The organism is Pedobacter kyonggii, from assembly GCF_004310665.1.
GTDB classification, from domain to species: Bacteria; Bacteroidota; Bacteroidia; order Sphingobacteriales; family Sphingobacteriaceae; genus Pedobacter; species Pedobacter kyonggii.
Genome location: NZ_SIXF01000022.1, coordinates 1 through 91,404, shown reverse-complemented (window position 1 = coordinate 91,404; position 91,404 = coordinate 1). Strand labels below are relative to the sequence as shown.

79 protein-coding genes and 1 other RNA gene are annotated in these 91,404 nt (G+C 37.3%); 35 read left to right on the top strand and 45 right to left on the bottom strand.

All coding sequences use genetic code 11. The features are described 5' to 3' along the window. A partial coding sequence (locus tag EYS08_RS26105; protein ID WP_208745900.1) for a hypothetical protein occupies nucleotides 1–285 on the top strand: 285 nt, incomplete at its 5' end. Nucleotides 286–386: 101 nt separating this feature from the next. Here EYS08_RS26105 and EYS08_RS18725 read toward each other — a convergent pair. Beyond that, complete coding sequence (locus EYS08_RS18725) at nucleotides 387–749, bottom strand: response regulator (protein ID WP_131031546.1); 363 nt, start codon at nucleotides 747–749, stop codon at nucleotides 387–389. A 293-nt stretch (nucleotides 750–1,042) separates the two neighbouring features. Here EYS08_RS18725 and EYS08_RS18720 point away from each other — a divergent pair, with 293 nt between their 5' ends. Continuing rightward, the gene (locus EYS08_RS18720; protein WP_057934638.1) at nucleotides 1,043–1,357 is read left to right on the top strand and encodes a hypothetical protein; all 315 of its coding nucleotides are present in this window, start codon (nucleotides 1,043–1,045) and stop codon (nucleotides 1,355–1,357) included. Nucleotides 1,358–1,745: 388 nt separating this feature from the next. Here the strand turns inward: EYS08_RS18720 and mnmA are convergent, their stop codons facing one another. After that, nucleotides 1,746–2,837, bottom strand: a complete 1,092-nt coding sequence (gene mnmA / locus EYS08_RS18715; RefSeq protein WP_131031545.1) for a tRNA 2-thiouridine(34) synthase MnmA — start codon at nucleotides 2,835–2,837, stop codon at nucleotides 1,746–1,748. Between the two features lie 542 nt (nucleotides 2,838–3,379). On the opposite strand from mnmA, the gene EYS08_RS18710 reads away from it, so the two are divergent. Continuing rightward, the gene (locus EYS08_RS18710) at nucleotides 3,380–5,665 is read left to right on the top strand and encodes a GH92 family glycosyl hydrolase (protein ID WP_131031544.1); all 2,286 of its coding nucleotides are present in this window, start codon (nucleotides 3,380–3,382) and stop codon (nucleotides 5,663–5,665) included. A gap of 716 nt (nucleotides 5,666–6,381) precedes the next feature. On the opposite strand, the gene EYS08_RS18705 is transcribed toward EYS08_RS18710, so the two are convergent. The 3 genes from EYS08_RS18705 to EYS08_RS18695 form a co-directional block, all read right to left on the bottom strand. Beyond that, nucleotides 6,382–7,233: an SDR family NAD(P)-dependent oxidoreductase gene (locus EYS08_RS18705; RefSeq protein ID WP_131031543.1), complete on the bottom strand. Its 852-nt coding sequence runs from the start codon at nucleotides 7,231–7,233 to the stop codon at nucleotides 6,382–6,384. A gap of 18 nt (nucleotides 7,234–7,251) precedes the next feature. Beyond that, the gene (locus tag EYS08_RS18700; protein WP_131031542.1) at nucleotides 7,252–8,094 is read right to left on the bottom strand and encodes an SDR family NAD(P)-dependent oxidoreductase; all 843 of its coding nucleotides are present in this window, start codon (nucleotides 8,092–8,094) and stop codon (nucleotides 7,252–7,254) included. A gap of 81 nt (nucleotides 8,095–8,175) precedes the next feature. Continuing rightward, the gene (locus EYS08_RS18695; RefSeq protein ID WP_131031541.1) at nucleotides 8,176–9,087 is read right to left on the bottom strand and encodes a helix-turn-helix domain-containing protein; all 912 of its coding nucleotides are present in this window, start codon (nucleotides 9,085–9,087) and stop codon (nucleotides 8,176–8,178) included. 124 nt (nucleotides 9,088–9,211) lie between these two features. Between EYS08_RS18695 and EYS08_RS18690 the strand changes: the two genes are divergently transcribed. From EYS08_RS18690 to fabF, 5 genes are read left to right on the top strand one after another with little or no spacing between them, the layout of a single operon-like run. Beyond that, nucleotides 9,212–9,799, top strand: coding sequence for a TetR/AcrR family transcriptional regulator (locus EYS08_RS18690; protein ID WP_131031540.1), 588 nt, complete (start codon nucleotides 9,212–9,214; stop codon nucleotides 9,797–9,799). 38 nt (nucleotides 9,800–9,837) lie between these two features. Continuing rightward, entirely contained in the window at nucleotides 9,838–10,323 is a 486-nt protein-coding gene (locus EYS08_RS18685) for a PaaI family thioesterase (RefSeq protein ID WP_131031539.1), read from the top strand. Between the two features lie 13 nt (nucleotides 10,324–10,336). Further along, nucleotides 10,337–11,107: an SDR family oxidoreductase gene (locus EYS08_RS18680; protein WP_131031538.1), complete on the top strand. Its 771-nt coding sequence runs from the start codon at nucleotides 10,337–10,339 to the stop codon at nucleotides 11,105–11,107. 15 nt (nucleotides 11,108–11,122) lie between these two features. Then, nucleotides 11,123–11,341, top strand: a complete 219-nt coding sequence (locus EYS08_RS18675) for a DUF2798 domain-containing protein (protein WP_131031537.1) — start codon at nucleotides 11,123–11,125, stop codon at nucleotides 11,339–11,341. Nucleotides 11,342–11,352: 11 nt separating this feature from the next. After that, nucleotides 11,353–12,603, top strand: a complete 1,251-nt coding sequence (gene fabF / locus EYS08_RS18670; protein ID WP_131031536.1) for a beta-ketoacyl-ACP synthase II — start codon at nucleotides 11,353–11,355, stop codon at nucleotides 12,601–12,603. 311 nt (nucleotides 12,604–12,914) lie between these two features. Here the strand turns inward: fabF and EYS08_RS18665 are convergent, their stop codons facing one another. Then, nucleotides 12,915–13,565 (bottom strand): YceH family protein, encoded by a 651-nt coding sequence (locus EYS08_RS18665; protein ID WP_131031535.1) that lies wholly within the window; start codon nucleotides 13,563–13,565, stop codon nucleotides 12,915–12,917. A 175-nt stretch (nucleotides 13,566–13,740) separates the two neighbouring features. Here EYS08_RS18665 and EYS08_RS18660 point away from each other — a divergent pair, with 175 nt between their 5' ends. The 3 genes from EYS08_RS18660 to EYS08_RS18650 are packed head-to-tail and all read left to right on the top strand — an operon-like array spanning nucleotide 13,741 to nucleotide 17,470. Beyond that, entirely contained in the window at nucleotides 13,741–14,364 is a 624-nt protein-coding gene (locus EYS08_RS18660; RefSeq protein WP_131031534.1) for a (2Fe-2S)-binding protein, read from the top strand. Continuing rightward, nucleotides 14,361–15,344 carry an FAD binding domain-containing protein gene (locus tag EYS08_RS18655; RefSeq protein ID WP_131031533.1) on the top strand — a complete coding sequence of 328 codons (984 nt, stop codon included), beginning with the start codon at nucleotides 14,361–14,363 and terminating at the stop codon, nucleotides 15,342–15,344. Before EYS08_RS18660 ends, EYS08_RS18655 begins: the two co-directional genes overlap by 4 nt. Before the next feature lie 2 nt (nucleotides 15,345–15,346). Continuing rightward, nucleotides 15,347–17,470 (top strand): xanthine dehydrogenase family protein molybdopterin-binding subunit, encoded by a 2,124-nt coding sequence (locus EYS08_RS18650; protein WP_131031532.1) that lies wholly within the window; start codon nucleotides 15,347–15,349, stop codon nucleotides 17,468–17,470. A gap of 596 nt (nucleotides 17,471–18,066) precedes the next feature. Here the strand turns inward: EYS08_RS18650 and EYS08_RS18645 are convergent. From EYS08_RS18645 to EYS08_RS18630, 4 genes are all read right to left on the bottom strand, one after another. Then, nucleotides 18,067–19,680: a S8 family peptidase gene (locus tag EYS08_RS18645; protein ID WP_131031531.1), complete on the bottom strand. Its 1,614-nt coding sequence runs from the start codon at nucleotides 19,678–19,680 to the stop codon at nucleotides 18,067–18,069. A gap of 157 nt (nucleotides 19,681–19,837) precedes the next feature. After that, nucleotides 19,838–20,434 (bottom strand): DUF4142 domain-containing protein, encoded by a 597-nt coding sequence (locus EYS08_RS18640; protein WP_165456509.1) that lies wholly within the window; start codon nucleotides 20,432–20,434, stop codon nucleotides 19,838–19,840. Between the two features lie 58 nt (nucleotides 20,435–20,492). Continuing rightward, entirely contained in the window at nucleotides 20,493–20,939 is a 447-nt protein-coding gene (locus EYS08_RS18635) for a GNAT family N-acetyltransferase (RefSeq protein ID WP_131031529.1), read from the bottom strand. 74 nt (nucleotides 20,940–21,013) lie between these two features. Further along, a complete protein-coding gene (locus EYS08_RS18630) occupies nucleotides 21,014–21,505 on the bottom strand; it encodes a YajQ family cyclic di-GMP-binding protein (RefSeq protein ID WP_131031528.1) in 492 nt (163 codons plus the stop codon). Nucleotides 21,506–21,581: 76 nt separating this feature from the next. Between EYS08_RS18630 and EYS08_RS25830 the strand changes: the two genes are divergently transcribed. The 3 genes from EYS08_RS25830 (at nucleotide 21,582) to EYS08_RS18620 (ending at nucleotide 25,235) form a co-directional block, all read left to right on the top strand. Beyond that, nucleotides 21,582–22,193, top strand: coding sequence for a hypothetical protein (locus EYS08_RS25830; protein ID WP_165456508.1), 612 nt, complete (start codon nucleotides 21,582–21,584; stop codon nucleotides 22,191–22,193). A gap of 100 nt (nucleotides 22,194–22,293) precedes the next feature. Then, nucleotides 22,294–24,354 carry a polyphosphate kinase 1 gene (gene ppk1, locus EYS08_RS18625; protein ID WP_131031527.1) on the top strand — a complete coding sequence of 687 codons (2,061 nt, stop codon included), beginning with the start codon at nucleotides 22,294–22,296 and terminating at the stop codon, nucleotides 24,352–24,354. Then, nucleotides 24,354–25,235 (top strand): Ppx/GppA phosphatase family protein, encoded by an 882-nt coding sequence (locus EYS08_RS18620; RefSeq protein WP_131031526.1) that lies wholly within the window; start codon nucleotides 24,354–24,356, stop codon nucleotides 25,233–25,235. The genes ppk1 and EYS08_RS18620 overlap by 1 nt, the downstream gene beginning before the upstream one ends. 520 nt (nucleotides 25,236–25,755) lie before the next feature. Here the strand turns inward: EYS08_RS18620 and pgl are convergent. The 4 genes from pgl to EYS08_RS18600 form a co-directional block, all read right to left on the bottom strand. Beyond that, nucleotides 25,756–26,481, bottom strand: a complete 726-nt coding sequence (pgl, locus tag EYS08_RS18615) for a 6-phosphogluconolactonase (RefSeq protein ID WP_131031525.1) — start codon at nucleotides 26,479–26,481, stop codon at nucleotides 25,756–25,758. 120 nt (nucleotides 26,482–26,601) lie between these two features. Further along, complete coding sequence (zwf, locus tag EYS08_RS18610) at nucleotides 26,602–28,116, bottom strand: glucose-6-phosphate dehydrogenase (RefSeq protein WP_131031524.1); 1,515 nt, start codon at nucleotides 28,114–28,116, stop codon at nucleotides 26,602–26,604. Nucleotides 28,117–28,145: 29 nt separating this feature from the next. Beyond that, the gene (gene gndA / locus EYS08_RS18605) at nucleotides 28,146–29,561 is read right to left on the bottom strand and encodes an NADP-dependent phosphogluconate dehydrogenase (protein ID WP_131031523.1); all 1,416 of its coding nucleotides are present in this window, start codon (nucleotides 29,559–29,561) and stop codon (nucleotides 28,146–28,148) included. 85 nt (nucleotides 29,562–29,646) lie between these two features. Beyond that, nucleotides 29,647–30,405 (bottom strand): ROK family protein, encoded by a 759-nt coding sequence (locus EYS08_RS18600; RefSeq protein WP_131031522.1) that lies wholly within the window; start codon nucleotides 30,403–30,405, stop codon nucleotides 29,647–29,649. Between the two features lie 103 nt (nucleotides 30,406–30,508). Between EYS08_RS18600 and EYS08_RS18595 the strand changes: the two genes are divergently transcribed. The 7 genes from EYS08_RS18595 (at nucleotide 30,509) to EYS08_RS18565 (ending at nucleotide 41,935) form a co-directional block, all read left to right on the top strand. Then, entirely contained in the window at nucleotides 30,509–31,789 is a 1,281-nt protein-coding gene (locus EYS08_RS18595) for a sterol desaturase family protein (protein ID WP_244215999.1), read from the top strand. A 646-nt stretch (nucleotides 31,790–32,435) separates the two neighbouring features. Next, nucleotides 32,436–35,594, top strand: coding sequence for a SusC/RagA family TonB-linked outer membrane protein (locus tag EYS08_RS18590; RefSeq protein ID WP_131031521.1), 3,159 nt, complete (start codon nucleotides 32,436–32,438; stop codon nucleotides 35,592–35,594). Nucleotides 35,595–35,604: 10 nt separating this feature from the next. Beyond that, entirely contained in the window at nucleotides 35,605–37,068 is a 1,464-nt protein-coding gene (locus EYS08_RS18585) for a SusD/RagB family nutrient-binding outer membrane lipoprotein (protein ID WP_131031520.1), read from the top strand. 26 nt (nucleotides 37,069–37,094) lie between these two features. Then, nucleotides 37,095–38,651, top strand: coding sequence for a DUF5689 domain-containing protein (locus EYS08_RS18580; protein ID WP_131031519.1), 1,557 nt, complete (start codon nucleotides 37,095–37,097; stop codon nucleotides 38,649–38,651). 67 nt (nucleotides 38,652–38,718) lie between these two features. Then, nucleotides 38,719–40,128, top strand: coding sequence for a calcineurin-like phosphoesterase C-terminal domain-containing protein (locus EYS08_RS18575; RefSeq protein ID WP_131031518.1), 1,410 nt, complete (start codon nucleotides 38,719–38,721; stop codon nucleotides 40,126–40,128). 184 nt (nucleotides 40,129–40,312) lie between these two features. Continuing rightward, the gene (locus EYS08_RS18570) at nucleotides 40,313–41,212 is read left to right on the top strand and encodes a glycerophosphodiester phosphodiesterase family protein (protein WP_131031517.1); all 900 of its coding nucleotides are present in this window, start codon (nucleotides 40,313–40,315) and stop codon (nucleotides 41,210–41,212) included. Nucleotides 41,213–41,239: 27 nt separating this feature from the next. Beyond that, complete coding sequence (locus EYS08_RS18565; protein WP_131031516.1) at nucleotides 41,240–41,935, top strand: GDSL-type esterase/lipase family protein; 696 nt, start codon at nucleotides 41,240–41,242, stop codon at nucleotides 41,933–41,935. Between the two features lie 206 nt (nucleotides 41,936–42,141). Here the strand turns inward: EYS08_RS18565 and bioD are convergent, their stop codons facing one another. The 4 genes from bioD to EYS08_RS18545 all read right to left on the bottom strand — a co-directional run bounded on the left by bioD (nucleotide 42,142) and on the right by EYS08_RS18545 (nucleotide 45,255). Then, nucleotides 42,142–42,750 (bottom strand): dethiobiotin synthase, encoded by a 609-nt coding sequence (gene bioD / locus EYS08_RS18560; RefSeq protein WP_131031515.1) that lies wholly within the window; start codon nucleotides 42,748–42,750, stop codon nucleotides 42,142–42,144. Continuing rightward, nucleotides 42,751–43,872: an aminotransferase class I/II-fold pyridoxal phosphate-dependent enzyme gene (locus tag EYS08_RS18555; protein ID WP_131031514.1), complete on the bottom strand. Its 1,122-nt coding sequence runs from the start codon at nucleotides 43,870–43,872 to the stop codon at nucleotides 42,751–42,753. It abuts the gene before it with no gap. Between the two features lie 74 nt (nucleotides 43,873–43,946). Further along, nucleotides 43,947–44,399 (bottom strand): hypothetical protein, encoded by a 453-nt coding sequence (locus EYS08_RS18550; protein WP_131031513.1) that lies wholly within the window; start codon nucleotides 44,397–44,399, stop codon nucleotides 43,947–43,949. 79 nt (nucleotides 44,400–44,478) lie between these two features. Then, entirely contained in the window at nucleotides 44,479–45,255 is a 777-nt protein-coding gene (locus EYS08_RS18545) for an XRE family transcriptional regulator (protein ID WP_086546492.1), read from the bottom strand. A 133-nt stretch (nucleotides 45,256–45,388) separates the two neighbouring features. Here EYS08_RS18545 and EYS08_RS18540 point away from each other — a divergent pair, with 133 nt between their 5' ends. After that, a complete protein-coding gene (locus tag EYS08_RS18540; RefSeq protein ID WP_131031512.1) occupies nucleotides 45,389–45,739 on the top strand; it encodes a GIY-YIG nuclease family protein in 351 nt (116 codons plus the stop codon). A 92-nt stretch (nucleotides 45,740–45,831) separates the two neighbouring features. On the opposite strand, the gene blaB3PEDO is transcribed toward EYS08_RS18540, so the two are convergent. From blaB3PEDO to EYS08_RS18525, 3 genes are all read right to left on the bottom strand, one after another. After that, nucleotides 45,832–46,689: a PEDO-2 family subclass B3 metallo-beta-lactamase gene (blaB3PEDO, locus tag EYS08_RS18535; RefSeq protein ID WP_131031511.1), complete on the bottom strand. Its 858-nt coding sequence runs from the start codon at nucleotides 46,687–46,689 to the stop codon at nucleotides 45,832–45,834. Between the two features lie 25 nt (nucleotides 46,690–46,714). Then, nucleotides 46,715–49,888 carry a peptidase MA family metallohydrolase gene (locus EYS08_RS18530; protein ID WP_131031510.1) on the bottom strand — a complete coding sequence of 1,058 codons (3,174 nt, stop codon included), beginning with the start codon at nucleotides 49,886–49,888 and terminating at the stop codon, nucleotides 46,715–46,717. Nucleotides 49,889–50,059: 171 nt separating this feature from the next. Next, nucleotides 50,060–52,516 carry a transglycosylase domain-containing protein gene (locus tag EYS08_RS18525; protein ID WP_131031509.1) on the bottom strand — a complete coding sequence of 819 codons (2,457 nt, stop codon included), beginning with the start codon at nucleotides 52,514–52,516 and terminating at the stop codon, nucleotides 50,060–50,062. Between the two features lie 144 nt (nucleotides 52,517–52,660). On the opposite strand from EYS08_RS18525, the gene EYS08_RS18520 reads away from it, so the two are divergent. After that, nucleotides 52,661–53,539 carry a polyphosphate kinase 2 family protein gene (locus tag EYS08_RS18520; protein ID WP_131031508.1) on the top strand — a complete coding sequence of 293 codons (879 nt, stop codon included), beginning with the start codon at nucleotides 52,661–52,663 and terminating at the stop codon, nucleotides 53,537–53,539. Here the strand turns inward: EYS08_RS18520 and rnpB are convergent. The 11 genes from rnpB to EYS08_RS18465 form a co-directional block, all read right to left on the bottom strand. Next, nucleotides 53,540–53,921: RNase P RNA component class A (gene rnpB, locus EYS08_RS18515), an RNA gene on the bottom strand. A gap of 93 nt (nucleotides 53,922–54,014) precedes the next feature. Beyond that, nucleotides 54,015–54,437, bottom strand: coding sequence for a c-type cytochrome (locus EYS08_RS18510; protein ID WP_131031507.1), 423 nt, complete (start codon nucleotides 54,435–54,437; stop codon nucleotides 54,015–54,017). Between the two features lie 161 nt (nucleotides 54,438–54,598). Beyond that, the gene (locus EYS08_RS18505; RefSeq protein ID WP_131031506.1) at nucleotides 54,599–55,249 is read right to left on the bottom strand and encodes an SCO family protein; all 651 of its coding nucleotides are present in this window, start codon (nucleotides 55,247–55,249) and stop codon (nucleotides 54,599–54,601) included. A gap of 64 nt (nucleotides 55,250–55,313) precedes the next feature. Next, nucleotides 55,314–55,574, bottom strand: coding sequence for a YHS domain-containing protein (locus tag EYS08_RS18500; protein ID WP_131031505.1), 261 nt, complete (start codon nucleotides 55,572–55,574; stop codon nucleotides 55,314–55,316). A 110-nt stretch (nucleotides 55,575–55,684) separates the two neighbouring features. Continuing rightward, the gene (locus EYS08_RS18495; RefSeq protein ID WP_131031504.1) at nucleotides 55,685–56,116 is read right to left on the bottom strand and encodes a hypothetical protein; all 432 of its coding nucleotides are present in this window, start codon (nucleotides 56,114–56,116) and stop codon (nucleotides 55,685–55,687) included. A gap of 10 nt (nucleotides 56,117–56,126) precedes the next feature. Next, entirely contained in the window at nucleotides 56,127–57,041 is a 915-nt protein-coding gene (locus EYS08_RS26360; protein ID WP_244215998.1) for a transporter, read from the bottom strand. A gap of 25 nt (nucleotides 57,042–57,066) precedes the next feature. Continuing rightward, nucleotides 57,067–58,077: a cytochrome-c peroxidase gene (locus tag EYS08_RS18485; protein ID WP_244215997.1), complete on the bottom strand. Its 1,011-nt coding sequence runs from the start codon at nucleotides 58,075–58,077 to the stop codon at nucleotides 57,067–57,069. A gap of 27 nt (nucleotides 58,078–58,104) precedes the next feature. Continuing rightward, on the bottom strand, nucleotides 58,105–58,875 hold the full coding sequence (locus EYS08_RS18480; protein ID WP_131031503.1) for an MbnP family protein: 771 nt from the start codon (nucleotides 58,873–58,875) through the stop codon (nucleotides 58,105–58,107). A 204-nt stretch (nucleotides 58,876–59,079) separates the two neighbouring features. Next, complete coding sequence (locus tag EYS08_RS18475; protein WP_131031502.1) at nucleotides 59,080–59,364, bottom strand: hypothetical protein; 285 nt, start codon at nucleotides 59,362–59,364, stop codon at nucleotides 59,080–59,082. Between the two features lie 175 nt (nucleotides 59,365–59,539). Further along, nucleotides 59,540–59,926: a type II toxin-antitoxin system VapC family toxin gene (locus EYS08_RS18470; RefSeq protein ID WP_208745899.1), complete on the bottom strand. Its 387-nt coding sequence runs from the start codon at nucleotides 59,924–59,926 to the stop codon at nucleotides 59,540–59,542. Then, nucleotides 59,914–60,123, bottom strand: a complete 210-nt coding sequence (locus tag EYS08_RS18465; RefSeq protein ID WP_131031501.1) for a hypothetical protein — start codon at nucleotides 60,121–60,123, stop codon at nucleotides 59,914–59,916. The genes EYS08_RS18470 and EYS08_RS18465 overlap by 13 nt, the downstream gene beginning before the upstream one ends. Nucleotides 60,124–60,329: 206 nt before the next feature. Here EYS08_RS18465 and EYS08_RS18460 point away from each other — a divergent pair, with 206 nt between their 5' ends. Then, the gene (locus EYS08_RS18460; protein ID WP_131031500.1) at nucleotides 60,330–61,064 is read left to right on the top strand and encodes a beta propeller repeat protein; all 735 of its coding nucleotides are present in this window, start codon (nucleotides 60,330–60,332) and stop codon (nucleotides 61,062–61,064) included. Between the two features lie 168 nt (nucleotides 61,065–61,232). Here the strand turns inward: EYS08_RS18460 and EYS08_RS18455 are convergent, their stop codons facing one another. After that, complete coding sequence (locus EYS08_RS18455; protein ID WP_131031499.1) at nucleotides 61,233–62,969, bottom strand: phospho-sugar mutase; 1,737 nt, start codon at nucleotides 62,967–62,969, stop codon at nucleotides 61,233–61,235. Nucleotides 62,970–63,239: 270 nt separating this feature from the next. Between EYS08_RS18455 and EYS08_RS18450 the strand changes: the two genes are divergently transcribed. Beyond that, entirely contained in the window at nucleotides 63,240–64,553 is a 1,314-nt protein-coding gene (locus EYS08_RS18450) for an aspartate kinase (protein WP_131031498.1), read from the top strand. 318 nt (nucleotides 64,554–64,871) lie between these two features. Further along, the gene (gene lysA / locus EYS08_RS18445; protein WP_131031497.1) at nucleotides 64,872–66,041 is read left to right on the top strand and encodes a diaminopimelate decarboxylase; all 1,170 of its coding nucleotides are present in this window, start codon (nucleotides 64,872–64,874) and stop codon (nucleotides 66,039–66,041) included. A gap of 108 nt (nucleotides 66,042–66,149) precedes the next feature. Here the strand turns inward: lysA and EYS08_RS18440 are convergent, their stop codons facing one another. Genes EYS08_RS18440 through EYS08_RS18425 form a run of 4 tightly spaced genes read right to left on the bottom strand, consistent with a single transcriptional unit; the run spans nucleotide 66,150 to nucleotide 72,006 of the window. Further along, the gene (locus EYS08_RS18440) at nucleotides 66,150–66,845 is read right to left on the bottom strand and encodes an ABC transporter ATP-binding protein (RefSeq protein ID WP_131031496.1); all 696 of its coding nucleotides are present in this window, start codon (nucleotides 66,843–66,845) and stop codon (nucleotides 66,150–66,152) included. A 15-nt stretch (nucleotides 66,846–66,860) separates the two neighbouring features. Further along, nucleotides 66,861–69,116, bottom strand: a complete 2,256-nt coding sequence (locus EYS08_RS18435; protein WP_131031495.1) for a TonB-dependent siderophore receptor — start codon at nucleotides 69,114–69,116, stop codon at nucleotides 66,861–66,863. A 33-nt stretch (nucleotides 69,117–69,149) separates the two neighbouring features. Then, nucleotides 69,150–70,568, bottom strand: a complete 1,419-nt coding sequence (locus EYS08_RS18430) for a DUF3526 domain-containing protein (RefSeq protein WP_131031494.1) — start codon at nucleotides 70,566–70,568, stop codon at nucleotides 69,150–69,152. After that, entirely contained in the window at nucleotides 70,561–72,006 is a 1,446-nt protein-coding gene (locus tag EYS08_RS18425; RefSeq protein ID WP_131031493.1) for a DUF3526 domain-containing protein, read from the bottom strand. Before EYS08_RS18425 ends, EYS08_RS18430 begins: the two co-directional genes overlap by 8 nt. A gap of 90 nt (nucleotides 72,007–72,096) precedes the next feature. Here EYS08_RS18425 and EYS08_RS18420 point away from each other — a divergent pair, with 90 nt between their 5' ends. Genes EYS08_RS18420 through EYS08_RS18405 form a run of 4 tightly spaced genes read left to right on the top strand, consistent with a single transcriptional unit; the run spans nucleotide 72,097 to nucleotide 79,661 of the window. Then, the gene (locus tag EYS08_RS18420) at nucleotides 72,097–74,298 is read left to right on the top strand and encodes a peptidase domain-containing ABC transporter (protein ID WP_131031492.1); all 2,202 of its coding nucleotides are present in this window, start codon (nucleotides 72,097–72,099) and stop codon (nucleotides 74,296–74,298) included. A gap of 8 nt (nucleotides 74,299–74,306) precedes the next feature. Further along, the gene (locus tag EYS08_RS18415) at nucleotides 74,307–76,940 is read left to right on the top strand and encodes a lantibiotic dehydratase (RefSeq protein WP_131031491.1); all 2,634 of its coding nucleotides are present in this window, start codon (nucleotides 74,307–74,309) and stop codon (nucleotides 76,938–76,940) included. A gap of 6 nt (nucleotides 76,941–76,946) precedes the next feature. Beyond that, nucleotides 76,947–77,774 (top strand): thiopeptide-type bacteriocin biosynthesis protein, encoded by an 828-nt coding sequence (locus EYS08_RS18410; RefSeq protein WP_131031490.1) that lies wholly within the window; start codon nucleotides 76,947–76,949, stop codon nucleotides 77,772–77,774. 9 nt (nucleotides 77,775–77,783) lie between these two features. Beyond that, nucleotides 77,784–79,661, top strand: a complete 1,878-nt coding sequence (locus tag EYS08_RS18405; protein ID WP_131031489.1) for a lanthionine synthetase LanC family protein — start codon at nucleotides 77,784–77,786, stop codon at nucleotides 79,659–79,661. 112 nt (nucleotides 79,662–79,773) lie between these two features. Here the strand turns inward: EYS08_RS18405 and EYS08_RS18400 are convergent, their stop codons facing one another. The 4 genes from EYS08_RS18400 to EYS08_RS18385 all read right to left on the bottom strand — a co-directional run bounded on the left by EYS08_RS18400 (nucleotide 79,774) and on the right by EYS08_RS18385 (nucleotide 82,292). Further along, a complete protein-coding gene (locus EYS08_RS18400) occupies nucleotides 79,774–79,965 on the bottom strand; it encodes a pinensin family lanthipeptide (protein ID WP_131031488.1) in 192 nt (63 codons plus the stop codon). 259 nt (nucleotides 79,966–80,224) lie between these two features. Beyond that, on the bottom strand, nucleotides 80,225–80,440 hold the full coding sequence (locus EYS08_RS18395) for a hypothetical protein (protein ID WP_131031487.1): 216 nt from the start codon (nucleotides 80,438–80,440) through the stop codon (nucleotides 80,225–80,227). 199 nt (nucleotides 80,441–80,639) lie between these two features. Continuing rightward, complete coding sequence (locus tag EYS08_RS18390) at nucleotides 80,640–81,017, bottom strand: SRPBCC domain-containing protein (protein WP_131031486.1); 378 nt, start codon at nucleotides 81,015–81,017, stop codon at nucleotides 80,640–80,642. A gap of 84 nt (nucleotides 81,018–81,101) precedes the next feature. Beyond that, nucleotides 81,102–82,292, bottom strand: coding sequence for an acyl-CoA dehydrogenase family protein (locus tag EYS08_RS18385; protein ID WP_029275209.1), 1,191 nt, complete (start codon nucleotides 82,290–82,292; stop codon nucleotides 81,102–81,104). Between the two features lie 113 nt (nucleotides 82,293–82,405). Between EYS08_RS18385 and folB the strand changes: the two genes are divergently transcribed. Beyond that, nucleotides 82,406–82,774: a dihydroneopterin aldolase gene (folB, locus tag EYS08_RS18380; protein ID WP_131031485.1), complete on the top strand. Its 369-nt coding sequence runs from the start codon at nucleotides 82,406–82,408 to the stop codon at nucleotides 82,772–82,774. Between the two features lies 1 nt (nucleotide 82,775). Further along, nucleotides 82,776–84,179, top strand: a complete 1,404-nt coding sequence (locus tag EYS08_RS18375) for an FAD-binding oxidoreductase (protein WP_131031484.1) — start codon at nucleotides 82,776–82,778, stop codon at nucleotides 84,177–84,179. Between the two features lie 85 nt (nucleotides 84,180–84,264). On the opposite strand, the gene EYS08_RS18370 is transcribed toward EYS08_RS18375, so the two are convergent. Continuing rightward, on the bottom strand, nucleotides 84,265–84,753 hold the full coding sequence (locus tag EYS08_RS18370; RefSeq protein ID WP_131031483.1) for an acyl-CoA thioesterase: 489 nt from the start codon (nucleotides 84,751–84,753) through the stop codon (nucleotides 84,265–84,267). Nucleotides 84,754–84,829: 76 nt separating this feature from the next. Between EYS08_RS18370 and EYS08_RS18365 the strand changes: the two genes are divergently transcribed. Together EYS08_RS18365 and EYS08_RS18360 are read left to right on the top strand one after the other, a co-directional pair. Beyond that, nucleotides 84,830–85,264 (top strand): Hsp20/alpha crystallin family protein, encoded by a 435-nt coding sequence (locus EYS08_RS18365; protein WP_131031482.1) that lies wholly within the window; start codon nucleotides 84,830–84,832, stop codon nucleotides 85,262–85,264. Nucleotides 85,265–85,646: 382 nt separating this feature from the next. Then, nucleotides 85,647–86,963: a nicotinamide mononucleotide adenylyltransferase gene (locus tag EYS08_RS18360; protein ID WP_131031481.1), complete on the top strand. Its 1,317-nt coding sequence runs from the start codon at nucleotides 85,647–85,649 to the stop codon at nucleotides 86,961–86,963. 183 nt (nucleotides 86,964–87,146) lie between these two features. On the opposite strand, the gene EYS08_RS18355 is transcribed toward EYS08_RS18360, so the two are convergent. Together EYS08_RS18355 and EYS08_RS25825 are read right to left on the bottom strand one after the other, a co-directional pair. Then, nucleotides 87,147–88,169: a S66 peptidase family protein gene (locus tag EYS08_RS18355; RefSeq protein ID WP_131031480.1), complete on the bottom strand. Its 1,023-nt coding sequence runs from the start codon at nucleotides 88,167–88,169 to the stop codon at nucleotides 87,147–87,149. Nucleotides 88,170–89,154: 985 nt separating this feature from the next. Continuing rightward, the gene (locus tag EYS08_RS25825) at nucleotides 89,155–89,316 is read right to left on the bottom strand and encodes a hypothetical protein (protein WP_165456507.1); all 162 of its coding nucleotides are present in this window, start codon (nucleotides 89,314–89,316) and stop codon (nucleotides 89,155–89,157) included. A gap of 349 nt (nucleotides 89,317–89,665) precedes the next feature. Here EYS08_RS25825 and EYS08_RS18350 point away from each other — a divergent pair, with 349 nt between their 5' ends. Continuing rightward, a complete protein-coding gene (locus tag EYS08_RS18350) occupies nucleotides 89,666–90,961 on the top strand; it encodes a DEAD/DEAH box helicase (protein WP_131031479.1) in 1,296 nt (431 codons plus the stop codon). A 178-nt stretch (nucleotides 90,962–91,139) separates the two neighbouring features. On the opposite strand, the gene EYS08_RS18345 is transcribed toward EYS08_RS18350, so the two are convergent. After that, nucleotides 91,140–91,404: IS3 family transposase (locus tag EYS08_RS18345; RefSeq protein WP_208745862.1), on the bottom strand; the 265-nt coding region annotated here is incomplete at its 5' end.

Below are 91,404 nucleotides of genomic sequence, written 5' to 3'. Positions count from 1 at the left end.
CTACAGCAGTTGCTACATAATGGCTGTACCAATGAAAAACGGATTAGCACGAATATATACCTCCTGTTGATGTTTATATGCCTGTTTATGCAAAAAATATTTTTGCCAGTTGTCAGATATGCCAAAGGCTCCGTTAGCTTGATCAAATGTGTAAAGTTCTTTGTATTGAACATGAAAGAGGTAATCGCTACAGGTAGAAAGCAGTTCAGAGATATTATAGATAAGTACTGTAAATATGAAAAAAGAAACCACAGAATTAATTTAAGCCAACTATTTTCAGCTTAACTTGACGCTAATGCAACTTTTCGGGAAAGCAATCTTTCATACTGCCCTGCTACAAGATTGCTTCATCCAATGAAAAATTGGCTTCGCAATGACGATTTCCTTTAGTTAAGTAAATATTTATCTACTCTATTTACAAAATCGTTCAGATCGAAGGGTTTGTTGATGAAATCTTCCGCATCACATTTAGCCTTAACTGCATTAAGATGGTTGTTAGCCGACATCATCATGACCGGGATATCATGTGTTTTTATATTTCGCTTTAGCATATTACAGATATCCAGGCCATTTCCATCAGGTAACATAATATCAAGAATTACCATATCTGGCCGGTGTTTGCTCATTTGAAACCAAAAATCGTTGGTGTTAGGGCATGTCTTTACTTCGTAAAGTTCTTCGATTAACAAAAATTCGATGATTTCTCTAATACTCGGATTGTCTTCTACTACATAGATGCACTTTTTCATAAGCTCAACTTTTGTTATATAGATAACTAACCTAGCTATCAGATGTTTAAGATAGTTATGCACAATATTAGAGTTATTAACCTTTTGGTGCGCCGTGTCATGCGTTTCTATAATTTTTGTGCTGACTAAAAAAAATATAAAAATAAATTTTGATACTAATTTTTTTAGTATAGATTTGCTTTTGGAGAGACAGGATACAGGAGATATCATAAAGATAATCCGATGTATTTAATTGATGATTTTAAACAAAAAGCTTCTTGCTTGGTTTGTTTGCTGATATATTTATTTTTTCTATGACCGTTACCGTTTTAGCCATATTCGAAACAGATTTTAGACCAGATCTTTCATTAGGTAAAATCATGAATGAAAGATTGAGGATTGCCGCTGCAGATCTACAGGATATTCATTTACAGCATTTACATGCCATTGGGCAGCGTAGTGATGATTTGGTGGTATATATAAGTTATAACCCAAAATATAAAATAAGATGGCGTGTTGTTAACGACGTGCCAGAGGATGTAGAAAACTTTGTCGCCCAAACCTGCGGTAATTTAGGTTACATCCATTGGAAAACAGCTTCTATTAATGTTTTTAAAGGAAATGAATAAAAAAGATTTCTATCGTGATATTTTATGGCGGTCGTCATTCTCGCGTAAGCGGGAATCTTAATTCGATAAACTTACTTTTATGATGGATAGATTATAGAAGTCTAAAATAAGTAGATGGTACGAAAGATGCTGAAATAAATCCGATAACTATCGGATCAGCATGACGATTTCTCCAGTATAGCGTAATAAAACTCAAATAAAAAAACGAGTTGCTATTTGGCAACTCGTTTTTTGTTTCTTTTTTGGTCGTCACCCTTAACCGAGGCTTAGCGAGCTCACCGAATGTAATTTATTTCAGGGTCTATCTCGCCAGTAAGATGCTAACTAAATCCGATAGCTATCGGATCAGCATGACGATTGCTTGGCGATATAAACAGATAGGAGTCTATTAAACTAAAAATCCTCCGCCCAATAAATCATTTCCTTCGTAAAATACCGCCGATTGACCTGGTGCAATTGCTGAAACATTATGATCAAACACCACGCGCATTTTATCTTTTTCCTGAACAATTGTACTTAACATACCTGCATCTTTGTAACGGATTTTGGTAATCACATCATTCATTGGCTCTTCAATGCTCGCATATTTTATCAGGTTAATGTTGCGTACCATGGCTTCGCGGCGTTCAAGCTCATCAGCTTTACCCAAAACTACGGTATTGCTTTCTGGCAGTATCTGCGTTACAAACATAGGTTCGCCAAAGGCAACGCCTAAACCTTTACGTTGGCCAATGGTGTAAAAAGGATAACCTTTATGTTGTCCAACAACCATTCCATTGCTTAAAATGAAATTTCCGCCGGCTACTCTGTCTTCTAAATCTTCTACTTTATGTTTTAGGAAAGCCCTGTAATCATTATCAGGTACAAAACAGATTTCGTAGCTCTCCGATTTTTTTGCCAGTTCTTCCTGTCCCATATCTAAAGCCATCTGTCTGATTTCAGATTTCGCGAAACTGCCCAATGGGAACTTTGTCCTCGAGAGGTTTTCCTGCGAAACGCCCCAAAGTACATAAGATTGATCTTTATTTTCGTCTTTTCCTTTCGAAATTACATAACGGCCGCTGTCTTGCTGGCGGATGTTGGCATAATGACCAGTTGCAATAAATTCGCAATCGAGTTTATTGGCACGTTTTAAAAGCGCTTCCCACTTAATATGTGTATTGCACAAAACACATGGATTTGGAGTCCTTCCGGCCAGATATTCGTCAACAAAATTGTCGATTACATAATCGCCAAATTCATCCCTGATGTCAAGGATATAATGCGGAAAACCATAGTTTACGGCAAGTGTACGTGCATCATTGATACTATCTAATGAGCAACAGCCAGTTTCCTTACTGCTTCCACCAGAAGTAGCATAATCCCAGGTCTTCATGGTTAATCCAATAACCTCATAACCCTGCTCATGCAACATTACAGCCGCTACCGAACTATCAACCCCGCCACTCATGGCAACCAGAATTCTACCGTGTTTACTCATCTTAAAAATATTGGATGCAAAAATAAGGTTTATTTAGCTGAAATTATTTAAAGCAAGTCAGTTACTTGTAAAAAGCGGTTGTTAAATTGCTTCTGCTTGTTATTTAGGGCGCTAAGGTGGCTCGGGCGGTCAGTAATATTTTGAAAATGAGTGGACCGGTGTTAGTGGCTGCCAACAGTCCTGCTGTCCCTTCAAGTCCTCACTCATGCTTCGCTCCGGGCCCGTTCTATCAGGTTATTTAACAATGTCTGTTAACCTTTTGTACAACTTTTTGAGTAAACCTAGTAAGTTTAAATTGAAAGAAGTCAAGTTTAAAATAGCGCGGTACAAATAAAACTTGACTTCTTTTGTGAAAATGAATATGTATAAATTCCGAAGGTTTAAAGCCTGCGAGGTTTTGAAACCGCAATAAATTGTATCTTCAAGCTTCTGAAGTGTATTTTTTATTTTACTTAAACGTTTTAGTGTCGTGTTTTATGCATATTTGAAGATAAATTAATACCTTAGAATTTTCAATAAAAAACAAGCTAATTTTAAAAGATATGATCAAAAAAGTTATCCTGCCTTGTCTTTTGCTTTCAGCCATGATGGCATCGGCACAGCAGAATCTGGTGCAGTATGTTAAACCTATTATTGGTACATCTAAAATGGGGCATACCTATCCTGGTGCTACAGTTCCATTTGGTTCGGTACAGTTAAGTCCTGAGACGGATACTTTATCTTACGAAGTAAATGGGAAATACAATGGCGATGTATATAAATACTGTGCGGGTTATAAATATGAAGATAAAACCATTACCGGCTTTAGTCATACCCATTTTAGCGGCACTGGTCACTCCGATCTGGGCGATTTCCTGATCATGCCTACACAAGGTAAATTACAGTTAAATTCTGGTACCGCATCAGATCCGAAAAGTGGTTACCGTTCAGCATTTTCGCATACCAATGAAGTTGCAGAGGCAGGTTATTACAAAGTAAAATTAGATGACGATAACATTACTGCCGAGTTAACCTCAACGACAAGGGTAGGGATGCATCAATATACTTTTCCTAAATCAGATCAATCGCACATTATTCTCGATCTGATGGCTGGTATTTACAATTATGAAGAAAAAACCGTTTGGACTTACGTTCGGGTGGTGAACGATACGCTGATTACAGGTTACCGCCAAACCAACGGATGGGCCCGAACCAGAACCGTTTATTTTGCCATGAGCTTTTCTAAACCTTTTAAAAGCTACGGACGTAAAAGCTATGATGCTAAACAGGCTTATAGAGGCTTTTGGGGCAAGTTTAACCAGGAGCAGAACTTTCCTGAAATTGCAGGCAAAAAACTGAAAATGTACTTCGATTTCGATACCCAGGAAGGAGAGAAGATTAAAATTAAATTTGCTTTATCGCCGGTTAGCCAGGAAAATGCCTTGCAGAATATGCGTGCAGAAATTTCGGGCTGGGATTTCGAAAAAGTGAAAGCTCAGGCACAGGCTACCTGGAATAAAGAATTGAATAAAATACAGGTAACTACTTCTAACGATAATAAAATAAACTTTTACACCGCTTTATATCATGCTTTTATCAATCCAACAACCTATACCGATGTTAATGGAGAATACAAAGGTTTAGATCAAGGGGTGCATAAAGCTGAGGGCTTTACCAATTACACTACATTCTCACTCTGGGATACCTACCGGGCCTTACATCCATTCTTTAATATTATGCAGCCAGGCCGAAGTAATGACATGGTGAAATCGATGATGGCACATTATGATCAGAGTAGTTTACACATGTTGCCGATCTGGTCGCATTATGCCAACGATAACTGGTGTATGAGCGGTTACCACAGTGTTTCTGTAATTTCTGATGCGATTATTAAGGGTACTTATAATGGCGATGCAAACAAAGCATTGGATGCCTGCATTGCAACAGCAAAACACCGCGATTATGAGGGAATTGGCTATTATATGGATAAAGGTTATATCCCCGCAGAAAAATCAGGCATTTCGGTTTCCAATAATTTAGAATATTCTTACGATGACTGGTCGATTGCACAACTGGCCAAGAAATTAAACCGTATGGATGTTTATAACGAATTTATCAAACGTTCTAACAACTGGAAAAACAATTACGATAGTGCTACTGGTTTCATGCGCCCTAAATTGGCAGATGGCTCTTTTAAAAAGCAATTCGATCCAAAAGATACCGAAGGACAAGGTTTTATTGAAGGTAACAGCTGGAACTATAGTTTCTTTGTTCCGCAGGATCCGGCTTCGCTGATTGAAATGATGGGCGGCAAAAAGAAATTTGCAACCCGTTTAGATACTTTGTTTACCATGCATTTACCCGACGAGTTTTTTGCGCATACTGAAGATATTACCCGCGAAGGTATTATTGGTGGTTATGTGCATGGTAATGAGCCTGCGCACCATATCGCTTACCTTTACAACTGGACCGATCAGCCATGGAAAACTCAGGCGCAGATCCGTCACATCTTAAACATGCAGTACAAGCCTACTGCTGATGGTTTGGGCGGAAATGACGACTGTGGGCAGATGAGTGCCTGGTATATGTTTTCTTCGTTAGGTTTTTATCCGGTAGCACCAGGCTCTGATGTATATTCATTAGGTAGTCCGTTGGTTAATAATGCTGTAATTAACTTAGAAAACGGTAAAACATTTACTGTTGAAGCCATTAAACAGAGTGATAAAAATGTTTATGTAGAGAAAGTTTTATTGAATGGCAAAGAAATTACCGATTATAAAATCAAACACGCTGATATCACCAATGGCGGAAAACTTACTTTTTACATGAGCGCAAAACCTAAGAAATAATTTTTCTCATCCCTGTACAAATTAAACCGTCGGCTTTATTGGTCGACGGTTTTTTTGTTTTGGGGCGTTAGTTCATTAGTCATTAGGTTATTGGGGTATTAGTCAATAGTAGATAACTAATCTGTTGTAAGAGGTTGTTTATCAGTGCATAAATTTTGTTTTATCACCTAACCTCCCCAAACATTAATAGTTAAACTTATCTAACAATTCTTAATGTCTTAACTTCTTAATGATAAAGATTAATGATGTTTTTTTATGTTTTCGCTGAGGAAAGCAATTAGTGAAAAATAAATTTTGATATCTAAATTATCTATCACCCGCATTGGTTAACCTGGCACAGTGGTTTAAGAGGAAATATTTAACCATAAGATCAAGCCTTGTTAAATGCTTGATTTAATGCTGATCAAGTTCTAAAATAGAGATTGAGGAGGCGTTGAGAATCAATTACTATTGACAGGTTTTTTATAGAAAAATCGTCATTGCGAGGCACGAAGATAACCGAACGGAGTGAGCTCATGAATGCCTTAAAAGCAACTGCAAAAATGAATAATCTTAAAGCTCACGCTAGTAGCGATAGTTGTAAGATTGCTTCGTCGGCTGAAAAGCCTTCTCGCAATGACGATTTCTCGCAGCAATAAATCCTGCTAAAAACCTTCTGTCATTTATATTGAGCTTTGTGTTGTAAATAAAACTCGAAATGACGATTGCTCTAGATCCTACGCGCCAACCTCATCAAAATTAGTGGCGGTTGCTAAATACTTCCAATTGGCCATATCCCTTTGTACATCTGCAATTTTTGCATCAGCTATCTGATAAGCATCAGGGCCTAAGAATAAATGAAGCGGTGGGTTTTCACTTTTCGAAGCTTCAATAATCACCTCAACTGCTTTGGCCGGATCGCCTGGCTGCTGGTTATTGATATCGTTTTGGTGTGCTGCTTGCGAGTCGCGTACCTCTTTATAGGCATCAATTGGTTTATTCGGTACCGCTAATGATCCTTCAGTTAGGAATGCCGTTCTGAAATATCCCGGTTCTACAATTGTTGCTTTGATTCCCATCGATTTTACTTCAGCTGCCAACGATTCTGTAAAGCCAACCACTGCAAATTTTGTCGCGCAATAAATTCCGAAGCCAGGGAAGTTACCTGAAAAGCCGCCAATTGAAGAAATATTGAAAATATGACCCGATTGCTGTTTCCGTAATTGAGGAAGTACCTTTCTGATTACATTTAATGAACCAAAAACGTTCACATCGAAATTTTGACGCGATTCTTTATCGCTTAACTCTTCTAAAGCACCAAGCATTCCATAGCCAGCATTGTTTACCACAACATCTACCTGACCAAATTTGCTGATTGTTTGACTAACTGCTGCTTCTACACTGCTTTCGTCGATCAAATCGACAGCTAGCGGCAAAAAGTTTTCGTGTTCACCAACTGCGTTTATTAAATCGTTCAGGCTTCTTGAAGTTGCGGCAACGCTAAGGCCACTGTTTAATAATGTTTTTACTAATGTAAGTCCCAGGCCTTTTGATGCGCCTGTTACAAACCATACTTTTTGATTTTCCATAATGTTTTTGTTATTGAATTAATTTTCGTCGAAATCTGTTGAAATTGTAATAGCTTTCCAGTCTCTAAATTCCTTCTGTAGTGATTCTAACTTGTTGTTTGCTCTTTGAAAAGCATCATTCCCCAAAAGTAAATGAAGGGGTGGATTAGGCATACTTGCCAGTGAGATCATAGCCGCAGCGGCTTTCTCGGGATCGCCGATCTGCTGACCGTCCATTTTTAGGTATTTGCTGTGTATTGCCCGTACTTCTTCGTATTCGGCAATTGGATTGGCAGCCAAAATCAGCGAATCAGTAGTTAAAAAACTGGTTCTGAATGCGCCAGGAGCCACAATAGTTACTTTTATGCCGAATTCTTTTAGGTCTTCTGCCGATACTTCTGATAATGCAATTACAGCCGATTTTGCTGCAGCATATACCGCCCAGCCCGTTGCGCCTGCAATACCTGCAATTGATGCAATGTTGATGATATGTCCGGCTCTTTGCTCCCTTAAATAAGGTGAAGCTTTTCTGATGACATTCAGTGTTCCGAAAACGTTAACATCAAAACTGTTGCGTGTTTCTGCATCGCTAAGCTCTTCGATACTGCCTCCGATTCCGTAACCTGCATTATTGATAACTACATCGATTCTTTCGAATTTTGTAACAGTCGTCTTTATCGCTTCCTCAACGCTTTGTTCATCGGCGAGGTTAACCGCTAGAGGGAGGAATTTTCCGCTGTCGTTATTTACTGCTTTTTTAAGTTCACTGATATTTCTTGATGTGGCCGCAACATATTGGCCAGCATTTAGCAACTGATGAACCAAACTTAATCCTAAGCCCTTTGAAGCCCCGGTAATAAACCAAACTTTTTTCTTGCCCATAGTTTTTCCTTTTTGTTAAGACAAAATTACAGTGCAAATGAATTCGCTTTATTACGTTAATCAAACTTATGATTACGAAATTCAAACAATTCGGTAAGAAGTAGGCGTGTGGTTAGTTAGTTTTTTAAAAAAGTTATTAAAATGGGTAGGCTCTTCAAAACCGAGGCAATAACCTATTTCTGATATGTTCCAATCGGTATGCTTGAGTAAAGCTTTAGCTTCACTTAATAAACGTTCAGTAATATAATGTGTAGTGGTTTTGCCAGTGGTTTCTTTAATTGCACGGTTTAAGTGGTTTACATGTACCGAAAGTTGCGAAGCATAATCCTTGGCTGAGCGCATGGTAAGCCTTTGCGTAGTTGTTTCGATGGGGAATTGCCGCTCTAGTAACTCTGTAAAAACAGAAGTGATCCTTGTATTGGCATCAGTATGTTTAAATAGTGTTTCAGATGGCTGTGTTTTTAGCGCAAAGTGTGTAATTTCAGTAATATAGTTTCTGAGCAGATCGTATTTATAGATGTAATCGGTATTAATTTCCTCGAACATTTTGGAAAAAATAGCCTCTATCTGTTTGTCCTGTTGTTCATTCAAAATATATGCAGGTTTCCCTCCATGGGTAAACATAGGTAAATCACCAATGTTTCCACGGATCTTTTCGGTAAAAAAAGCTTCTGTAAAAATACAGAAATAGCCTGTTACCTCACTTTGTTTACCACTGGCCAGCTCCCAGGTATAAGGTACAAGCGGGTTGAAGAAGATTAAAGCGGTGCCATTAATCTCGATGCTTTTGTCAGCATAGTGGTAAACATTATGTCCGCGGGTAAGGCAGATTTTGTAATAATCCCTGCGGTTATAACTCATAGGCTTATGATCATCCCTTAAACAATCTTCTAACTTGAAAACGTTAAAGTGCCCCACGCCGTTCTGTAGGTTATCTGGTAAGAAACTAAATTTGTTCTGGTAAAAATCTTCAATTGTCTCCGGCTTGTTCATAAATCAAAGTTACAAAATTCAAACGTAAAATAAATTACCGCAATTAAAAGGAGATTTGGATGATAAAAATATTTGTATTAAATATACCGATTGGTATATATTTGCATCATCAATTTAAAAGAACATGACCAAGGCAGAAAAAACAAGAAAATTCATTGTAGAGAAAACCGCACCTATTTTTAATATGAAAGGTTACGCAGGCACTTCTTTAAATGATATTACTGCTGCCACGGGTTTAACCAAAGGTAGTATTTACGGTAACTTCGCCAATAAGGATGAAGTGGCGCTAGCGGCTTTTGATTATAATCTGAAAAATGTATCAAGCAGGATAGAGGCTGAAATGAATCGGCAGGCCAGCATAAAAGATAAGCTTTTGGTGTATATCGATATTTATCAAAAATTTATGGATGGTTCGGTGTCAGAAGGAGGCTGCCCGGTTCTAAATACTGCAATTGACGCTGATGATACTCATCCCGAATTGCGGGGAAGAGTGTTGAAAGCTGTGTTAGATTGGAAAAACAAAATTGCTAAACTAGTTGAAGCTGGGATTGCCAAGAAAGAAATTAATATAGTTCATAATCCTGAACAGATTGCTTTAACCATTATTGCCATGGTAGAAGGCGGTATCATGATTTCGAGGTTGACCGCAAAACCTGCACACTGGAATTTAATTATGGATTCATTAAAAAAATATATCAATAGCCTCAGCTAAAAATTTTTAAACTAAAATATACCGATTGGTATTTTGTTATGAAAAGAACCAGAACGATAACTTGGGAAGACCCGATGAAAGGAGCGAAGGAAGCTATGCAGATGGATGGTGTTGATTATCTGCAGGCCATGAGTGATCATAAATTTCCGCAGCCGCCATTGTTGTATACCTTGGATTTTAGTGTAAGTCTGATAGAAAAGGGCAATGTGGTTTTCGAATTTACACCTCAGGAATTTCATTACAATCCAATCGGCACTGTGCATGGCGGGGTAATCACTGCTATTTTAGATTCGGCTATGGGCTGTTCGGTCCATTCGCTTTTACCTGCCGGAAAAGGATATACCACTTTAGAGCTGAAGGTAAATTTCCTGAAAGCCGTTACCATCCAAACCGGGAAACTCAAAACCGTAGGGAAGGTGATCAACCTTGGTGGACGTACCGCCTTGGTAGAAGCGCAATTAGTTGATGAAAATAATAGCGTTTATGCTCACGCGGTGAGTACTTGTTTAATCTTAAAATTTTAAAAAAAAACATATAATGAAAACTTCACAAAATACCGTTTTATTGATCGGCGGAACAGCTGGTATCGGTTTAGAAATTGCAAAACAGTTAACTGCTTTAGATAATCATGTAGTTATTACGGGTAGAAACCAGGAACGCCTAGATGCAGCTGCTGCATCATTACAAAATGTAACCACCATTCTTTCTGATGTAAGCAAGGCTGAGGATGTAGATCAATTGGTAGCCCACATCAAAGCCGATTTCCCTCAATTAAATATCGTGATCAATAATGCAGGAAGAGCAATCCTGTACAATTTAGCTGACCCCAATCAGGATGCTTTTGCCAATGCAGAAGATGAAATGTTGACCAATTATTTATCGATTATCAGGATCAATCAAAAATTGCTGCCTGTTTTAAAAGCACAAAGGGAATCAGCTATCGTAAACGTTTCATCTATTGTGGCTTATGTTCCTGGTGTTACTTTGCCAACTTACGCAGCCAGTAAGGCAGCATTACATTCTTACAGCACCTCGTTAAGGTTAAGTTTAGAAGAAACTGCTGTTAAGGTTTTCGAATTGATGCCACCATTGGTGGATACAGAATTTTCGAAAGAAATTGGTGGCCATAATGGTATTAAACCTTCTGTTGTTGCAGATGATTTGCTAGCGGCTTTAGCCAATGATGAATTTGAAATCAGGGTGGGAGATACCGCTAAAATTTATGAACTGTTCAGACAGTCGCCAGTTGATGCCCTGAATGTGATGAATGCAGATAGAAAAGCCTGGGTTGATTCAGTTAAAAAATAAAAAATATAGCAGGGGATGAAAAAGAAGCTAGCATTTGCATTTATTATGGCGGTTTTTACTACAGGAATAGTTACTTTCGCGGCCATAAGTGTTAATCTTGGATTTACATCGATCTTTATGAAAGTTTGGTTAAAATCATGGGGCATTTCTTACATTGTAGCCATCCCTGCTATATTAATTATTGCCCCACGCGTACAATCATTGGTCGATTATTTATTCAAGAATATTGACTAAAAATTATTAAAATGAAAAGAGTAGTAGTAACAGGTTTAGGTGTTATAACGCCACTTGGTAATACCGTTGAGCAATTCTGGCAACAGATATTGGCCGGAAAAAGCGGCATCGGTACCATTACAAAATTTGATGCCAGTAAATTCAAAACCCGTTTTGCGGGCGAGGTAAAGGATTTTAATCCTGAAGAATACCTGGAGAAGAAAGAAATTAAAAAGTACGACCTTTTTACCCAATATGCAATCGGCTCGAGCGATCAGGCGATAAAGGATGCAGGATTAGATTTTACTGCAATGACCGATGATCAATTGGCTGAAGTTGGTGTAATCTGGGCAACGGGAAACGGCGGGATCGGTACTTTTGAAGCGCAGTTGGAAGAATTTCATGCAGGTGATGGAACACCAAGGTTTAATCCTTATTTCATTCCAAAAATGATTGTCGATATTGCCGCAGGAGCAATTTCCATCCGCCATAAATTGCGTGGACCCAATTATTGTACCGTATCTGCTTGTGCATCATCTAATACTGCCATTATCAATGCTTTCGATACCATTCGTTTAGGAAAAGCAAGTGTAATGATTGCTGGTGGTTCTGAAGCTGCGTTAACCAAGTCATCTGTAGGTGGCTTTAATGCCGCTCAGGCTTTATCTAAAAACAACGAGGATCCACAAGGAGCTTCTAAACCTTTTGATGCCGACAGAGATGGTTTTGTGATGAGCGAAGGCGCAGGCGCATTGGTTTTAGAAGATCTGGATCATGCTTTAGCCCGTGGTGCCCACATTTATGCCGAAATTGTTGGTGGTGGAATGGCTGCTGATGCATATCACTTAACCGGAACCCCTCCGGATGGGATTGGTGCGGCTTTGGGTATGACAAAGGCTTTAAAAGATGCTGGAATTAGTGCAGATAAAATTGATTATATCAATGCACACGCCACTTCAACCGGATTGGGCGACTTAAGTGAATTACAGGCGATTAATACTGTATTCAATGGTTTTCCAGTAGTAATTGGTGCAACTAAATCGATGACGGGTCATTTACTTGGTGCTGCCGGAGCGGTTGAAAGTGTAATCAGTGTTTTATCGATCAGAGATAATGTGGTGCCGCCTACTATTAATACCAAAAATCTGGACGAAAATATTCCAAAAGGATTGAATTTTGTGTTGGGAGAAAGTATTAAAAAGGAGATCAATTATGTTTTAAATAACACTTTTGGTTTCGGTGGTCACACCGCGAGTACTATTTTTAAAAAGTATGAGGCTTAATTGATTTTGTTATTCTCAACTTGATTGGGAATTTTTAAAGTGTTTGGTTAATCGCCAAGCACTTTTTTTGTTTTAGATAAGTTTAAATCGTGTCGTCATCTCAACAAAGTTCCTTATTTGTCATTCTGAACGTAGTGAAGAATCTTTTGGTACTATACTAGCCTTAGCGTCTCGCTAAGACGCTAGTTTTTTCCCACAGAGACACGCAGAATTAATCTATAAAGGTCTTCGACTAAGCTCAGAGTGGTAATCGCGTTAGTTATGCCAATGGGTTAGAAACCGATGAACCAATGGCTAATGAACCAGTGAACCTACTTATCCATCAATAAATTAACAAGCTCTTTCAATTCTTCAATTTCCAGTTCCAATTTTTCTATTCTGCTTTCCAGTTCAGTAGGATCAAATTGCGGTGTGCTTATCGTTTCGGTTTCAGGTTCTGAAGTGGTTTCGGCCTGTTCGCCTAAAAGATGAACAAAACGGGCCTCTTTTTGACCAGCTTTTTTTGCAAGTTGTTTTACAAATGCAGGTTCTTCATCTGATAGTTTCTGAAGCTGTTCTAAAACTTCTTCTATGCTTTCAAATTCATATAACCTTCCCGAATTGCTATTGATTTCACCAGGTGTTAATGGACCTCTTAAAAGTAATAAGCAAATAATGGCAAGTTCTGAAGGCACTAGCGGATAAACGATGGCCAGATTATGTTTGTATTTAGTTGCACGACTTGATCCTCCTGTAGCAGTGGAGATTAAACCTTTTATTTTAAGTTGATTTAGTGTTAATGTTATGGTGTCCTCATCGTAATTTACCACCGGATTTCTTGAGCTTTTCTGGTTACATGCAGCAGTTAAACTGTTCAAAGTCATTGGGTAATAATCGGGCGTGGTGCGGCTTTTTTCTATTAATGCGCCCAAAACGCGTTGTTCTTCTGCTGATAAATCGGGTAGTGGTTTTACGTTGTCCATGTTATAAAAGTATAAATTGGTTGAACATTTTGAAAATTATTTTGTTAATGATTTATTTCTAGTGAGTTATACAAAAATATTACTCGATAGAATAATTCTAAATTTCCGAATTGCTACAATCTGAACATTAGAATAACGAACTTAGGAGTACATCCCAATATCTAAATATCCAATTATGAAATCTTCCGATCAGAAACCAAATCAGGGTGATAGCAGGCGCGATTTCCTCAAAAAAAGTTCGGTAATTACAGCCATTGCACTAACGCCTAGTGTTGCGGTTAAAGCAGCTGAAAGCAATGCCGATGAACGTTTCGCTCAACTTTTCGAGAAAATCCCATTAGAACTTACGGTAAATAATAAAGTATATCAAACTACGGTTGAGCCCAGGGTAACGCTTTTAGATTATTTGCGTGAAGAATTACACCTAACAGGGACTAAAAAAGGATGCGACCATGGCCAGTGTGGTGCTTGCACCGTTCATGTTGATGGACAAAGGGTAAATTCATGCCTCAGTTTAGCAGTAATGAATGAAGGAAAGAAAATTACCACGATTGAAGGATTGGCCAACGGCGAAACTTTGCATCCCATGCAGGCTGCATTTATCAAGCATGATGGTTTTCAATGTGGCTATTGTACGCCGGGACAGATTATGTCGGCCGTGGCTTGTGTTCGCGAAGGGCATACTGGTTCAAGAGCAGAAATAAGTGAATATATGAGTGGAAACATCTGTAGATGCGGCGCTTATCCTAATATAGTTGATGCTATTATTGAAGTTAAGGAAGGAGGCGAAAAGGTATGATCAATTTTCAATACTTAAGAACAACCACGGCGAAATCAGCAATTGCCTTATTGGTAAAAGATAAAAATGCCAAATTTTTGGCGGGTGGAACAAACCTAATTGATTTAATGAAAAGAGGTGTTACGGCACCCGAAAAACTCATCGATATCAATCATGTTCCATTAAAGCAGATCGAGCAAATTGGCAATAAAATCCATATTGGTGCTTTGGCTTCTAATTCGGCAGTTGCAGACAGTGCGCTGATTAAAGAGAAACTACCATTACTTTCCTGGGCTTTACAGGCGGGCGCATCTGCCCAGCTGAGAAATGTAGCTACTGTTGGTGGTAATATGATGCAGCGTACACGTTGTAGTTATTTTTATGATACCGAAATGCCTTGTAATAAACGTCAACCCGGTACAGGCTGTGGTGCCATGGAAGGTTTTAACCGCATGCATGCCATTTTTGGGGCTTCAGAAAAATGTATTGCCGTTCATCCAAGTGATATGTGTGTAGCATTAACCGCTTTAGACGCTGAAGTGGTGGTGGCTAATGCCAAAGGAGAACGTAAAATACCATTTAAAGATTTTCATCGCTTGGCAGGAGATACTCCACAGCTAGACAATAACTTAAAAGCAGACGAAATGATTATCCGTTTGGAAATTCCGATGAATAACCTTGCTAAAAATTACCATTATCTTAAAGTTAGGGATCGGGCTTCTTATGCTTTTGCACTTGTTTCTGTAGCTGCAGCATTTGAGCTCAGCAATAATAAAATTACTGATATTCGTTTGGCAATGGGTGGAGTAGCGCATAAACCCTGGCGTTTAACGGCATCCGAAAATTTCTTAAAAGGAAAAGAAGCCACCTTATCGAATTTTGAAGAGGCAGCGCAGTTGGCCATGAAGGATGCAAAAGGTTTTGGAGGAAATGACTTTAAACTTAAACTGGCACCCAATACAATAATCGAGGGATTGAATCTTGCAAAATCTAAAGTTTAGTTATGGAAAAGAGAGTTTTAAAAGACGACAACGACCGCGTAGATGGAATTTTAAAAGTTACGGGGCAAGCTAAATATTTTGCGGAATACGAACTGCCGGGTTTAACCTATGGTGTTTTGGTAACCAGTACCATTACCAAAGGAAAAATTACAGCGCTCGATACCAAGGCGGCTGAAAAAGCGCCAGGTGTAATTGCTGTGATTTCGCATTTAAATAAACCATCGGCAGCTGCTTACGAGCAGGAAGGTGGTCCGCAAATGAAGATTTTTTATACCGACAAAATTTTCTACAATGGACAGCCAATCGCAATTGTAGTAGCCAATACCTTTGAAAGGGCAACTCATGCAGCTTCATTGGTTAAAGCAACTTATGCTAAAGAGGATTTTAACACTGATTTTGAAAAAGCTTTAAAAGATCCTAAAGCAAAGAAACTTCAAGGTCAGGCTGATTATAAACGTGGTATAGAAAACGCTTATAAAACCGCAGTGGTTAAGCTCGAAGAAAGATATTTCCTGCCTATCGAAACGCATAACCCGATGGAACTTCATGGGATCATCGCCGATTGGAGGCCAAATAACCAGCTTACGGTTTATGCCAAAACACAAGGTGTAAAAGCTACTCAGGGCACCATTGCAAATGTTTTTAAAATTCCGATGGAGAACATTCAGGTAAATTCGGAATTTGTTGGTGGTGGTTTTGGTATGGCACTCCGTACCTGGCCCTTGGAAATTGCAACGGTAATGGCCTCTAAACATATTGGTAAGCCTGTAAAAGTGGTGATTACCAGGATGCAGATGTTTACTATGGTTGGTAATCGGCCGGCAGCGATACAAACGATTGGTTTAGGCGCAAATAAGGATGGTAAATTAACAGGGATTACGCACAGGGCTTATGGCGAAACCTCTACTTATGAGAACTTTACCGAAGGTGTGGTTAACATGGCGAAGTTTATGTACCAATGCGATAACGTAAATACTGCTTATGCCATTGTTCCGGTAGATCTTGGCGTTCCAATATGGATGCGCGGACCTGGGGAGGCTACTGGAGCTTTTGCCTTGGAAAGCGCAATTGATGAAATGGCGCATGCTTTGGATATGGACCCATTGGATTTTAGGATAAAAAACGATCCTGAAACCGATCAGCAGAAAAACAAACCCTTTTCGAGCAAAAACATAAAAGAAGCCTATAAAATTGGGGCAGAAAAAATAGGGTGGAGCAACAGGAAAAATAAGCCGGGCAGCTTGATTGAAGGACCATGGCAAACAGGTTATGGCGTAAGTGTTGGGGTTTTTAACGCCAATAGAGGCAAAGCCAGTGTGAAGGGCATTTTAAAGGCTGATGGATCGCTGCATTTGCAAAGTGCAACCAGCGATATTGGTCCGGGAACAGGAACTGGCATGACTTTAATCGCCAATAAACTGATGAAGATTCCTGTAAATAAAATTACCTTCGAATTGGGTGATTCTTCTTTGCCGCCAGCGCCTAGTCAGGGCGGTTCAGCTACGTTATCTACAGTAGGTTCGGCAGTTAATGATGTTTGTGTGGCACTGAAATCTGCGATTGCTGAACTGGCTGCAAATTCGAATATGGATGCAACGGCTAATTTTGTTGATGTGTTAAAAAAGAATAACCTTCCGCAAATAGAAGTAACCAAAGAGAGTCAGGGAGGAAAGGAAAGGGATAATTACTCAATGTATTCGTTCTCCATCCACTTTGTGCAGGTAAAGGTTCATGCGCTTACAGGCGTAGTAAAAGTGAGTAAAATCGTTTCTGTAGGGGATTCCGGTACCATTGTAAGTCCGAAAACTGCGCGAAGCCAAATGCTTGGTGGTGCTGTTGGCGGTATTGGCATGGCTTTAACCGAAGAATCGATTATCGACCACCGCTATGGAAGGTATATCAATAATAATTTTGCCGATTACCATGTTCCGGTAAATGCCGATGTTCCAGAGATTGATGTTAACTTTATCAATAAACCCGATCCTTACATTAATCCGATGGGTGCAAAGGGAATGGGTGAAATTGCATTAATCGGTTTTTCTGCCGCTGTAGCCAATGCTGTTTTTAATGCTACAGGAAAAAGAATCAGGACATTGCCGATAACGCCGGATAAGATACTGGCTTAATTAAGTTGTCTTTGGTTAATTCCAAACGTGGTTTATCATCTTGAGGGATAATTTATTTTATAAAATTAATGCGAGTGACGTATAATTGATTTATTTTGCTATACACCACGGTCTTGCCTCGGCTCGCCGCCGCCGTAGGGCTCCTTCTTTTTGGCATCAAAAAGAAACAAAAAATGCCGGCTGAAAATTTTTCTTTTGAAGCCAGTTGTGCGGCTAGAACAGTGCAGCCCGAAAAATTTGTTAGGCCGGATTTAAGTAGAACGGGGATACTGTGGTATGGCCTAGCTAGATGGAAACGCGAAAGTAATTAAAATGCTGATTAATAATAATTTGTAAATAACATCCATGGTAGTGTAGTAGAAGGATCTTTACTTAGATAGATACTGAACTTGATTTGGAATTACGAAGTGCTAATCGAAGATAATATTGCTTTGGATTTACGTGCCCCGCAATGACAATCGTTGAAATAAACAAAAAAAATGCGAACCGATTTTGGTTCGCATTTTTTTTGTTTATTACGTCATTCCCGCGCAGGCGGGAATCTTAAAGCTATAGCATTACGATCCAAAATTAATTTGAGATGATGTATCGAGTAATTATTTAGCAACCGCTTTACCCGAGTAAGTTGCCGCTAATTTTAATGCATTGTAAGTATTTACAATTCCGCCACTGATACAAAGATCAGAGAATGGGATAGAAACTTTTTCTGCACCAGGTTCTTCGCCTTTAGCATACTCCACGTTATGGTTAACTTTGGTAACCGATTTAACGATGATTTCTTTTACCTGTGCGGCGGTTAATTTTGGATAATAAGAGCGGATTAATCCTGCTAAGCCAGCCACAACAGGAGAGGCCATACTGGTTCCATCTAAATTTTTGTATTTAGAACCCGGTACAGTAGAATAAATCTGAACGCCTGGAGCAAAAACATCTACCTGGGTTTTGCCGAAGTTAGAGAAACTGGCTTTTAATGTTTCATCATCTTTAGGACCTGAAGCACCAACGGTAATCCATGATGCAATAGTTTTCTCATCTAAATCTTTGTGGTTAGGAAAATTATTTTCTACATCGATATTTTTGTTTTCGTTACCTGCTGCCTGAACGATCAATACATCTTTAGATACCGCATATTTCATAGCTTCGTTAACGATTGCTTTGTCCCAGCTATAAGCCTTGCCAAAACTCATGTTGATTACTTTTGCACCGTTATCAACAGCATAACGAATAGCATTAGCAACATCTTTATCCCTTTCATCGCCATTTGGCGTACAACGAACACCCATAATGGCAACGTTATCCGCTACACCTAAAATACCAAGTTTGTTGGTTCTATCAGCCGCAATGATACCAGCTACGTGTGTGCCGTGCATGGCATCAGGACCTGCAACGTCGTTATTGCCATAAAATTTCTCCTTAACATTATTTGGATCATCACCAACTATTGAGCGTGGATCGTAATCGAGGTTTAAGTTGTAATTGACCTGGCGTGTATAGTAATCCAGTCCTTCTACAATCTGATCTTCGTAAAAATCTTTGAAGCTGCCTTTTTCTAATTGCTGGCTCAGTACATTTTGAATCCTGCCTTCAACCTCTGTTGATGGTTTGAAGTTTTTAAAGTCTTCTACGGTTGGGTTTTCTTTACCGATTTTCTTTACTACAGCATCTAAAGCTGTTTTAAAACCAGTAATGCCTGCCAGATTTTCCCTGGCTTCTGCCAATTGTTTTTCTAAATCGGCTCTTTCTACTTTAAAAATTTCGAAATCCTTTTTGTCTTTTTCGGCTACATTCGCATCTGTGGTATTGGCAAAACGTACCTGATCGCGACGAACCAAACGGGTTAATTCTAAGGTTTCGAAGTTTACAGATTCTTTAGGTCCGCCAATAAAGTTCCAGCCATTTATATCGTCGATATAACCATTCTTATCATCGTCCTTGCCATTACCGGCTATCTCCTTGGTATTTACCCACATAATTCGTTTTAAGTCTTCATGGGTAGCTTCTACGCCGCCATCATTAACTGCTACGATTACTTTAACAGATTTTTTGCCTTTTAAAAGTTCTTTATATGCTTTTTCGGTACTGATTCCGAATGTACTATCACTTTTAAGATCAAGATTTTGCCAATTGGCTTTTTGAGCATTGGCCAAAGTTGATACCGCACTCACAAGCGCAACACTTAACAGCGCGCTAAAAATTCTACTCTTATTCATTTATGTATTTTTGTATTAAACGGCGAAAGTTAATTTTAATTTTTTTATTGGAAGAAATTGTATTAAAAATGATGTTTTTCACATATTTTAGTAATGAAAAAAATCCTGAAATTCATTATTCAGGATTTTGATCTTTAAAGCAAAAATTGGCCTCTGTTTATTTCATATTGGTAACGATTTTTTTTGCCATTTCATCATGAGATTCGATTACACTTAAAGTGTTGCCAGCCCAGCTTTTAATTGCCTGATCGCGGTTTTGCATCCCTAGTTCAAATAAGGCTACTGTTTTTTCATGATCGGTGACCATCATAACCATATAATGTTTATCAAAAGCTATACCTGTCATTTTCTTCATTTCATCTAAATGAATCTGATCTTCGGCCGGCAATGCATCTGGGGTGATTACTTTTTTGTTTACAGCCAAAGCTTTCAACTCCGTATTGGCTTTTGTGTGATCAGTCAACATTTTAGCGGCGAAATCTTTCACCTCAGCACTTGTTGCATTTTTCTGCGCAATCTTAGCGGCTTCAACTTCCATGATACCTCCAATTGCTGCTTTTCTTAAAAAAGTTGCACCTGCTTCGTCAACACCTGATTCTGTACTTTCGGCTCCTGTAGCATGGTTGCCGTTTACCATATTGGTATCGCCAGCAACACTATCTTTAGTGGTTGCCGATTTCTTATCTGCAGTTTGACAAGCCTGAAATGAAAGCACCAGGGCAAAAGCAGTGGATAATAAAAATATCTTTTTCATGTTTTCTCTATGTTTTGATGTGTATGAAAAACAAGAGAGTTGAAAAAAGGTTTTATATCTATTCTGATGACTTACTGTATGCGTTTTGAATAACAATGCCCATTTGGCTTTCTGGATTTTTAATTGGCGAAAAACCGAATTGTTCATATAAACCATGTGCATCTAAAGTAGCCAACTGGTAACGCCTTAAGCCTTGTAAATCTGGGTGGAAGATCATAAACGACATCAGTTTTTTTGATAAGCCCAAACCGCGGTAACTTTCTTTAACGTACACATCGCAAAGCCATGCAAAGGTGGCCTTATCCGTTACCCAACGGGCAAAACCTACCTGTTCTGTTCCTTTGTAAACACCAAAACAAAGTGAGTTTTCAATAGAACGTTTTACGATATTAAAAGGAATATCTTTTGCCCAATAAGACTCTACACTTAAATAATGATGTATGGCTTCGAGATCTAAAAGCTCTTTTTTATCGGAAAATATAAAACCGTTTTCGCTGATTTCCATGAGTTGAATGGTTAATCGGTTAATTGTTTAAATTGGTTAGTAATACAGTTAACCAGTTTAAACAATTAAGCTTTCTAATTGCGCATATTAATAAACTGTAATGGCTGACCAAAATCTTCATTTCTACAAAGATTCATCACGGCCTGCAGATCATCGATTTTTTTTGCGGTTACTCTAACCTGGTCATCCATAATGGCAGGCTGAACTTTTAATCCACTGGCTTTGATCTTTGCCACAACCTTTTTTGCTGCCTCTTTATCTAATCCTTCTTTAATACTGATTTCTTTTCTGATCATATTGCCAGAAGCCTGATGCTCATCGCCAAAATCTAAACTTTTCGGATCTAAATTCTGTTTCATCATCCGCGAGATAATGGAACCTTCGATTGCTTTTAATCGCATATCATCTTCAGTAACGATGGTTACTACGTTTGTTTTTTTATCGAGATCGATGGTGCTTTTCGATCCGTTAAAGTCGAATCGGTTAAGGATTTCTTTTTTAGCATTGTTAATTGCGTTGTCTAATGTTTGCGAATCAACTTTACTTACAATATCAAAAGAAGGCATGGTTTTAGCTTTAAAGTAAAAAAATAAGTAGATTTAATAGAAATTAATCCATCCTCACAAAAAAACGAAAAATAATATGAAAACCACTAAACCGAAGTCTCAAAAAAAGATCACCAAAAAAGAAGTGAAGAAACAATTGGAGCAGTCGATTACGGATAAGTTCTTAGATGTGATCAAAAGTTTAGGTCATGATGTATCGGAAATTAGTACGGAGGTAGGGAAAGCGAGTAAACGTGTGGCTAAAAAATTAACCAAAAAATTCACCATTGTAAAGGCAGATGTTGGACAAAAGATTGACGATTTGTTACATGCATCAAAAGAGAAAGCAGCGAAAAAACCAGTTACAAAAGCGGTAAGTAAGTCAGAAAAAACTGCTCAGAAAGTTGTTAAAAAAGCCGTTGCAAAAGCTAAACCAGTAGTGCAAAGCATTAAGGTTGCGGCAATTGAAACAGAAGAAAAAGCAGAAAAAGTATTGGCAAAACCAGTTGCAAAAGCAAAAGAAGCAGTAAAAGATGCCACAACAGCGGCAAGTACCGCAGGTAAAGCACCAACAAAAGCTGCTACAGCAGTTAAAAAAGCAATAGCGCCAGCCGCTACTCCTGCAAAAGCAGCTCCTGCTGTTAAAAAAACGGTTGCTAAAACTGCAACACCGGTTAATAAAGAGGGGAAAACACCTACTAAAAAATAAATTTGTTAACGTTAACGTGTAAATGAATTAACATCGATTTAACAAATTAATGTGCAGCTTTGAGCATCCCTGTTTTGGCAGGGATTTTTTATTTTTTTAAATGAGCAATAAGAAGATCCCTTTTTTAAACCGCGAAATCAGTTGGCTTTACTTTAACGAACGTGTACTGCAGGAAGCTGCCGATGAAACGGTTCCGCTGATTGAACGGATTAAGTTTCTATCTATATTTTCTTCAAATTTAGAGGAATTTTACCGTGTGCGAGTAGCCACCATGACCAGGCTAACCAATCTGAACGATAAGGCTAAAGCACTTTTGGGATTTAATCCAAAGAAAATTCTGAATGAGATTAAAAACATTGTTGTAAAACAAGAAAGAAAATTCGACCAGCTTTTTCAGGCTACCCTAATAAATGAACTTGCTCAAAACAGGATTTTTATCTTAAACGATACCCAACTGAATGTAAGCAGAGGCGAATTTGTTAAAAATCATTTTAGGGATAAGATTTTATCTAATCTTGTTCCCATTATGCTGGATATGGATAAACCTTTTCCAGAACTGAAAGACCGGTACCTTTACTTTTTTGTTAAACTTTCGAAAAAGGATACAAAAATTAAAGAGAAATATGCACTCATAGAAATTCCACCTAATTTGCCACGGTTTTTGGTACTGCCCGAAACAAACGATCTAAAATTTATTATTCTTGCCGAAGATATTATCAGGTATTGTTTAGACGATATATTTTATGTTTTTACTTACGATAATTTAGAGGCTTATTCGATCCAGCTAACACGGGATGCCGAATTAGATATTGATAAAAACATTAATGATAAATTTATCGAAGATTTAAAAAGCAGTTTAGAAAAACGTAAAAAAGGGAAACCAATGCGTTTGCTTTATGATTCGGCGATGCCTTTAAATATGCTTACTGTACTGGTAAATAAACTCAAGCTTGAGGCTGAAAGTTTAATTCCGGGTAACCGTTACCATAAGTTTGGCGATTTTATTGCCTTCCCAAATGTAGGTAAAAAGGAATTGGAATATGCGCCGAATGTGCCACTTAAGGTTCACGATTTGCACAGAACCCAAAGTATGTTTAATAAAGTTGCCCAGCGCGATTATTTGGTGAATTTACCCTACCAATCGTATGACTATATTATTTTGTTCTTGCGTGAAGCTGCAATTGATCCGAAAGTAACCGAAATACAGATTACTTTATACCGGTTAGCCGAAAACTCAAAAGTAATCAATGCATTAATCAACGCTGCTAAAAATGGTAAAGCAGTTTCTGTTTTATTAGAACTTAAAGCCCGTTTTGATGAACAGGCTAATATTTACTGGACCACCCGCTTAATGGAGGAGGGGGTTAAGGTAAATTACGGCTTAACCGACTACAAAGTACACTCTAAAATTTGTTTGGTTAAACGGATTGAAAAAGATAAGCCAGTTTACTACGCAAACTTAGCAACAGGAAACTTTAACGAGAAAACCGCAGGTTTATACTGCGACCATAGTATTTTCACTGCTAAGAAAGAGATCACCAATGATCTGGTCAAACTTTTTGATGCGTTGAGCAAACGTACCGTAACGAAGGGATTTAAACACCTGATTGTTTCGCCGCTGGAGAGCCGCTCGAAACTGGTCAATTTTATTAACCGCGAAATCAGGAATGCTAAACAAGGCAAACTCGCCTACATTATGTTAAAGGTAAATAGCCTAGCGGATGAAGGGATTATCGCCAAACTTTACGATGCGAGCAATGCTGGGGTTAAAGTTCAGCTGATCATCCGTGGTATCTGCTGTCTGGTACCTGGAGTAAAGGGTTTTAGTGAAAATATTACCGCTATTAGTATTATCGATAAGTTTTTGGAGCATGCCAGGGTTTATATTTTTGGTAATAACGGTAAAAACGACATGTATTTATCATCTGCAGATTTAATGAGCAGGAATTTCGAACACCGCGTAGAGGTAGGATTCCCGGTTTTAGATCACGATGTGAAACAGGAAATACAGGATATCATTGATCTGCAATTGCAGGACAATACCAAATCGAGGCAGATCAATGCTTTGAACAATAATAAATACCATAAAAACAGATTAAGTAAAAAGATAAGGGCGCAGGTAGACATCTACAACTATTTAAAAACCAAGCATCAATCATAATGTTAAGATACGCAGCTATAGATATCGGTTCGAATGCGGTGAGATTACTCATTGCTGATATTAGCAAACAAGACGGAAAATATAAGTACAAAAAGAATACCCTTATACGTGTGCCGCTCCGCTTGGGAGATGATGCATTCTTAGATCAATATATTTCGGAGAAAAAATCTGCAGACCTGGTAAAAACCATGACTGCTTTTAAAAATCTGATGGATGTTTATCATGTTTCGGAATATTTAGCCTGTGCAACATCTGCTATGCGAGAGGCCAGCAATGGAGAAGATATTGTTAAGCTGATTAAAAAGGAAGCCGACGTTACTTTAGAGATTATTGAGGGACAACGCGAAGCGAATATTATTTACGCCAATCATATTGAAGAAGAGTTAGACGAAAATAAAAATTACCTATATATTGATGTGGGTGGAGGTAGTACCGAGTTATCAGTTTTTGTAAAAGGCGCTCCAGAAGCATCAAGATCCTTCAATATTGGTACAATCAGGATGCTCGACAACCAGGATAAGGAAGAAACCTGGGATGAAATGAAAGATTGGGTAAAAGAGCATACAAAAGCCTATAAACATTTGGCAGGTATTGGTACCGGTGGCAATATCAATAAATTGTTCCGCATGTCGGATGAGAAGGAAAACGCGCCTTTATCTTTGCAGAAGCTAAATTCGATGTATAATAAATTAACCAGTTATTCATTGAAAGAAAGGATTAACACTTTAGGCTTAAACCCCGACCGTGCAGACGTTATTATCCCGGCTTGTGAGATTTATTTAACCTTAATGAAATGGACTGGTATAAAGCAGATTTATGTACCTAAAGTGGGAATGGCTGATGGGATTATTAAACTGTTGATTGAAGAGAAACTGGATTAGAGACGTTTTACTTGTGAAGCCGTCATTGCGAGAAGGCTTTTTCAGCCGACGAAGCAATCTTTATAGCAAAATTGGTAAATAGGAAAGATTGCCTCGTCGTTACTCCTCGCAATGACGGCCATATATGTGGTGTCAGATGTTTCAATCTTGCACTCTACACGGATCGTCATCCTGAACTTGTTTCAGGATCTTTTAGCCTTGAAAATTACCACAACGTATTATAGACCCTGAAATAAATCAGGGTGACGCATCTAGTTTAATCGATTTTGGTGTGGTGTCAGATGTTTCAATCTGGCACTGAAATGTAACTGTACGATGTTAACATCCTACAGCACGCTCGGGGATAATCCTCCGAGATCGTCATCCTGAACCTGAAAATGTTTAAGGATCATTTTCGTTATGTGACATTAATTTCTCCTAGTTCAGCTAATCGGTAAATAAAAAAACGGAACAACCCTAAGGTATATTCCGTTTTTCCGTTTAAAAAGTCTGATAAATGTTCTTCAGACATCATAATTTTTTAATCTTCTAATAATTTTGTTGCAGCCTCATCGGTAAACCAGGTTAATTTTCCATCGATCGGATCAATTAGCTGTGACGGGTAGGTAGCAGCATCTTTTTGCTCATCGCCAATAACATGTTTAAGCGCTTCGGCTTTATTCTCTCCAAACACCAAGAAAGCAACGTTATCTGCTTTATTAATTAAAGATGCGGTAAAGCTAATGCGATAAGTATCTAGTTTTTCTACGTATACAGCTGCTACATTTACTTCTTCATCTTTGACCAAAGTAGTATGCGGGAAAATTGAAGCCGTATGCGCATCATCACCCATACCCAAAAGGATCAGATCGAAAACAATGTCTTCACCATTAAAATGCTTGTCGATTGCTTTTTTATATTCGATAGCTGCTTTTTCTGGAGCCAAAGTGGTATCAACGTAAAAGATATGATCTTCTTTAATGCCTAGTGGGTCTAAAATGGTTTTCTTGGCCATTAATCCGTTGTAGTTATCATCATTGGCCGGAACGTTGCGCTCATCGCCAAAGAAGAAGTATACTTTTTCCCAATCAATTCTGTGCTGGCCTTCTGTAGCCAGAAGATGATAGAGTGCTTTAGGAGAACTGCCGCCAGTTAATACAAAATTAAAACGGTCGTTTTCTTCGATACACATTTCTGCAATTTTAATTACATAATCTGCCAGATCCTGATTCAGTTCTTCTAATGTTTTATATATGAGTAGATTCATTTTTGTATATTAAATAATATCATGTTGAGCCTGTCGAAACACCTATTGTAAGTTCTTCGACAAGCTCAGAATGACAGTTTGCTTATGGCTATGCGACTAGTTGTCGATACCATCAACTTATTATTCCTTGTTCTTCAATGGCAGGTTAAACCAGTGGAAACCATCTCTTGCAATAAGTGCCTCGGCTTCTTCTGGTCCCCAGCTATCGGCAGGGTAATTAGGGAAGTTGATTGATTTTTTGCTTTCCCAGGTATTCAAAATCGGCATGACCAGTTCCCATGCAGCTTCTACCTGATCGCCACGCATAAACAGGGTTTGATCACCCATCATGGCATCTAATAATAAAGTTTCGTAAGCCTCCGGGGTATCACCTTCATAAGTTCCTTTATAATCGAAAACCATATCAACAGGATTCAATACCATATCCAATCCAGGTCTTTTGGCCTGTACCTGCATACGGATGCTCATTTCTGGTTGTATGCTAATTACTAACCTGTTTTGTTGCCAGTTTTCGGTTACACCTGATGAGAAAATCTGATGCGGAACATCTCTGAACTGAATGGTAATTAAAGATGAAGTTTGGTTTAAGCGTTTTCCAGTTCTTAAATAGAAAGGAATACCTTGCCATCTCCAGTTATCGATATGGAATTTAACAGCAGCAAAAGTTTCGGTATTAGAATGCGCATCAACACCTTTTTCCTGACGGTATCCAGGAACTTCCTTCCCTTCAACCCAACCTTTACTATATTGACCCCGAACAGTATGAAAACGGATATCTTCTGCAGAAAAAGGACGCATTGCTCTTAAAACCTCTACCTTACGGTTTCTGATTTCATCGGCATCAAAATTAATTGGCGCTTCCATTCCAACCAAACAAAGCAATTGCAGCAGGTGATTCTGGATCATATCTCTTAAAGCACCAGAACCTTCATAATAACCTCCACGATCGCCCACACCTAACTGCTCAGTTACCGAAATCTGAACGTGATCGATATAAGATCTGTTCCATAACGGCTCGAACAATGCATTGGCAAAACGGAAAGCCATCATGTTTTGTACGGTTTCTTTACCCAAATAATGATCGATACGATAGATCTGCTTTTCAGTAAAAATCGTGCTCAGTAATGCATTCAGCTCTTTTGCTGATTCTAGATCATGGCCGAAAGGTTTTTCAATAACAATGCGGCTATTATCTTCATCCTGCGTAAGTTTATACTTCTGCAAACATTCAGCAATAATTGGGAAGAAGTTAGGTGCAACCGCCAGGTAGAAAATTACCTGTGTACCTGCGCCGTATTCTTTTTGATATTTATCAACAGCTGCTTTAAGGTTTTCGAAAGTTTTTGGCTGGGCAAAATCGGTTGGACAGTAGTGGATCGTATTTCCGAAATCGTCCCATTTATCTTTTTTAACTTTTCCGCTTCGAGAAAACTCATTCACAGCCTCCTCTAAAGCATTTTTGTAACTATCATCAGTAAATTCGGTCCTTCCTGTACCAATAATAGCAAACTTCTCAGGCATATAGCCCTCCATAAATAAATTATATAGGGCAGGTGCTAATTTTCTTTTATTTAAATCACCTGTTCCACCAAATATTACAAAAATGGTAGGGTTTAATGCGGTTTTGGTTTTCATTTTATGTTCTTGTTCGTGAATCTAATAAGTTATGATAATTTATTCCAATCAGCATGGAAAACACCATCTTTATCGATACGTTCGAAGGTGTGCGCCCCAAAGAAATCTCTTTGTGCCTGGATTAAGTTAGAAGGCATTCTGGCTGTAGTAATGGTATCGAAATAGGTTAGGGTAGACGCAAATGCAGGGATACCCAAACCAGAATTGATACATGCACTAATTGTTTTGCGTGTACCAGCTAAAGTACCTTTGATAATGTTCTGGATACCCGCATCACCGAATAAATGTTCGAGTACATTGTTTTTATCATAAGCCTGATAAATATCTTCTAAGAATTTAGCCCTGATGATACAGCCTCCACGCCAGATTTTAGCAATTTCCTGCAACTGTAAGTCGTATTGGTATTCTTTTGAAGCCTGAACGAGTAAATGCATACCCTGTGCATAAGCACTGATCATAGAGAAATAAAACGCATCTTCCAGTTCTTCAACGGTAACAGCTATTTTGGTGTCTTTCTTACCAAAAGCCTCTTCCAGGGAAACCCTTAGTTTTTTGAATTTAGATAAATCCCGGTTAGAAACAGCTTCGTTAATGGTTGGTACAGGTAACTGAAGTTCCATTGAAACCTCTGATGTCCATTTTCCGGTACCTTTTGAGCGTGCTTCATCTTTGATCTGATCTAAAAGATCGTTTTGAGTTTCAGCATCTTTAAAAACAAAAATTTCAGCAGTAATCTCTAATAAGAAAGATTGTAACCTGCCTTCGTTCCACTTTTTGAATACCTTATATATATCATCGTTTGAATAGCCTAAGCCATTTTTAAGAATGCCATAAACTTCAGCAATAAGCTCCATAATAGCATATTCAATTCCATTATGTACCATTTTAACAAAGTGGCCAGAAGCACCTGGGCCAATGTAAGTTACGCATGGATCGGTTCCAACTTTTGCAGCTACGGCATCAAAAACATCTTTAACTACATTATAAGCTTGTTTATCGCCACCCGGCATCATACTCGGACCAAAACGTGCACCTTCCTCACCACCAGAAATACCCATTCCGAAGAAATGTAAGCCATCTTTCTCCAATTCATCAACACGGCGGTTGGTATCGGTAAAATGTGAGTTTCCACTATCGATAATAATATCGCCCTTGCTTAAAAGTGGTTTTAGTTCTGCAATAACGCTATCTACAATTGGTCCGGCTGGCACTAATAAGATTAACGTACGTGGTGTTTGTAAGCTAGAAATAAAGCTCTTAATATCGTCAAATCCTTCTAAATTGTGTTTCTTGCCTTCTTCTTCAAGTTTCGATATCATTTTTCTATCCTTATCGTAACCAGTTACAGAGAAGCCTTTATCAGCCATGTTTAATAATAGGTTCCGGCCCATTGTGCCTAAACCGATCATTCCCAATTTATATTTTTTTGAATCGTTATTTGCCATTTTTTATTTTTTATAATGCACCCAAAATTAGGGTTTACAAATTAATATTGCAGCTATTGTTGTTAAAAGATTGTAATAAAGATTATTATTTTTTAGGCTCAACAGTAAAGATGTTATACTTGTCGGCCAGTTTCCAGAGTTTAGCGCCACCTTTAATCCCGTCTCTGTTGGTTACAATTTTAATATTGTTTTCCAGTTTAAAGTCTATTTGTTTAGAATTGCCTCCACCGATATATAAAGTGTCATAATTGAAAACCGTTTTGTAGATTTCGATTACTTTTTTGAGCCTTTTATTCCAACGTTCAGTTCCAATTTTTTCGAAAGCCTTATTTCCGATATAATCATCATAGTCTTCTTCCTTGTTGATCGGAAAATGTGCGAGTTCTAAATGCGGCAGTAATTCTCCATCGAATAACAGTGCCGTTCCAAAACCCGTACCTACTGTAAAAACAATTTCAAAGCCTTTGCCCTCAACCACACCTAAGCCTTGTTGATCGGCATCATTTACCAAACGCACTGATTTACCTAACTCGTTAGCTATACGCTGAGCAAGATCAACATCTGCCCATTTGTTTTTTGCCAGGTTAGGGGCGGTTTTAACAATTCCATTTTTAACATAACCTGGAAAACCGATCGATACGCGGTTGTAGCTAACAGGAAAAGGCTTAATCAACTCTATAATTCCAGAAACAATGTCCTTTGGAGTAGCTTCTGGCGGGGTTTTGCTTTTTAAATATTCGGTAAGCATATTTCCGCTTTCATCCAAAAGAACCGTTTTAATGCTTGTGCCGCCTATATCAATAGATAATATATTGTTGTTTTCAGCTTTTTTATCTGTAGCCATAATTGTGTATTTATAATTTCGAAGTTCTACAAATAAATTAAAACAACAAACATTAAATGAAGATCGAAGTAATTTAGGTGTAATAATATATTCTATAAAATCCATGTATTTAATAGAATATATTTATGTTTGTTCCGTTAAACTAAAAAAGACCACTACAGTTATGACGGTAAACTACCTTGCGTTTGCTATTCCAGCATTTTTTATTTTTGTATTTATTGAGTTTAGGATCGCCCAGCACCAAAAAAAAGCGAAAACATTTAAATACGAAAGTACGGTTGCAAATTTTAGTGTAGGTATTGCCGAAAGGTTATTGAACTTATTTATTGCGGCAAGTTTTTATCAGATGTACGATTGGGTGTATTTAAATTATGCAGTTTTTGATATTTCTACAAAATGGTATGTGTGGATATTATTGCTTTTGTCAACAGATCTTGTTTGGTACTGGTACCATAGGCTGGGCCACGAAATTAATTTTTTGTGGGCTGCACATATTGTTCATCACCAGAGCGAAGAGTTTAACTTGTCGGCAGCGGCAAGAATCACAACCATTCAAGCCGTTTTCCGCAATGTGTTTTGGTGTATATTACCATTAGTCGGTTTTCATCCCAATATGATTATTACCATACTTTTGGCTCATGGAGCCTATTCATTTTTTACGCATACACAACTAATCGGTAAGCTGGGCTGGCTGGAATATATATTCACCACACCTTCTTTGCATGGTGTTCATCATGCCTCTGACGAAAAATACCTGGATAAAAACTATGGCGATGTTTTTGTATTCTGGGATAAACTATTCGGTACTTTTCAAATTGAAGAAGAGGCTCCTAAATATGGTTTAACACATCCTATTAAAAGTTATAGTTTCCTGTGGCAACATTTTCACTATTATTTAGAAATAGGAGAGGCGTACAAGCGTGCAAATGGATTTAAGGCCAAATGGAATGCCGTATTCGGAAGTCCAGCGTTGATGGATCAAAACATCCGGCCTATTTTAGAGGAGCGTTACTTTCAGAATAAAATACTGCGTGCTGCTAAACCTAAGTTTAAAACTTATTTAAATATACAGTTGATCGCGGTAGTTGCCATGCTTACGGGGACTACTTTGTTTTACAGTTTTTTAACACCATTTAATAAAGCTGCGATACTTATCTTTATCTTGCTCACTTTAATCAACATCGGCGCGCTTTTGGAACAACGTAAATGGATCTATTACCTCGAATTTTTCAGGTTCATATTAATTTTTGGATATTTTTTCTACGCTTTTAACCTGCTTGGTTTTTTAATATTTCCGGTGATTATCTTAATTGCACTTGAACGGACTTTCTCTTTACGTAAACTTTACATGAAGCATGTATTTGAGTACGCAAAGGTAGGTTAGTCATGTTTCTTTACCTTTCGGTTTAGGTTGATATATAAATGTTACAACACGATGTTTCGTTTTGTTGCTCTATTTTTTTTCCTGTTACCATGCCTTGTAATAAAATTATTACGTGATGTGATTGTGTTGATGATTTAACCCGTAGATGCCTTGTTTTTCTTCATATATTATTAATAAAGCCTTTTTTTTCTTTGTATGGGAATAACTTGCTTATTCTATTCTTCTTACGATCATTGATATTTCTGTCTGTTTAAACATTCAATTAAAAAATATTTCTTGCTGATTTATTTTATTGTTTTTAGTTTCGATTTGTTTTGTTAATTTTAGTTAACGAAATATATAGTAAGAAAAACCAAATAAATCGCAATCTGTTTAGGTTGCTTTTCAATACGTTAATGTTTGCTTAATATATTTTTAACATAAACAGGCTTACTTTGCCCGCAAATCCGGACAAACTAAATCGAAAATATGAATCCTATTACTAACCGGATATACTATAATAATTATGATCAAAAATTTTACTCAACAGATTTCGTGGCATCAGTGCGTTTTGCATGTAAAGCAAAGCAGTCTTGATAATCACCAAAAGAAAAGTCGAACTTTTTTTAGGGGTAAACTAAAACGCTTTAGTTTTTTGGTATGTGTTATGCTGATACAATTAATTTGTTTGCAGGTGGGTTTTGCACAAACTCCGGCACAAAATATTGTAATTAAAGGTACGGTGTTAGATGACCAGGATGGGCAAATATTAATTGGAACAACGATAACGGATAAGAATAGAAAAGTTTTAGGAGTTACAAACGAAAAAGGAAATTATTCTTTCATCATTCCTAAAGGCAGCCAGGTGAATTATAATATGATTGGTTATGTTACCGTTACCAGGATATTTGAAAATAATGAAGCCAATGCAATTGTTCGTTTAAAATCTTCAACAAGCGAATTGAATGAAGTAGTGGTTACTGCGTTAGGAATAAAACGCGAACAGCGGGCCCTAGGCTATTCAACTACCACGGTGAAAGGTGAGGAGCTTACAAGTGCTTTATCCAACAACTGGACAGATGCCTTATCTGGCAAGGTGGCGGGTTTAAATTTGGTAAGATCTAACGGCGGTCCTGGTGGCTCTAATAAAATAATTTTACGTGGAGAAAACAATTTGGGGGGCGGAAACGACGCGCTAATTGTGGTTGATGGTGTTGTAATTAATCAGGGAAGCGGCAGAACCACAGGATATGGTGGGTCTGGTTACCTTGCCGATGAAACACCTGTAGATTATGGAAGTGGTTTGGGTGATATCAATCCGGAAGATATCGAAGATGTAACGGTGCTTAAAGGTCCCGGAGCAGCAGCTTTATACGGGCAGCGTGGGGCAAACGGTGCGATTATCATTACTACCAAATCTGGCAAGAAAACGCAGAAAGGAATTGGCGTAACCATCAATTCTAATACCATGATGGAAACCATTAACAGGTGGCCTGATCTGCAATACGAATATGGCCAGGGTGTGGATGGTGATAATTATTATTCTTACAATGCATCGGCCGATGGTCCAAGTACACGTAGTACAAGCTCGGCCTGGGGACCAAAATTTAATGGTCAGTCTTATTTTCAATATGATCCGATAACCCACACGCAGGCAACTACAAGAACGCCATGGGTACCTTATGTAAATGACTCAAGAAACTTTTTCGAAACTGGAAGGACTTATACCAACAGTGTTACGCTTTCTGGAGGCAATGATAAAACCACAGCGCGGTTTTCTGCAACCAATGTAAACAACAGCTGGATTATCCCGAATACGGGCTACGAAAGGACTTCGATCGCATTGTCTGTTAATCAGAAAGTAACGGATAAGCTTCAAATTGCAGCTAAGGTTAATTACAACAATAAAACGAGCGATAACCTACCGTCTACCGGATACAATAATCAGTCTATTATGTATTGGTACTTATTCTGGGAACCAAATGCTACGATTGATTGGTTAAAAGATTACTGGTTGCCCGGAAAGGAAAACGTTTCACAGAGTTATCCCTTTAGCAGTTTTCCTGATAATCCGTACCTGATTGCAAACGAGATGTTAAACGGATCAAGAAGAAATGGTTTAACCGGGAATATTTCAGCGACCTACAACTTTACGAAAAACTTAAGCTTAACAGTAAGAACATCTTTAGATTTATCTCAGGAACAGCGCACACAACAAAGACCTTTCGATACCGAAAAATATAAGAAAGGCATGTACCGCACTCAAAGTATTGTTTCTCAGGAAATAAATAGCGATTGGTTATTGAGGTATCAAAAGAATTTAGGGAAAGATTTTGAAGTTTCTGCTTCCGTAGGTGGAAGCATGCTAAAAAACAATTACAATAAGGACGAAAACAGGGCCGACTCTTTATTATATCCCGGTGTTTATTCTCTTGCAAATGCCGCTGGGGTAATTGTACCTTTTCCTTTTAGAAGCCAATACAATATCAATAGTTTTTACGGATTATTGACGGCAAGCTACAAGAACTTCTTATATCTGGATGTTACTGGCCGTAACGATTGGAACAGTGTTTTAGCATCGCCTACTTCTACAAAAAATGTGTCTTTCTTCTATCCTTCGCTTAACTTAAGTTTTATTGCTTCGGAAGTATTAAAGCTTCCAAAAGCATTTTCGTATGTAAAAATCCGCGGATCATTAGCTGGAGTAGGCAGTGGTGAAACCACACCATATAAAACCTCTTACACCTATAATCCGGTACCTAATTATTCTGGTGGTTTGGCTAACCCTACAACTTTGCCTAATACCGATTTAAAATCATTGTTTACCACCAGTTACGAAGGGGGATTGGAAATTAAGATGTTCAACAACAGGTTAGGTATAGATATCGCTGCATATAAGGGAAATACCAGGAATCAGATCCTGTCTTCAACAGTTGATGCTTCATCAGGAGTAAGAAATGTAGTGGTAAACGCAGGTTTGGTTACCAATCAAGGTATCGAAATCGCATTAAATGGAACCCCAATTAAAACCAGTAGTGGTTTTAGCTGGAATATTACGGGAACATTCGCTTCGAATAAGAATAAAGTTATGGAGTTAACACCTGAGCTCAGTCAGTTGATTCTTCAGAATGGTCCTGGAAGCAGGGGAGCTATCATTGCACTTCCTGGAGGAAGTATGGGCGATTTGTATGGTAGGGGCTATGAAAAATCCCCTGATGGACAGATTGTTTATGATGCTAATGGCAACCCGATTATTACTACTGATATGCAATATATTGGTAATACCAACCCAAGATGGAAGGCCAGTATTGCCAATACATTTAAATACAAACAATTCTCATTGAATTTCATGTTCGATTCGCAATATGGTGCAGTGGGCTATTCTTTATCTGCTGCTGCATTAGCAGAACAAGGTAAAACAGTAAACACCTTGCCAGGACGTTATAACGGTATTATAGGAAATGGTGTTCAGCGTAATCCTGACGGTTCTTTCCGTCCCAATGATGTGATCAGTAAAGATGCAACCACTTATTATACTGCGCATTATGGTCGTGACAACGTAGAAGGTACTACTTATTCTACTGATTACTTAAAACTGAGAGAAGCCCGTTTAGATTATACTTTTACACCTAAGTTTTTGAGTAGAATTGGGTTAACAAGAGCTGCGGTAGGCGTTTATGGACGTGATTTGTGGGTATTGACCAAGTGGCCATTGTTTGATCCTGAGTTTGGAACATTAGGAAATGGAGATATTAATAAAGGCTTTGAATATGGTCAATTTCCATCAACCAGATCTTTCGGATTAAATTTAGTAATTGGCATTTAAACTCAAAACAATGAAAAATAGAAAATACATATATCTGATACTTGTTTTATTTATAAGCGTATCTATGATTACACCTTCGTGCAAAAAAGATTTTAGTGAAATAAATACAAATCCCAACACAAGTGTTTTTGCCTTGCCTCAAGCCTTATTGGCTCCAGCTATTACTGACGTGGTCATCGCTAACATGAGCAGGAGCCAAAGAATTACAAATGAGCTGATGCAGGTTACTGTAAATATGGGTGATTCTGAAGGAAAAATATTTAGGTATGAGGTTAGAACAGCAGAAGCAGATTATCTGTGGAACTCGTGGTATACCGAATTAACTAATTTCAAAGATATTTATAAAGGTGGAGAAGATAATTTGAATACTTCTTATCAGGCACTTTCTTTAATATGGCAGGCATATACTTATTCGTTATTGACTGATACTTACGGTGATATTCCATTCTTAAACTCAAATAAGGCTAAGGATGGTATTTTTACGCCAAACTTCGATCAACAGAAAGATATTTATCCTGCTTTATTTTTAATGCTTGAGCAGGCAAACGAATTTTTAAAAGTTGGAAACGCGACAGGAAATGCAATTACATCGGCAAGCGATCCCATATATACTGGAAACAGAGATAAATGGAGAAGATTTGGAAATAGCCTTTACTTACGGTTACTGTTAAGAGTGTCGGGAAAGGCCGAAACAAATGCAATAGCTAAAATTAAAGAAATTGTAGATACCAAAGCATCAAACTATCCAATTATGACCAGCAACGATGATTCTGCGGTTTTAAGATGGAGTGGAACCGGAGCTTATGTATCGCCATTTGTTCCATGGAGAGACGGAGATTGGTATGGTCCGAAATTAGCCAGCTTTTTTGTTGATAACTTAAATGAAAGAAGTGACCCTAGAATTCAGAAATGGGCTTCGCTATATCAAGGTGATTATCAAGGTATTCCAAGTGGTTATCCGTCAGGACAAGCGCCAGAAGGTAAGTCTGCCTTTCCGGTTTCATTAAAGGCCGAACCGCTGTTGGGTAATATCATGAATTATTCAGAGTTGCAGTTTATCTTAGCAGAAGCAGCAGTTAAAGGATGGATCACAGCGAAAACTCCTCAGGTTTATTACGAAACTGGTGCAACTAGTGGAATCACTTTTTGGGGTTATGCCTTGCCTACAAACTATCTAACGTTCGATAAAGTAAAATGGAATAACAATTATACTTTAGACCAAAAGATGGAGTTAATCCATATTCAAAAATACTATTCTCTGTTTTTTACTGACCTTCAGCAGTGGTTCGAATTTAGAAGAACCGGCCATCCGATACTGCCAAAGGGTGCTGGTTTAAACAATGGAGGTATTATGCCTGCAAGGCTAAACTATCCTGTATATGTACAATCGGCCAATGGAGAGAATTATAAAGCAGCCGTAGCTGTTCAGGGAGCAGATAACATTAATACTTTAGTTTGGTGGCAAAGGCCATAAAAAATACATTTTAAAGAGATAATTTTATGAAAAATAGATATTTATACATTTACATAACTGCCGTCATTTTTGCTTTCGCTGGATGTAAAAAGCATGATTTTGCTGCAGGAACAGTGAGTACAATTACCTACATCGAAGACGTAAGAAGCCTGTATAAAGGTACCGATCTGATTATTGATAAAGAGTCACTTACTGGTGCTGGTTCTATTACCGGGGTTGTAATTTCTAATGCCGATTCTGGAAATGTTCCTCCGAAAACGGTAGTGATCCAAAGTACAAGAAAAGGCAGGATACGAGGCTTGGTCCTGAATCTTGAAAATTCCTCGATTTATAAGCCAGGCGATTCTCTGCTTATAAAAGTTGAAGGAAGTTCTCTTAAGCGTGTGAAGGGATCATTACAGATTAGCGGACTTACAGATGCATCAATTGCGAAGATTTCTTCTAACAACAGGATCAATATACAAACTGCATCCAGTTATAATATTGGACTTAAACCAGATGAATATGAGAGCACATTGGTACAAATAAAGTCTGGTTTAGTTAATCCTTTGCCAGCTTTTGGCGATAGTTTTATTGGGGATAAAAGCGTTGTAAATGGAGCAGATAGTATAATTTTGCATACTGAGGCGACGGCTAATTATGCAACTACAGCGCTTCCTGCTGGAGCTACATTTACAGGAATTGTGTTCATTAATAATGAAATCCCAAACAGAACGCCAATTCAGCTTTGGCCTAGAGTATCAACAGATATTACAGAAAGAGTTGCTCCTCCAAATCCAAATGGCCCAGGCTTAGGCGTTTTCCCTGTAGTGATAACAGGTATCGTTGCTGATGCTAAGGGTGGCGATGGGAATTATGAATATATCCAATTTAGAGCAACAAAGGATATAGATTTTACCAAAAACTCACTTTCTGTTATTACCTGTACCAATGCTGGTACTGCTGCTCCTTATGCGGGTACTGCACCAGCCGGAGGTTGGGCAACTGGAGGTGGAAGAACTTATAAGTTTAATTTAACCAGCGGTACAGTAGCAAAAGGAGAATTTTTCTATGTTGGTGGTAGTAATCAACGCATTAACGGTGCAAATTCTACTTCATTGAGTACTTCAAAATGGATCAGATCCATTGCTTACGTAACCAACGATGGTGATGGATTCGGCTCTAAAAATGGTGGTATATTCCCGAATAGCGGTAACGCTGGTGGGGTAGCTGTTTTCGAAGGAACGATTATAAATGAAGAATCAGTTCCCCTGGATGTAGTCTTTTTTGGTGGTACAGGTAAAACAACGCTTTTCAATAGTGTAGACAATTATGGTTACCGTATCGTTAAAAATGATCATTACAATCCAGTTGATCCGGCAACATCTACTGCTCAGCCTTTCTTTTTTCAAGGTACCAATCAATATATTATTCCTCATGCTGCGGTAGCAGATTTAGGTCTGTTTTTAAAATTAGGCGGATCGTTTAATGCAACAACAAAAACCTGGACTACTGCAAGGGGGGCTGTATATTATCAAATGTCGTTAACTACTCCTGTAAGTGAAATAGAATCAGGAGCCGATGTTACTCAAGTAACAAATTAATCTAGTGGTTCTCATCTTTAGTAATGGATGAGAACCATTGATTTTAAATCCACATCATTTAATATCAATGAATAGAAGATCCTTTATACAAAAATCAACTTTATTAACCACAACCTTATTTGTTAGTTTAAAATCGTTTCCATCTTCATTATTCTCAGTAGATGGATTGGTGAGCGGAATGGTTACCAGCAAAGGCAAAGCTGTTGCCGGAGTTGTAGTTTCAGACGGCTACAGCGTAGTGCAGAGCGATAAAACGGGTAATTATCAGATCCAACTCCATGAGCTGGCCCGTTTTGTTTGGATCAGTACACCTTCAGGTTACGAGTTTAAAACAGAAAGCAGCATTGCGCGCCATTATTACAAACCAGATACAGCTGGTAAGTTAAACTTCGATCTTAAGCCGCTAAAACAAAATGATAACAGACATAATTTTATCATTTGGGCAGATCCTCAGGTGAAGAATAAAAAGGATGTTCAGCAAATGATGGAAACTTCGGTTCCTGATACAAGAGAAGTAGTAAAAGCAATGGGAAAAACACCTGTTCACGGAATCGGTGTAGGAGATTTAGTGTGGGATAATTTTGATCTCTTTCCTGCATATGATGAGGCTATTGCCAAAATCGGGATTCCATTTTTTCAGGCATTAGGAAACCATGATCAGGATTACAGGCAAGGAGGTGATGAAACCTCTGACCGGACTTTTCAAGCACATTATGGCCCAACTTATTATTCTTTTAACAGAGGGAAAGCGCATTACGTGGTTTTAGATGATGTACGTTATTTAGGGGTAGAAAGAACTTATGATGGCTACATTACCCCAACTCAGTTAGAATGGTTGGCTAAAGATCTTCAACTGGTTCCTAAAGATGCATTACTGATTATCTGCCTCCATATTCCGGTACATAATGCTGTTAAAAATAATGAAGATTTTTACGCCGTATTAAAAGATTTCAAAAATGTACATATCATGTCGGGCCATACACATTTTAATAAAAATGTAATCAAGAACGGTATTTACGAACATAACCATGGCACCGTTTGTGGTGGCTGGTGGACAGGCCCGATTTGTGAAGATGGCACGCCGCGTGGCTATGGCGTTTATGAAGTAGATGGAACCAATTTGAAATGGTACTATAAATCTACCGGAAGAGATCGAAAAGAACAGCTTGATATTTATGTAGATACCTTAACCAATCAGAAAAGGTTAATTGCCAACGTTTGGAATTATGATCCTGAATGGAAAGTTGAATATTTTCTGGATGGAAAAGCCATGGGTGCATTGGCTCAACAAGATGGATTTGATCCTTTAGCCCTTAAATTGTACAAAGGTGATAAACTTCCAAACCCGAGATCATTTGTAGAGCCAAGATCAACAGATCATTTGTTTTTGGCGCATTTTGAACCATCGGTTAAAAAAGTAAAGGTTGTTGCTACCGACCGCTTCGGAGAAAAATTTGAGACAGAAATTAATGCGTAACGTCCTTATCTGTTCCGTGCTGTCGGATGTTACCATCCGACAAATGCTAATTTCAAAAATGTCAGTGCTACCAGATTTTACCATCTGGCTGGATCTTTAAAAGTCTCTTTCTAAAATTAAATTTAAAATAGATTGACAGCGTCTGATGGTAACATCAGACGCCACTATAAAATCCCTTCTAAATATGAAACTTAATACAGCAGCAATTTTTATTTTATTATCTGCATTTGCAGTTAAATCATTTAGCCAGGAAGTTAAATTTCCTGCATTTAGTGCAGAAGCGCACCGTGGCGGACGTGGTTTAATGCCTGAGAATACCATTGAGGCCATGTTGAATGCCATGAAAATCGATGGTATTACCACTTTGGAAATGGATACCCATATCTCTAAAGACGGTAAAGTAGTAGTAACGCACGATGACTATCTAAGTCCGGCATTTATGCTTACACCCGAAGGGAAAGAGATTCCTGTAACAGATGCCAAGAAATATCCTATTTTCGGAATGAATTACGCTGACATTAAAAAGTTTGATTTGGGGACCAAATATTATGGGCTATTTCCTCAACAGAAGAAAGAAAAAACATATCTTCCTTTACTTTCTGACCTGATAGATGCGGTTCAGCACGATATTAAAGTCAATAAAAATAAGCAGTTATTCTATAATATCGAAACTAAATGTAGCGAGAGTGGTGATGGTATTACCAATCCTGAACCCGAAGAGTTTGTTAAGCTTTTAATGGATGTGGTTATGAAGAAAAAGATCGCCGATTTTGTAGTGATCCAATCTTTTGATAAAAGGACGATCCAGATCATCCATAAAAAGTACCCAAAAATGAAAACCTCTTTTTTGGTTGCCAATAAAAAAACATATGAGGAAAATATTGCCGATTTAGGTTATAAACCCTTTATTTTAAGTCCGGTTTGGCAAATGGTGAATGAAGAACTGGTTAAAAAAGCACATGCAGATGGTGTAAAAATCATTCCCTGGACTGCCAATACCTTAGCCGATATTCAGAAATTAAAAACCTTAAACGTTGATGGTATTATTTCCGATTATCCGGATATTTTAGTTCAGGCAAAATAGTATTTTAGGCCTTTATAAAAATATAATATGAAAGCACTTTTTAGCAAGTTATTGGTAATCGTTGTTGTATTTACCCTGAGTTTTACAGCAGCTACGGCTCAGGTAGTAAAATGGGACAGCACTTACCGCCCTGGGAAATATGTTGAGCTGGTGGCTAAGTTTAAAGCTGATCCAAAATCTAAAAAAGATATTGTCTTTTTGGGTAACAGCATTACCGCTGGCACGGATTGGGCTAAACTTTTAGATCTTCCTCAGGCAAAAAACAGGGGGATTTCTGGCGATATTACTTTCGGTGTTTTAGAACGTTTGCAAGATATAATTGATGGTAAACCAACAAAGGTTTTTATCCTGATTGGTATAAATGATATCTCCCGGAATATTCCAGATAGTGTGATCTTAAGAAATTATAAAACCATGATTGCCAGAATCAGAAAAGGTTCTAAGAAAACACACATCTATTTTAATACGCTTTTACCAGTGAACAGTGCTTTCGAAAAATTTAAAAACCATTACGGTAAGGATGAGCATATTTTGTGGTTAAATGATGAAATCAGGAAATTTGCAGCTAAAAATGTAACAGTTATTGATCTGTATCCAAATTTTACCGATCAGGACAAACATTTAAGGGCAGAACTTACCAAAGATGGTTTACACCTTATTTCAGCAGGATACCAGGTTTGGGCAGATTTTCTTAAAAAGTCTGGTTATTTAACTGAGAAATAAATATTGAGTCTGCAGCAATAGGTTTCGGCGGTGCGTCATTCCCAACTTGATTGGGAACCACGGAGTGCTCATGAATGCCTCCGAAAAAAGGAAAACTTATGAATAATCGTAATGCAATATGTTTTAAGATTCCCGCCTGCGCGGGAATGACGCCTGATTTTTAGAATATGTAATTGGTAGAGATAATTTTGTTTTTTCGAAACCAATTAAAGAAAAAGATTCTGGCCTGCTGCTTTCACTTTATCTTTATCGATATCGCTGAAGCTAGGTATATTGCCTAGCTTTTTTATTTTGGTATATTGCTGGATATATCTTTCCGTTTCCACATTCTCGTCGCCATTAAAAATGATGCCTTTAATCGGAATCTCGTACTGTTTAAGCAGATTGATCGATAAAAGCGTGTGGTTAATACTTCCTAGGTAATTTTGTGAGACCAGTATCACTTCAATATTCAACTTTTTAATCAGGTTGATAATCAGCTCTTTTTCGTTTAGGGGTACCATTAAGCCGCCAGCACCTTCAATAATCAGATTGTTATCCGTTGAAGGCATGTTGATTTTGTTCAGATCAATCTCAATATCATCTAATCTCGCTGATAAATGCGGTGAGAGAGGTTGTGTTAACCTGTAGCTTTCAGGATGGACAACCGTAGTTGTATTGCTAATTAAACTGCTGATCGTTATGCTATCGCTAATATCTAGATCTCCCGATTGGATCGGTTTCCAATAATCAGCTTTTAGTTTTTCGGTTAAAATGGCACTGACTAATGTTTTTCCGATGCCCGTTCCAATGCCTGTGATAAAATATTTAGCCATTTAATTCAATTCTTTAAGATGATTAACCAACGAAATAATTTCCTCGTCGGTATTAAAATTGTGTAGACAGATTCTCAGCCTTTCTTTCCCTGAAGCCACCGTTGGGCTTAATATTGCCCGTACATCAAAACCTTTGCTTTGCAGTGCCGTAGCGGCCAGTTTAGTCGTTTCATTTGATGAAAACAAAATACCCTGAATAGAACTTTCGCTATCAAGTGCATTAATGTTTTGCTCTTTTAACATTTTTCTAAACAATGCAATTTTTTGATGAATCAGCTGCTGATCAATTTTATTTAAGTGTTGGTATGCCGATCTAGCTGCAACTATATTATGAATGGGAGCAGCTGTGGTGTAAATGAACGATCTTGCAAAATTAATAAGGTAATGGCGTAAGTTTTTACTTCCTAAAATAATGGCTCCGTGTACGCCCAAGGCTTTTCCAAAGGTTACAATTCGTGCAAATACCTTACTGGTTAGGTTAAGTTGGTTGATCAATCCGCTGCCGCTTGCACCAAAAACTCCTGTAGCATGAGCTTCATCTACAATCAGGTTGGCATGGTAATGCTCGCAAAGATTCGCTATCTCTATTAATGGTGCAATATCTCCATCCATAGAATAAACGCTTTCTACCGCTACAAATATATTTCCTTTTGCCAGTTTCAGTTTGGTTTCAAGATCGTTTATATCGTTATGAAGAAATTTATAACGTGTAGCATGGCTTAACCTGCAGCCATCTATAATGCTGGCGTGAATCAATTCGTCAGTAATAATGGTGTCGCCGCGTTGTGGGATGCTTGATAATAGCCCTACATTGGTATCATAACCAGAGTTAAAGATCAATCCACTTTCAGCCAGGTGGAAATCGGCAATAAACTGTTCAGTTTCTTCAATATATTGTGTATTTCCGCTTAAAAGACGAGAACCTCCGGCACCATTTAGATAATTGGGGAGGTTTTCAATATTATCATTAATCAGTTTTTTTAATTCACTAGATCTGGCAAAACCTAAATAATCATTAGAACAAAAATCAAAAGGAGGGATGTTCGTCGATAAATTCCTGATCGAAAGGTTATTTTTTCGTTCCTGAAGTTTGCCGTTAAGAAACTGTTCAATTTTGCTCATTGGTCAAAAGTAAAAAAAGCGCCCCGAATAATCGGAACGCTTTCAAAAATATAATTAATTAATGTTTGAGCTATTTATCCTTGAGCAGGAGGATTAGAAACTACGGGTGCTTTGTCTTTTTTACCTCTTCCACCCATTCCTTTTCTCATTTTCTCTCCTTTTTCTTTGGCTTCCGCACGGAAAGCATCCATTTTTGTTTTTTGTTCAGCAGTTAAAATGCCATCTATTTTAGCTTTTTGCTCATCAATAGCTGCTTTACGTTCTTTCATTTTACCTTTCATATCGCCTTGATCAGCAGATCTCCAAGCCTCCATTTTCTTTGCGTTTTCCAATTCAATGGCATAAATTTTGGTTTTTTGATCAGCGGTTAGGCTTAACTGTTTCTCTAATCTGGCGGTTACCTTTTCTGCTCTTTGCTCGGCAGTCATTTTAGGCATTGCCCTTCTTGTTCTCTTTGTAGTGTCTTGAGCAAATGCAGCGGTTAATCCCATTACTGCAATTGCTATTGTTAAAATTGCCTTTTTCATGTTATGTTTTTTATGTGTTTGTTAAAACAATAGATACATAAAAATGCAAACGGTTTAATCGGCCTTTGTTAAAAAAGTGTTAATTTTTATTTAATTGAGAAATTGATTTTTGCATTTGTGCCATCATTTGGGTAAGTGTTTCCATTGTTGGATCTGGTGCAGGCTCAGGCAATGATGTAGATATGTATGCTTTGGCTTTCCAGATTTCTAGGATGTCGTCGGCAGCAATTGTATAGGCATCGTATACCTTATTATCTGATATCAGCTTTAAATCTTTATTCTCTCTGAAACGGTTACCCGCTCTTTTGTATACTACGCCTTCATTTTTACTGATCACGATGTACGTTTCGCCGGTTTTTACTTCATTCCAGTTATCCAGGTATTCGCCAATAATCACACTACCTGGTTGAACAGGTAACATACTATCGCCCATAATTTCAAAAGCCCTAAATGTACCTTGTCTTAATGCAGCTAATGGAAGTTGAAATTTCGGTAGGTCGCTAATGTATTGAGGATCAGAAAAACCGTTCAAATAACCAGCGCTTGCTTTAACCGGAACCAGTTCTATGTTTTCGCGGTCGTTCTGATCAACAGAAATACTCAGTACCCTTAGGTTAGATCCCTGGCTTTTTGGCTTCGGTTTCCAGCTGTCAGATATTTTCTCATTGATGAATTCATCGATGGTAAGATCAAAGTATTCGGCTATTTTTTTTAGTAAATCATATTTAGGTTCCGCCCGGTCTTCCTCGTAAGCCCCGATGAGCGATCTCTTAATTTCCATAATATCAGCGAAATTTTGCTGTGTATGGCCTTTTTTCTTCCTGAGGTACTTTAAATTATTTGAAATATTTGACATAAAAATAAATTTTAAAATAAATTTGGAATTACTAAAATAGTTAGTAATTTTATGCTCATAAAGTTAGTAATATTATTTTGAATTACAAGAGGGTATACTAAATAGTTTAGTTTTAAGTTTTAAACATAAGATCATGAAAAAGTTTGTTTATATCGTTACCGACAGAAATCGTACAAGTATGCACGTGGGCATGAGCTCTGATTTAATGAAGACACTGGATTTCTACAAACAGATGCCAAACTTATTTTTTGATAATGGGCAACAATTAACCCGCCTGGTTTATTTTGAAGAGTTTAAAACAGAAGCACAAGCTTTGCTGCGTTTTAAATCAATTAGTCGGTTTACACGCATGCAAAAAGAACGTTTGGTAAGATCTTGTAATCCAGATTGGATTGATTTAACCATAGGGCTCGATTTCGAAAATATTCTTTTACACCGGAATATAAACAATCAGGTTAAACTATCATTTACGAGTTTGTCTTAGTTGTTACATCTGTTAAATTAAAAGAAATTAAACTGCCCCCATAAAAAAAGCGATTATTTATACTTTAATCGCTTTTAACAATTAGGAAAAGGTTAATTTTTAATTTTTTCGAGGAAAACATTTTCCAGATCTTGAAGATTTTTGAAAAAATTACTTTTATCCATAAAGATTTTTGGATTATAAGGGGCTCCTGGTTTACGTTTATCATGAAGATCAAACTGACTTGCGTGAGAGGCAACCCAAAGATCAAAGTCAATCTTTTTCATTGCCTTAAAAGTTTCGGTATAATCTTTTTGGATATCTTTATACGATGCTATTTCTGAGAATTTTCTATCAACAATTATGGATGGCATATTGGCAATCAAAACTTTGTAGCTAGAATTTTTATCTTTCGTGTCAAATATAAAACTACACGATCCTTTAGTATGTCCAGGATGGTGAAGCATTGTTAAAGTAGTGCTGCCTAATTTAATTTTATCGTTATTCTTCAATAGGAAATCAGGTTTTACGGGTTTGAAACTTATGCCATATTTCCCAAGCTCATAATCTAATTTTCCGCCGGTTTCAAGAGCATCTGCATCTTTCTCATCCACGTATAGTTTTGCACCGGTTTCTTTTTTAATCTCGGCCATTGCGCCCAAATGATCAAAGTGGGCTTGGGTTAAGAGCAAAATTTTGATTGATTTATAATCAAATCCCAAAGCTTTTATATTTTCTTTTATTATTGAAATCGAATTAGCTAAACCTGTATTTATTAATATATTTCCTTTTTCTGTTACAATTAAATAAGAAGCTAAATCATAAGTACCAACATAATACAGATTACCTGCAATTCTAAATGGCGCTGTAGCTTGAGACCACTCTTTTGGATTATTAGCCGGCTCTGTTACTGTTTGAGCAAAACCCAACAGACTGCAAGACAATAAAACCATTAAAAATATTTTTTTCATATGCAATTTCGCAATTTATTTCCCTTTACCATCCAGGAGCGAATGTTAAACCAAATACTCCAGTTTTAACATCTTTCCTTTGGAAAGGAATCGCATAATAAGGCTCCAATACAAAATAGCCAAAAACGTTCACCCGTAACGATATACCTATACTCATTGCCGGTACACGTTCTGTTGTAGATTGATAGGTAACTGGATTTCCTTTATCATCTTTAACAGGAACACCATTGTTATCTAATACAGGTTCTGTAGTGTAAGTTGGCTCGCTTTTAAACTTTACCTTAGTGTCGTTTGTCCAGGCCAATCCTGCATCAAAGAATAAATTCAGATCAGAGAATAAAAATTTAGAAGGTATTGCGGCCAACTTTTTAGGCCCTGTAAAAGGTAAGCGTACTTCGAAGTTAAAAACGGCTATTTTACTTCCTGTTAATTGGTTAATATCGAAAGATTCTGACGATTGAGCCGAGGTGCTTTTGTAAATTGAGTTTGATTCGTAACCTCTAATTAAATAAGGATAACCCACATACATTGGATAAAGTCTATCTGCATCTTTACCAATTCTTAAAGTATTGTAACTTCTTACGGCAAAGGTTACGGGCTTAGCTCTCCAATATTTACGAAGATCGGCAGTTACACCAGCAAAATTATAAGTGCCAAAATACTTTTCCCCACTTACGCGGTATCTAAAACCATCAAGCGGACCAGTAAGGCCAAAAATAGAATTATCACCAATAAAGCCAGCATTTAACTGATAAAGCGTAAAAGAATTAAACGGAATGCCATAATCTTGAGAAGCTACATCGTTAGAAATCCTGCTTCTGTCTTGACCAATGTAGTAACCTGCTGAATTGTAATAATTGCTATATCGATCAACTCTATAACTATAATGTGAAAATGCACCGCCCAATTCAAATCTATGTATTTTACTAAATGGATAAGCCCCAAAAATCTGAATCTGATCTTCGAACGTTCTAATAATATCCGTTCTGTCTGCTAAAGCATTAACAGTTTGGTTATCACCTGTAGGGATATTTTCGTATCCGTAAGATCTAAATCCTGATACATAAGGGATATGGGAAACAGCTGCCCCCCAGTTTATTCTGCTTTTTTGATTAATATAACCCACCAAGCCACCAAAATCGTAAATTTCTCCATTTACAGATAGATTGGCAATAATTTGATTGGTGCCTAATATATCGCTAAACATACCCACAATACCGCCAGAAACACCTGTTCCAAAACGGCTGGTAGAAACGCCAACACCACTATTGGCTAAATAATCTAACCTGAATTTCGGTCTGTAAGGCACGGTTTTCATCGAATCGGCTATGGTTTTTTCGAAACGGTCAAAATTATTTAAGTTAGAATTGATAATGTTTACACCAATGTTTTCCATTGGAGGAAGGATAGCGGCATCAAAATTTTCTTCCTGGTTACCAATTCTTTTCGCTTTAAAGCTGCTTAATTTAGCATTATATAAGGTGTAACGCTGGTAGCGGTAATAGCTATACACTATATCATCAGTTGTAGAAACTGAAATTGCAGGCGAAAATTCGGTAATCCCGCTAATTCCTGTAAAATAATCAGTTAACTGATCTACTGTATTATCTGCGAAATTGTATTTATATAAATTCCTGAATCCATCTCTGTTAGAAAGGAAATAGATATTTTGACTGTTTGAAGAGAACTGTGCATTTAGGTTATTTGCGCCTGGGAAAACATCTAAATTGCTTACCGTTTTAGAAGCGATATCGTAAACGGCTAGGTTTATAGGCAGTACTGCATTAACTACATTCGCCTGAATTGCCGCTCTATCTGATGAAAATACTATTTTTTTGCCATCAGGAGAGTAACTAGGTGCATAATCAGAATATACATCGTTAGTAATTTGAGTAATCGTTTTGGTGTCTAAATTGTAAGAGAAGATATCACTTTGTCCTTCAACCATGCCCGAAAAAGCCACATCTTTTCCATTTGGCGACCAGGTTAAATTACCAAATTGCTGCACCTGATCCATCGCTGTCTGAGAAACCGTACTCCCGTTTGAAACATTGATAATCATCATCTGGTTCTTACCATGGCTGAATATACTGAAAGCAAACTGTTTACTATCCGGTGACCATGCTCCAGCTGATTCTATAAAGTTGAAATCATCAATATGGCCATTGGAGATCTGACTGCTCAGCTTCCTGATAATTCTTCCGGTTTTTGCATCTGCGAGAAATAAATCAATGCCAAAAAGATCTTTTTCAGACATGAAAGCCAAATATCTTCCATCTGGACTAAGGGCAGGAGCAACGTTCATATTGCCTGCGTTTTTATTATCGATAATTTTTGTACCCGTAATTTTGATCTGTGAACTATCTGCTTTTAACATTGGTTTATAATGCGCATCGATAGAATTTTTCCATAAACCCGACAATGTTTTGTCATCATAGCCAAAAGTATACCTGATGGCGTTTTCATAACCATATTTTGCAGTATTCTTAAACAACGGAACGATTGTGGTATCGCCGTACTGAGAACCTATGTAAGTCCAAAATGCCTGACCATAACGATAAGGGAAATATTTGTTTGAGTTGGTTAAATCTTTCAACGAAGGGATATCGCGGTTCAACATGGCATCGCGCATCCACATGGAAGTAAATGCATCCTTTTTTCCGATTGACAGGTATTCAGCCATACCTTCAACCATCCATAGCGGTGTTTGCCCAACATTTTCTAAGCTAATCGAATCTTTTTCGAGCAGAAGGTGGTATTGAAAAGCATGCACAAGCTCGTGACCTAAAACGTGTCTCGTTTGGCTATTTAGCTCCATAACAGGCATAATCACCCTGTTTTTTAGTGCCTCTGTAACCCCACCGGTACCAATTCCAATTTCTCCGTTAAGTGCTGTTGTTTGCTGGAAATCAGGATGGTTGTTGTATAAAATAATAGGGTTTTTCTTTAAAAAAGTATCTCTGAAAACTTCCTGATGCATTTTGTACCAGGTTTCGGCATCTTGCGAAAAACGTTTTAAAAGTTTCTCGTTTTTGATATAGTAATAAATCTCGAAATGGGGTGTCTGCAAAACTTTAAAGTCGAGTTTTTTATACCTTACCTTATTTTGTCCGAAATATTGGGCCTTAACTGAAAAAGAAAGAATAAGCAGGAGCAATAAAGAAGAATATTGCTTTAATAAAGTAGAGCCTATTTTCATATGTGTGGTTTTAGTAATGAAGTTCAATAATTTGCGAAAATGAAATTGTATGAGATTTGAGAAATAAAAATAGCAATTGTTTAAAACAGTATTAAAATTTTAACATTTTTTAGAATTTTTCTACTCAAAAGCGCAGATAGTTAATGTACCTGGTTATTTATCGCGATAAAACTAAGGCTGATTGTTCCCATTCTCGTTCTTTTTCTTTTCTTTTTCTTCCTGACGTTGTTTTCTTCTCAGTTCTCTTTCTTCCTTTCTGGTTAAAGGAGCAGTAGCTGCTGGAGGAGTTTGAACAGGTTCAACTTTCTTTTCTTCTTTTTTTACTTCAGGTTCAATGGTTACAGGAACGACCGTTTCTGGTGTTTCAGGAACGGTAAAATCTGTTGAATCTACCGCTAAGCTATCAGTTGATGTGGTATCTCTTATAATTCTTGGGCTAGGGCAGTTGTAGGTTCTGGTAATATCAACGGTTGCTTTAGGGAATGGACCATAAGTATAACCAGAGCTTGGATCGAGGTACACTTTCTCCATAAACTTAGCAAAAATGGGTAGTGCCGTTCTTGAGCCTTCTCCTTGTTCGCCGTTTTTAAAGTGTGCCGTTCTTTCATCACAACCCACCCAAACACCAGTTACCAGGTCTTTGGTTAAACCCATGTACCAGGCGTCTACATAATCAGAAGAAGTACCTGTTTTACCGCCTATTTGATTGTTTTTTCTAAATAGATCCGGCCATTCCCATAATGCCTGCGAGGTGCCTTCTGGTTCTTCCATACCACCACGGAACATATAGGTCATTAACCAGGCAATTTCTTCTGTTAAAACCCTTTTTGTTTTAGGTTTAAACTCATCAATTATATTGTTATCCTGATCAGTAATTTTCTCGACTAGAATGGGATCAGTTTTGATGCCTTTATTCATGAAGGTAGCATAAGCTTTTACCATTTCGTAAACTGTAACATCGTTTGAACCTAAACTTACCGATGGGACAGATTCTAAATGGCTATCGATGCCACATTCGTGCGCATATTTTACTACATTATCCCAGCCTACCTTTTCGGTTACCTGAGCCGTAATGGTATTCACTGATTTTGCCATTGCCCACCTTAAACTCATTTCACGGTACGTAACGCTGTAATCGGCATTTTTTGGCTCCCAATATTTGGTTTGGCCTTTTTCCGTATATGGTATTCTAACCGGTTTATCAGTAAATTTATCACAAGGGCTCATGCCTTGTTCTAAGGCCGTTAAATAAGCAAAAGGTTTAAAAGTAGAACCTGCCTGGCGTTTAGATTGATTAACGTGGTCGTATTTGAAAAATTTATGGTCTATACCACCAACCCAAACTTTAATTTTACCACTTGCAGGTTCCATGGTCATCATTCCGGTATTCATTATTTTACCATAATAACGGATAGAATCTAAAGTAGAGAATGAAGTATCGCGATCGCCTTTGTAAGTGAAGATCTGCATCCTTTTCTTTTTATTAAAATAAGCGGTAACAGAATCTGGATTGTTAGGGAATTTCTTCTGTAAAAGCGCATAAATCGGCAAGTTTTTCATCGCCCTGTCGGGATAATTAACCTTTTGCTTTTCCGAATCGTACCAAGGATCTTCGTTGCCCCACACATTATAAAACCTGCGCTGCAAAATCCTCATCTGATCGGCAACTGCTTCCTCAGCATATTTTTGGAGTTTAGAATCGATAGTGGTGTAAATTTTTAATCCATCTTCATAAAGGTCGTAACCATTATCAGTACACCATTTCTCTAAGTATTTTGCAACAGCAGCCCTTAAATAAGAGTCACCATCGCTGCCATCCTGCATTTTGCCTTCTTTTAGTTTAATCGGCTCTTTAGATAATTCGGTTAAACTATCTTTGCTTAGGTACTTGTACTTGTTCATTTGTGCAAGCACCACATTTCTTCTTTCTAAAGCTTTTGCAGGGTTTTTAGTTGGATTATATAAGGTTGTGCCCTTTAGCATACCCACAAGCATGGCTGCATCTGTAGTGGCTAAATCTTTTGTTTCCTTATCAAAATAGATCCGGCTGGCTGTTTTTATCCCGTAAGTGTTATTACCGAAAGAAACAGTATTCAGGTACATGGTGATAATATCATTTTTAGAGTAATTAGATTCTAGTTTTACAGCAGTCATCCATTCCTTTAATTTTACAATTAAGGTTCTTACCAACGGTATTTTGATCAATAATCCCTGCGATTTATTATAACGCGTACGGTAAAGATTTTTTGCCAATTGTTGCGTAATGGTACTGGCCCCACCATCTTTTCCTAAACCAACAACTGCACGGGCAACTGCTTGTACATCAATACCCCAATGTTTGTAGAAACGCACGTCTTCGGTAGCAACCAAAGCCTGCACTACACTGGGCGCAATTTCATTATAATTTACAGGCGTTCTGTTCTCTTTAAAGTATCTGCCAATCAGTTTACCATCGGCAGTGTAAAGTTCTGAACCTACACGAAGAGTAGGTGCTTTAATATCTCGAACACTTGGTGAGTAGCCAAATAGCCACAAAAAGTTTAATTGAAGGGCAGAAAAGAAAATTATTATAAAAAATAAAAATATTGTAGAATAACGTAAGTACTTGTTTTTTATCTCTTTAAACATATTGGATAAGATGATCTTTAGGTAAAAGCTGTGGCGTTAAATATAAAAAACTCTATATGCAAATTAACGTATTTAATTTACTTATTTTTTAGTTCTATATTTAAATTATTGATGCATCGATTTATCTAAAAACAATACATGATTATGAAAAACGAATTTAAAGGATTAATTGTACAGGGCGATAAGAAATTTTCTTTAAAAAACCATAAAACTGATTTTACTGGCGGTTATAATAAAGAAAAAGCTAAAGATGCATTGGTTAATTCGAAAATAGAACTCAATCATTTACAGGAGAGATTATATGCATCCGGAAAACATTCCGTTCTGATTATTTTTCAGGCGATGGATGCAGCAGGGAAAGACAGTGCAATCGAACATGTAATGAGCGGACTAAACCCGCAGGGATGTCAGGTGTATAGTTTTAAGGTGCCAACATCAGAAGAATATGAACATGATTTTTTGTGGAGGCATTATAAAGCTTTACCAGAACGTGGCAGAATAGGTATTCATAACCGTTCGCATTACGAAAACGTTTTGGTTTGTAAGGTGCATCCCGAATATGTTTTAAGCGAAAATATCCCTGGTTTTAATGATGTAAAAAAAATCAATAAAGGTTTTTGGCAGCAGCGTTATAAAAGTATTAAAAATTTTGAGGAGCATTTAACCGCTAATGGAACAGTAATTTTAAAGTTTTTTTTAAATGTGAGCAGGGATGAACAGAAACAACGCTTTTTAGAACGGATAGATGATCCTGCTAAAAATTGGAAATTCTCTTCGGGCGATATTAAAGAAAGGGCTTTGTGGGATAAATACATGGAAGCCTATCAGGATGCAATTAATGAAACAAGCACGGCAGAATCGCCTTGGCACATCATACCTGCCGATAAAAAATGGTTTGCCCGATTGGCAATAAGTGAAATTATTGAAGATAAATTAAAAAGTCTTGACCTGAAGGTTCCTGTTTTGGGTGAAGCAGAAGTGGCCAAACTCGACGAAACAAAAAGTATTTTATTAAGTGAATAAAAAAAATGCAGGTCTATAAGCCGGGTTCTGTTTCCTGATTGCTCAGGATTTCTATCATTTATCCACTATAAACGTTGCCGTTTATCTCTAACGACCTACCCACTAACATCGGACGGGCAGCCCTACGTACGTTAGCCTATTTGGTCTTTCAACTCTCGGGGTTTACAAACCACTACAGTCGCCTATAATGCTCGTGCGCTCTTACCGCACGTTTTCACCCTTACTCCGACATAAGCCAGAGCGGTATATTTTCTGTTGCACTAATCCGTAATTCAGGTTTTCAATCCTGAACCCCTTTCCGTTAGAAAGCGAGATGCCCTGCGTTGCCCGGACTTTCCTCTCTCTCGATTTTACCCAAGACAGCGATAGAACAACCTGCATTTTGCGCAAAGATGGGGTTTTTTAAGCACAATGTATCTAAAATATCATTATTATGATATTTATTCATTGCTATTTTCATAATACAAAAAAATATTTATTTACAATTCTGCAAATCTTTTGAAACCTCAGTGTAAGGCACAAAACCCTGCTTATTGCCAAACGAATTGGTAATATAAACCATTACCTGTGCTACATCAATATCAGCCAGTTCAGGGAAAGCGGGCATTTTTTCTTTGTATTCTTTTCCATGGATGATCAAAAATTCATTTGCACCGTTTTTGATAAAACAAGCTAAGCGGTTTTTGTTTGTTTTTAAAAATACCGAATCAGTTAATGGAGGTGCAAGCTCACCCAATCCTTCACCATTTTCGCCGTGACAATTCTGACACTTGGCTTTATAAATATCTTTTCCGTTAGACATGTAATTCTGTAGATCGATTGTTTCCTGGTTTTGGCAAGATACAATGATGCCTATAATGAAAAGGAAAAAGATTGAATTGATAATGTACTTGCGCATGATGATTTGTAAATAATTAACCACAGATAAGGAAAGATAAACACAGATTTAGCTATTTATCTGTGTTTATCCTATATATCTGTCGTAAAAAACTAGTTTGGTTACATTGGAAATAAATTCTTTTTATTCCGTGTAGATCCGTGTCTCCGTGGCTAATAATTTTACTTTTTGTACTCAGCCAATAAAACGGGAATATCCTTTTTCAATTGTTCTACCTGCTCTTCTTTAGTGCCATCATAAGCACCGCGGATCCGCCTGTCTTTATCGATTAAAACCAGGTATCCTTGATGGATATATCCATCTTTAGCTGTACTATCTTCGCCAACAGCCACTAAATAGTTTTTTTCTGCCAGGGTATATACGCTGTCTTTACTGCCATAAAGAAACTGCCATTTTGGTCCGTCTACACCTAGTTTTTGAGCATATTTTTTTAAAACATGCGGTCTGTCGTATTTAAAATCGATGGTGTGCGAGACAAACATCACATCCGGATTGGTTTTAAATTCATTGTAAACCGTCATTAGGTTGCGGTGCATGGTAGGGCAGATGGTGGTACAAGAAGTAAAGAAAAAATCTGCAATGTAGATTTTACCATCTGTTGCCTTGTTCGTTGTTACTATGCTATCCTGGTTTAAGAAAGACCAATTCGGAATAGTTTGGTAAACGGTATCAATTTTCTCTATTCCAGCTGCATCTTTAACGGTTTCGGCATGACGTTCGCCATAAAAGGGAAGTTTTCTCTCTTGTTTACAAGCGGTAAATATGGAAACAACTAGCAGACAGGTTGCGATGTAAGCAGTAATTTTATTCATGATTTTATTTTAAAATGTAAATATACGACCTCTGTTTTTCAGAAGACAATTAATTATGCTATTGTTACTTTTTAATGTATCTAGCTGGCTCTGCAATAAATTTCTGTTTACAGCTTTCCGAACAAAAAGTATAGATGATTTTATTATAAACGGTAGTTTTAGCTGTCTGGGCTCTTACTTTCATTTTACAAACAGGATCTACCGTTGCTTTCTTTGCAGAATCGATCAGATTTGTTTTTGATCCGTTGATTACCGGTGTCGCATTTGATTTTAATAACAGGGATGTTAATCCAATTAGGATTATTGCGAAATTTAATTTTTTCATTTTGATTTCTTTTAAAGTCCAGGGCCGGATGTTCGAAGACCGAGGTCTAGATACTTAAATTGTTAAGCTTCTATATCTTCGGACTCCTGACATCTGACTTCCCGACTGTTTTATTTAACTTGATATGCGTTTAGCAACGAATCTGATTCTCTCATCACCTTGATATAACTATCTTCCACAGCCCTGATTTTAACCATTTCAGATTTGTAATAATTAAGATCTTCTTGAGCTGTTTTTCCCTTAAAATCATCTTTAAAGAAATGCATCCAATCCATCATTTTTTCATCAGCTGCATTTAACCGCGTAATTAAATCACTGATTTTTTGTTTTTGTACAGCTGAATCTGAAGAAAGTTTAATCTGATCTGAAACCAAGAGTTTATCTAATTTCATTTTATTCTTCACTACTTTTTCCCCATCAATCATTAATTTATCGTGGATGTTAAGTACTTCCTGGCGTATCGCTTTCGAATCAGGCTCCGTTTTACAGGAAAAAAGAAGTGCTGTTGCTATGCTTAACAACAAAATGTTTAATCTGTTCATATGCTGTGATTTAAAAATTATAAGTGATTCCAACATAAACCTTTCCGGCACTCATTGGGTGATCGGTTTCAGCTTCCCAGATATTCTTTTGAATACCTGCATTTAGCGCCACATTTTTATAAAAAACATCTACACCTGCACCGCCCATGAGGTTATTCATGACATGTTCCCCTGTTTTTTGGCCTTGGTATTTTTCTCCGCCAGAATATTCATAAAAAAACTGCGCTGATGGCATAATCTGAATATCTTTCCCAACTCTTTGGGTGTAAAAAATATTCAGGAAACTGGTCGTGCTATTAGCGATACCTTCATCGCGGCTGTTGGTTCCGTTAACCTTGTAAGAGGTATTTAGGCTCGCCCCAAATTTGCCCAAACCTACCATGTAGTTCAGGTATACAAAGCCATCGGTACTTCCTGTTCCGGCCTGCATTAGTGAGGAATAACGGATGCCAGCCGTATTTTTGAAATCGTTTTTGCCTGTTGGCAATTTTATACCGGCCCCGGCAATCAATTGTTGTTTAAAATTATCTTCAAGCTTTTGCACGAGATGGTAGCCTGCATACAGATTAATATCACCCAGGTTAGAGATAGAGGAGGTATATCCATTGTAGCGCTCACTATTGGATACATAGGGTAAAATGGCATTGATTTCCAGTTTGCTGTTAATGAAATATTTACCTCTAACTTCTAAAGAACGGTAAAGTTCATAATCACCTGGATTACCAGCATGATTGGTTATTGGTGAATCCTGGCTTCGCGCTGGGATAAAGAAATTTCCTCCGCTCGGGAATAATGAATGCGATTGTCCTTCGTAGCCGCTAAACGAACGGTAACGGTATAAAACGCTGATGCTGTTGCGGTTGTAATAAGGCGTAATGCCCATAAAACAACCGCAGATATCGCAGGCAAAAACCTGGCCGCTCATGAGTATGAAAATTAAAATCAATAATTTACGACTCGCTGTATAGTGTATTTTTGATAAATTCATTGTCTGTTAATGTTTTTAAAAAAGCCTTGATCTGCTCTTTTTCTGTGGTATTTAAAGGGATGCCATTTTTCAATTGTACATCAAGATTTGTTGAGGCTTTTACGCCAGAATTATAATGTTCCAAAACCTCATCAAAGCTGTAAAAGCGCCCATCGTGCATGTATGGGCTTGTATATTCGATGTTACGTAAGGTGGGTACCCGGAACTTTCCAAAGTCTGAAGCTACGCCGGTAATGTGTGAACGCCCTTCATCGGTACTTACCAGATCTAATCCGTTACTGCGGTAAGAAAAATCTGTGAAAAATGGCGCTGCATGGCAGGATGCACATTTTTCTTTGAACAGATTGTAACCCGCCAATTCTGGAGAGGTAAAAGAGATACCACTCTCTTTACGCATTACCTTATCGTATTTCGAATTTCCTGAAACCAGTACTGCCGTAAATTGTGCAATCGACTTTAAAATCAGTTGCGAATTGATTTCTGTTGAACCATAAGCCTGTTTAAATAATTCGGGATATGGAGCCGTGTTTTTCAGGAACGCAATGATTGTTTGTATATCAGTACCCATTTCGCATGCATCGGTAATGGCGTTTAGTGGCGAAGTTTCGATGTTTTTTACACCACCATCCCAAAAGAACGCTTTTTGCCAGGCCAGATTAAAAAGTGGAGGTGTATTCCGTTTTCCCTGGCAATTATTTACGCCATGACTCACTTTATGATCAAGTTGTGTAAAAGCGGCAAATTGCTGATGACAGCTTCCGCATGAAACACTTTTATCGGCAGATAAGCGGGCCTCGTAAAATAATTTCTTACCCAGCGCAAAACCTGCATTGCTTAATTTATTGTCTTCGAAATTGTATACCGGAGCAGGGAAGTTGGCAGGAACTGAAAAGGTAATTTTCTTTTCCTCTGGCGTTACTTCATCTTCATTCTTGCTACAGGCATACATCAACGCAATGCTTAAAAAAAGCATTGCGAAGACAGTTATTTTCCTTAACATTTAGTTATGAATGTGATCTAAACGAAATAAGCCATTTGCATAGTTGTTGGCTACAATTACAGAATTTGCCCCACCCATGGTTATATTCAAAGTAGCAAAACTCACATCGGTTTTACCTGTAAATAATGCAGCTGCATTTACAATGAAGTGCATATTTGGTTTACTATCTGTTCTCACGCGAAGTGGATTTGCTGCATTAATCTCCGTAGCGAATGTTCTGATCGTATTGTTTGGATCGGTAACACCACCGATATGAAAAGTAAGTGTATTTCCAGCTGCTATTGATTGCGGTGAAGTTCCCTCTAGTTTAACGAATATGTAACCACTGTTCCAGGTCCAGAACATGCCGTTGATCGGATCTAGGGCACCAGTTTGTGCTCCAGCAAAATTACGGGCATAATCTACGCCAATGGTGTATTCTATTTTGGTATAATCACCTGTTGGTACATCTTTTAATGTAATGTTAGTCGATTCTGATTTGGAAGCATCGATTAAGAAATAACTTTCCGGAATGAGATAAGTTGTACCATCGGCTTTGCTTAATTTAATGTTGCTTACGTAGTATTTAAATACATTGATCTTAAAATCTTCGCCTTTGGCATTTTTGTAAGTTGTGGTGTTTAAAACCAAAGGACTTCCATTTACCTGATTTTCGAATTCAATAGAGAAAGTAGATTTGGTATCTGCGACAACTTCATCGGTATTTTTTTTGCAAGAAGATAATAATATAATAGGGCATAACAATGCCAAAAAGTATTGTGATAATTTCATTTTAAGAAAATTGGATAAGTAAAAATTAATTTGCTGTCATTCTGAATGCAATGAAGAATCTCTAGCATTTTAGCAGAAATTGACATTACAGAAAATGGCAGCCTAGTGGTTGTTATAAATGAGATTCTTCGCTTCGCTCAGAATGACAGATAGCCATACTTTGCAATAGCATAAGCTTTCGCATAAAAAAACATAAAAAAAGACTTAAACCGTTTTCGGTGGATGAAAAATAGAGATAGAAAGATCTTTAACTGGTTTTTCGATGTAAAGATTTTCTGAAGTGATAATGAAATAGGGAAGATGGTGGTTTAATGCTATTGTCTGAAAACGAGGTTCAGCCTCTACAACTCTTTTCAGGTTTTCCTGAGCCTGTTTGTTTTTACCCTCAAGCTCTTTTAGTTTTTTAGCTAAGAAACACTGCCCATCACAATGCAGTTCCGGATGTTCTTTATTGATACAAAATACACTGGTGATGTATTCTTTGTTCATTTTATAACCAGAATAGATCACCAATTGCATGAAACCGTTGCTAACGGTGCATGTAATGACAAGATATATTAAGATTTTTTTGAACATGGTATTGCGCTGCAAAAGTATTAAAGAAATTGGTTGCAGCAAAGAAAAAATAAGAAAGACGCAGATTTTTTACTTCTAGAGGGTAGGTTTAAACTTTGTATAGTTTGAAATTTTCCAGAAATTTAAAATCCTTAAGATTTAAGGTATAAAGTTCCAGATCATGAAATATTGATGTAGATGCAATTAAAGCATCGGGCAGATTAAGATTATGTGATAAAGAAAACTGTTCAACCAGCTTTACTGCTTGGGTAGATATTGGTGAAGAAATTGGTAGAACAATTAATTTATCTATATCTTTTCTGATCAGATTTAATTCTCTTTTATTTCTTGCTCCATAAAGTAATTCTGCACTAGTAACATCAGAAATAGCAACATTATCTTGGCCAATTTTTTCAAAGACTTCAATGATTAAATCATTGCCTTTATAAATTTCGATAAAAATGTTTGTATCACATAAAACCATTACCTTTTCCAAGCTTTATCTCTAAGTTCCTCTGAGTTAATGCTGTAGTCACTCCAAATGCCTTTAGATAAAGAAAATTTGGTTGTTTTAGTTGATTTCTTTGACGATACGGTTCTCAATTCAACATCAATGTCTGATGATTTTAGAAAAGCTAATAACGCATCGATTTTGCTTTGTTCTACATTATCTTTTAAAATTATCTCAGTCATAAGTCTATTCTTTAATAGGTGTAAATATACGCAATCTATTTTTATTGACGGATTTAGCATCTGATATTTTGTTTTTGCCACAGAATTACAAAGGAAACAGAAAATTTATTATTCGCACTTCTTCAGCGACTAAATCCTATAATTTCAACTGTCTTTTTAGTTAATCAGATTTTTATTTATCTTGCATTACACAAAAAATGAAACCTATGAAATTATTTAAAACTATCGCGTTGATGATGGTATTATCCTCATGTGCCAAAAAAGAGGTGCCGGTTGTACCACCAATCTTTAACGATCCAAACTGGACGAGAATTGAAATTGCAGATGGGAAAGAAGCGCACGCTGTTTACGGGAGCATTGATGATACTTTAATGGTATCTACGCTTACTGAGATCTATCAAACGACCGATAAGGGCAAAACCTGGCTCAAAACAAAGGTGAATCATCAACCTATTTATGGTTTTCTGTCGGTTAAGGATACCGTTTTTGCACTACAATCTAATGGTTTGCTGAATGATAATCTAAGAATGGCAACCTTTAGTCAGTATTTCAGTCTGGATAAGGGTTTTACTTGGGATTGGTGCAGCAAATTTAGGATATCAGAGCAAAGATTTCAGGAATTTGCAACTGTTTCAGTAAATAACCTGCTTAAAATTAAGCTGAAAGAAAATATAGAGCCTTTTGATGAGAATTCAGCTCCATGGTCTGGCTATGTACTAAAAAGTGATATTCAGGTTTTTAAAAATGGAACTTCAAAAATACTCCAGGTTCCGTTTGATAACCAGATCAATAATGTACATGTAGATAAATCTGGAAAACTCTATGTTTCTGTCGGAAGAGGTATTCACGATAAAAAAACGGGTAAGTATTTATCTTCCGAAAAAAGTCAATCGGCTATTATTTATATTTCTAAAAAAAATGTAAAGCAGTTGATGGATTAAAAGTAGAATATAATCGTCATGCTGAATTTATCAGCATCTTTCATGCTAATGAGCCCCTCAAATAAATCCGATAGCTATCGGATCAGAGTGACGGAACTAAACAAAAAAACACAGATGAAAATCATTCATCTGTGTTAATCCTCATTATCTGTGGTTAAAATTATAAAACTATGCCTGCAAATCGGTCATTACTGCTTTGATTTTATCACCAAGTTGTGCGTTAACCTTGTCAAAATCTTTTCTATCGGCTAAAGGTGCATTTACACTGCAATAGAATTTAATTTTCGGCTCAGTTCCACTCGGACGCGCAGAAACAATACTGCCATCTTCAGTAATAAACTGTAAAACATCAGAAGTTGGGTAATCCAGTTTAGTTACTTTTCCGGTTGCCAAATCAGTTTCCTGACTTAATTCATAATCTTTCAGTACTGAAACTTTCGAGCCGCCCAATGTTGCAGGGGGGGTTTCTCTGAATTTAACCATCATAGCTTTGATTTCTTCAGCACCTGATTTGCCTTTTTTGGTTAGTGAAACCAGGTCTTCTTTGTAAAGGCCATATTCTACATACATATCTAACAATGCATTGTATAAACTTGCACCCTTATCTTTATAGTAAGCAGTCATTTCAGAGATAAAAGCCGCAGAAACTACCGCATCTTTATCACGAACTAAATCGCCGATTAAGTAGCCGTAACTTTCTTCACCACCACCGATAAAGTATTTTTTACCTTCTAACTCCGTCATTAATTGACCGATGTATTTAAATCCTGTTAAGGTATTGTAGTAGGTTACATTTTTCTTTTTGGCAATTTCTTCGATCAGGTTAGAGGTTACAATAGTTTTTACAATAAACTGATTGCCATCTAATTTGCCGCTGTCTTGCCAGGCTGATAACAGGTAATTGATTAATAAACTACCAGTTTGGTTACCGTTAAGTAGTACCCATTCGTCATTATTATCTTTTACTGCAATACCTACACGGTCAGCATCAGGATCGGTAGCCAAAACTAAATCAGCATCAATTTCCTTTGCTTTGTTCATTGCTAAAGTCAATGCATCTTTTTCCTCTGGATTTGGATACACTACGGTAGGGAAATTTCCGTCTGGTGTGCTTTGTTCTTCAACCAGGATTACGTTTGTAAAACCAAACTGAGCCAAAGCTTTTGGTACCAGGGTAATTCCAGTTCCGTGGATAGGAGAATATACAATTTTTAAATCGTGCTGTCTTTTAATGGCTTCTGGAGAAATAGAAAGTGCAGTGATTCCATCTAAATACAGTTTGTCTACATCTTCTCCAATCAGTTCGATATTCGCCTCAACACGGTCGAACTTAACTTCGTCGATACTTTTAATCTTATTTACTTCATCAATCACCAATTTATCATCAGGAGAAGTAAATTGACCACCATCTGCACCATAGGCCTTATAACCGTTATATTCTTTAGGGTTATGCGAGGCAGTTAACATTACACCGCTTTTGCAACCAAAATGGCGCACAGCGAAAGAAAGTTCAGGTGTTGGCCTTAATGCAGAGAAAAAATAAACGTGGATGCCGTTTGCAGAGAATACATCTGCTGTAATTTTAGCGAAATAATCAGAGTTATTGCGACTATCGTGGGCAATGGCAACCTTGATTTTTTCGTGAGGGTACTTGTTGTTTAAATAATTAGCCAATCCTTGGGTAGCCGTTCCAATAGTGTATTTGTTGATCCGGTTAGAACCGGCCCCCATAATGCCACGTAGGCCACCAGTTCCAAACTCTAAACTCCTATAAAATGCATCTGTTAATTCGGTAGTTGCATCTTTATCTACAAGGGCCTGTATTTCTGCCTTGGTATTTTCATCATAATTTCCACTTAACCACTGATTAATTGTGGCTTGTGTTGATTGGTCAATTGCCTGCATTGAGCTGTTTTTTAAATTTAATATCTGGTGTTGAACAAATTTTATTGAATGATGTTTGGTTGAAACGCATTTATTTCAGCCCATCCAAATTTTATTTTGTTGAGGGTGTTGCTTTTAAGCTGCTTTTGTTTAATTTCACGCCCCGATACAATAATAAAGAAAATTACATATTCTAGTATTTAAAATTGAAACCATCATAATTTTCTATAGCCAAAAGTAAATAAATAAATTATGATAGCTTCATTACCGTTAAAAACAATAAGCAAGTAAATGAAAATATTAAAATTTGGGGGTACTTCAGTAGGTAGTCCTGAGCGCATGACGAAGTTGTTGGATATCGTTAATCCAAATGAAGAGCAGATTGTAGTATTATCAGCCGTGTCTGGTACTACAAATAGTTTAGTAGAAATTGCAAATTATTTTTTAGCTGGAGATAAGAAGAAGGGAAGCGAGTGTGTGGAAAATCTATACCAGAAATATAAAGCTTTTGTTGTTGAATTGTTGCCTGCTGCCGAATTTCAAGAGCAGGGCAATGAAGTGATCAATTATCACTTTGGTTTCTTAGCTGGCTTAGCGAACGATATTTTTACTCCAATTGAAGAGAAAGTTGTGTTGGCCCAAGGTGAATTGTTATCTACAACTTTGTACCATATTTATTTAAAATCTATCGGCGTACCCTCGGTATTATTGCCGGCTTTAGATTTCATGAAAACGGATGAGGATAACGAGCCTGATATTCCTTTTACAACGAAACATTTAATGCCTCTTTTGGAGCAGCATAAAGACAATAAATTATTCATTACGCAAGGATACATCTGTCGCAACAGTTTTGGCGAGGTAGATAATCTACGTCGCGGTGGTAGTGATTATACGGCATCATTATTAGGTGCAGCAATTATGGCGGAAGAAGTTCAAATCTGGACGGATATTGACGGCATGCACAACAACGATCCACGTATTGTTAAAGGCACTAAACCAATTGCACAGTTATCTTTTGATGAAGCAGCTGAGTTAGCTTATTTTGGTGCAAAGATTTTGCATCCCCAATCAGTTTTCCCAGCTCAGAAATATAAAATTCCGGTTCGTTTGTTAAACACGATGGAGCCTTCAGCTGCAGGTACTTTAATTACACACAATAGCGAAAAAGGAAAAATTAAATCTATAGCCGCTAAAGATGGCATCACGGCAATCCGTATTCAATCGAGCCGTATGTTGTTGGCTTATGGTTTCTTACGCCGTGTTTTTGAAGTTTTTGAGCGTTATAAAACACCGATCGATATGATTACCACTTCTGAGGTTGCCGTATCGTTAACAATTGATGAAACAGCTCATTTGCCACAGATTATTGAAGAACTGGAAAGTTTCGGAACAGTAGAAGTAGATACTAACCACAGCATTGTGTGTGTAGTGGGCGATTTCGGTTCGGAGAAACATGGTTTCGCCAGCAGGGTTTTAGAAGGTTTAAAACACATTCCGATCCGTATGATTTCTTATGGCGGAAGCAATTACAACGTTTCGCTTTTAATATTAAGTGAGTATAAAACCGAAGCTTTAAGAAGCCTGCACAATAGACTATTCGAATAAGAGGAAAAAAGCGCCGATGATGACCAGCAATCCGATAAGGAAGTGAAAAGCCAGAAAGCTTGCCGGTAGCAAACCGTTTTTATGTTTTTTGTAGGAGTTATACAATCCTGCAGAAAGAATAAGAATAATAAATATGGCGGCTGCTATCTTCATTTTTTGATAAATAAGAGGAACAGTACAATGAAGAGTAACACGATAAAAAAACGGATTTTTCCATTGTATTGTTTCTGGGTAATTCTTCCATGCTTTAAATCCAGGTAGTTGCCCAAATATATTAGCCCAAAGAATAAAATTAAAATTATAATAAGGAATTTGAACATGTTCGCCGATAAAGATATATCAAAGTTTAACAATATAGAAACGCCTTTTTACTACTATGATACCGATCTGTTGCAAAAAACCTTGCGCACCTGTGCAGATGCAGCGGCTCCGTATCAATTTCACATTCACTATGCACTAAAGGCAAACTTTAATTCTGTGCTGTTAAACCAGATTAAAGAAATTGGTTTTGGTGCAGATTGCGTAAGTGCAGGAGAGGTGAGAAGAGCTGTTGAAGTAGGCTTTGACAACAAAAAAATCGTTTTTGCCGGAGTAGGTAAATCTGACAAAGAAATTAACGAAGCCCTTGATCTTGATATTTTCTGCTTTAATGTAGAATCTATCCAGGAATTAGAGGTGCTAAATGAACTTGCTGGTAAAAAGGGTAAAAGAGCTCAGGTAGCTATTCGCATAAACCCTAATGTGGATGCACATACACACCACAACATTACCACTGGTTTAGACGAAAATAAATTTGGGATCAACTCCTGGGATTTGCCAGAGTGCGCAGAAACTTTAAAGGCATCTCCAAACCTGAGATTTATTGGTATCCATTTTCATATTGGCTCGCAGATTACCAATTTGGATGTGTACAAAAACCTTTGTGTGCGTGTAAACGAATTTGCAGCCTGGTTTGAAGATAAAGGTTTTAGCCTAAAAGTATTAAATGTTGGTGGTGGCTTAGGCATCGATTATTACAATCCTGATCACCAGATTCCTGACTTTGAATCTTATTTTAAGATTTTCAATGAATTTTTGACTGTTAAACCTGGTCAGGAAGTACATTTTGAATTGGGCAGGGCATTGGTTGGTCAATCGGCTTCATTGATTACCCGTGTACTTTACATTAAAAACGGAAAGAAGAAAAACTTCGTGGTTTTAGATGCCGGTATGACTGAATTGATGCGCCCAGCCCTATATCAAGCCTATCACAAAATCGAAAATCTTAGCCAGTCTGGAGTAACGAGTTCGAAATCCGAAGTCGTTAAATATGATATCGTAGGGCCCATCTGCGAGAGTACAGATTGCTTTGGTAAAGAAGTAGAGCAACCTGAGTCGTTCAGAGGTGATATTTTTGCCATCCGTAGTGCTGGTGCCTATGGTGAGGTGATGGCTTCGAAGTATAACTTAAGGGATGCAATAAGATCGGTTTATAGTTACGAGATATAGTATAAAGGATTTCGTCATAGCGAAGTACTGAATATCTGGTATATCAAGACCCTGAAATAAATTCAGGGTGACGACCGGAGTTGATACCTCGCAATGATGAATCCTATTTTAAATTGTCTCCAAGTATAACTTCTGTAGATCTACAGCCGAAATATCCTTTGCATCAAGCGTATGGATGAGTGAGCCTTGACGCATAATGCCTATTCTTGTACCTACATTAACCGCATTAAAAATATCATGAGTAGCCATAAAAACGCTGCGGCCATCCCGCGATAGCTGTTTTACAATTTCGCTAAACTCATTTGTAGCTTTAGGATCGAGGCCACTTGTTGGTTCATCCATTAGAATAACCTTGGCATTTTTAGCTACCGCAATGGCTATCCCTACTTTTTGCCGCATCCCTTTACTGTAACTGCCAACTCTTCTATGAAAGACGTCGGCCTGTAAACCTGCTTGAAGCAAAAATCCTTCAAGTTCGTTTATTTTATATTTATAACCTGCAATACGGCTAAAGAAATCGAGGTTTTCTATACTGCTCAGGTGACCATAAAGCATCACCACTTCTGGAATGTAAGCTAAAAACTGCTTAGTTTGCTCGTTGTTTGGGCTAACTACTATGTTATTTACCTTTGCTTCACCACTGCTTGCTGCCGTAAAACCAAGAAAAAGATTTATAGTAGTGGTTTTGCCCGCACCGTTCTGTCCAAGCAAACAAAATACTTCCCCAGCCTCTACCTTTAAATTTAAATTATTTAAGGCAATATGTTCCTGGTATTTTTTTGTTAATCCAATGGCTTCTAGCATAATTAAAGAAAAAGATTAAAATTTTACACTTAATGAAAGTCTGACGGTAAAGGGCTCGCCTTCGATAAAGAAGTAATTATTCCCCGGGTATGGAAAATCCGTGGTAATATCTCCTGAAGCCATATAACGCTTATTGGTTAAATTATCTGCAATTAGCCTAAATATATACTTAGGATTGCTAAAACTCAAACCTGCATCAAATTTAGTATAGTTGGGCAGGTAAGTATCCTTTTGACTGATTGCGGAAAGTTTGGTGATGGTGGTTTGCCCTGCGCTGATCGAAATTTTATTATAACCGTTTAAAGGAATACTGTATTGGAGCCAGGTATTAAACACTTGTTGAGGTACATCGGGCATCTTTTGTCCCACAATTGATGGATCGTCGGCTGTTGGGGTAAGGTTATTGTCTTTGGATATTTTGGCATCCACATAGGTGTAATTCATGATCAGTGATAAGCGATCGGTAATATTCCCAATTACATCCACTTCAAAACCATTGCTTACTACCTCGCCTAATTGAAGGTAATAGGCAATTGCCCCTGCAGAAGCCGCATAACTTCTAAAATCTCTCGCCGCTACATTTCTTTTTACGGTATGGAAACCGTTTATGGTGGTCAACAAACGACCTTTAAACCAGTTCTTTTTAATGCCAAGTTCAAAATTATTGCCGAGCTCAGGATCAACAGATTTAGATTCGGTAACAGTTTTTTGTCCATTCTGAGGACCATCAATAGTAGCCGTAACTACCTGACCTGTTTTAGGCACAAATGATTGATCGAACAGAAAGTATATAGAAGATGTAGAGTCAGGCATAAAACTTAGGGCAGCTCTTGGCGAAAATGCATGCTGTTTGTAATAATCCGGTGTACGTGGACCTTTTGTAGTGGTTAAAATATTCCGGTTACGGTAATCCGTATAACGTGCACCAATCGTCAGCAAAAAATTATCGAGCGTTACATTGTCGTAAACATACGCTGCAGAATAATGAATATGGTTTTCCTGTCTGATTGATCTTTTGGTAACGCTTACCGTATTTGGATCTACATAAAAATTTGGATTACTCCGTTCGAAAGCAAATGAGCTGCTTCCATAATAGGTAGATAGAGAATCCTTTCCTGTGGTATAATCGCTTCCGATTAACAAAATATGTTTGAGGGAACCTGTCTTAAATTTACCCGACAAAAATAAGTTGGTGTTGTAGGTTTCACCCAATATATTTGAGTTGCTCGCAATACGGTTCGTTTTACCCTGATCGTTAAAACTGATCGAAGTCCGGTTATTTGCCGATACCATGTACCATTGATTGGCAGGTGCCTTAACAAAGTTCGATTGGGAGGTAATCTGCCAGTTATCATTAAATCTATGAACCGCATTAAACCTAAAGGTATGTGTTTGTGAAACACTTAAAGGCAACCCAATACCGGCACTGAAATTTAAGCTGATGGGATCTTGCAATACATCTTTATCCTGACGTAATTTATTGATAGAAGAACCATTTTTAACTTCCCCACGGATGTAATTGTATTCGGCAATTAAATAAGTGCGTGGACTAAAATTGTATTGTAGCACTGGAGCAATTACATATTTGGTGGTTTTCATGTAATTGAGGTAAGAATTCTGATGCTGAAAAGCTGTATTTAATCGATAAGAAAAGCCTTTGCTTTTTAATGCGCTCCCAATATCAGCAGTAGCCCGGAAAAGGTTATAATTGCCACCCGTAACCTGTACATTTAACAATTTTTCCTTTGGCGATTTGGTTACAATATTCAGCGTTCCTCCGGGCTCGCCCAATGCACTGATAAACCCTGCTGGTCCTTTAATAAATTCAAGGTTTTCGATGATAGCCTCATCATCTAGCGTTGCGCCCAAAACCAATCGGTTTGGCATTCCATTAATGGTGGTTGCAGCATTAAACCCCCTCACTTTTATCGATGCAGAATTATCGAAAGGCGAACTGTTGTATCCAAAATATACCCCACTGGCATTTCTGGCCATATCTTTTAATTGTAATCCACCTTGTTGCTGTATTAGGGCAGAAGAGATGCTGATGATATTCTGTGGCAGCTGTAATAACGGAATCTGAATCCTCAAACTATTGGACAAAGTGTCTTTTTGTAGTTTGATTGCCTTCTGACCATCAATACGGACTTCATTAAGCTGACGTACTTTGGCAGTAGAATCCTGTACAGATCTGCTCCGCTTTTCGTGCTGGGCATAAACCTGTTGTATCGAAATCAATAAAAATAAGATGAGGTAAAATTTTTTATTCATTTTTTGTGTGTGATTGACGTATGATTGTTTGAGTTAAATTTTAATGCGGAATTTTATAGCGAGAAAGATGATGTAGAAACTGATGCCAAATAGGTATAAAATACCCAGTAAAATATGCTGATTTTTATTTGCTTCTGGTTTAAGTTTAAATTCAGGTAGGTTTTTTAAATCATTTAAGCTTAGTTTTTTATCTGATATAATATAGTCACTCATAAAATCTACCCAGGTCTTTTGAAAAGCATTTACCTGATCTTGATAAGAGAGGTAGTCTTTCAATCCGGTTTCAGCAATTCCATTTAGTATATATTGTGTTTTAGTTGCTGGGTTAATCCAGCTTATGCTATTCGCTGCAGCATTTTGTTTTTTAGGATATTGATTGTAATTTTTAACAACCTGTGTCATGCGTCGGCCCAAAAGATCATAATAAGCCGCAAAACGTTTATTGCTGTTTTCGCTCGTGTCTGATGGTGTCCTTAAATGGCGGTATTTCGGGTTGTTTAAGTAAAAGGTATCGATAAGGAGTTTACGTGGCAATGCCCAAACGGCTTCGCTATTTTCTCTTAATGCAACGGCAGTATCGGTTTTTAAAGGAATTGGATGATACAAGCGCACTATGGCATTGCACAAAGCGGGTAACAGCAGCAAGAAAAAACACCACAAACCAAGCAGATAGAGGGCATTGTGTACGGAACTTTGACTCAATCTGACGATGAAAAAAATAATGGCAAACCAAAAGAAAAGATAAGCGCTGATACTAAGCAGCCATAATATAGCAGCTGTTGGATCAAAAGAAATCAGAAATGCCGAACTGATAAAACCGATTATACTGAGCAGCCAGGCCATTATGCCAATCAACATAAACCTAAAAACCAGTTTATAACTTATAATCCTGCCAAAATGCGTACCTTGTAAGGAGAGTAATTTATCCGTTTGTTGTTCTTTTTCCTTCGATAAGGTATTGTAGGTTAAAGCGATGGCAAGTAAAGGAAGCAAATAGATAATCACATAAGCAAGATCGAAATTGCCCGACGCAAGCAGTTCAGGATTGGATATTTCTGCATTTGTTCCCTGTACAAAATTGCGTTTACGCGTAATCACATCATAATAAGGTGTTAAATCTCTTTGTCCAATAGATAAGATGCTTATTGAATGAGGCTTATGGATGGCATATAAGGGGTTTTTATATTCAATTACCGCAGGTATCCCAGCTTGATTAAACAAGGTTTTTCCTGCTGTAGTAGTTGTATCAGCAGAAAAACTGGCTACAGCTTCCTGGTACTTTTTTTGATATCCGTGCTGGAGGCTATCAATCGCTAATAATTGTTTTTGAGTAAAACGGTAGCCATCAAAAACGCTATAAAGCCCGGCTACGAAGAAAAAACCGATTAAGACAAACATAAATTTTTGCCTGGCTAATAGCCTCAGTTCAAATAAAAATATGGTTTTAAACATATGTATGGTTAAGGGCTAAAGAACGTGAAGCAATAAACTGAAGTAAAAGAATGAGTATTAAAATCCATCCGGTTAAAGAAAAAATGGCGATTTTTTCTAGCTGTAATACCCGCTCAAGTGGAGGTAAATGATACTTAAAATCTTTAAGCTGGCCGAAATATTTAGGTCCGACGATATAGTCACCTTTAAAATACTTACCATGTACGGCCAGTTGCATATTCAGTTTCTTAATGAGCTGGTTTCGGTAAGCCTGTGCTTGTTTAAAGAATTGTTCATGATGATAAAAATCTGAGCCTGCCAACGCCATCGAGAGGCGTTTAGTGGATAAAAAAGGATCGAAAACACCCGACAGGCTTAAAAAAAGCTGTTGTTGATCAAAACTGTTTTCAACTTCTTTAAAATAATGGTTAAAGGCCTTGGTGCGGTAATCTTCATTAAACTGAAGTGTTAAACCATCTATATTAAAATGTAATGCCTCAACGCTATCTACATGATACTTTTTCAGTAAACTATTGATATAACGTTCGCCACGGGCGGCATAAGGATCTTTTCCATTTAATCCCTTTCTATAACCCTGTTCCACTAAATCACTAAAAGCAGCCCGCGACATTAGCGGATAACTGCGATTGGCCATACCAGTTATTATTTTAGGGAAAATAATGCTCATGAAAATCCAGAAACATAAAGCACTTAACAACGCTTTTCCTGAATAATTACTGGCCGCTGAAATGATAACACCTAATAAAGCTATCAGCAAGTAATACAATAAGTAGGTAATGAGGAGCCACAAAAGTTTGGTTAAAAGCAAAGCCATATCGCCTGAGTATAAAACAGCCGTGACCATAGTTGTAAAAACAGGAAGTATAATCAATACGATAAGTAGGTAATTGGCCCAAACCTTTGCCCAAATAATTTTGCGGTTATTTAAGCCCTGGGCCAAAAGCATTTTAAGGGTACCGTTCTCTTTTTCGCTGGTAATGCTTGTAGAAGTGATGAACAAAAGAAACAAAGGGACTAACAACTGTAAAATAAGCGCAAAGCTGAGGTTGCCAAAACGCATGGCTGTATCATTGTTCTCAGCTTCATTATTGCTGATTTCATGCTGTATATGAGCTTCTATACGGTAAGTATTACCTGTATAATCGTTAATGCCTGTATCAAAAACATTGAGGAGGTTAAGAGGTTTGAACAGGTAAGTGCCAAAATGGGCTGCATCATGCGGATTGCGCTGTTGGTGTTCCCATTGTTGCCTGAATAGGGCATTGGCAGCCAATCGCTGTTTATGGCTAGTATTGTAATTTAAGAAGGTACATACAGTAGCGACAATAAATAACAACCATATTATAACCGCTGAAATCAGAATAGTTTTGTTCCGGTAACTCAGTAATAATTCTTTTTTGATCAGCATCTGCCAAGCGGCAAAACCCTCCATTTTCATTTGAAATTTTATGTTTTATGTAATGCATCAAAGTTGCATTATATTTTACATATTTGCAACTGTATTGCATTTACTAATTTTCTTTTCTTCATGTTAAAAGATTTTATCCGTAGAAATAAGTATCCGTTTTATAAGCAGCCCGATGCCATGGATTGCGGTCCGGTTTGTTTAAAAATGGTTGCAGCCCATCACGGTAAAAATCTTTCCATGCAGTATTTAAGAAAGTTATGTGAGATTGGAAAGCAAGGAACAACCATGCTCGATCTGATTGATGCTGCAGATCATCTGGGTTTTAAAACACTCGCAGCAGAATTGCCCTTCAATAAATTAGAAAATGTTCCGTTGCCATGCATATTACATTGGCAAAAAGAACATTATGTAGTATTGTATGAAGTAAATGATCAGCATGTGTATCTGGCCGATCCGGCTTTAAACGGTAAAATAAAACTGCGTATCGAAGATTTTTTAGCTGCCTGGGTAGTCAATGCGGAAAAGAAAACAGGCAGGGTTTTGCTGCTCCAGCCAGATCGGGCTTTTAAAGATTTGAAAGAGCCCCATGAGCATAAAACTTCCCTGTGGTCTTTATTGCCTTATCTAAAAATGCATCAAAAAGGCTGGCTACCCATCCTGGTGAGTTTGCTTTTGGCCAGTGGTTTTTCTTTGGTCATTCCACTACTTACCCAAATGGTGGTTGATAAAGGGATTAATGCAAAAAATACCAATTTACTCTTGTTGATTTGCTTTGGTCAGTTAATGCTTTTTTCGGGTCGGATGTTGATGGATTTTATGCGTGCCAGGGTTTTGTTCCGCATAGGTGCCAGAACCAGCATTAGGATGCTCAAAGATTTTCTGGCCAAATTGATGAAACTCCCGTTTTCTTTCTTTGATAACCGCCAGGCCGGCGACAACATGCAAAGGGTAAATGATAACCAGCGGATAGAAGAATTTTTGACTAATTTTCTCATCAATTTTATCCTTTCCGCTATCACTTTATTGGTGCTCGGTGGTGTACTCTTCTACTACAATTGGCAAATATTTCTGATTTTCATCATCGGTGCGGCAATCAGTATCCTTTGGTCTAATTCTTTTCAACAGAAGCGCAAAATCATTGATCAAAAGAAGTTTAAAGTACTGTCTGCAAACCAGCAATTGCTACTGGAGATTTTTTATGCCATGCAGGAAATTAAACTCACGGGTAGTGAAGAAGATAAAAAGGAACTATGGGAAAGCCTACAGGATCAATCATTTGACCTGAAACTCGAAGCACTTCAGCTCGATCAGCGCATGCAAGGGGTAGGTTCATTTATTAATGAAGTTAAAAATGTATTGATCACTTATGCAGCAGCCATGTTGGTTATCAATGATCAGATTACGCTGGGTGGCATGCTGGCGGTTACTTACGTTTGCGGACAGCTGAATGCACCTGTAAATCAATTGGTAGAGTTTTCGAGGGTATCACAAAACACCAAGTTTAGTTTAATGCGGATGGATGAAGTGCAACAGGAAGAGGACGAAGATCTGGAGGTAAAAGAGCCAATAAAAAATGTAGGGCCTGTTGATATCTCCTTAAACAAAGTTTCCTTTAAATATGGAAGTAAGCATTCTCCTTATGTTTTAAAAGATATCGATCTGTTCATCCCAGCTGGAAAAGTTACCGCAATTGTAGGGACAAGCGGTAGTGGTAAAACGACCCTTATTAAGTTATTATTGAAGTTTTATACCCTTAGTGGTGGAGAAATTGCTATTGGTGAGCAAAACCTCAGGCAGGTGAATGCCAAATCGTGGCGGAAACATTGTGGCGTTGTAATGCAGGATGGTTATGTTTTTATGGATTCTATCGCCAATAATATTTTTGCCGGCGCAGCGCTTAAAGATTTCGAACGCCTCTATGAAGCTGCAAAAATGGCCAATATGCACGATTTTTTCTCGTCGATGCCTTTTGGTTACGATACTGTGGTTGGAAGAGATGGTTATGGACTTAGCGAAGGACAGAAACAGCGTCTTCTAATCGCCAGGATGATTTATCGGAATCCGGATTATGTCTTTCTGGATGAGGCCACCAATGCACTTGATGCGCAGAATGAACGGTCTATAGTGAATAACCTAAATACTTTTTTTAATGGCAAAACGGTGCTGATTGTCGCCCACCGGTTAAGTACCGTTAAACATGCCGATCAGATTATAGTATTGCACCAGGGCGAAATTAGGGAGTGTGGTACGCATGAAACCTTATTGCTAAATAAAGGGAGCTATTATAACCTAATCAAAAATCAACTCGAACTCGGTAAATAAAAATAGATATGAGCTTACAAATTTTTCCTTATTCTTTGGTACGTTATCCCGGATTAGACCATCGCGTATTTGATCAGCTTAAACTAAAAGATGCAGAAAATCTTTTATCATCTTATAAAAAGCTCATAGATGAAAAGGAATGGTTAAAAAACAATTTCTGCGATGCTTTATATCCAGTTATAAACCTTCAGTCAGACGATAAAGTAAGACAGCAATTAATTAATCTTAAACGTCAGGTATTCAATGATAAAAAGATTGATTCTAATCATATTTATTTATTGCCAAAAGCGCTGCAGAACGATTTGCAAGTTTATTTGAATAAGATAGAAGAACTTACTCTTTTTAAAAATGAGCGCGGCTTAAAATTTGAAAAAGAACAAAACCTTCAGCGAAAACTGATACAGGAAATAGCCCAACGATCTGAACTGCAAAATGGACTTTTGTTATCCAGTCCATTGCTTTATGAGCAGTTAAGCGGTTTTATTAAAAAGGATACAGATCGCTTTAAACAAAAAGAACATCGGGTGATGTTTAGCTTGCTAAGGTACCTCAGCAGGATGGCCTTTAAAACATCGCCTTTTAGTAGTTTTACCTACACAGGTTTAGCGACTTTAGGTAATGCAGCGAAATTAAATACTATTCACGAAGTTGGTAGCCGCTTAAAATTAAATAATGTCCTATTCGAATACCTCAAAGCAATACTGAAAAGGTACCCCTTGTTAAATGAACCCTTATTAATTAAACTGAATATAACGGCAGCAATCAGGGATGATAAAATCTGCTTTTTAAGCAACTTCAATAATATAGAGTCTTTTCAGCAAATCAACGCAAAAGGTTTGCAGTTAATGGCTTATGGATACTTAAATAAAAGTAAAGTGCCCGTTTCGCTTAGAGAATTGACCTTAAATCTTAACAAGGATATTGAAAACCCAAACTATGAAAGTATTAAAATATACCTTATAAAGCTTGTTGAAGCAGGAATGCTCGAACTGAGCTTGGGGTTTTCGGGCATGGAAGAAGAATGGGACCATAAACTATTGCTTTTTCTTGAGTCATTAAAAGAAGCAGAGCCATCCGTAATAAAAATTATTGCGCTTTTTGAAAATTTACAGAAATACAGGGATGAATACCAATCAGCTGGTTCTTTTGATCGTTATAAAATTCTTCAGGAAGCAGAAAAACAACTGAATAATGTTTTTGCTGAACTACAGCAAGAGGCTGGACTTCCTTTTTATACCAGCGCATCCGATAAAAAAATAGCGCATGAAAGCTCGGAAACAAAAACATTTTCAATTAATAATTTTGTGCCCTATTATTTTTCGGCCAAACATATTTTTTATGAAGATTGCTTTACAGCAGAAAATGTAGAATTGCCTAAACATCAGGTAAAAGATTTTGTTAATAAAACAAATGAATTGATCAATCACCTGCTTCCGCTTGATGTAATGCGGAAAGAGCGGAATAAAATGCGTGATTTCTTTTTACAGCATTACGAAGAGAGTGAATCAATTGATCTGACTACTTTTTATAAAGACTACTATTTTTATGTAAAAAAGCCCGAAAAAGAGAATGAGTCGCTTCAAAATGCTGATTCTTTAGCTTTAAAAGATTGGAAAGATGCCGTTTTGGTAAAATTATCACAAATTGAAGATTCCGGTGAAAATCTCATAAAATTAGGCTATGATTTTTTTGCAGATCTCCCAAATGCCCCAGATTTATCTAAAAATTCTACAGCAGGAATGTTTGTTCAGTTTAGTGAGGATGAAAATGGCTTTTCTGGCGTTATAAATGCCTTATTGCCCGGAATGGGCAAAGTAAGTGGTCGTTTTTTATCACTTTTTGATCAAAAAATTACTGAAAGTTTTGTTCAGTATAACGAAAACCTTTATCCTGATAAAATTAAAGTAGAATTGAATGATGCTTCAATATTTAATGCGAATATCCATCCGCCATTATTGGCCCATGAACTTGAACTTCCTGGTGGAAACAATATTTATCCATCGGCCCAACAATTTAATGTACACGATTTAAAGGTAAGCTACGATAATGAAAAAGGCACACTTAGGCTTTATAAAGAAGATTTGGAATTGTATAGCTACGATTTAAGTTTAGAATCCTTTTACAACCGCTCTAATCTCTATCAGTTGCTTGCGCATTTCAATCCTGATGCCCGGGTATCACTACAGCCTTTCATTCAATTGATTGATCAGTTCTATCAAGATCAACATCCTGTTCCCGCACCTGATTTATTTGTTTTACCCCGAATAATTTATGCAGAAAATGTAGTCATCAGACGTAAAACCTGGCGCGTAAAAACAGCCATTATTCCACAACAAGATCAGTTTGAAACAGATTTCGAATACTTTATCAGACTGAATAACTGGCTTATTAACAATGATATACCAAAGGAGGTATTCCTGTTTTTACGAAAACGTACTTATCAGGTTAAATCGGATGACAAGAGGGAAGGTCTGCATGATGATTATAAGCCACAATACCTCTCTTTCGATAATCCTTTATTGATAGCCCTGTTTAAAAAATTGTTGTTAAGGGCCGGCAATTATATTACGCTGGAAGAGGTATTTCCGAAGCCCGACCAAAATAAGGTACAAGAATACCTGATCCAATGGTACGATAATTAACAGCTTATGGAAAATCAACAAGATAAATGGTTATCAGTGTATATATTCCATCAGGGAGATGCTAATGAACTTTTAAAACAGCTGGTTCATCCATTTATTCAGCAATGGAATGCACCCTGGTTTTTTATTAGGTACTGGGAAGGAGGTGATCATATCCGGTTGAGGTTAAAAGCCGCAGTAAGCCAGCACGATTTAATCGTTACGTCGCTAAGTTCAGAAAAGTCAATAATCAGATCAGTTCAGATTGCCAAATATGAGCCAGAAATAGATCGGTATGGGAATATTGAGAGTATGGCTTGGGCAGAACGTTATTTTGAATGTTCGTCACTTTATATCCTAAACTGGATTGCGAAAAAGGAAGTCAATCAATCGCTTACGGCTCAGGCTATAAAACTTCACCTCAGCTTATTATTTGCCTTAGGATGGGATAAAGAGGCATTAATTAGCGTATGTAAATTCTTTTTAGAAGGCTGGCTACCTAAACTCTTCAACCAAACAGAGCCGAAAGAAAGGCAAAGGTTATTTTGGCTCAATCAATTTGAAACCGTTTTTAAAATTTCGAAACCTCAAATAATTAAAGCTGCGGATCAGTTTTGGCAAGGGCTAAATGCGAGGGAGGTAGATGATGATTTAGATGCCTATTTATCCGAAACCATCAGCGTAATGAGTCTGTATAAGTGTACTGTTTTTGAAGAACATAAATTATTTCAGGTGATTTCAAGCTTTAAGCATATGAATAATAACCGTTTAGGTATTTCTAATCAAGAAGAAGCTTACATTATGTATTGTATAATAGCATGCATTCAATTTATCCATGAAAAATCGAGTATATAGCGTTTAATTATGTTTACTGCAGAACAGACCAAAAAATTTAAAGCACAGCTTTACGGAATTTACGATGAACTGCGCTTGAATTCTAAAGAAACTGAACAGGAAATATGGTGGCCAACACCTTTTTACATCAGCCTTGATGAATATGAGTTTAGGGAAAGTTATGATCTTTTTAACGGCAACTGTGGCATCGTTCTCTTTTTTTTGAAATTATATCAATTCGATGGAGATGCTGATCATTTGAGAATTGTGAATAAGGCCATGTACCGGATCTTAAATGCTGATGCAGTATTGAATCCGAAATCCTTTGCGCTTTATACTGGATTAGGAGGGGTAATTTATACCTGTTTAAAGGTTTTTGAAGCTACAGGTAACGGTTTTTACAAAAAAAAAGCACTTGAACTTACTTTGAAGAATCAACGGCAATTGACCACAGGTTTGTTGAAAACCGATCTCTTAAGTGGCTATAGTGGTAATTTATTGATGTTGACTCTGCTTTATAATCATACTGCTGATGTTAAAGTTTTAAAGATGGTTAATTTTCTGGTTGACAGGCTGATTACAGAAGCACGAATATCAGAACAGGGATTAAAGTGGGATTACTCCAGTTCAAAAAAAGCCTATGATAGTATGACCGGGTTTTCTCATGGGGCATCTGGTATTGCCTGGGTATTTATGCAAGTTGGTCGATATTTTAATGCTGCGGGATTGATTTATCTTGCAGAAGAAGCTTTAAAGTACGAAATGCAGTATTTCCACATACCTGCTAAAAACTGGTTGGATTTACGCCTCGGTCCGCACCGGCTAAATAAACCTGATGTGCATGAATGGAATTTGCAAACATTTTTACCCGAAATGACCGATGTTAATGCCTGGGCACATGGTGCAGCCGGAATCGGAATGAGCAGACAAATAGCATTAGATCTAACAAAAGAAAAACAGTACAATGAAGACTGCAAAAATGCTCTGGAACGCTGTTTAAATGACTTAGAAAAGTTAGATCGGAATGATTTTACCCTTGTTAGTGGCTATTGCGGCATGATCCCGTTTTTGTTTAACTGCGAGACGGAATCTCAAATCGTTGTCATATTAGATACGGCCAGAAAACTCCATCAAAAAACGAGAAGTTTTAATACGTATGTTTCTTGCGGTGTTGATGATTATGGGTTATTATCGGGAAAAGCTGGAATTGGTTATATCATTTTAGCTATTTTGATGGGGCAAAGTTCAGATAACATTTTGGCTCCTGAATTACCAAAAAACAGCAAAAAATCTGACCTTGAAGATATATACAGTGAAATTCAGGTCAAAAAGTCGATTTTTTCAAAATATTATGCCAGAACACTAGGTAAATTAAAGAATTTTCCTGTTTTTGAGGATAAAGACATCAATGATTTTAAGATAAGACTCCAATCAGAAATTTCGAAAATCCAAAGCAATGAAATTGTAGCAGCATTTAACCTGGAAAATGAATTGGTTGATTTATGGAAAGAACATAAAGGGTATTTTAGTTTTGAACAGAAGCAAAAGCATTTGCTTAAAAAGGCTGAAGAAAGCCTCATATTTACAGATCAGTATTTAATCGAACAATTTTTTAGGTTAAGTAGGCATGTTAAACTTTATCTTCCGAACAAATTGAAAGAAAGTGAGATTCTTTTATTAGTCAGTAATAAAAACGGTATAGAAGAAGTTCAGGTTGGTGTATTTGCCACAATGATTTTAAATGCAATAGGAAAAAAGGAATTAAAAGTAGGAGAGTTGCTTCAATCATTTATACCCATATTTTTTAGCGGAGAACCAAGTGCTAAGTCTTTATTCGAATTGAAGGATAAAGTGATGCAACAGATCAGGTTGTTAATTAAGGCAGGATTTATTGAGATAGATAGTTAGATTGGTTAACCAGTTATTGATCCTAAACCCCAACCGCTTGTTGCTAACCGTACCGCACTTAACGAAACAAGGCGCCATAAAGACGCCTTGAGATGAAAACACCTATTATTAACTAACAAATAACAGTTGTGCACTTAACAGGTGGCGTGTGGTGATCATCTGTTTGTTCAGTGTGCGTTGGTTCAGATACATTGCCTAAACCGCCAGATAAACGCATAGCCACTTCGCTATCAATACTGGTTACAAAACTTTCTAATTGAAGGTCTTCAAGACTTAACGTGATTCTTTCTGATTGATTTTTCATAAAATAATTGATTAATGTTGATGCCTACTGGTGGTTACGAGGTTTCGGCTTATCCCCGGTTGCAACAGCACTAAGTTAGTTAATTGCAACTGTGTTGCAAAATAAACGGGAATATTTTTGCAACATAGTTGCAAAAATATTATTGTACGTAATCAATATATTGAAAACCAATCGTTTGAAATGTTTAGGCAAAGCAAATTTGTGAACAGAATTATTGCTGAACTTGATTGAAAAGGAATGCTAAGAAAGATTTTAGATATTATCTTTTGTTTTTAGAAGCTACAAATACAATTACACCAGCTATCAGAATAATACCACCTGCATAAGGAGGCCAATTGACAGATTTTTCTTTATCGGCAGATATTTGAATTGGACCTGCATCAACAATTTTTTCTTTTTTAGTATAAGAGAAGCCAGTCCAGATGAGCATGGCAATACCCACAACGATTAATACAATCCCTAATGTTCTGTTCATAATATTTTATTTATATCAGAACAGCATCAGGTTGATTATGTTTTATTGAAATGATAATTGAAACATAATTTTGCGCATAATTAACATTGTCAGCCATTTCCAGCGAAAGAGAAAAATGTTTGATATACGGGAAGTAAATTTGGTAAGGAAAGTAAAGAAGAAAGAGCGGTAATTTTAGTTTTCATTTTTTATATTTTGTTTACTCGTCAAAAAAATCTACCAAACCTCCCAGGAAATATTCCTGAATACCTTCGGTAAAGTCTTTATAATCTTTATCAGGGATATTGGTTTGTTTAAATTCCAGTGAAGTTCCTTTTTTATCTTCATGGAGTTTTATGGTTACGATAGAAGGTTCGTTTTCTTCTCCAAAGTACCATTGTTGAACAATCTGTTTACCGTAAACAAACTCGATGTTTTTACCCGTAATATCTCCATCCCAGAAAGAAAATTCTGTTTCTGGCAATTCTTCAAATTCTACTTCAGCACCAGTCCAAAGTTTTATGCTGGTTTCTTTGGTAAGGGCTAAATAAACTTCTTCTGGAGGGGCAGGTATGTAGGTGTATTTTTTAAAGTCCATAAATATTTTTTGATATGAAGCACAAAACTAAAGATGTAATGTGAAAATAAGGTTGAATAAAACTGAATAAAGTTAAGATCAGGTTTATTTAAATGCGTTTAATCCAGTTACATCCATTCCGGTGATCAGTAAATGTATATCGTGCGTACCTTCGTAAGTTACTACGGATTCTAAGTTCATCATGTGGCGCATGATTGAGTATTCGCCTGTAATACCCATTCCGCCAAGCATTTGTCGGGCATTACGGGCTATGTCCAGGGCAATTTCTACACTGTTTCTTTTGGCCATCGATATTTGTTCTGCAGAAGCCCTGTTTTCACTTTTTAATACCCCCAAACGCCAAACCAACAGCTGCCCTTTGGTAATTTCGGTCACCATTTCGGCCAGTTTCTTTTGCTGTAACTGGAAACCTCCAATGGGTTTTCCGAATTGTACACGCTCTTTCGAATAGCGTAAAGCAGTATCATAACAGTCCATCGCTGCACCCAAAGCGCCCCAGGCAATGCCATAACGTGCTTGGTTTAAACAACCCAGCGGACCTTTTAACCCGCTGATTTCAGGAAAAATATTTTCTTTTGGCACTTTTACATTATCAAAAACAAGTTCACCTGTAGCTGAAGCACGTAAACTCCATTTGTTGTGTGTTTCGGGCGTAGAAAAACCTTCCATCCCGCGCTCTACAACCAATCCTCTTATTTTTCCGGATTCGTCTTTCGCCCAAACCACTGCAATATCTGCAAAAGGTGCATTACTGATCCACATTTTGGCACCGTTTAAAATATAGTGACTCCCTGCATCTTTGATATTGGTTACCATTCCGCCCGGGTTAGAGCCGTGATCAGGTTCTGTTAATCCAAAACAGCCCATCATTTCGCCACTCGCCAGTTTTGGTAGGTATTTTTTACGTTGTTCTTCAGTACCATAAGCATAAATAGGATACATTACCAACGAACCCTGCACAGAGGCTGTAGAACGGATACCAGAATCACCGCGTTCAATTTCCTGCATCAAAATTCCATAAGCGGTATAATCTAAACCTGCACCACCATATTCAACCGGGATAGTTGGTCCGAAAGCTCCAATATCAGCCAAACCTTTAATTAGGTGTTTTGGGAATTCTGCTTTTTGCGCATAATCTTCAATAATCGGACTTACTTCTTTTTTTACCCAATCTCTGGCCGTTGCACGAATTAATTTATGTTCATCTGTTAATAATTCGTCCAGTAAATAATAGTCCGGTGCCTCGTATAGGTCCTTTTTTGCTGATTTGCTCATGTAATTTCGTGTTATCTGGTTAAGAAATCGCGTTCATTTCAAAGGTAACAATTTACGGCAAGGGGCATTATATTCATGAATAAAAATTTAATTTTGCAGCTTACAAAACATATATGAGCCATTTCAAACAAACCGTAGCCTTAAAAGATGTTAAATGCTTTGCCCTACACGGTTATTACCCGGAAGAGCAACTTGTTGGAAATCATTTTGTTGTAGATTTAGTAACAGAATTTACGCCGCAGGGTTTTGATGATGAACTGGCACAGACGGTTAATTACGAGGACCTGAATCACATCATTCTGGAAGAAATGAAACACACTCAAAAGCTTTTAGAAACGGTTTTGAAGAATATTATTTCGAAAGTTATTGAATTGTATCCTTTTGTTGAAATGGTTAACGTGAGTATGAAAAAACTAAATCCACCTATGCCTGGTCAAATTGGGCACTCTTTTGTTAAATTATCTTATACATCAGCAAAATAAAATGAATTTTACGAAGATCAATCCCAAAATTTTAGCAGAAATTAAGGCTGCAATAGGAGCAGATAAAATTTTTACTGATGTAGAAAGTTTAGATAATTACAGTCACGATGAAACGGAAGACTTGCGTTATCAGCCCGAAATTGTGGTGAAACCAACTTCTCCAGAAGAAGTCTCCGCTTTACTTAAAATCTGTAACGCTCATCATGTTCCGGTAACGCCGCGTGGTGGTGGTACGGGTTTAAGCGGTGCCGCTCTGCCGATTTATGGTGGTGTTTCTTTATCAATGGAAAAGTTTAAAGCTATCTTAGATATTGATACTGAAAACTTACAGGCAACTGTTGAGCCGGGCGTAATTACCGAAGAATTCATCAATGCTGTGGCCGAAAAAGGACTTCTTTATCCCGTTGATCCAAGCAGCAAAGGATCTTGTTTTATTGGTGGCAATGTAGCTCATGGTTCTGGAGGCCCAAGGGTAGTGAAATATGGAACCATTCGCGAATATATCTTAAATCTTGAGGTCGTTCTACCTAATGGCGATATCATCTGGACAGGTGCAAATACTTTGAAATATGCATCAGGTTATAATTTAACCCAGCTGATGATTGGTTCGGAAGGTACTTTGGCGGTGGTGACCAAAATCGTTACCAAATTATTGCCTAAACCTAGTCAGTCGGTTTTAATGATGGGTTCTTTTAGTACGAATGAAGATGCATGCGCAGCGGTTTCTGCAATTTTTAGGGCAGGGGTAACGCCATCGGCTTTAGAGTTTATGGAACGGAAAGGAGTGGAATGGGTAATTAAATTTGATGATATTAAATTCGATTTAAAAGATGATGTTGCTGCGTTATTGATGATTGAGTTTGATGGAGATGATTTGGATGATATTTTTAAGAACTGTGAGAAAACCAATGTCGTTTTAGAAGATCATCAATGTACGGAAGTTTTATTTGCAGATACCGCTTCTCAAAAAGAAGAACTCTGGAGAATGAGAAGAACGATGGCCGAATCAGTAAAATCCAATTCCGTATACAAAGAGGAAGATACCGTTGTTCCGCGTGCAGCTTTACCTAAATTAATCAATGGTATCAAAGAAATTGGTGCAAAATATGGTTTTGAAAGTGTTTGTTATGGTCATGCGGGTGATGGAAACCTGCACGTAAACATTATTAAAGCTGGAATGAGCGATGAAGACTGGGAAAATAAACTCAAATTTGGCATTGCCGAAGTATTTGAATTAACCACCGCTTTAGGTGGCACATTATCTGGTGAACACGGAATTGGTTTGGTGCAAAAGGAGTTTATGCCGATCAAGTATTCCGAAATTCATCTTAATTTAATGCGGGGTATTAAAAAAGTTTTCGATCCGAAGGGGATATTAAATCCCGGTAAAATTATGCCTGATTAATTTTATTCGTCACCCTGAACTTGTTTCAGGGGCTTAATGGTAACAAGTATAAAGATGCTGAAACAAGTTCAGCATGACGGCTAATTTATTGTTCTAATTGCTCAAAACTTAGCATCTTTTGCTTTTCTTCATCGGGAATAGTGGTTGGTTTGCCTGTAGCGTAATCAACCGCAATGCAAACCGTTTTTCCTTTACTGCAGATGATCTCTTCTGTTCCTCTTATCTTAACGATCTGATATTCCAGATCGAAACTTGTAGTGCCAATCCTCGATGTTTTTACATGGATAGCAATTTTATCGTTCATTACAACAGGTAAAATGCAATCCAGTTCAGCATGGGCAATTACGATCCCGGTTTTCTTCCAATCCCATTTTATAATTTCTTCCCAATACTTTGTTCTGGCAATTTCTAAATAGGTAAAGTAAATGGAATTGTTTACATGACCCATCATATCGAAATCAATAAAGCGCAAATGGATATTGGTTTTGTAGTTGAATTTGTCTGAAAAATCCTTTATCTCTGTCAATTTGTCTTTTGATTTGAATTTATTTTGCCAAAATGTCTTGAATATCATAAATTTTTGCTTTGGTATGTAAGTTGAATATGGTGTATTATCAATTTAAAAATTAAAAAAATAAAGAATAAGCGATATGACACTAGTAAATTTTAACAACAGAATCCGTAACACAGCTCCTTACTTTAACAATGTTTTTGATTCATTGTTTAGTGATGCCGTAACTAAAAACAAAATGGTTGATAAATCGCCAAATGTGAATATTTACGAAAATGAAACTGCGTATGTAATTGAGTTGGCTGCTCCAGGTTTAAAGAAAGAAGATTTTCAGATCAATTTAAAAAAAGACACTCTTTCTGTTTGGGCAGAAGTTAAAAAAGACGAAACCCAGGTAGCTAAAGATTTTACACGTAAAGAATTTGATTACAGCTCATTTGCTAGATCATTTAATTTACCTGATAGTGCCGATGGTGATAATATTACTGCTGAATACAAAGACGGTATTTTATCGATCAATATCAGCAAAAAAGACGATGCTAAATTACAACATAAAGAAATTGTAGTATCGTAATAAAGATATTCTCGAGAGAGGATTTTTCATAATAGTTTAGTTTTTTTTAAAGGTTATGAATCTTGCATCAGCTGAGTTTGAGGTAAGTGTGATTGGTACTGATGCAGGTTTCATAATAGTTTAAGTTTAGGTTTTATAAGGTTAATGCTGGATGGCATTAACCTTATTTTTTTGCTCAGATCGCCATGCTGAATTTATTTTACAAGTAGATATAGTGTTTTCAATTGCCTTGCAGCTACTACGTGGTCCGCATCTTTCTTACAAAACAGAACGTTATTCCAATGTAAAGATCGAGACAGGATGATCCCAGCATTGGTATTTAGATTGATTTTAAGTTACATTCTTAAAATCACCTTAATCTCATTTTTCGTACTTTTGCGGCATGGAGAGAGAAATTCTGGATACAAAGCGTAAAGCACTTAAAATAAACCTTGACCCTCGGATTTACGGCACCTTTGCTGAGATAGGAGCAGGACAGGAAGTTTCGAGAAACTTTTTTAATGCTGGCGCAGCATCTGGAACAGTTGCCAAAACGATGTCGGCATACGACATGACTTTTAGCGACGCTATTTATGGCGCAGAAACCAATGGCCGTTATGTAAGTCAGAACCGGCTCTTGCAGATGCTCGATCACGAGTTCGGTTTACTTAATGAGCGTTTATCGGGCGAAAAATACGAAAGCCGTACGTTTTTCGCCTTTGCTGATACCGTTACTACCCTGAATTATAAGCGTACCAACGAGCCTCATGGCTGGGTTGGTCTTCGTTTCCAGAGTGAGCCAGGTGGTTTACCAAACGAAATATTTTTCCACGTGCGTTTGCTGGATACAGATGTAAACATGCAACAGCGTGTTTTAGGGATAATTGGTGTTAACCTACTTTATGCAGCATTTTACCATTATCAGGACCCAAAATTGATGGTAGAATCTTTAGCTGATAACTTAACCATTGGATCTGTAGAAATCGACTTGATTTCGGTAAAAGGGCCAGCATTTCCAGGTGTAGACAATATCCTGCTTAATCTATATATGATTATGAAGGATTTCTCGGCGGCAGCAATTTTCGATGCTGATGCACATCCCCGTCAGGCCAAAGATCTTTTATACAAAAAGGACATCATGATTTTAAGGACCAAATATGGTCAGAAATCACTGCCTAACTTTAACCTGTTTAATAAAGCTACCGATCAGTTTAAACGTACCAATAAAGTCGAAGAGGGGAACCTAGCGGTAATGATAGAGGTTTTGTTAACCGACGTTTTAACGGATGGACAAGAAACTCCTGATGATGTCGATCTGGAAACAGTAGCTAAAAGGGCGCAGGAAATGTGCGATACGGGTAACATTGTGATCGTATCTAACTTTACCCGCCACAACCGTTTGGCGAAATATTTGGCCAGGTGCAAACCTAAAAGTGTTGGATTGGCAACAAACATCAACAACTTAAAATTTGTATTCAATTCTAAAAATTTTACCGGAGAAAATTATTCAGGTCAGTTATTAAGCTATGTGAACGATATGTTTAACACCAATGTGCGGTTATTTGCTTATCCTTTCCTAGACAAAAAGACCAATCAGGTAATTACCACGGAAAATATGCCAGTTACGCCGGAGGCAAAACCTTTATTCGATTTTCTTTTGATAAATGGATATATTACTGATATTAAGGATTATAGTGAGGATGAGGTGAGAACGGTTTAATTCTTCGTATCGTCATGATCAACTCCATCTAAGATGACCTTAGGTGGTTGATAAGTTATCGGCAAGCAAAGCGTAATATTTTTATTGATTGAAGAACCACCTGAAACATTTAAGCACGTATAAGTTTTAAAGCAGTATAAAGCTTGCATTTTTCTAAAAATTACTTCTCTAAAACATTAGAAATTAAATACTTATTAGCGTTGAGCCTGTTTCGTTTACAATGAAAGTGTGGTTTACGCCACATTTTAAAGCGAAGTTATTTCTTTGGTGCCCCACAGGGAAATCGAAAGCTACAGGGTAATTGTATTCCTTTACTTTTTCTAAAACGCTATCATAAATGGTTTTGCCGAATTCTTCGCCAACATCATCAGGTTTAACTTTAAAGCCACCAACAATCAATCCCTTAAGGTTTTTCAGTTTGCCACTGCGTTTTAGGTTCCACAACATTCTGTCAATGCTGTAGAGGTATTCGCCAGTATCTTCGATGAAAAGTATTTTTCCTTTTGTATCTAAATCCGAATCACTACCTGCCAAAGTTTCGACAATGCTCAGGTTTCCGCCCACTAAAATGCCGTCAACTTTTCCTTGTCGGTTACTCATATTAGGAGGAGCGGTGTAACCCATTTGCTCACCAATTAAAGCATTTTTTACAGATAAAATCGTTTCAATCTGTATGGGTTCGGCTTTACTCCAATCATCAGGAAAACTATTGCACATTTTGGAGTGGATAGAGGCAATACCATAATTTTTAGCCAAATGGCAATGCAAAACGGTAATATCACTAAAGCCGATAATCCATTTGGGCCTTCTTTTAAATGATGAGAAATCTAATTTATCGATTATCCGTACAAAACCATAACCACCACGGGCACACATAATAGCTTTAATTGTTGGATCATCGAGCATTTGCTGAAAATCAGCTAGTCTCTCCTCATCTGTTCCGCCATAAGTAAAATCACGTTTGCCAATAGTATTGCCAACTTTTATGGTAAATCCCCAGCTTTGCATCTGTAAAACTGAAGGTTGGATCTGTTCTTGTGTAATAGATCCCGCAGGACTCGTAATCCCAATGGTATCACCAGGTTTTAAATAAGGAGGAATCTTAAATGATGAACTTTCGTTTTCAACAGTATTGGCGAGTGTTTTAAAAGCAGGAAGTACAGTTGCAGTTGCAATAAATGAAGAAAGGAAATGTTTTCTGTTCATCTAAAATATGGATGTGATGTTGACAGGGCTAATATAGGATTTAAAATATTCGCATAAAAGAAAAGGGATTTATATCCATAAATCCCTTTTTTAAACCAAACAAATTAATCTGTAAAAGATTAGTATAATGTGAATTATATAAATAACCCAGAATGAAATAAAAAGTTTTGAGATTTTTGAAAAAAATAAAACATATCATATTCATTGCCTACGAATTAACTTTTTATATTACTGCATCTGCTAAATAGCCCTGATGGAAACGGAAATACTTTTTGGCTCCGTTATATTGTATTTTCGAAAGCTTCCCAAAAAGATTGCAGTGTACAGCAGGACCAAGCCTTTACGATGAGCACTGAAACTGCGCTTTAAATAATTAAAAGGATAGGATATTTGATCGAGATCCTTCGCTGTACTACAATTGACGTTATTTTGCAATTACTTACTAATAAGGTATTTGCGTCACTATACATTTCCACCCCGCTAGGCCACAGCACCGTATCCCCGTTCCACTTAAATCCGGCCTAACAAATTTTTCGGATTCTTCTGACCCAGCCACACCACTGACCTCTAAAGAAAAATTTTCAGTCGGCATTTTTTGTTTTTTCATGGGCCCTTATGTTTTCAACGGCATTCAAGCTAGCTGCGCTGGTCTTTTTGATGCCAAAAAGAAAGAGCCTTTCGGCGGCGGTGAGCCGAGGCAAGAATGAGCCTCAGGGCAAAAAAGGATATGCGTCATTCATATTGATTTTTATACAATAAATTATCCTTCAGGATGACAGCATCTACCTAAAAAGGTAAAGGCTACCCATCGCGGATAGCCTTTGCTAACAACAAAACAAATATAAGATAACCAAATCTTACCTGATTGAGCAGAATCAGGATAAAGTGCTATGAGATACACTTTGCGGCCTAGTAATGGATTCGAACCATTATAGGGAGTTTATGAAACTCCAACCTTCCAATCGGTCAACTGGCCAATGTTTTTTTATAACTGCCTCAATGCGAAATAATCTCTTAGTTCTAAAATCTGTTCTTTATTTAAGTTATCTTCATCCGCTGAATTCTGTTGCTCATCTGTTTCTGTTTTTAACGGATAGATGAGGTTCGGATATTCTTCTATAGCAGGATATTGAAAATAGATCGACATGATTTTAGCTTTTTAATTGTTCAACATATTTTTTGTTAATGATTAATGTTGAGCAAATATATAAATAAGTATATAATATCTATGGATTTAGTAGTTTTTATTTCAAGAAATATTGCAATTGATTCATTTTCAGTAAAATAATTTGTAAAGTAGTTGCTGTTTTATTGGGGATACTGGTCTGAACAATATAAAAGGAAATAGAAACAGATCTGATTTTCTTCAGCTAATAGTGGGTAGTAGAACTATAGTAGACATGAACTTTCAACATTCATTTCAAGCCATTAAATTCAATTTCAGAAAAGCTAATTATTTTAAGGATATTTGCAGTTCAAACATTAAAATAGTAATTGTGTCTTTAGATAAATTAAAACTTAGCAAACCACTTGTAGCAGCCATGACTGATGCAGGATTTTTAACTCCAAAAGAAATCCAAGCCAGAACAATGTCGCGCATTTTAGGTGGGCAAGATGTTATAGCGGTGGGACCAGAGGGTTCGGGAAAAACAACAACTTATGTTTTAGCTACTTTAATGAAGTTGAAGTATGCTTTTGAGGAAGCACCAAGGGCCTTAATTTTAGTGCCAGATGCAGAACATGTTGATCATGTTCTGGAACAATTTAAATTGTTGAACCGCAACAATACCTTCAGGATTTTGGGAATAGATAGCCGTGGCGCTGTAGATACGCAGATGAATGAAATTACGGATGGCTGTGATATTATCGTTGCCGTACCCGATCGTGCCCGTGCTTTATACTTAAAACTCGCCTTAAATACCAATAAAATTCAGTTATTTATTGTAGATAATGCAGAACTTATTGTTAAAAAAGGATTACAACTGCCGGTAGTAGAGTTGGCAAACAGTGCTTATAAAGCTCAACATGTGGTATTTACAGAGGTAATGCATGAGAAATTAAATCTTATGATATCTCCTTTCATGAAAGATTCTACTACAACCATCGAGGTTGATGAAATAGGCGAAAAGCAGGCAGAAGTTTATCAACAGATGCTTTATCAGGTACCCAATTTTAGAACAAAGCTTAACCTGCTAACCTTGTTATTAAACGATACTGAGGTTTTTGATAAAGTTGTGGTTTTTGTAAATACGCGTTTAACCGCACAAACAGTTTATAAAAACTTTAATCAGCATAAAGAAGGTGAGATCAGTATTTACCGCTCTTTGTTTTTTGATGATAAAGGTTATGATGATATTGAAGACTTTAAAGATAATCCAGAAGCGAGGGTTTTAATTGTTGCCAATGAGAATTTAGGCGAACTCAATATTGAAGGAATTCCTTTTATCCTGCACTTTGAACTGCCAGAGCAGAAAGAAACGTTAATTCAACGCATTGTTAAACATGGCGATGAAGATGTTGTGGCAATTACTTTTTCTACCGATATCGAATTGGTTGAGGTGAAAAAAATTGAACAGGCCATCGGTCAGAAACTGGAAGTAATGGAACTGCCAGAAGATTTGAAAGTAGTTGATGCAGCCGCTAAACCAAAGAAAAAGAAAACCGAAGAAGATGAGGATACTGACCGTGGTGCAGCTTTTCACGAAAAGAAGGCCAGTAACTTGAAAAATTACAACTATAGCGCGGGCACAAAAGCTAAAATGACTTATAAGAATAAGAAAGGATTATCTTAATAACGCAATCGCCCATAGAATCGTCCTCCTGAACAAGATACGTCATGCTGAACTTGTTTTCAGCATCTATGCATAAGATGATTTTGTACGCTTTAAAAGACCCTGAAATAAATTCAGGATGACGCAAAATTTTACATAAAAAAGTGGTGTGACCCCAAAAAGTTGGACAGATTCAAAATTAAGTTTTTTGTACGAGAGCTCGGTATTCCACCGGGCTCTTTCCATTTAACCTGTTTTTTATTCTTTTATTGTTGTAGTAATGAATATATTCTTTTAACGAAGTGATAAATTCTTCTGCAGTTTCAAAGCTCTCTCTGTACAGCAATTCTGTCTTCATAATACCAAAAAAGCTTTCGGCCAAGGCGTTATCTAAGCAATTTCCTTTTCTGGACATGCTTTGGATAATTCCATTTTTTTCCAGAGCCTTTCTATATCCGTAATGT

What these genes read in the sequence shown, in the direction of transcription:
- lysA (WP_131031497.1), top strand. Translation starts at nt 64,872, where the DNA reads ATGTTCGCCGATAAAGATATATCAAAGTTTAACAATATAGAAACGCCT.
- EYS08_RS25830 (WP_165456508.1), top strand. Translation starts at nt 21,582, where the DNA reads ATGAAAACCACTAAACCGAAGTCTCAAAAAAAGATCACCAAAAAAGAA.
- EYS08_RS18390 (WP_131031486.1), bottom strand. Translation starts at nt 81,017, where the DNA reads ATGGACTTTAAAAAATACACCTACATACCTGCCCCTCCAGAAGAAGTT.
- gndA (WP_131031523.1), bottom strand. Translation starts at nt 29,561, where the DNA reads ATGGCAAATAACGATTCAAAAAAATATAAATTGGGAATGATCGGTTTA.
- EYS08_RS18465 (WP_131031501.1), bottom strand. Translation starts at nt 60,123, where the DNA reads ATGACTGAGATAATTTTAAAAGATAATGTAGAACAAAGCAAAATCGAT.
- EYS08_RS18505 (WP_131031506.1), bottom strand. Translation starts at nt 55,249, where the DNA reads ATGAATAAAATTACTGCTTACATCGCAACCTGTCTGCTAGTTGTTTCC.
- EYS08_RS18360 (WP_131031481.1), top strand. Translation starts at nt 85,647, where the DNA reads ATGGAGAGAGAAATTCTGGATACAAAGCGTAAAGCACTTAAAATAAAC.
- EYS08_RS18415 (WP_131031491.1), top strand. Translation starts at nt 74,307, where the DNA reads ATGAGCTTACAAATTTTTCCTTATTCTTTGGTACGTTATCCCGGATTA.
- EYS08_RS18365 (WP_131031482.1), top strand. Translation starts at nt 84,830, where the DNA reads ATGACACTAGTAAATTTTAACAACAGAATCCGTAACACAGCTCCTTAC.
- EYS08_RS18695 (WP_131031541.1), bottom strand. Translation starts at nt 9,087, where the DNA reads ATGAACAAGCCGGAGACAATTGAAGATTTTTACCAGAACAAATTTAGT.
- EYS08_RS18475 (WP_131031502.1), bottom strand. Translation starts at nt 59,364, where the DNA reads ATGAACAAAGAATACATCACCAGTGTATTTTGTATCAATAAAGAACAT.
- EYS08_RS18565 (WP_131031516.1), top strand. Translation starts at nt 41,240, where the DNA reads ATGAAAGCACTTTTTAGCAAGTTATTGGTAATCGTTGTTGTATTTACC.
- EYS08_RS18430 (WP_131031494.1), bottom strand. Translation starts at nt 70,568, where the DNA reads ATGTTTAAAACCATATTTTTATTTGAACTGAGGCTATTAGCCAGGCAA.
- mnmA (WP_131031545.1), bottom strand. Translation starts at nt 2,837, where the DNA reads ATGAGTAAACACGGTAGAATTCTGGTTGCCATGAGTGGCGGGGTTGAT.
- EYS08_RS18570 (WP_131031517.1), top strand. Translation starts at nt 40,313, where the DNA reads ATGAAACTTAATACAGCAGCAATTTTTATTTTATTATCTGCATTTGCA.
- EYS08_RS18690 (WP_131031540.1), top strand. Translation starts at nt 9,212, where the DNA reads ATGACCAAGGCAGAAAAAACAAGAAAATTCATTGTAGAGAAAACCGCA.
- EYS08_RS18595 (WP_244215999.1), top strand. Translation starts at nt 30,509, where the DNA reads ATGTATTTAATAGAATATATTTATGTTTGTTCCGTTAAACTAAAAAAG.
- EYS08_RS18620 (WP_131031526.1), top strand. Translation starts at nt 24,354, where the DNA reads ATGTTAAGATACGCAGCTATAGATATCGGTTCGAATGCGGTGAGATTA.
- EYS08_RS18685 (WP_131031539.1), top strand. Translation starts at nt 9,838, where the DNA reads ATGAAAAGAACCAGAACGATAACTTGGGAAGACCCGATGAAAGGAGCG.
- EYS08_RS18660 (WP_131031534.1), top strand. Translation starts at nt 13,741, where the DNA reads ATGAAATCTTCCGATCAGAAACCAAATCAGGGTGATAGCAGGCGCGAT.
- EYS08_RS18630 (WP_131031528.1), bottom strand. Translation starts at nt 21,505, where the DNA reads ATGCCTTCTTTTGATATTGTAAGTAAAGTTGATTCGCAAACATTAGAC.
- EYS08_RS18460 (WP_131031500.1), top strand. Translation starts at nt 60,330, where the DNA reads ATGAAATTATTTAAAACTATCGCGTTGATGATGGTATTATCCTCATGT.
- EYS08_RS18500 (WP_131031505.1), bottom strand. Translation starts at nt 55,574, where the DNA reads ATGAAAAAATTAAATTTCGCAATAATCCTAATTGGATTAACATCCCTG.
- EYS08_RS18700 (WP_131031542.1), bottom strand. Translation starts at nt 8,094, where the DNA reads ATGGGCAAGAAAAAAGTTTGGTTTATTACCGGGGCTTCAAAGGGCTTA.
- EYS08_RS18400 (WP_131031488.1), bottom strand. Translation starts at nt 79,965, where the DNA reads ATGAAAAATCAATCAGAAAGAATCACGTTAAGTCTTGAAGACCTTCAA.
- EYS08_RS18395 (WP_131031487.1), bottom strand. Translation starts at nt 80,440, where the DNA reads ATGAACAGAACATTAGGGATTGTATTAATCGTTGTGGGTATTGCCATG.
- EYS08_RS18455 (WP_131031499.1), bottom strand. Translation starts at nt 62,969, where the DNA reads ATGCAGGCAATTGACCAATCAACACAAGCCACAATTAATCAGTGGTTA.
- EYS08_RS18600 (WP_131031522.1), bottom strand. Translation starts at nt 30,405, where the DNA reads ATGGCTACAGATAAAAAAGCTGAAAACAACAATATATTATCTATTGAT.
- EYS08_RS18645 (WP_131031531.1), bottom strand. Translation starts at nt 19,680, where the DNA reads ATGAATAAGAGTAGAATTTTTAGCGCGCTGTTAAGTGTTGCGCTTGTG.
- EYS08_RS18540 (WP_131031512.1), top strand. Translation starts at nt 45,389, where the DNA reads ATGAAAAAGTTTGTTTATATCGTTACCGACAGAAATCGTACAAGTATG.
- EYS08_RS18675 (WP_131031537.1), top strand. Translation starts at nt 11,123, where the DNA reads ATGAAAAAGAAGCTAGCATTTGCATTTATTATGGCGGTTTTTACTACA.
- EYS08_RS18370 (WP_131031483.1), bottom strand. Translation starts at nt 84,753, where the DNA reads ATGATATTCAAGACATTTTGGCAAAATAAATTCAAATCAAAAGACAAA.
- EYS08_RS18420 (WP_131031492.1), top strand. Translation starts at nt 72,097, where the DNA reads ATGTTAAAAGATTTTATCCGTAGAAATAAGTATCCGTTTTATAAGCAG.
- EYS08_RS18710 (WP_131031544.1), top strand. Translation starts at nt 3,380, where the DNA reads ATGATCAAAAAAGTTATCCTGCCTTGTCTTTTGCTTTCAGCCATGATG.
- EYS08_RS18425 (WP_131031493.1), bottom strand. Translation starts at nt 72,006, where the DNA reads ATGAAAATGGAGGGTTTTGCCGCTTGGCAGATGCTGATCAAAAAAGAA.
- EYS08_RS18585 (WP_131031520.1), top strand. Translation starts at nt 35,605, where the DNA reads ATGAAAAATAGAAAATACATATATCTGATACTTGTTTTATTTATAAGC.
- EYS08_RS18680 (WP_131031538.1), top strand. Translation starts at nt 10,337, where the DNA reads ATGAAAACTTCACAAAATACCGTTTTATTGATCGGCGGAACAGCTGGT.
- EYS08_RS18520 (WP_131031508.1), top strand. Translation starts at nt 52,661, where the DNA reads ATGAAAAACGAATTTAAAGGATTAATTGTACAGGGCGATAAGAAATTT.
- EYS08_RS18720 (WP_057934638.1), top strand. Translation starts at nt 1,043, where the DNA reads ATGACCGTTACCGTTTTAGCCATATTCGAAACAGATTTTAGACCAGAT.
- EYS08_RS18450 (WP_131031498.1), top strand. Translation starts at nt 63,240, where the DNA reads ATGAAAATATTAAAATTTGGGGGTACTTCAGTAGGTAGTCCTGAGCGC.
- pgl (WP_131031525.1), bottom strand. Translation starts at nt 26,481, where the DNA reads ATGAATCTACTCATATATAAAACATTAGAAGAACTGAATCAGGATCTG.
- EYS08_RS18485 (WP_244215997.1), bottom strand. Translation starts at nt 58,077, where the DNA reads ATGCTTTTTTTAAGCATTGCGTTGATGTATGCCTGTAGCAAGAATGAA.
- EYS08_RS26360 (WP_244215998.1), bottom strand. Translation starts at nt 57,041, where the DNA reads ATGAGCGGCCAGGTTTTTGCCTGCGATATCTGCGGTTGTTTTATGGGC.
- EYS08_RS18580 (WP_131031519.1), top strand. Translation starts at nt 37,095, where the DNA reads ATGAAAAATAGATATTTATACATTTACATAACTGCCGTCATTTTTGCT.
- EYS08_RS18480 (WP_131031503.1), bottom strand. Translation starts at nt 58,875, where the DNA reads ATGAAATTATCACAATACTTTTTGGCATTGTTATGCCCTATTATATTA.
- EYS08_RS18375 (WP_131031484.1), top strand. Translation starts at nt 82,776, where the DNA reads ATGAATTTTACGAAGATCAATCCCAAAATTTTAGCAGAAATTAAGGCT.
- EYS08_RS18410 (WP_131031490.1), top strand. Translation starts at nt 76,947, where the DNA reads ATGGAAAATCAACAAGATAAATGGTTATCAGTGTATATATTCCATCAG.
- EYS08_RS18635 (WP_131031529.1), bottom strand. Translation starts at nt 20,939, where the DNA reads ATGGAAATCAGCGAAAACGGTTTTATATTTTCCGATAAAAAAGAGCTT.
- EYS08_RS18545 (WP_086546492.1), bottom strand. Translation starts at nt 45,255, where the DNA reads ATGTCAAATATTTCAAATAATTTAAAGTACCTCAGGAAGAAAAAAGGC.
- EYS08_RS18495 (WP_131031504.1), bottom strand. Translation starts at nt 56,116, where the DNA reads ATGAACAGATTAAACATTTTGTTGTTAAGCATAGCAACAGCACTTCTT.
- EYS08_RS18435 (WP_131031495.1), bottom strand. Translation starts at nt 69,116, where the DNA reads ATGAATAAAAAATTTTACCTCATCTTATTTTTATTGATTTCGATACAA.
- blaB3PEDO (WP_131031511.1), bottom strand. Translation starts at nt 46,689, where the DNA reads ATGAAAAAAATATTTTTAATGGTTTTATTGTCTTGCAGTCTGTTGGGT.
- EYS08_RS25825 (WP_165456507.1), bottom strand. Translation starts at nt 89,316, where the DNA reads ATGTCGATCTATTTTCAATATCCTGCTATAGAAGAATATCCGAACCTC.
- EYS08_RS18555 (WP_131031514.1), bottom strand. Translation starts at nt 43,872, where the DNA reads ATGAGCAAAATTGAACAGTTTCTTAACGGCAAACTTCAGGAACGAAAA.
- zwf (WP_131031524.1), bottom strand. Translation starts at nt 28,116, where the DNA reads ATGAAAACCAAAACCGCATTAAACCCTACCATTTTTGTAATATTTGGT.
- EYS08_RS18530 (WP_131031510.1), bottom strand. Translation starts at nt 49,888, where the DNA reads ATGAAAATAGGCTCTACTTTATTAAAGCAATATTCTTCTTTATTGCTC.
- EYS08_RS18510 (WP_131031507.1), bottom strand. Translation starts at nt 54,437, where the DNA reads ATGCGCAAGTACATTATCAATTCAATCTTTTTCCTTTTCATTATAGGC.
- EYS08_RS18590 (WP_131031521.1), top strand. Translation starts at nt 32,436, where the DNA reads ATGCTGATACAATTAATTTGTTTGCAGGTGGGTTTTGCACAAACTCCG.
- fabF (WP_131031536.1), top strand. Translation starts at nt 11,353, where the DNA reads ATGAAAAGAGTAGTAGTAACAGGTTTAGGTGTTATAACGCCACTTGGT.
- bioD (WP_131031515.1), bottom strand. Translation starts at nt 42,750, where the DNA reads ATGGCTAAATATTTTATCACAGGCATTGGAACGGGCATCGGAAAAACA.
- EYS08_RS18440 (WP_131031496.1), bottom strand. Translation starts at nt 66,845, where the DNA reads ATGCTAGAAGCCATTGGATTAACAAAAAAATACCAGGAACATATTGCC.
- EYS08_RS18575 (WP_131031518.1), top strand. Translation starts at nt 38,719, where the DNA reads ATGAATAGAAGATCCTTTATACAAAAATCAACTTTATTAACCACAACC.
- EYS08_RS18650 (WP_131031532.1), top strand. Translation starts at nt 15,347, where the DNA reads ATGGAAAAGAGAGTTTTAAAAGACGACAACGACCGCGTAGATGGAATT.
- EYS08_RS18385 (WP_029275209.1), bottom strand. Translation starts at nt 82,292, where the DNA reads ATGAGCAAATCAGCAAAAAAGGACCTATACGAGGCACCGGACTATTAT.
- EYS08_RS18550 (WP_131031513.1), bottom strand. Translation starts at nt 44,399, where the DNA reads ATGAAAAAGGCAATTTTAACAATAGCAATTGCAGTAATGGGATTAACC.
- EYS08_RS18705 (WP_131031543.1), bottom strand. Translation starts at nt 7,233, where the DNA reads ATGGAAAATCAAAAAGTATGGTTTGTAACAGGCGCATCAAAAGGCCTG.
- EYS08_RS18355 (WP_131031480.1), bottom strand. Translation starts at nt 88,169, where the DNA reads ATGAACAGAAAACATTTCCTTTCTTCATTTATTGCAACTGCAACTGTA.
- ppk1 (WP_131031527.1), top strand. Translation starts at nt 22,294, where the DNA reads ATGAGCAATAAGAAGATCCCTTTTTTAAACCGCGAAATCAGTTGGCTT.
- EYS08_RS18405 (WP_131031489.1), top strand. Translation starts at nt 77,784, where the DNA reads ATGTTTACTGCAGAACAGACCAAAAAATTTAAAGCACAGCTTTACGGA.
- EYS08_RS18665 (WP_131031535.1), bottom strand. Translation starts at nt 13,565, where the DNA reads ATGGACAACGTAAAACCACTACCCGATTTATCAGCAGAAGAACAACGC.
- EYS08_RS18655 (WP_131031533.1), top strand. Translation starts at nt 14,361, where the DNA reads ATGATCAATTTTCAATACTTAAGAACAACCACGGCGAAATCAGCAATT.
- EYS08_RS18640 (WP_165456509.1), bottom strand. Translation starts at nt 20,434, where the DNA reads ATGAAAAAGATATTTTTATTATCCACTGCTTTTGCCCTGGTGCTTTCA.
- EYS08_RS18725 (WP_131031546.1), bottom strand. Translation starts at nt 749, where the DNA reads ATGAAAAAGTGCATCTATGTAGTAGAAGACAATCCGAGTATTAGAGAA.
- folB (WP_131031485.1), top strand. Translation starts at nt 82,406, where the DNA reads ATGAGCCATTTCAAACAAACCGTAGCCTTAAAAGATGTTAAATGCTTT.
- EYS08_RS18525 (WP_131031509.1), bottom strand. Translation starts at nt 52,516, where the DNA reads ATGTTTAAAGAGATAAAAAACAAGTACTTACGTTATTCTACAATATTT.